Below are 112526 nucleotides of genomic sequence, written 5' to 3' on the forward strand. Positions count from 1 at the left end.
CTGGAAGCCCACGGCCTGATCGAATCACAGCTCACACGCCGCCTGCGCGACGCGCTGCACCGCGTGCTCGCCCAGCTGCAGTTCGGCCAGGTGCTGCTCGCCTCCATCGGCAGCACGGCACCGTTCATCGGCCTCTTCGGCACGGTGTGGGGCATCTACCATGCGCTGGTGAGCATCTCCGCCTCGGGCGCCATCACCATCGACAAGGTGTCAGGCCCGGTGGGCGAGGCCCTCGTGATGACCGCCGCCGGCCTGGCCGTGGCCATTCCAGCAGTGCTGGCCTACAACGTGTTCGGCAAGCAGGTGTCCAGCTGCGAGGCCGACCTGGAAGGGTTCGCGCACGACCTGCGCGAGATGGTGTCCGACACCGCCGTGTCGGCCTGACCGCCCCCACCCGCTCGACCCTCCCACGAGCCCGCCATGGCCTTCGGACGCCTCGAACGCACCGCGAAGCCCACGCCCATGAGCGACATCAACATGACGCCGCTCATCGACGTCATGCTCGTGCTGCTGGTGATCTTCATGATCACCGCTCCGCTGATGACGGCCAGCCTCAAGCTCGACCTGCCGAAAACCGAGGGCACGTCGGCGTCCGACGTCCCTGACTTCATCGCCGTGTCCATCGACGCCCGCGGCCAGCTGTACGTGGCCGACAAGCCGGTGACGGCCGCCGCGTTCAAGGACCAGGTCCAGGCCGCCGCCCGCAAGAGCCCCACCACCGAGGTGCAGCTGCGCGCCGACAAGGCCGTGCCCTACGGCACCGTGGCCGAGCTCATCGGCACGGTGCAGGCGGCGGGGCTGAACCGCATCGGGTTCGTGGCCGAGCCGGCGCCATCGACTTCGGCGGGTACCGCCACGCCGGCCACCCCTGCGGCATCGCGGTAGCTCCACCCTCGTTGGTTGCACGACCCAGGCTGAACGCCTCCGTGCCCGCGGCGCCGGAACTGGCTGCTCCGAAACAGATCCCCTCGAAAACGAAAGGCAGCTTGGCAGCGGTTGCAGCCATTCGGCAAAACGCGACTGGCTGGCCGCTCCCGGCCAGGAGCGGACGGACACAGATGGCTGCTTCCCCTCCACTCGGTCAAGGCTTTGGACGACTACAGACATTTGTCAGGCCACAGTGAGCGTCGACTTCGAACGCACGCGGCCCGCGTGGGCGCCGTAGCCGTTGTTGTCGGCGCTGGTGACTAGCGGTCGTCAGCGCACTCTCGATACGCCGCACGGGCGTGCAGGCGGGAGCTAATCCGCAGCACCCGCCCTCTTCGAGCGGCTTCCGTTCACCGATTAGCCGGTGGTCGGCTGCGAGCTCGGGGTAGCCGAGTCGAGAGCACGCCGTTCATCACACAACTGGTTTCGGATTCGTTTGAAGTCGAATTGCCCCTGGAGCGCCTTGTCCATCCCATCCAGCATGACTGGGGCCTTGATGGTCGCTTCCCTGGGCGCCATACCTCGCTCGATCAATTGCTCCCGGAGCTTGTCGCTGACATCCGCAAACTCGTTCTCCTCAAGGACCTTTGTCAGGTGCCAGTCGAGACTCATTGCATACATGGGGCGGAATTTCCTCATCTCAGTTCCTTTCATTTGGGTGGGCACCGACTGTTTGCGTCGGCAATGTGATATTCACTGCTGACGCCAACCTCTTCCACCGGAAATCACGGGAACCGATGCCCACCGCTACCCCACCCGCCTACGCGCGCTTGCCCACCTTTTCTGCCGCCGTAGACGGTCTTGCTTCGGGCCTAGGGGTTGCCAGGAACAAGGAGGATGCAATTGGCGGCCTTTGTTCGTATGGCGGCCGCATCGACGCCTACAGCGGCACTCCCCACCGCGCTAGTCTGGAAGATCGAATCCTGGAGCTTCTCGCGGGTTCGAACGACGCGCTCCGACGCCTGGTCCGGAGCCGACTCCTTGAGGCCGAAGCCTCTCTGGCCGATGCACGGGCTATCCCCCTGGTCACTCAAGCATCGGAGGCCGAAGGGGGGCGGCTCTTCATCGAGATTTGGGCCGCGCCATGGATTGCTCACATGCTTGACGACGCCCGCCAACATCCCGAATCGGTACTGGACAGCGCTCGGCAACTCCTTGAGGCGCATGCCTCAGCGAACACTGGTGACACCACAACCTACCTGGCTACCTGGAAGCGTGTGCTTAAGGAGGCTATTCCTAAGCACGTCCACGCCCGCGAGTTCGGTTTGAAACTCGCAAGGCTGGATATGCGCTCTCAGCGCAAGAACGAATCCATCAGGCAGGACATCGACAACCTACGCGATGAAATGCGAGGAGGATTCTCGACGGCTCAGGAGCTTGACGCCGCGGTCGACGCGGTTCGGCGGCTGTACGTCGCCGGCATGGCAACGATGCGCCTGTGCGCTATGGCTTCTCATCTCATCCCAGAGGATGAACTTCTCGCAATGGTTGCCGAGGACCTGAATGCAGACAGGGGCTTGACGGACGAGCCTCCGGACGAAAAGCAGCACAGCCGAATGTTTCCGTACTGGATTCGCCTCGACCATCACCTTGTTTCAGTTGAGTGCGACCAATTTCGGGCTCAGATTGCCCCCATTACCGCGAGAGCCATCGACGCGTTGAAGGCACAAGCCCGCGCATGCAATCCGACCGTACTGTTGGCCCCCTTCATCGAGTACAGACAGGGGTGCTGGCATCTCTACCACGCTCAAAACGATCTGGCCGAGCAGTGCTTCACGAGGGTCGTTGCGGCCGCCGGTAGCCGACAACTCGGCGAATGCGCTGCGAATGCGGCCAGCATCCTGATGGCGCTTCGACTTTCAGTGCCAAGCCCACTCAGGTTCGAGGAACTCAATCCATTGATTCGCGTGCGGATTGAGAACATGCGCCAGTCGGACGATCTGCGAGTCCTATACATACCAACACCATTTTCGAATTATTCCGCTCGCCCCAACCCAAGCCTTTATGACTCGCACCTGATGCAGTGCGTGACATTCTTCAATAAGTTTCCTCGCGTGCCGGGTATATCCGCGGTCTGCAATCCTCTGCACCGCTTTGATGCGGCCCTGGAGGGTGTGATCACCAAGTCGCGTGAGGCGGGTGCCAGGCTGACGGAAGTAGAGCGGACGCGGTCAGCAATTGCCGGCACCTCTGTCAAACCGTACCAGTTGCTGCTGAATCATCTCTACTACCGAGATGAACTTTCCTTGCTTGTGCCGGGACTACTGCCGAGCTTTGATGCCTTCGCAAGGCTGCCGCAGGTCGATCAGCTTCGTGCCCTGCGCTTCGTGGACCCTGACGAGTTTGAACGTGACCTGAAGGCGCATGGCTTGGGTTCATGGCGGCATCCTGATGAGCCGTGACTATTGAATGGATCAATAGTGACAACCTGCGAAGATGTGGGGGCCCAGAAACAAGAGCCTGGTGGTCAGCTGCGAGTTGACGCCTGTCGAATGAGCGAATCGCGAGTGCGCTGCCTGGCGCCGTTCAGCCTCAGGAGGCTGCGGCCAAGGGCTTTCGCGGGCCCGGCGAACGCCGCACGACATCCAACAGACTCTTGAAGTGCTCGTTCGCATCCGTGCTCTTCCAACTGTTAATAAAGCGACAAACCAACTGCAGGTTTGATTGCTCGTAACCGAGGTCCGAGGAAATCCGGTCCAGCGAGACTTCGCAGTCCCGGTCGACTGCAGTTCTCCCCGCGTCAAGTTCCAACATGGTCAGACCCGACAACGCGCACTTGCCTTGTTGATCGGCATGCAACCGCATGATGAAGTCTGCAAGTTCCTCCCTCGAAGCGAATCCAAACAGCTTGTCCTTGTAGACCCCGAGCTTAGACCGCCCCGATTGTTGATGCGCGCTATAGGCGCGCTTGGCCAGCTCCAGAGCACTGCCGTATGAAACTACTAAGGGGAGTAAGGAATGCTCACGGACCACCTTGTGGAAAGCATCAATGGGATTGCGCGTCTTGCGGGCGTTGGTAGCCTTGGTTCGGGCTGTCAGCCAGCTATCAAGGATTCCCAGCTGCTCTTTCGTCGCTTTTATGTGGTGCCACCCGCTCCGCGTGGAACGGTACTTGTAGTCGCCGCCGTCGCGCACGGCTTCGTCGGCGAACGTAGACCACCAAAGCTCGTTGCCGTTGCGCCGGGTGACGACTGCGCTACCCTCCGGCGCATTGATGAAGGCAATCGCCCAATTGATGTCAGCAGTCGGCCTGCCGTCACGTCCGTGACCTTCCTGCTTCGAACTGAGCGCAGCTTTACCGTGGAACCGCTCGACCTCCAGTCTCAGACGTTGCTGATTGCCGCGTTGAAACACGCTGAGCGGAAGATAGTCGAACGTCAACCCTACTTGGCCCAGTTCGAATACGCGGCTCGAAATCTTGGGGTCAGTGAACGAGAAGAAGACCTCGCGTGCCGCTAGGGCTTCTTGAAGCACAGATATTTGCATCAGCAGATTTTGCCGCCTTGTTCATCGTCGATCCGAGATTGCTGCTTGTTATGGCGTTGAACACATGCGCTTGAGCGCTTTCGACGACTAAGTCTGCTTCTCCGGCAGGTGCTCGACGTAAGACGCCAGACCCTGCCCAGACGTTGAGCGACTGGATCAAGTCAGCAGGTCGGGTCAGTTGGAGGTCAGCTCCGGGTCGGCAGCGGCCGGTCGCCCAACGATCTACGAACGGCAGCAACCAGCCTAAAGCGGGTCCGACGGCCGGCTCTAGCGGAGTCGAGCGCGCTACCGGTAATCTTCTTCACGCTGGTGACGCACGCCCAGGACAAGGACCGTCTCGGGCAGGATTTCGTAGCGCGCGACGTAGCCGGTAGCGCCATGCGGGATGATCAGCTCTCGGGTCGTGAACGAAGCGCCGACGCGGCGGAAGATGAACGGAGTGCGCGCGAGCTGGTGATCGACCGCGTGCTCGATGGCCGCAATCGCCAAGTCTGCCGCGGACAGGTCGTCGACGGTGAGGGCGCGATCGAGCAGAAAGCCGAGCAAGCGAAGCAAGTCGGCGCGGCCCTCCGCGCTCCAGCGAACGTCAAAGCTCACGCAGTGCCGGCTTGCAGCTGCGCGCGGCGCGCCGCGGTGCGCTTGCGCAGTTCCTCCAGCACTTCTTCGCTGCTGTGGCTCTCGCCGGTGGCCAGGAAGTGCTTGAGCGAAGCGCTGCAGCGCTCATCGAAGTCGCGAAGGGCCTGTCGGTGTTGGACGGCTTGGCGCACGGACGATTCGACGAAGGCAGAAAGGCTCTCACCCTCGCCCAAAACGGCTTCGACGTCTGCGCGCAGCGCGGGCTCGATGCGGACTTGGGGCAGAACGGCAGACTTCATGCTCGAATTGTAGTGCTTTTGCGTTGCGCAGGCGGCTTTTGATTGCGCTGTCGACCGACAGCCCATCAGATTCGACAGAGCCGAGCCGCGCATCAGGAACGCGGCGGAGAATTTCTCGATGAAGCGGCCCTGCGAGCACACAGCTACCACGTGTCATCGTTCGACGTGCTCGTTTGTCCCTGGATGCTTCTGCTCGTTGGATGGAACCCTTCTCGCGGGAAAGATCGGTAACCGCTTCCAGCCTGCGGCAGCCACGCCCAGGCCCGTCAAAGCACCTTCACCACCACCAACTTGAACATCAGCACCGGATACACCACCGGCCAGAACAGCAGCGCCGAGAGCTTGCCGGACGACACGTTCTGCACGGTGTCGAGTTGCGGGTGCCACACGATGAGCCGGCGCAGCACGCGGCGGTTGAGGTAGACCCCAGTCAGCAGGTAACCGGCGACCGACAGGTCCACGGCGTGCCATTGGCCGCGCACCGCGACCAGCACCAGCAGCCCCCAGGCCAGCGCACATGCAGCCCAGTGGACGAAAGCCTCGCGCACCCGGAGGGCCGGGGTGGGCGCGCCAGCCTCGTGCGGGACGGCAGGTTCCTGGGCACCTTCACCGGGCAGTTGTTCCATGGCAAGTCGCGGTCGTTGAGGGACCCCACAGGCTAGCCCCGCCGGGTCACCCACGGCCTTCGGGAACCCCTTGCAAAAAGGCCGTCGTCGCGGCCAGTGGATCGGCCGCCTGTGTCACCCCGCTCACCACCGCGACCGAATCGACCCCACACGCACAGACCCGGGAGCCCGTTCGAGCGAGATGCGCCCGATCGCCACGACCGGGCGCTGCGTCGTCGCGGTGAACTTTGCGGATTCCCGCACACGTTCTCGAATCGGGAGCCAACGGCCGGGAACGCGGCGGCCGGCGTGTGTATTCTGCGACGCAACTTCGACATCGCGAACGCACCCGCCTCGGCCACCTCATGACCACGAACATCACCACCCTGCTGTGGACTCTGCTGTCCGTTGTGATCCTGACCGGCTGCGCAGCGCCCACGCCTCCGGGTGCCGCATTCGCCCGTGCGAAGCACCAGGAAGTCTTCTCCCGGCATGTGCCGGACACGGCAGTCCATCACATCGATCCCGGCCACCCTCCCGCCCTTCACCCGGCCAGTGCGGACCCCATGGATCCCGCGGTCCTGCGGGACCGCTGGGGATTCCTCTCGACCCTGGCGGGAAAGACCTACGTCAACCAGCGTGACGGACGGACCACCATCGCCCAGTGGCGCTGGGAAGTTCCCGGCCTGGTGCTGAACGAGCGGCGCTACTACCCGTTGCCCGAGAAGAGCTACGGAATCCCGATTCCGCAGGTCTTCAGGTACGACGTCGCGAGCCAGCAGCTGGTGATGCGAGGGATGTTCGGCTACATCCAGTCCGACGGATCGATCGTGGCCGTCACCGATCTGGCCCTGTCTCCTGACGATCACTTCGTTCCCCTGGCCGACGGCTACAGCGTCATCGAGGAAAAGCGCGGGCGAGGGGCGCCGAAGGTTTTTCGGCCGTTCGATCCGTCCAGGCTCGAGGAATACCTCGCATATGACCACGAGGCCCGGCGCATGCGCCAGGCCGAGAGGGAGGCGTTCTGGAACAGCGTGGGACAAGGCCTCGCCGCGGCGAGCCAGGCCTATGCCGACACGAGACCCGGTTCGAAGGCCGGGGCGGCGAATCCGGCCGGGAAGGCGAACGCAGGCCCCGCGGGCACGTCCTCGCTGCCGACACTCACGGCCCAGTTCTCCTACCAGTGCGCCTACGGCTCCCGCATCGACGTCGCCATTCCCTACAAGACGCCGGCGTGCCTGGCCGTCAAGAAGGAGTTCACGAAGACGTTCGCCTGCAACGACGTCGACCGCATGGCCGGTGCCGCCGCGGCATGCCAGCAGGCCTGTGGCAACCGCGCCTGCGACGAACGCTGACGGCGCCGTTCACCCTCGCCCGCCAGGCACGCCCTGGAGGAACGCCTCCGTTGCGGCCCGCGGGTCCGCCGCCTGTGTCACCCCGCTCACCACCGCGACCGAATCGACCCCACACGCCCAGACCCCCGGCGCCCGTTCGAGCGAGATGCCCCCGATCGCCACGACCGGGTAGCGGGGCCGGTAGCGCCGGGTCCATTCGCGGAGCCGTTCGAGGCCCACGGCGTCGTACCGCATCGCCTTCAGCGTGGTGGGATAGACCGGCCCGATCGCCACGTACGACGGCTGCACCGCGTGGGCCCGCGACATCTCCGCCGGGGTGTGCGAGCTGACACCGAGCCGCAGCCCCGCGCGGCGCAGCGCGGCGAGGTCGGCGGTGTCGAGGTCCTCCTGGCCCAGGTGCACGCCGAAGGCGCCCGCGGCGATGGCCAGCTGCCAGTGGTCGTTGATGAAAACCTGCGCGCCCGGCACGGCCCGGCCAGCGGCCACCGCCCGGCCGATCTCGCTGCGCAGCACCCGCTCGTCGAGCGTGCCGGCCTTCACGCGCAGCTGCACGGTGCGCACGCCCCAGGCCAGCAGGCGTTCGACCCACGCCGCGTCGGGCACCACCGGGTAGAACCCCATCGGCGACGGCATGGGCGCGAAGGGCGGAGGAACCTCCCCCGCCACGGTGCCCCACTCGAACGCCGGCAGGTGGCTGCTGTCCGGCCGCGCCGCTGCCTGCGTGTGCGGCCGCCCCGCCCCCTGCCGGCGGGCCTGAGCGATGCCGGCCAGCACCCGCACCTTCGCTTCCGCCGCGGCCTCGAACACGTCCCAGCCGGCCGCGAGCATGCCCGCCAGCACGGCCGAGAACACGCAGCCCGTGCCATGCGACACCTCGGGCAGGCGCGCGGCCGACAGCGTGGCTGAACGTTCGCCGTCGGACACCCGGTCGACGCTGCGGAACGCATCGTCGTCGTGCCCGCCTTTCAGCACCACCGCGCCACCTCCGAAGCGGCGCAGCGCCTCCAGGTCGATCGGCACGCCGACAGGCAACAGCCGCCGCGCCTCGGGCACGTTCGGCGTGAAGACGGTCGCATGGCGCAGCAGGCCGCGCAGCGCGTCGAGGAAGGCCTCGGAGCCGCCCTCGTGCGCCGCGGTCCCGTTCGACCCCGCCATCACGGGGTCCACCACCACCGGACAACGCCGCGCCGCGACGAACGCGGTGACCTCCTGCAGCACGGCGACCGACCCGGTCATGCCCACCTTGATGGCCGCGGGTTCGCCATCGCGCAGCACGGCCTGCAGCGCGTCGCGCACGAGCACGGGCGAGACGGGCTCGATGCGCGCCAGCCCCTCGGAGTTCTGCACGGTCAACGACGTGACCACGCTCGCCCCGTCGAGCCCCATCGCGGCCCACGCCGAGAGGTCGGCCGTGATGCCGGCGCCGTGCACCGGGTCGTGCCCGGCGATCGTGAGCAGGTAGCTCATGACGAATGCCAGAACGGCTGCCCCACCGTGGGCGTGGACGCCTGCGCCGCCTGGCGCTGCGCCATCGGCGTGGCCTCGAACGCGAGGCGGCCCGCACGGGTCGCGTCGCCGAAGGCACGCGCCATGCGCACCGGGTCACCCGCCTCCGCCACCGCGGTGTTGAGCAGCACGGCATCGAAGCCCATCTCCATCACGGTGGCGGCGTGCGACGGCCGGCCGAGGCCCGCATCGACGACCAGCACCGCGTCGGGCAGGCGCGCGCGCAGCGTCTCGAGCGCATGCGGGTTCAGCGGACCGCGGCCGGTGCCGATGGGCGCGGCCCACGGCATGATCGCGGCCACTCCGACGTCACGCAGCCGCTGCGCCACCACGAGGTCGTCGGTGGTGTACGCGAACACCTGGAAGCCGGACTTCACCAGCCGCGTGGCCGCATCGACCGTGCCGAACGGGTCGGGCTGCAGCGTGTAGTCGTCGCCGACGACCTCGAGCTTGATCCAGTCGGTGCCGAAGATCTCGCGCGCCATCTCGGCCAGGGTCACGGCCTCGTCGGCCGAGTGGCATCCCGCGGTGTTCGGCAGCAGCCGGCAGTTCATCGCGCGCACGCGGTCCCAGAACGCGTTGCCACCGCCCTCGGCCGGCTGCAGCCGGCGCAGGCCCACGGTGAGCACCTGCGTGCCACTGGCGGCCACCGCCTGCGACAGCACCTGCGGCGAGGGGTAGCGCGCCGTGCCGAGCAGCAGGCGGCTCTGCAGCACCTGCCCTCCCACGGTCCACGAAGTCGTTTCCATGGTCGTTCAACCTCCGGTGACGGGTGAGATGACGTCGATCTGGTCACCGTCGTCGAGCGGGCGCGAGGCCCATTGCGACCGCGGCACGAAGGCGCGGTTGACCGCGCAGGCGATGGCGCCCGACAGGTCGAAGCCTTCGGTGCGCAGCAGGTCGGCGAGGGAGGCCGCGTCGGTGTCCAGCGCGCGGCCGTTGAGGAACAGGCGGCAGCTCATCGCAGCAGCGCCTGTTCGAGTTCGTCCACCAGCGCGGGGCCGCACAGGTAGCCGTGGCGGTAGAGCCCATTGAGTTCCCACACGCCGGTCTCGCGGCGCAGCGCGGGACGGTGGTCGTCGAACGCGGGCCGCAGGCTCGCGGCCACCTGCACCACCCGCGCCTCGCCGAACGCCGGGTGCAGGCTGTAGAGCGCGCTGCCGAGTTCCAGCACGGACCGCACGGTGGCCGGACCCGTGTCCTCGCTCTCGAGTTCGGTGGCGCCCACCACGAACCGGGCGCCGGGGCGCGGTGCGACGTAGAGCTGGTAGCGCGGATGCATCAGGCGCACCGGCCGCTGCAGCACCACGCCGTCGCACTCGACGGTCAGCACCTCGCCGCGCACGCCGCGCAGGCCGGGCCAGCGGCCGCGGGCGCCAAGGCCGCGCGTGTCGATCACCACGTCGGCGCGGCACGGCCCGTCGGCCGTCTGCAGCACACCCGCGGCGAGCGCCCCCACCTCGCAGCCGTCGAACCACTCGATGCGGAAGCGGTCGAGCGCCACCGTGAGGGCCGCGAGCAGTTCGTCGTTCGCGAGCTGCCCCTCGCCCACCAGGTGCAGGCCGTGGCCGAAGCGCCCCGCGAGCGCCGGTTCGAGCGTGTCCAGCGCCGGACCGTCGAGCGGGCGCACGAGGCCCTGGTGCGTGGGCGGCAGCTTCTGGCGCAGCACCTGCTCGAAGTGGGTCAGGTTCGCGCGGTCGACCGGGTGGGCCACCACCAGCGTGCCTTCGCGGCGGTGGTACACCGCCTGGCCGCTGTCGTGCTGCAGTTCGGCGAGCCACGCGGGCCACAGCACCATCGCCCGCTGGGCGAGGTCGAACACGGCCCCGTCGCAGCCCACACGCTCGGCCAGCGGCGACAACATGGCCGCGGCGACGTGCGAGGCCGCGCGGCGGTCGTCGCGCGCGGCGCGGTCGAACAGGCTCACGCGCCAGCCCGCGCGGGCGAGGCGCCAGGCGACGAGCCGGCCGGCGAGCCCCGCGCCGGCGATGGCGGCGTGGGGCATCAGAGGTAGATCTCGCTGCCGCGTTCGCGGAACTCGACCGCCTTCTCGCCGAGCGCGCGATGCACCTCGACGACCGGCAGCGCGTCCGGCTTCACCGCGGGGTTCAGCCGCGCGAACTCGCGCACCTCCTGCGAGATCTTCATCGAGCAGAACTTCGGCCCGCACATCGAGCAGAAGTGGGCCACCTTCGCGTTTTCCTTCGGCAGCGTCTCGTCGTGGTACGCCATCGCGGTGTCGGGGTCGATCGCGAGGCGGAACTGGTCTTCCCAGCGGAATTCGAAACGGGCCTTCGACACCGCGTTGTCCCACATCTGGGCACCGGCGAAGCCCTTCGCGAGGTCGGCCGCGTGGGCCGCGATCTTGTAAGCGATGAGGCCCTGCTTCACGTCGTCGCGGTTGGGCAGGCCCAGATGTTCCTTCGGCGTGACGTAGCAGAGCATCGCGGTGCCGTACCAGCCGATGTTGGCCGCACCCATGGCCGAGGAGATGTGGTCGTAGCCGGGCGAGATGTCGGTGATCAGCGGGCCCAGCGTGTAGAACGGCGCCTCGAAGCAGGCCTCGAGCTGCTTGTCGACGTTCTCCTTCACGAGCTGCAGCGGCACGTGGCCGGGGCCCTCGATCATCACCTGAACGTCGTGCTTCCAGGCGACCTGCGTGAGCTCGCCCAGCGTGTGCAGCTCGGCGAACTGGGCCTCGTCGTTCGCGTCGGCGATGGAGCCGGGGCGCAGGCCGTCGCCGAGCGAGTAGCAGACGTCGTACGCCTTCATGATCTCGCAGATCTCGTCGAAGTGCTCGTACAGGAAACTCTCGCGGTGGTGCGCGAGGCACCACTTGGCCATGATGGAGCCGCCGCGCGAGACGATGCCCGTGAGCCGGTTCGCCGTGAGCGGCACGTACGCGAGGCGCACGCCCGCATGGATGGTGAAGTAGTCGACGCCCTGCTCGGCCTGCTCGATCAGCGTGTCGCGGAACAGCGGCCAGCTCAATTCCTCGGCCTTGCCGTGCACCTTTTCGAGTGCCTGGTACAGCGGCACGGTGCCGATGGGCACGGGCGAGTTGCGCAGGATCCACTCGCGCGTCTCGTGGATGTTGTCGCCGGTGGAGAGGTCCATCACCGTGTCGGCGCCCCAGCGGATGGCCCACACGAGCTTGTCCACCTCTTCCTCGATGCCCGACGTGACGGCCGAGTTGCCGATGTTCGCGTTGACCTTCACGAGGAAGTTGCGGCCGATCGCCATCGGCTCGCTCTCGGGGTGGTTCACGTTGCACGGGATCACGGCGCGGCCGCGCGCGACCTCGCTGCGCACGAACTCGGGCGTGATGTCCTGCAGCATCGTGGCACCGAAGCCGTGGCCGCGCTTGGGCAGGCGCTCGGTCAGCAGCCGTTCGCGCAGTTGCGCCTTCAGCAGGTTCTCGCGCACGGCCACGAACTCCATCTCGGGCGTGACGATGCCGCGCCGGGCGTAGTGCATCTGCGAGACGTTGGCTCCCGGCTTCGCGCGGCGCAGGACGGGCGAAGCGGCCATCCGCAGCGCCGACAGCGCGGGGTCGTCCAGACGCTCGCGGCCGTAGGCGCTCGTGAGGCCGGGCAGCACCTCGGTGTCGCCGCGTGCGTCGATCCATGCGGTGCGCAAGCCGAGCAGCCCGCGGGTGATGTCGATGCGGGCGTCAGGGTCGGTGTAGGGGCCCGAAGCGTCGTACACCCGCAGCGGCGGGTTCGGTTCGCGGCGGGGCTCGCCCGGACCTTCGTGCACGAGCGTGTCGGTGAGCGCGATCTCGCGGAACGGCACCCGCACGCCGGACTGCGCGCCGTCGATGTAGACCTTGCGCGAGCCGGGGAATGGCGCACGCGTGATGCGGCGGGACAGGTCGTCGGTGTCGACGTGGGTGGGTTGCTTGGCCATCGTGCCTCCAGGTGGTGGGGTGCCTGCCTGGAGACCGGGCGCGAGGGTGCGCCAGGGCCGAGTGCATTGTTTCCTACGCGGGGGTGATCCCGATCAGGTTCAACGGGTTTGGCGTGATGCGCCATCTCAGCCTCGGATCGAATCGACCCTCGGCACCCCGACAAGCAGGCGGATTCTAGTCACGGCGCCCCACCGCGCGCAAGGCCATCGGTTGACAGACCGTGCGGCACACGCATACTTAACCGATCGATTCATTTTCGGAAGGAACCCTCATGGAAGACATCAAGCCCACCGCCGAACACGCCTGGCTCGACCGTTTCGTGGGCGAATGGACCACCGAGGCGCGCATGGGCGACGAGGTCTACAAGGGCACCGAGACCGTGACCCGCTTCGGGCCCTTCTGGGTGCAGTGCGTGGGCACCTGCGGCATGCCGGGCGGCGACACCGGCACCATGGTGCTGACCCTCGGCTACGACGCGGAGGCAAAGAAGTTCACGGGCACCTGGATCGGCTCGATGATGCCCAAGCTGTGGGTCTACGACATCACCCGCGAGGCCGATGGCACCACGCTCACGATGGCGGCCGACGGGCCGGCGATGGACGGCAACGGCACCGCGAAGTACCGCGACGTGATCAAGTGGATCGACAACGACACGCGCGAGTTCTCGGGGTGGACGCAGAAGGCCGACGGGTCGTGGAGCCAGATGATGAGCTCCACGATCCGGCGCAAGAAATGAAGGGAGTCAGTACGTGGGCCAGCCGTCGCTGGTCCACTTGAGGTCGCTGATCAGCAGCTTCGGGTTGCCGTTGTCCGTCGCGTCGTACGCATGCCGCGCGATCACGCCATGCCCCACGTCCTGCCCGCCCGGCCCCTTCCAGCGCGCATTGCCGGCGTCGAACACCGTGCCCCCGCCGCTCAGCAGGCTCTTGCCCGCCTTGTCGAGGTAAGGTCCTGTGATGGAACGCGAGCGGCCGTAGATGATCTTGTACGTGCTGTTCACACCCTGGCAGCACTTGTCGATGGACGCGAACAGGTAGTACCAGCCGTTGTTGTAGGTGATGGCCGGCGCCTCGATGCCCGCGCTGCGCTTCGCGATGGACGTCTGCGAGCCCGTGGGTTTCATCGTCGACGGGTTGAGCCGCACGATCTTCAGCCCGCTCCAGAACGATCCGAACGCGAGCCAGGGGTTGCCGGACGCGTCGATCACCAGGTTCGGGTCAATCGCGTTGTAGTCGTTGGCGCTCGTCGAGCGCAGCACCAGGCCGTTGTCGGTCCAGCGGCCGTCGCTGACCTTGGTCGCCGACACGAGGCCGATGGCCGAGGTGTTGCTGCCAAAGCTCGAGATCGCGTAGTACACCCACACCTTGCCGTTGAACTGGTGGGCGTCGGGTGCCCAGACGTCGTTGGCCTTCTGGTTCGGCACGTAGGTCTTCCACCACGATGGCGGCGACAGGAAGATGCGCGGCGCGCGGGTCCAGTTGCGGCCGGTGCTGTCGCCGGCCAGCACCTGCAGGCCCTCGCCGGTGCTGAACGTGAACCAGCGGTCCCCCTCCCGGAGGATCGAGGGGTCGTGCGCGCCCACGTCGCCCGTGAGGGCCCAGTGGGCAGCGGACGCGGGAAGGATCGCGGACGCCAATGCGGCGGCCGCCAGCGCCTGGCGCCGGAAGCGTTTCGTGAACATGATTTGTCTCCGTTGTGGTTTTCGGCCGACTTCGCGGCCGTCCGGGCGGGTGCCCGGCGCCTTTTTAAGCCCGGACGGGCCGCGCCGCAATGGGGTCGGCCCCCGAAGGGCGCACCGTGCTTTCTATAATCGGGGACACCCTTCGAGCGCCCCTGATTGCGCCCTCCCATGAGCCCCGACTTCAAACCGACCGAGATCGAACGCGCCGCCCAGGCCGCGTGGACCGCCGCCGACGCCTACCGCGTGACCGAGGACGCGAGCCGTTCCAAGTTCTACGCCTGCTCCATGCTGCCCTACCCCAGCGGCAAACTGCACATGGGCCACGTGCGCAACTACACGATCAACGACATGCTCACGCGCCAGCTGCGCATGAAGGGCAAGAACGTGCTGATGCCCATGGGCTGGGACGCCTTCGGCCTGCCCGCCGAAAACGCGGCCATCAAGAACAAGGTGCCGCCGGCGAAGTGGACCTACGACAACATCGCCTACATGAAGAAGCAGATGCAGGCGATGGGGCTGGCCATCGACTGGTCGCGCGAAGTCGCCACCTGCTCGCCCGAGTACTACAAGTGGAACCAGTGGCTGTTCCTGAAGATGCTCGAGGCCGGCATCTGCGAACGCCGCACCCAGATCGTCAACTGGGACCCGGTCGACCAGACCGTGCTCGCGAACGAGCAGGTGATCGACGGCCGCGGCTGGCGCTCGGGCGCCCCCGTGGAGAAGCGCGAGATCCCGGGCTACTACCTGAACATCACGAAATACGCCGGTGAGCTGCTCGACCAGGTGCAGGACGGCCTGCCCGGCTGGCCCGAGCGCGTGAAGCTGATGCAGGAGAACTGGATCGGCCGCAGCGAGGGCGTGCGCTTCGCCTTCCCGCACGAGATCCGCGGCGCCGACGGCGAACTGATCCAGGACGGCCGCCTGTACGTGTTCACCACCCGCGCCGACACGGTGATGGGCGTCACCTTCTGCGCCGTGGCGCCCGAGCACCCGCTCGCCACCCATGCCGCGAAGGCCGACCCGAAGGTGGCCGCGTTCATCGAGGAGTGCAAGGCCGGCGGCACCACCGAGGCCGAACTCGCCACGCAGGAGAAGAAGGGCGTGCCCACGGGCCTCTTCGTCACGCACCCGCTCACGCACGAGCAGGTGCCGGTGTGGGTCGGCAACTACGTGCTGATGAGCTACGGCGACGGCGCCGTGATGGGCGTGCCCGCGCACGACGAACGCGACTTCGCGTTCGCGAAGAAGTACGGCATCGACATCCTGCAGGTCGTCACCATCGACGGCGAACACTTCAGCTACGACCACTGGCAGGAGTGGTACGGCGACAAGCAGCGCGGCGTCACCATCAACTCCGACTACTTCAGCGGCCTGTCCCACGGCGCCGCGGTGGACGCGGTGGCCGCGGCCCTCGCCCAGAAGGGCCTCGGCGAGAAGAAGACCACGTGGCGCCTGCGCGACTGGGGCATCAGCCGCCAGCGCTACTGGGGCACCCCGATCCCCATCATCCACTGCCCGGACCACGGTCCGGTGCCGGTGCCCGAGAAGGACCTCCCGGTGGTGCTGCCGGAAGACGTCGTGCCCGACGGCAGCGGCAACCCGCTGAACAAGCACGCGGCCTTCCTGAACGTGGCCTGCCCCACCTGCGGCAAGCCCTCGCGCCGGGAAACCGACACGATGGACACGTTCGTCGACAGCTCGTGGTACTTCATGCGGTACTGCGACGCCACGAACGACAAGGCCATGGTGGGCGCCGGCACGGAGTACTGGATGCCGATGGACCAGTACATCGGCGGCATCGAACACGCCATCCTGCACCTGCTGTACGCGCGCTTCTGGACCAAGGTGATGCGGGACCTGGGCCTCGTGAAGATCGACGAACCGTTCACGAAGCTGCTGACGCAGGGCATGGTGCTCAACGAGGCGTTCTCGCGCACGCACGACACCGGCGGCAAGGACTACTACTGGGCCCACGACCTCGACATCGTGCGCGACGAACACGCGCACGTGCAGTCGGCCGTCCACAAGGAGGACGGCAAGCCGGTGGTGTACGAAGGCTGGACCACGATGTCCAAGTCGAAGAACAACGGCGTCGACCCGCAGCAGCTGATCGAACGCCAGGGCGCCGACACGGCCCGCCTGTTCGTGATGTTCGCGTCGCCGCCCGAGCAGACGCTCGAGTGGAACGACGCCGGTGTCGAAGGCGCGAACCGCTTCCTGCGCCGCATCTGGAACTTCGGCGTCAAGCACGCCGACGCGGTGCGCGCCTCTGGCGCGGTGGACGCCTCGGCGCTGTCCGACGACGCGAAGACGTTGCGCCGCGAGGTGCACAAGGTGCTCGAGCAGGTCAGCTACGACTACGAGCGCATGCAGTACAACACCGTCGTCTCCGGCGCGATGAAGCTGCTGAACGCACTCGAAGGCTTCAAGGGCGATGCACCCGCGGTGATCCGCGAGGCGTACGGCATCCTGCTGCGCGTGCTGTACCCGGCCTGCCCGCACATCACGTGGCACCTGTGGAACGAGCTGGGCTATGCGGCCGTCGGCGGCGACCTGCTCGACGCGACCTGGCCCGAGGTCGACCCGGCCGCGCTGGTGCAGGACGAGATCGAGCTGATGCTGCAGGTCAACGGCAAGCTGCGCGGCTCCATCCGCGTGGCCGCCGGTGCCGACAAGGCCGCCATCGAGGCGCTTGCACTCGCCAACCCCGAGTTCATCCGCTTCTCCGAAGGCAAACCGCCGAAGAAGATCGTTGTCGTGCCGGGCCGGCTCGTCAACGTGGTGGTCTGATGCCGAAGCGCCCGACGCCCGTGTCCCGGCGGCTGTGCCTGTCCGTGCTGGCCGCCGCGGCCGGCGCGGGCGCGCTCGCCGGATGCGGCTTCCAGCTCCGCCGCCCGCCGGAGCTGCCGTTCCGCACGCTGCACCTCTCGGGCTTCAAGCCCACGTCGTCGATGGGCGTGGCCCTGCGGCGCGCGCTGGCCTCGTCGCCCTCCACCCGCCTCGTCGACGCCCCGCCGGCCGCCGAGGCCATCTTCGAGGTGCTGGTCGACGCCCAGGAGCGCAACGTGGTCGCGTTCACGTCCACCGGCCAGGTGCGTGAACTGCAGCTGCGCGAACGCCTCACGTTCCGCCTGAAGGCGAACAACGGGCGCGAGCTGATCCCCCGCACCGAGATCCTGCAGACGCGCGACATGACCTACAACGAGCGCGATGCCCTCGCCAAGGAGCAGGAGGAGCAGCTGCTGTACCGCGCGATGCAGGACGACATCGCGCTTCAGGTGATGCGCCGCCTCGGCGCGGTCAAACTCTGAGGAGGCCGGAATGCAAGTCCGGGCAGACCAGCTCGCAGGCCACCTGAAGCAGTGCGCCACCAAGGGCCTGCGCCCCATCTACACGCTCTACGGCGACGAGCCGCTGCTCGCCCAGGAAGCGTGCGACGCGGTGCGTGCCGCCGCGCGGGCCGCGGGCCACACCGAACGCCAGGTGCACACGGTGGCTGGCGCCCACTTCGACTGGAGCGGCCTGCTCGGCGCGTCGCAGGCCATGAGCCTGTTCGCCGACCGGCAGATCGTCGAGATCCGCATCCCCTCCGGCAAGCCGGGCAAGGACGGCTCCGAAGCACTGCAGCGCTACTGCGAGACGCTGTCGGAAGACGTCGTCACCATCGTGCAGTTGCCCAAGCTCGACCGCACGCAGCAGAGCAGCGCGTGGTTCCTCGCGCTCGACGGCGCCGGGGTCACGGTGCGCGTCGACGCCATCGACCGCAAGGCCCTGCCCACGTGGATCGCCCAGCGCCTCGCCGCGCAGGGCCAGCGCGTGATGGACGGCGAGGCCGGGCAGCAGACGCTCGCCTTCTTCGCCGACCGCGTCGAGGGCAACCTGATGGCCGCGCACCAGGAGGTGCAGAAGCTCGGCCTGCTGTACCCCGCCGGTGAACTGAGCTTCGAGCAGATCGAAAGCGCCGTGCTCAACGTGGCCCGCTACGACGTCTTCAAGCTCGGCGAGGCGGTGCTGGCCGGCCAGGTGGCCCGCGCGCTGCGCATGCTCGACGGCCTGCAGGCCGAAGGCGAGGCGGCCGTGCTCGTGCACTGGACGCTCGCCAACGACATCCTCGCCCTCAAGCGCGTGCGCGACGCGATGAACGACGGCAAGCCGCTGCCGATGGCCCTGCGCGAGGCGCGGGTCTGGGGTGCGAAGGAACGCCTGTTCGAACGGGCCGCACCGGTGCTCACCGACATCGCCCTCGCCGAACTCGTCGAGGCCGCGCAAGTGTGCGACGGCCTCGCCAAGGGCCTGCGCCACCCCGGCTGGCCCCTCGACGCGTGGGCCGGCCTGCGTCGCCTGTCGCTGATGATCTGCGAGCGGGTCGCGGTGAGCGCCCGCAAGCCGGGCGGCCCGGGCCGCCGGCTCGCCCTGTCGTCCTGAACGCCATCTCCCGAGGAACCGCCATGCGCCCGATCACCGTCGCCCTGCTCTCGTTCGGCCTGGCCGCGCTCACGGCCTGCAGCCGCATCGACCCCATCGGCACCGACCTCGTGGCGCTCAACGCGGCGGGCCAGACCGCCATGGCCCAGGCCGACGTGCAGCAGGCGATGACCAAGGTGCAGGCGGCGGCCACGAACCCGGAGAAGGCCGCGATCATGCGCGAATCGGCCGCCGCGATCGGCCGTGCCCGTGACACGCTCGAGAAGACCGAGATGAAATCGCCGGAGGTGCGCGACATCCAGGCCCGCATGGTCGCCGGCTTCGGCAAGCTCGGCGCCGGCGCGAAAACCGCGGCCGACGCCTTCGATTCGTCCGCCACCGCCGACCTCGACAAGGCCCGCCAGCAGATGCGCGAGGGTCAGGTCGAGTTCATCAACGCCGGCCAGGACATGGTGACGCTGGCCAAGCGCCGCAGCGTGGACCTCAACACCCGCCGGTCATGAACGCGCCGCGCGCCCTGGCCCTGGCGGCGTTCGCCGCGCTGCTGCAGGCCTGCGCCACGTCGGCCCCCGAGGAAACGAGGTACACCGGCGAGATCTTCAGCGGCGGCCGGCGGCTGCCGGTCACCACCGTCTTCTGGGAGGACCGGAACGACCGCACCGTGGGCCGCTACGTGTTCGTCGAACCGGACGGCCGCGAGGTGCCCGGCACGCTCGGCCCCTGCGAGATGCGCAACGAGGTGGTGCTGCGCTGCGAGTGGACCGACACCTACGGCCAGGGCTACTTCTTCGCGCGCTTCTCCGAAGACCGGCAGCGCTTCCGCGGCCGCTGGGGCCGCGGGGACCTGCACCACACACTGTCCATCGAAGGCATCTGGCACGGCCAGCGCTGAGGGACCTCCTCAGAGGGCCTTGAGCCCGGCCTGCAGCGCATGACGCACCGTCTGCAGGCGGATGGATGCCCGGTCGCCAGCGAGCTGCAGCAGCACCGCCTCGGCGGGCTGCCCCGTGACCGCCCAGGCGAGCCACACGGTGCCCACCGGCTTGTCCGGCGACCCGCCGCCCGGCCCCGCGATGCCCGTGACCGCCAGCGCGAGCCCGGCCGGCGCCCGCGCGAGCGCCCCCTGGGCCATCGCGAGGGCCACCGGGCGGCTCACCGCGCCATGGCGGCGCAGCGTGGCGCCCGGCACGCCCAGCAGGTCGGTCTTGGCGTCGTTGCTGTACGTCACCACGCCGCGGTCGAACCAGTCGCTCGACCCGGCGATGGCGGTGCACGCCGCGGCGATCAGCCCGCCCGTGCACGACTCGGCCGTCACCAGGCGCACGCCGCGCGCGAGCAGCGCCGCGGCCAGTGCACGCACGTCGGCCTCCACGGCCTCGATGGGATCCACGCTGCTCACACCACCCACCTCCACAACGCGATGACCAGCAGCACACACAGCGCCGCCACGAAATCGTCGAACAGGATGCCCCAGCCCTGGCGCCAGCCCGGCGGCTCGCCGCGGCGGCCCTTGAAGCGTTCGTCGGCCCAGGCCACCGGGCCCGGCTTCACGGCATCGAAGAAGCGGAACAGCGCGAAGGCGACGGTCTGGCCCAGCAGGCCGGCCGGGGTCACGAGCCACAGCACGAGCCAGAAGGCCAGGATCTCGTCCCACACGATCGCGCCGGGATCGGCGACGGCCATGTGCCGCGCGGTGACGGTGCACGCCCACCAGCCGACGAGCGTGCCGAGGCCGAGCAGCAGCGCCCAGTGCACGTCGGTCAGCACCGGCCGCATCACGATGAACGCGAGCCACGCCCACAGCGTGCCCACCGTGCCGGGCGCGAAGGGCGACAGGCCGCTGCCGAAGCCGAGCGCGATCACGTGCGCCGGGTGGCTGAACATGAAGCGCAGCGTGGGGCGGCGGATGGGGGCGGGCTGCAGCGGGGGCTGGGGCGCCGGGGTGTCGGTCATGACTTGAAGTGGTCGAAGGCGCCGAAGGTCATCGGGACCTCGGCGCCCGTGTGGTCGACGACGCGCACGCCCGCGCCCTGCTCGATGCGGCCGATGCGGGTGACCGGCACGCCGGTCTCGCGCGAGGCCTGGGCCACGCGGGCCGCGTGGGACGCCGGGGCGGTGAACAGCAGCTCGTAATCGTCGCCGCCCGCGAGGCCGCATTCGTACCGCAATGCAACCGGCTGCGCGGACAGGTCGGCGCTGCGCGGCAGCGCGTCGGCGTCGATGACGGCCGCCACGCCTGAGCGGCGCAGCACGTGGCGCAGGTCGCCCAGCAGGCCGTCGGAGATGTCGATGGCGCTGGACGCCACGCCGCGCAGCGCGAGGCCCAGCGTCACGCGCGGCTGGGGCTGCTCCATCGCGAGGCGCACGCGCTCGAAGGTGTCGCCCGACAGCGCCGCGGTGCCGCGGAAGGCCTCGAGCGCGAGGCGGGCGTCACCCACGGTGCCGCTCACGTAGAGGTGGTCGCCGGCGCGCGCGCCCGAACGCAGCAGGGCCTGGCCCGCGGGCACTTCGCCGAAGACCGTGATGCAGATGTTGAGCGGGCCCTGCGTGGTGTCTCCGCCCACCAGCTCGCAGCCGTGGGCGTCGGCCAGCGCCAGCAGGCCGCGGGAGAAGCCGGCGAGGAAGGCCTCGTCGACCCGCGGCATCGACAGCGCGAGGGTGAACGCGACGGGCCGGGCCCCGCAGGCGGCCAGGTCGCTGAGGTTGACCGCGAGGGCCTTGTGGCCGAGGCGGTCGGGGGCGACCGTCGAGAGGAAGTGGCGGCCCTCCACCAGCATGTCGCTGGAGATGGCCATCTGCATGCCGTGGCCCGGCGCGAGCAGTGCGCAGTCGTCACCGACCCCGAGCACGGCGCGCTGCACCGGGCGGGTGAAGTAGGCGGCGATCAGGTCGAACTCGCCGAGGGCGCTCACGTGGCCCCACCTCCGTGGTCGCGCAGCACGTTGGCGAGCTCCACGGCCGACTTCACGTCCATCTTCTCGAACACCCGGGCGCGATGGACCTCGACCGTGCGCACGCTGATGTTCAGCGCATCGGCGATCAGCTTGTTGGGGCGCCCGTCGATCACGCAGTGCATCACCTCGCGCTCACGTTCGGTGAGTTCGGCCAGGCGCCGCTGCACGGCCTGTTTCGCCCGCTGCCGGCCGATGGCGTCGGCACTGGCCTCCAGCGCCCGCTCGACCCGGTCGACCAGGGCGTTGTCGGAGAACGGTTTCTCGACGAAGTCGAACGCGCCGCGCTTGACCGCCGCGACCGCGGTGGGCACGTCGCCGTGGCCCGTCAGGAAGATCACCGGCATCAGCGGCAGCAGGCCACGCTCGACGAGGCGGTCGAACAGCACCAGCCCACTGGTGCCGGGCATGCGCACGTCGAGCAGCAGGCAGCTGGGCGCGGCGGGCCAGGCGGCCTTGGCGGGGTCGACCTTGCCGGGCAGCGGGTGGGTGTCGAGCATGGCCTCGAACGCCTCGGCGCTGGCGAAGCCTTCGGACAGCAGCCGGCGGGACCGCAGCAGCCAGGCGAGCGCGTCGCGCACCACGTCCTCGTCGTCGACGAGGTACACCATCGGCAGTCCGAGCGGGGGTGACGGGGGGTAGGTCATGCGCCTGATTATCGGTTCGACCGATCCGCCGCGGGATCGGTGTGTCGCGCCCGGGCGGGATGCGCCGGGCCGTGCGGCGCTTCCGCCGCCAGCGTGAACCTGAATTCTGCTCCCGTCACCCGGCCGTGGCCATCCTGGACGTTCTGGAAGTCCAGCACCCCGCCGTGCTGCTCGATCACCGTGCGGCACAGGCTCAGGCCGAGGCCCATGCCCTCGGTGCGGGTGGTGAAGAACGGGGTGAACAGGCGGCTGGCCACCTCCGGGTCGACGCCCGGGCCGTGGTCGATGATGCTGAACGCGACCCAGCGCGGGTGGCTCTGGCGCACGCGGATGATCAGCTCCCGGCGGGCGAGCGGGATGTCACCCTCCATCGCCTGGATGCCGTTGCGGGTGAGGTTGAGCATCACCTGCTCGAGCATCGTGCGGTCGCAGATCACCCGCGGCACCGGCGTCGGCAGATCGATCTCGATGCGCGCGCCGCTCTTGCGCGCCTGCAGCCGCACGAGCGGGAGCACCGAGTCGATCAGGTGGTCCGCACGCACCGGCTCGTGGGCCTGCTCGCGGCGGCGCACGAAGTCGTGCACGCTCTTGATCACGCGGCCCGCACGTTCGGCCTGCTCGGCGATGCGCTGCGCGGCCTGGCGCAGCAGGCCCTGGGTCTCGGCGCCGGCCGGGTTCATGTCGGGGTCCGACATCAGGTTGAGCGAGCCCGCCGCATAGCTCGCGATGGCCGCGAGCGGCTGGTTCAGCTCGTGGCTCAGCAGCGAAGCCATCTCGCCCACCGTGGCGAGGCGCGCGGTGGCCTGCAGGCGTTCCTGCTGCTGGCGCGACATCTCCTCCACCTTGCGCTGCGCGCTCAGGTCGAGCGTCGCGCTCATCCAGCCGGTCTGGTGGCCCGCCCCGTCGACGAGCGGCGCCTCGTAGATCATCACCGGGAAGCGCGTGCCGTCGCGGTTCATGAAGACCGTCTCGAAGCCCTCGCGCGGGGGCGTCGTGCCGGCGAACCGCGCGGCCTGGCGCTCGAGGTACTCGGGCACCTTCTCGGGCGGCCAGTACGACGGGATGTTCTGGCCGATGAGCTCTACCGCCGGGAAACCCACCATGTCGCAGAAGGCCGGGTTCACGTACGTGATGGTGCCGGTCATGTCCCGGGCGCGCAGGCCGGTGACGAGCGAGTCCTCCATCGCCTTGCGGAACGCGAGCGACTCGGCCAGCGCCGACTCGGCCTTCGCCCGCTTGCGCACGTCGCGCGCCAGCAGCGCCACGACCACGCCCAGCGCGAGCGACAGGCCCAGCACCAGCGCGGTGGTGAGGTTCGGGATCAGCTGCGGGCGCTGGCTGCTGCTGTCGACGCGCAACTGCAGCGTGATGCCCGGCAGGTCCACCAGCCGTTCGGACTTGAACACCCCGGCGCCGCGCGGCACCCCCGCCCGCGCCAGCCGCGTGCCGTCGCCCTCGACGAACGACAGCTCGTGCAGGCGCATCACGTCGCCCGGCACGACCTCGTCGAGCAGGCGCGGCAGCGAGATGGTGCTGACCATGAACCCGTCGGCGCGGCCCTCGTTGACCACGGGCATGCACAGGTCCACCACCTCCTGCCCCATCGCACCGGACATGGGCACGAAGTAGGTGCGCGAGTAGGCGGGACCGGCCTGGCGCTTCGCGGCGGCGCAGGCGAGGTCGGCCTCGAGGTCGAGGTCGTCGCGGACGATCTGGCTGAAGATGGGCTGCTGGAACGGCGAGTCGACCGCTCCGGTGAGCCGCATGTCCTCGTCCCGGCGCTCGACCCGAAGCAGCTCGCGCCGCGCGCGCAGCAGCGTCGCGCTCTCCTGGCGCCACGATTCGGGCGATGGGTCGTTCCAGAGCAGGGCCTGCAGGTTCTGCTGGTCGCGGCGCAGCGCCTGCTTCAGGTCGACGACCACGGCAGCGGCCACCCCTTCCACGTCCTCCTGCGCCCGGTTGCTCTCGAAGTTCAGCGTGAGCCAGACCAGCAGCGACTGCGCGACGAGCAGCAGCGTGACGAGCACGGCCCACAGCAGCGCCCGGCGGTAGCGGCGGGGCGGCCGCGCCAGTTCGGTGGGGTTCGGCATCGGCGGCGGGGGATTCATCGGATGAGTATTGCCGACCCGGCCGGGCCGGCTCTACGCAGTTTCGCGCATGTGCCGGCGGCCGCGCAGGAGTCGAATGCCGAACCCGGCACGGGTGTGCAGGAGCACACTCCTACAATCCCGACCCACGCTCCGTCGATCAGGACATTCGCGAGAACCACCGTCATGGCCAATGCTGAAGAAAAACGCGCCGAACTGCGGCGTGCCGCCCTCGAGTACCACGAGTTCCCCACGCCCGGCAAAGTGGCCATTGCCGCGACCAAGCAACTGGTCAACCAGCGCGACCTCGCGCTCGCGTATTCGCCCGGCGTCGCCGCGGCGTGCGAAGAGATCGTGGCCGATCCGGCGAACGCCTTCCGCTACACCTCCCGCGGCAACCTGGTCGCCGTCATCACGAACGGCACCGCGGTGCTCGGCCTCGGCGACATCGGCCCGCTGGCCGCGAAGCCGGTGATGGAGGGCAAGGGCGTCCTGTTCAAGAAGTTCGCCGGCATCGACGTCTTCGACATCGAGATCAACGAGAAGAAGGACCTCGACAAGCTGGTCGACGTCATCGCCGCGCTCGAACCCACGTTCGGCGGCATCAACCTCGAGGACATCAAGGCCCCCGACTGCTTCTATGTCGAGCGCAAGCTGCGCGAGCGCATGAAGATCCCCGTCTTCCACGACGACCAGCACGGCACGGCCATCGTGGTCGGCGCCGCGGTGCTGAACGCGCTGAAGGTCACGGGCAAGTCCATCACCGAAGTGAAGCTCGTCGCCTCGGGCGCCGGCGCCGCCGCGCTCGCCTGCCTGGGCCTGCTGGTCAAGCTCGGCGTGCCACGCAGCAACATCTGGGTCACCGACCTCGCCGGCGTCGTCTACGAAGGCCGCACCGAGCTGATGGACGAGGACAAGATCACCTTCGCGCAGAAGACCGACCAGCGCACGCTGGGCCAGGTCATCGAGGGCGCCGACATCTTCCTCGGCCTGAGCGCCGGCGGCGTGCTGAAGAAGGAGATGGTCGCGAAGATGGCGAAGCAGCCCATCATCCTCGCGCTCGCGAACCCGACGCCGGAGATCCTGCCGGAGGAAGTCAAGGAAGTGCGTTCGGACGCGATCATCGCGACGGGCCGCACGGACTACCCGAACCAGGTCAACAACGTCCTGTGCTTCCCGTACATCTTCCGCGGCGCGCTCGACTCGGGCGCCACCACGATCACGATCGAGATGGAGATCGCCGCCGTCCACGCCATCGCCGACCTGGCCCAGGCCGAGCAGAGCGAGGTGGTGGCCGCGGCCTATGCGGGCGTGAACCTGAGCTTCGGCCCCGAGTACCTGATCCCGAAGCCGTTCGACCCGCGCCTCATGATGAAGATCGCGCCGGCGGTGGCCCAGGCGGCGGCCGACTCCGGCGTGGCCACGCGGCCCGTCGCCGACATGGACGCATACCGCGAGAAGCTCAACACCTTCGTGTACGCCTCCGGCACCACGATGAAGCCCATCTTCTCGCTCGCCAAGGGCGCGAAGAACCGCCGCGTCGCCTACTCGGAAGGTGAAGAGGAACGTGTGCTGCGCGCCGTGCAGATCGCCGTGGACGAAGGCCTCGCCCGCCCCACGCTGATCGGCCGCCCGGCGATCATCGAGCAGCGCTGCGAGAAGTTCGGCCTGCGCCTGCAGGCCGGCCGCGACTACGACGTCGTCAACGTCGAGCAGGACGACCGGTACCGCGACTACTGGCAGACCTACCACCGCATGACCGCCCGCAAGGGGGTCACGCAGCAGCTCGCCAAGATCGAGATGCGCCGCCGCCTGACGCTGATCGGCGCCATGCTGCTGCACAAGGGCGAGGTGGACGGCCTGCTGTGCGGCACGTGGGGCACCACCACGATGCACCTGAACTACATCGACCAGGTGATCGGCAAGCGCAAGGGCGCCAACACCTACGCGGCGATGAACGGGCTGATCCTGCCCGGCCGCATGGTGATGCTGGTGGACACCCACGTGAACTACGACCCCACCGCCGAGCAGCTGGCCGAGATCACCGTGATGGCGGCCGAGGAGATGAAGCGCTTCGGCCTGATGCCTCGCGCCGCGCTGCTGTCGCACAGCAACTTCGGCTCGAGCGCCCAGCCGTCGGCCGTGAAGATGCGCGACACGCTCAAGATCCTCCAGGACATCGCGCCCTGGCTGGAGGTGGACGGCGAGATGCACGGCGACGTGGCCCTCGACGAAAAGGCCCGCGGCCAGATCATGCCGTTCAGCTCGCTGACCGGCGAGGCCAACCTGCTCGTGATGCCCAACATCGACGCCGCGAACATCAGCTACAACCTGCTGAAGACCGCCGCGGGCGGCGGCATCGCCATCGGCCCGGTGCTGCTCGGCGCGGCCAAGCCGGTGCACGTGCTGACGCCGTCGGCCACGGTGCGCCGCATCGTCAACATGACCGCACTGACCGTCGCGGACGCCAACGCCCTCCGCTGACCGGACCTGCCTGGCGGAACGGGGCTTCTCCCCGCCGCCAGGTGTCACACCTCTTTTCACGGCCCCGTAGAACTCCCTAGCCACACCACGAACCCCCAAGTCTCGTCGCGAATCAGCTTTGTGAGCACTTGCTCCCTCACACTGGCCGCTGCTCCATTTTGAGGCAGCGGCTTGAGCTTTTTCGCCCGATTCGGTAACATGACGGTTTGTCGTTCTAGGGATTACCCGTGTTCTTCACCGCTGGGTCGGCCATTCGGCAAGCCTCTAGCAAGTCAGGGCTCACCATCCTCTTGGCAGCTGCAGCGCTGCTTGGCACCGCGGTTTCCCCCGCTTCCGCCAAGGGTCCTGCGACCGAGAGCCGGCTCCCAGTGGTCAAGGTCGACGATCTCCCCATGCAGGCGGTGGACACCCTCCTGCTGATCCGCGAGGGGGGGCCTTTTCCCTATTCGAAAGATGGAGTGGTGTTCGGCAACCGCGAACGGTTGCTGCCCGCCGCGCCGCGCAGCTACTACCGCGAGTACACCGTGAAGACGGTGGGCGCGCGCGACCGGGGGGCCCGGCGCATCGTGTGCGGGGGCACCGAAGTGAAACTCCCCGACGCCTGTTTTTATACCGATGACCACTACGCGAGCTTTCGCCGCATCGTGAAGTGATCACCGGTAGAGCGAAGTTCAATTTCTAGACCTAAGGAGGAACGCGACCATGCTGTTGCAGACAGTCCGTCCAAACATTGTTCAGTCGATACGCGCCTACCGCGTGGAAGACCTGCAGGAAGCCGCGCAGGCGGCCGGCCAGCATTTCCTCTACGCCAACCTGACTGCTGCGCAGAGCAAGCAGGACGTGATGGAGGCCATCGCCGAGTCCTTCCTGTTCCCGGCCCACTTCGGCAAGAACCTGGACGCGTTGTACGACTGCATGACGGACCTGGTCCACAAGTCGGGCAGCCAGCCCGGTTTCGTGGTCGTGCTGGAGCAGCTGCCCGACAACCCGCGTTTCGACCGTGAAGCCCGCGAGCAGCTGCTCGACGTGTTCCGCGACACGGCCGACTTCTGGGCCGAGCGCAAGGTCCAGTTCCGGTGTTTCTATTCTTTTCAGTAGCCCGCTCCCAAGAACAAGGGTCATGGGAGCGGGCTGCGGAAACGGCCCAGATCACGACGGACAAGCCGGCCAAGCCGGCTTCGAAGAACGCCGCCAACGCGAACTTCGGCATGAACATGCCGATGATGAGCAGCGCGTTCGACACCTCCATGTGGCTCAGCGCCGCCTGACGAGGCGTCCCGCCACGATCGAATCAAAGCCCGCGTCCCGCGGGCTTTTTTTCGTCCCGCCGTGGCCTCAGCCCTTGGCCGCCACCGCGGCGGCGAGCGCCAGGTACTCGGCCACCGGCACCTCCTCGGCGCGCCGGGTGAGGTCCACCTCGCCGCTGAACCCCCGCGCGTCGAGCCACTTGCCCAGCGTGTTGCGCAGCACCTTGCGCCGCTGCGAGAAGGCCGTGGTCACGAGTTCCCCCAGCAGCGCGGCGTCCACCCCCGGCGGCGGCGGCAGCGGGATCATGCGCACGATGGCGGAATCGACGCGCGGCGGCGGGTCGAAACACTCCGGCGGCACGTCGAGCACCGACTCGATCTCGTAGCGCCACTGCAGCATCACGCTCAGCCGGCCGTAGTCCTTGCTGCCCGGTGCGGCGGCCATTCGGTCCACCACCTCCTTCTGCAGCATGAAGTGCTGGTCGACCACGTGGTCCACCACCTCGAGCAGGTGGAACAGGATGGGCGTGGAGATGTTGTACGGCAGGTTGCCCACCACGCGCAGCTTCTGGCCGAAGGTGGCCGCCAGCCCGTGGAAGTCGACCTTCAGCACGTCGGACTCGACGACCTCGAGCTCGGGGCGCTTGCGCAGCCGGGCCGCGAGGTCGCGGTCGAGCTCGATCACCGTGAGCTTGCCGGAGCGGGCCACCAGCGGGTCGGTCATGGCGCCGAGGCCGGGGCCGATCTCCACCAGCGCCTGGCCGGGCCGCGGGTCGATGGTGTCGACGATGGCCTCGACCATCGCCCGGTCGGACAGGAAGTGCTGGCCGAAGCGCTTGCGCGGGATGTGGTTCACCACGGACGCACCCTCGTCGTCGTCACTGCGGCGGCTCGCGCATCTCGATGTAGGCGCGGGCGCGGATCTCGCGCAGCCACTCGCTGTGCGCGTCCTCGTACTTGCGCTCGCGCAGCACGGACCGGGCCTGCTCGCGCAGCTGCTTCGGGTCGACCTGCGTGTCGCGGCGCTCCATCACCTGGATCAGGTGCATGCCGAAGCGCGAGGTGACGGGGTCGGAGATGCCGTTGATGGGCAGCGAGTTCATGACCTCCTCGAACTCGGGCACGAAGGCGCCCGGCGACACCCAGCCCAGGTCGCCGCCCTGCGGGCCGCTGCCGTCCTCGGAATGCTCGCGGGCCAGTGCATCGAACGTCTTCGCGCCGCTCTCGATCTGGCGCTTGAACTCGAGCAGGCGGCGCGACGCGGCCTGCGCGGACATCTGCTGCGACGGGCGCAACAGGATGTGCCGGGCGCGCGTCTGCGTCACGACGAGGCCGCCGGTGTCGCGCCGCTCGATCACCTTGAGGATGTGGAAGCCCGCGCCGGTGCGCAGCAGCGTGGGCGAGACCTGCCCGGTCTTGAGGTCGCGCACGACGTTCAGGAACACCTCGGGCAGGCGCGATCCGGGGCGCATGCCGATCTCGCCGCCCTTCTCCTTGTTCGCGTCTTCCGACAGCTGGCGCGCGACGGCGGCGAAGTCTTCGCCGCCCTGGATGCGGGTGAGCGCGGCCTGCGCCACGGCCTGGCGTTCAGCCACGACGGCGTCGGTGGCCCCTTCGGGCACGGTCACCAGCACCTGCGCGATGTTGAACTGGGTGGTGGCACCGCTCGACCGCTGCTTCGCCAGGTAGTCGTCGATGTCGGCGTCGGTGATCTTGATGCGGGCCTGGACTTCGCGTTCGCGGTTCCGCTCGATCATGATCTGGTCGCGGATGTTGTTGCGGAAGCGCACGTAGTCGATGCCCTCGGCCCGCAGCCGGTCGCGCAGCTGCGTGGTGGTGAGCTGGTTCTGCGCGGCGATGTTGGCCACGGCGCGTTCGAGTTCGGTGTCCTCCACGCGCATGCCGGAGTCACGGGCGTAGGTGATCTGCACGCGCTCGTCGATGAGGGCGTCGAGCAGCTGGCGGCGCAGCTCGTCGTCGGGTGGCAGGCGGCCGCCGCTGCGGCGGGCCTCGTCGCGCACCTGCGCCACGCGCAGCTCCAGCTCGTTGGCGGTGACCAGTTCGGAGTTCACGACCGCCAGGATGTAGTCGGCCGTGCGCGGCACCTGGCGCCTCGCCTGGGCGAATGCGGCCGGGGATACGGCCGAGAGCAGCAGGGACAGCAGGAGCGGCGACAGCAGCGCGCGAGTGAAACGGGGCAATGACATCATGGGTGTTTCAGGGGGCAGCGGGCGCGTCGGGATCGTCGCGCAGCGGGCGGTAGCCCGGGATATTGTCCTTCAAGACCTTCGTCGGGTTGTTCGTGCCCAGCCGGGACAGGCCCACGAACTCCACCTCGAGGCCCACCTGCGTGGTGGCTTCGCGCGTGCTGGTGGACTGCCGGCGCGCGAGGACGCGGCCGACCCAGCATCCCGAGTCGTACTCGACGGCGGCCACGGCCTCCGTCACCCGGCTCTCGAGCATGCTGTAGTTGACGCGGCCCGCCGTGTACCAGCCTCCGCCGCAGGACGTGCCCGTCCCGCTGAGGCGCTCGCGCCGGGCCGGACCGTACAGCGGCCACTGCCAGGAGAAGTCGACCTGTTCGGTCTCGCCCGCCTTGTAGCGGTAGGCGAGGCCCACCGTGCGGTAGTCGGGCGCGGTGTAGCGGGCGCCGACCACCGAGCGCACCATGCGGCGCAGGTCGTGGCTGTACTGCAGGGCGGCGTCGAGGTACCAGCGCTTCGAGAGGTTGGACGAGCCGAACAGCAGCACGTCCGACACGCTCTGGGTGATGGTGTCGCCGTCGTCCGGCGCCACACGCTGGTCGGAGAACAGCACGCGCTGGGCAATGCCCAGGCGCACGTTCTCCGCGCCGGTCTGCGCGTCGAGCACCCGGGTGGTGACCCCGGCGGTGACCTGGTTGGCATCCGACACCCGGTCGACGCCCGAGAACGCGTTCTCGGTGTAGATGGAGTCGACGTTGAAGTCGCGCACCGCCGAATCGAAGTTGGGCAGGCCGGCCTGCTGCCGGTACGCCGTCCTCACGTACAGCACGCGCGGCTCGAGGGTCTGGCGCACGTCGCGGCCGAACCAGTCGGCGTCGCGCTCGAAGGTCCAGGCGCTGTCGAGGCTGAACGACGGGATCGCGCGGCTGACCTTCGTCTGCCCCTGGTACGGGCCGTTGGCGATGGGCTGGTCGAGCTGGTACGACGCGGCGTTCACACCGAACTTGGGCACGAAGGACCACCCGGGCGTGAGGTAGGGCCAGCTGACCGAGCCGAGCGCGTGGACCCGCTCGCCGGTGGCACGCGGCGCCACCCCCGCGGCGATGAGTTCCTGGACCCGCGGGTCGCCCATGTACCCGTGCGGGTTGGCGAAGCGGTTGTACTCGGTCTCGAACCCGAACTGCAGGCCACCCGGGATGGGCTGGACCGTGCGCACGCCCACCTGGGGCAGACGGTCGTACGGGGCCACCAGCAGCGGCTCGGAGAGGTCGGAGTCCTGCAGCACCTGCCAGGTCTTGATGCGGGCGTACGGCGTCCAGCGCTCGAAGTGGCGCGAGATGGTGAGGTCGGTGCCCAGCAGGCGCGGCGTGAGGCTCGCGACGTTGCGGGGGAAGTCCTTCCAGTAGTCGTTGTCGGAGACGCGCAGGCCATCGAGCTTGTAGAGCGTGTCGCCCGGCAGCGCGCCTTCGAGCAGCAGCCGAAGCGCGCCGCGGGAGTCCCCCGTCAGCGCGTCGTTCGGCAGCGAGTGCAGCCGCACGATGCCCTCGTGGGCCGGCTGCAGGTAGCGGAACTCCGACTCCAGGCCCACGCCGCGCTTGGCGCTGATCACCGGCACCAGCGTCATGTCGCGGTTCGGGGCGATGTTCCAGTAGTACGGCATCGCGAACTGGAAGCCGCCCTTGCTGTCGAGCGTGGGGGACGGCGGCAGCCAGCCCGACTTGCGGTCGTCGGACAGCGGGAACGTGAAGGTGGGCGCCGCGAGGATGGGCACGTCGTAGAACCGCAGCACCGCGCCGCGGGCCCGGCCCTCGTTCTTCTCGAAGTCGAGCTCGACGTGATCGGCCGTCAGCAGCCATTCCGGGTCGTCGCGGTTGCAGCTGGTGTACGTGAGGTCGCGCGCCTCGGCGTGGTCTCGGCCGTGGAAGTCCCAGCGCGAGGCCCGGCCGCCCGCCCGGGTGGGGGCGATGAAGTACTCGGGCGACGAGAAGAAGCCCTCGAACTGGTGCACCGCGATCTGCACCTCGGGGCCGCTCAGCCAGTTGCCATCGTCGGTGGCCAGCCGCACGTTGCCCGATCCGCGGGCGGTGTCCGTGGGCTGGTCGTAGCTCACGCGGTCGGCCGTGAGGGTCATCGGCCCCTGGCGCAGCTTGACATCGCCGGTGGCCGTCACGCCCTGGTCGGGCCGGCCCTCGATGGCGTCGGCCTCCACATGGACCGGCTGGTCCTTGAGCGAGCCGCTGCTCCCGGCGGCGGGCGCCGAGGCCGCACCCGCCGGACGCACCTGGGCCCACGCGGCGGGCGCCCAGGCCACGGCCACGAGCAGCGCGCCGGCGCACAGGCGCCGCACGCCGGACACGGGAGGAGCCACCGGCAGGGAGATCGAGGGCGGACGCAGCAAAAGATCGGGAATGGTGACGAGCGGGGGGTGACCCGGGATCTGCCGCGGCCTGGCGGAGGGCCGAGGCGGGAAGCAGGCGGTTTGTAGAATCCGGGGATTATCCACGAGGGTCCGGTCCCGCGAGCCCCCGTGACCACCCCACCCCTCCGCCATGCCGTCTTCCCCGCACTCCTCCGCGCAGCCCCTTCCGCCCATCGCCTGGGCCGACCCGCAACGCGAGGCCGCGTTCACCCAGTGGCTGGGCGAACTCGCCCCGGCGCACGGGATCGACACGGCCAGCGTGCGCAGCGCGAGCGCCGACGCCAGCTTCCGCCGCTACTTCCGTGTGGACACGGCGAACGGCCCCCGCATCGTGATGGACGCGCCCCCGGCCCAGGAAGACTGCCGCCCGTTCGTGCACGTCGCCGGGCTGCTGCGCAGCGCCGGCCTCAACGCGCCCGAGGTGATCGCCTGGGACGAGGCCCGCGGCTTCATGCTGCTGTCGGACCTCGGCGACCGCACCTACCTGTCGGTGCTGGACGACTCGAATGCGAAAGCGCTGTACGGCGACGCGATCGGCGCGCTCGTGCGCCTGCAGGGCATCGCGGCACAGGGCCAGGTGCCGGCGTACGACCGGCCGCTGCTCACCCGCGAGGTGCAGCTCTTCCCGGACTGGTACATCGCCCGGCACATCAACACCCAGCTGTCCACCGACGAGGAGACCCGCCTCGCCCAGTGCGTGGAGCTGATCCTCCAGAACAACCTCGCCCAGCCCGCCGTGCTGGTGCACCGCGATTTCCATTCGCGCAACCTGATGGTGAGCGGCGAGCCCGGCACCGCGGCCAACCCGGGCGTGCTCGATTTCCAGGACGCCGTCTGGGGCCCCATCACGTACGACCTCGCCAGCCTGCTGCGCGATGCCTACGTCGAACTGGAGGAGGAGGTCCAGATCGACTTCGCCGTGCGGTACTGGGAGCGCGCGCGCAAGGCCGGCCTGCCGGTCCCCGAAGACTTCGGGCACTTCTGGCGCGATTTCGAATGGATGGGCCTGCAGCGCCACCTGAAGGTGCTGGGCATCTTCGCCCGCCTGTCCCACCGCGACGGCAAGGACGCCTACCTGAAGGACCTGCCGCTCGTGTGGAAGTACGCCCACCACGTCGCCACCCGCTACAACGGCCTCGGGCCGCTCGCCCACCTGCTCGAACGGCTGGCGGGCACGGCGCGGGTCGAAGGCTTCTACTGAACTGACTCGCCGGGCATCGCGCACCCCGCGGCGGCCAGCCACGGGTCGCGGTCCTCCCCGCCGAAGGTGGCCACGAGGAAGTCGATGAAGGCGCGGGTGCGCGCCGGCACGTACTTGCGCGTGGGCATCGCCGCGTAGATCGAGCTCGTCAGCAGGTACCACTCGGGCAGCACCCGCTCCAGCGCGTTCTCGAGCAGCGCGTCTTCGATGACGTACGACGGCAGCGGCGCGATGCCCAGCCCCGCCAGCGCACCGGCGTACATCGTGTCGATGTGGATGGTGCTCAGCGCGGGGCGGTGCGGCACGATGCGCACCTCGTTCTCCTCGTCCTTGCCGGCCAGCGCCTGGTAGCGCTTGAAGACGGCCTCCCGCGTGTACGTCGGGATCATGGCCTCGTGCTCCTGCAGGTCACGGGGATGCTGCGGGCGGCCCCGCTGATCGAGGTAGGACGGCGCGGCGCACATCACCACCTCCGAGCCGGCCAGGCGGCGCGCGATGAAGTCGCCGTCGAGCACCTGGCGGGTGGACGTGATGATCGTGACGTCGTGGTTCTCGTCCACCGTTTCCACCACCCCCGGCACCGACAGCTCCAGCGTGACCAGCGGGTACTGCTGCCGGAAGCGCGGCAGGTGTTTCGCGAGCTGGTGCACGGCAAACGCCGGCGGCACCAGCACGCGCAGGTGGCCGCGCGGCTCCGAGGTGGCCGCGTTCGCCTGGGCCTCGGCCTCCTCCACCTCGGTGAGGATCTGTCGCACGCGCTCGAGGTACAGCTCGCCCGTGTCGGTGAGCGCGAGGCGCCGCGTGGTGCGGTTGATGAGCCGCGCGCCGAGGTGTTCCTCGAGGTCCGCCACGAGCCGCGTCACGACGGCGGCGGAGAGGTTCATCTGCCGGGCCGCCCCGGCGAAGCTGCCCTCGTCGATGACCCGCGCGAACACCCGCATCGAATGAAGTCTGTCCATGGCCCGGCCTCAATCATTCCAATTTCAGCAATACGGAGTTGAATGATAGGTGGTTTATTGATGCCCTCGCAATGCCTACAGTTCATCCCATCGATGAGCCACACACAAGGCGACTCACCGAGGCAAGGACAGGACGGTATTCCACCGCCATGCCCGACCAGTCCAACCTTCAGATCCAAAGGAATTCATCATGAACCGCAAGCAACTCCTCGCCGCCGCCGCCCTCGCCGTCTTCGGTGCCTCCGCCTTCGCCGGCGGCGAATTCGACCCGATGACCGGCTTCGGCCCCGTCGGCCAGTCGACGCTGACCCGCGAACAGGTCAAGGCCGAGTTCGCCCGCGCCAGCAAGAACGACGAGATCGTGCGCTTCGACACCGGCATCGCCTACGTCCAGGCCCCGAAGGTCCAGTCGACGCTGACCCGCGAGCAGGTGAAGGCCGAGTTCGCCCGGGCCCGCGACAACGGCGAGCTGGTGAGCTTCGACACCGGCATCGAGTACGCCCAGGCCCCCAAGGCCACGTCGACGCTGACCCGTGAGCAGGTCCGCGAGGAAACGCGTCTCGCGCTGAAGAACGCCCGCGTTGCCGCCGGCTCCTGATTTTTCGACCGTCTCCATGAAGCCCCCCTCCCGGGTGGCTTTTTCGGCCGCCCTTCGAGGCGGCTTTTTTGCCGCCCCTCAGGGCGGCTTTTTTCATTGCGCGTGCGAAAAGGGGCCGAAGTGGCCACATTGTTTCGGTTTCCGCAACACGGAATTGAAGGAACGCCGCTTTTTCTCCTTCAGGGTAATCCCTAAAGTTCATCCCATCGATGAGCCACATCCCAGCGACTCACCGAGGCAGGACAGGACGGCGTTGGCCGCCGGCCCTGTACGAATCAACCTCAGAACGCAGGAACATCATCATGAACAGCCGCCAGATCGTCGCCGCCGCCGCCCTCGCCCTCCTCGGTTCCTCCGCCTTCGCCGGCGGTGAGTTCGACCCGATGACCGGCTTCGGCGTGGTGTCCACCGCCACCCCGCGCGCCGCCGTCAAGGCCACGGCCGCTGCCCCGGTCGAGCGCTTCGACGCCGGCACCGCGTACCTCCAGGCCCCGAAGGCCGCCTCGACCCTGACCCGCGCCGACGTCCGCGCCGAATACCTCCGCGCCCGCGCCGACGGCGAGCTGGTCAGCTTCGACACCGGCACCGAATACGCCCAGGCTCCCGACAGCGCCTCGACGCTGACCCGCGCCCAGGTCCGCGCCGAAACCGAAACCGCACTGCGCGGCGGCAAGGCCTCCGTCGCCGGTGGCTCCTGAGCCCCGGCCCCACCGAATCCGAACACTCTGACAGGAACACCATCATGAACGCACGCACCCTCGTCGCCGCCGCCGCCCTCGCCTTCGCTGGCACCTCCGCCTTCGCCGGCGGCGAGTTCGACCCGATGACCGGCTTCAACCTGAACCCGCAGCCCGCCGCGGTCAAGGTCGCCGCCAAGCCCGCCGCCGCCCCGGCGTCGACCGCCCAGGCCGGCCTGACCCGCGAACAGGTCAAGGCCGAGTTCCTGAAGTCGCGCAACCAGGACTCCGTCGCCGACGACTTCGAGCGTGGCAACGACTACGCCCGCGCTCCGGCCGGCGTCGGCCGTGACCGCGAAGCAGTGCGTGCCGAGGCCCGCGCTTCGGTCCGCGGCGGCAAGTCCGGCTCCTGAGTCGACTCCCGCTCCTTCAAGAAGCCGCCTCCGGGCGGCTTTTTGCTGCCTGATCAACGGACACGGTGCGCAGGCCCGACAATGGCGGGCTGCAACCGACGGCCCCATGTTCAGCTTCTTCGAAACCCGCATCCAGCCCACGGCCCTCCCGCCGGGCCCGCCGCCTTCGGGGCTGGTCGCGTTCTACTGGCACTTCATCCGCCAGACGCGCAGCCTCTACGCGGCCATGTTCGTCACCGGCCTCGCGGTCGCGCTGATCGACATGCTGATCCCGATCTTCATCGGGCGCCTGGTCACGCTGATGGAGGCCACCGACCGCGCCGCGGCGTTCAGCGCCGCCGTGCCGTCGCTGCTCGCGATGGCCGCACTGGTGGTCATCGGCCGGCCGGTCACGCTCATCGCCGACAGCCTCGTGCGCAACAACGCCGTGGTGCCGGGGGTCACGAGCCTCGTGCGCTGGCAGAGCCACTGGCACGTGGTGCGCCAGAGCTGGCCGTTCTTCCAGAACGACTTCGCCGGGCGCATCGCCAACCGCGTGATGCAGACCAGCAACGCGCTGCGCGAATGTGTCGTCGCGAGCATCCGCGCCATCTGGTACATCGCGGTCTACGGCGTCAGCTCGCTCGTGCTGATGGCCCTGGCCGACTGGCGGCTCGCGATTCCGACGGTGCTGTGGTTCATCGGCTACGTGATCTTCCTGCGCTACTTCGTGCCCCGCATGCGCGACCTCGCGAAGATCAGCTCCGAAGCGCGGTCGTCGGTGATGGGCCGTGTGGTCGACAGCTACACGAACATCCTGACGGTGAAACTCTTCGCCCGCGTGCGCGACGAGGATGCCTACGTGCGGGACATGATCGACGAGCACACCGTCGCCATCGCCGCGCACATGCGCCTGATCACCCGCTTCATGGCCACGCTCGCGGCCATGAACGCGCTGCTGCTCGTGTCCACCGCCGCCATCGGCATCACGCTGTGGGGCCGGGGCGACGTGTCGGCCGGCATCGTCGCCACCGCACTGCCGCTCGCCTGGCAGATCGCCAACGTGGCCGGATGGGTGAGCTGGGAAGTGACCGGCATCTTCGAGAACATCGGCGTCGTGCAGGAGGGCATGGAGACCATCGCCGTGCCGCACACGCTGACCGACGCACCGGGCGCCCCGGAGCTCGAGGTGCCCCGCGGCGAGATCCGCTTCGAACATCTCACCTTCACGTACGGCCGCTCGGACGGCCGCAAGGTGCTCGACGACTTCGACCTCACCGTGCGCCCCGGCGAACGCGTGGGCTTCGTCGGCCGGTCCGGCGCGGGCAAGTCCACGCTCGTGAACCTGCTGCTGCGCTTCCACGAACTGGAGCAGGGTTCGATCCGCATCGACGGCCAGAACATCGCGAACGTCACTCAGGAAAGCCTGCGCGGCGCCATCGGCCTCGTGACGCAGGACACCTCGCTGCTGCACCGCTCCATCGCCGCCAACATCGGCTACGGCCGTCCCGGCGCCACGCACGACGAGATCGTCGCCGCCGCGAAGAAGGCCCAGGCGCACGACTTCATCGTCGACCTGCAGGACTGGAAGGACCGCACCGGCTACGAGGCCCAGGTGGGCGAACGCGGCGTGAAGCTGAGCGGTGGCCAGCGCCAGCGCGTCGCCATCGCCCGCGTGGTGCTGAAGGACGCGCCCATCCTCGTGCTCGACGAAGCCACCTCGGCACTGGACAGCGAAGTGGAGCTCGCGATCCAGGAGCAGTTGCTCGACCTGATGGAGGGCAAGACCGTGATCGCCATCGCGCACCGGCTGTCCACCATCGCCCGCATGGACCGCCTCGTGGTGCTCGACCGGGGCCGCATCGTCGAGCAGGGCTCGCACGACGAACTGCTCGCGCTCGGCGGACACTACGCCCTGCTGTGGAAACACCAGTCGGGCGGTTTCCTGCCGGAGGAACTCCTCGTCGACGAGCCGCCCGCGCTCGAGGAAGATTCCGCGTTCGACGAGATGCGTGCCGAAGAGCAGCCCGAACCGAGCACCAACGACGAATCCCCGCGGCCCAAGGCCTGAACCCATGTTGAGAATCACCGAACTCCGCCTGCCGCTCGACCACGCCGAGGATGCGCTGCGTCCGGCCATCGTCGAACGCCTGGGCATCGCCGACACCGACCTGAAGGGGTTCACCGTCTTCCGCCGCGCGTACGACGCGCGCAAGAAGAGCGCGATCGTCCTCATCTACACCATCGACTGCGACCTCGCCGACGAGGCGTCGGTGATGCTGCAGCACGAGGGCGACCCGCAGGTGCGCGCCACGCCCGACACCGCGTACAAGTTCGTCGGCCATGCCCCCGAGGGCTTCTTCGCGGGCGGCCAGCCCCGCCCGGTGGTGGTGGGCTTCGGCCCCTGCGGCATCTTCGCGGCGCTCATCCTCGCGCAGATGGGCCTGCGCCCCATCGTGCTCGAACGCGGCAAGGAAGTGCGCCAGCGCACGAAGGACACCTGGGGCCTGTGGCGCCAGGGCGTGCTGAACCCGGAATCGAACGTGCAGTTCGGCGAGGGCGGCGCGGGCACGTTCTCCGACGGCAAGCTGTGGAGCCAGATCAGCGACCCGCGCCACCTCACGCGCAAGGTGCTGACCGAGTTCGTGAAGGCCGGCGCGCCGGAGGAGATCCTCTTCGTCAGCAAGCCGCACATCGGCACGTTCCGCCTCGTCAGCATGGTCGAGAAGATGCGCGCGGACATCGAGGCGCTCGGCGGCGAGATCCGCTTCGAGCAGCGCGTGACCGACCTGCACGTCGAGGACGGCCAGGTGCGCGGCCTCACGCTCGCCTCGGGCGAACAGCTGCGCACCGACCACGTCGTGCTGGCCCTCGGCCACAGCGCGCGCGACACGTTCGCGATGCTGCACGAGCGGGGCGTCTACATGGAGGCCAAGCCGTTCTCGGTGGGCTTCCGCATCGAACACCCGCAGGGCGTGATCGACCGCGCCCGCTTCGGTCCCAACGCCGGCAACGAGATCCTCGGCGCCGCCGACTACAAGCTCGTGCACCACGCGAAGAACGGCCGTTCGGTCTACAGCTTCTGCATGTGCCCCGGCGGCACGGTGGTGGCGGCCACGTCCGAGGAAGGCCGCGTCGTCACCAACGGCATGAGCCAGTACTCCCGCAACGAACGCAATGCGAACGCCGGCATCGTCGTGGGCATCAACCCGCAGGACTACCGGCAGGACGGCCGCGCCGACGGCCCCGTGAACCCGCTCGACGGCATGGCGTTCCAGCGCCAGCTGGAAACGCGTGCGTTCGAGCTGGGCGGCGGCGGCTACCAGGCGCCGGGCCAGCTGGTGGGCGACTTCATCAAGGGCCGCCCGTCGAAGTCCTTCGGCAACGTGCAGCCGTCGTACAAGCCGGGCGTGTTCCTCACCGACCTCGGCGCGAAGGGCCGCAGCAGCCTGCCCGACTACGCCATCCTCGCGATCCGCGAGGCGCTTCCGGCCTTCGAGCGGCAGATCAAGGGCTTCGCGATGGCCGACGCCGTGCTGACCGGCGTCGAGACCCGCACGTCGTCCCCGCTGCGCATCACGCGTGGCAAGGACCGCCAGAGCCTCAACGTGCGCGGCCTGTATCCCGCCGGTGAAGGGGCCGGCTACGCGGGCGGCATCATGTCCGCCGGTGTCGACGGCATCGAGGTGGCCGAGGCGCTGGGCGCCGCGATGCTGGGGGTTTCCGCCCCGGCCTGACCTCCGATCGGACTAGGACGTCGAGCCACTCGACGTCATTCCCGGGACACCGCGTTCCGGGAAGCTTCGCCTCCGGAGACGGGCGAGGCGGACCCTGCGTGTGACCTCGTCCCGATGCCGCATCCCCGACATCGACGACGAGAGGACACACCCCATGATCAAGCAACTGCTGGCCCTCGGCTTGGCCACGCTCGCCGCCGGCGCCCACGCGCAGGCTTCGCTCGACCTCGGCAACTACCGCCTGACCACCGAACTGGCCCTGCCGTTCGCCGCGGCCTCGGAAGCCTCGGCCATCACCTACAACTGGGACACCGGCACGCTGTTCGTCGTGGGGGACGAGGGCCGCGCCATCGTCGAGGTGTCGCGCACCACCGGCCTGCAGATCAGCACGATGTCGCTCACCGGGTTCGAGGACACCGAAGGCCTCACGTACGTCGGCAACGGCCGCTTCGTGATCGCCGACGAACGCGAGCAGGACCTCTTCCAGCTGACCTACACCGCCGGTGGCACGGCGAACCGCAACAACCTGCCCGGGTTCTCGCTCGGCGCCAACGTCGGCAACCAGGGCATCGAAGGCGTGTCGTACGACCCGCTCACCGGCGGTTTCCTCGCCGTGAAGGAGAAGGGTCCGCAGGCCGTCTGGCAGGCCTCGATCGACTTCACCACCGGCACCGGTTCGTACAGCGCCCTCTTCACGCCGAACCTCGGCGTCACCGACCTGTCCGACATCCAGGCACTGTCGACCGTGTTCGCGAACCAGCCCTTCGGCAGCAACCTGCTGATCTTCAGCCAGGAGTCGCGCGCGCTGCTCGAGGTGACCCGCAGCGGCCAGGTGCTGAGCCGCTTCGACTTCTCGAACCTCTCCGGAAGCGCCGAAGGCGTGACGATCGATTCGAACGGCGTGATCTACGTCGCCGACGAATCGCCGTCCGTGTTCGTGCTGACCCCGATCGCCGCCGTGCCCGAGCCCGGCGCCCTCGCGATGCTGCTCGCCGGTGCCGGCGTCTGCGGCGCCATCGCGCGCCGCCGCCGCACCGCCTGAGCCCCTCCCGTCACGCCCACCAGGACCCCACCATGAAACGCCTCCTGCTCTCGCTCGCCGCCGCCGCCTTCATCACCCCGGCCGCCCACGCCGCCAACGACCACGACGTCTACATCACCGAGTGGATGTACAAAGGCGTCGGCCCGAACGACGGCCTCGGCGAGTTCATCGAGTTCACGAACTTCGGCACCGCGGCCGTCGACTTCACCGGCTGGAGCTTCGACGACGACTCGCGCCTGTCGCTCGTCACGCGCCTCTCCGCGTTCGGCCTCGTGGCCGCGGGCGAGTCGGTGATCCTCACCGAGATCGACGCGAACGAGTTCCGCACCCGCTGGGGCCTCGACGCCAGCGTCAAGGTGATCGGCGGCTACTCGAACAACCTCGGCAACGGCGACGAGATCAACCTCTTCGACGCGAACCAGCAGCTCGTCGACCGCCTGACCTACGGCACGTCGCCGCGCACGCTGGGCCGCACCGGCCACGCCGTGTCGTCCGACGTGTTCGGCACGAACCAGGCGTCGAAGTGGGTGCTGTCGACCGTGGGCGACCTCGAGGGCTCTTGGGCCGCCACCACCGGCGACATCGGCAGCCCGGGCTTCACGTCGTTCGCGAGCCCGGTGCCGGAACCGGCGGCGCTCGCGATGCTGTTCGCGGGCCTGGGCGTGGCGGCCGTCGCGCGTCGCGGCAAGCGCACGGCCGGATGACGGGCTTCAGCGCAGTCTGAAAGCGAGCCCCACCACCGCCGCAGCCACCAGCGCCAGCGCACCGGCCAGCCCCATCGCCGACGGGATGCCCAGGTGGTCCACCACCACGCCGCCGAGGAAGGCACCCGAGGCGATGGCCACCTGGAAGCCCGTGACGAGCACGGCCTGGCCCGCATCGGCATCGCGCGGCAGCGAGGTCTGCATCCACGTCGTCATCGCGACGGGGATCAGGCCGAACGCGGAACCCCACACCAGCGCGACCAGCGCACCGGCGACCACGCCGCCACCGACGGTGGCCGCGAACAGCAGCACCCCGGCCACGAGCAGCGCGGCCAGCAGTGCCACCGCCAGCACGTTGCGCGATGCCAGCCGTCCGCCCACGAACGTGCCGAGGAACCCGGCCGCACCGTAGACCAGCAGCAGCGTCGTCACGACGACGGGCGACAGGCCGTAGCGCTGCTGCAGCAGCGGCGTGAGGTAGGTGTACGCGGCGAAGTGTCCCGCGATCAGGAACAGCGTGGTCAGCAGCGCCGCGCGGGCGCGCGGCGTGGTCAACGGCTTGAGCAGGTCGCGCGCGCGGGTGGCGTGGGCCGGCGGCATCGGCGGCAGCAGGCGCATCTGCGCGATGAACATCAGCGCCGACAGGCCGGCGGCCACGCCGAACGACGCACGCCAGCCGACGAGGTTCGCCAGCAGCGCCCCCGCGGGCACGCCCGCCACCGTCGCGACCGACACCCCGGCCAGCACGTACGACATCGCCCGCGGCTGCGCGTCGGCCGGCACGAGGTGCGCGGTGGCGCCCGGTGCGAACGTCCAGAAGCCCCCGACACAGAGGCCCAGCATCAGGCGTGCGACGAGCATCGTCATGAGGTCGGGCGCGATCGCGGCGAGCAGGTTCGACGCGACGAGCAGGGCCGACAGCACCAGCAGCACCGCGCGACGGTCGAGTCGCCCCGACGCGACGATCAGGGCCGGGCCCGCGATGGCGGCCACGATGCCGGGCATCGTGACCATCAGGCCGGCGGTGCCCTCGGTCACGCCGAGCGACGCGGCCACCAGCGGCAGCACGCCGATGGGCAGGAACTCGGTGGTCACGGTGGCGAACGCGCCCACCGCGAGCGACAGCACGGCGATCCAGCCGGAAACGCGCGCAGGCGAGGCGGCCGCGGCGCCGAGGCGGGCGGCATCCGCCGGAGAGGCGGTGGTGTCGGCGCTCAGCATGAAGTGCCCTTCGGGGCGGCGGTTGAAAGTGTCATGAGGTGCTCCACGTCGATGAATGAATTGTGACTATCGAAAGAACAATAAAGCGCAAAAAAAGGGGGCGGCTGACTCACCGGCCCCGGTTCACGGTGTCGACCACGTCCGCGAGCGTCTGCCGGGCCAGGCCCTGCTCGAAGCCCTGCTGGGCCTCGCGCAGGACGTCGTCCATGCAGCGCTTGATGTTGCGGCTCACCCGGCATTCCTCGGACACCGGGTACGCGTGCATCGCGCACGGCGCCGGCGGTTCGATGGCCTTGTAGACGTCGAGCAGGGAGATGCGGGAGGGGGCGCGCGCCAGCGAACAGGCGCCGTGCTGCCCGCGCGTGGTGGTGACGAGGCCCGCCTTCGCGAGCTTCGACAGCACGCGGCGCACGAAGCTCGGGTCCGCGTTGACACTGGCGGCGAGTTCGGCGGAACGCACCCCTTCGCCATCGCGCGCGCCCAGCGCAGCCATCAGGTGCGCGGCGACGGAGAACTGGGTGTTGGCGGACGACATTGTGTGACTATAAGAGTCACATTAAATCCCTGCGGGGTGGAGGGACGGGCAAACAAGGCCGAAAGAAAGAAATGTCATCCCGGCGAATGCCGGGACCCTGGGCGGATGCCGAAGGTCCCGGCCTGCGCCGGGATGACAGCTGTCCTGCGTGGGTTCAGACGTGGATCTCGCCCACCGCCTCCGGCAGCACCGGCCGCGCATGCAGGTAGTGCGTGCCGCGGCGCTTCGCCTCGATGTCGGCGTAGATGTGCGCCGCCTCTTCCACCGTCAGCCCCAGGGCCGGCGCGAGATCGGCCGGGGTCACCTGGTGGTTGTGCGCCCACAGGGCCACGTCCATCTGCTGGTACGGCAGCGCGAAGTAGAACTCGTCCTGGCCCTGGCTCAGGCTGTACGTGTCGGTGGTGGGCGTGGAGTTGCACACCGACTCGGGCAGGCCCAGGTGGCGGGCGAGCGCGTACACCTGCGTCTTGTAGAGGTGGGCGATGGGCTTGATGTCGGCCGAGCCGTCACCGTGTTTCACGAAGAAGCCCTGGTCGTACTCCAGGCGGTTCGGCGTGCCGATCACCGCGTAGTTGAGGCGGTCGGCGTGGAAATACTCGGAGGTCTTGCGGATGCGCTGCTTGAAGTTCGTGGCGGCCACGATCTGCAGGTACTCGCGGATGGGCAGGCGCTTCTCGAAGCGCTCGCCGGCCGGGTTCTCCACCACCAGCTTGAAGAAGTTGACGCCGCCGCGCGCGCCGCCCGCGATGATGATCTTGTTCTTCCAGCCCGCGCCGTAGCCGGGGAAGACGTTGCGGATCGCCTCGTCGCGCCAGCGGTAGCAGCCAATGGCCTCGAGCGTGGGGCCGATGTGCTCCAGGCGGTACTCGATGCCCAGCTGCTCGGCCACCTCGGTGCCGCGTTCGGCGCTGGTGCTCGACGAATCGTGTTCGGGCAGCAGCAGGCCGAACACCTTCTTCGGGCCCAGGGCCTTCACCGCGAGGGCGCCGCACACCGAGCTGTCGACGCCGCCGGACAGCGCGATGATCACGCCACGCCGGTTGAGCTTCGAGACGGCGTCCACCATCCACTCGGAGATGCGCGCCACCTCGGCCGCGCAATCGATGTCGAGGACCTTCGGCCCGATCGAGTTCATGGTCATGGGCGCCTCACGCTGCGAGCTTGCGACGCACGTAGGCGTCGACGTTGTTCAGGCTGTCGAGGTTCTCCGGCAGCATCTCCTCGTCGTCGACGGCGATGCCGTACGTCTCTTCGAGGAAGGTCACGAGTTCGAGGAAGCCGGTGGAGTCGAGGTGCTTCTCCATGAAGGAGTCGGTCTCCGCGATCTCGCTGCCGTCGCCGCGCATGATGAAGTTCTCCGCGATGTACGCGCGAACGGTGGCCTTGATGTTGTCAGTCATTCCCCTGTTTCCTTTTCGTTGAACTCGATGAAACGGTCCGTCCTCACACGAGGCCGGCCTTCCTGATCTTTCCGGAGTCGGTCTTCGGCAACTCGTCGACGAAGACCACGTGCCTCGGCACCATGACGGTTTCGAGGCGGCTGGCGCAGTGCTGGATCACCTGGCGTTCGGTGAGCACATGGCCCGGCTGCAGCGCGACGAAGACCTTCACGGCCTCGCCCACCACCGCGTCGATGCAGCCGATGGCGGCGGCCTCGAGCACCCCGGGCATCGCGCAGAGCACGTTCTCGATGTCGCGCGGGCTGACCTTTTCGCCGCGGACCTTGATCAGCTCGTCCTTGCGCGAGACGAACCAGAAATATCCGTCGGAATCGGTGCGGAAGATATCCCCGGAATGCAGGACCATCTCACCGGGGTACGGGCCCGGGCGCAGCGCGCGCGCCGTGGCCTCCGGCTTCTCCCAGTAGCCGCGCATCACGTGGCTGCCGCGCACCACCAGTTCGCCGGTGCTGCCGAACGGCAGGCGCTGTCCGGCCTCGTCCTCGAGCCACATCTCCTGGTTCGGCATCCCGCGGCCCACGCTGCCGGGGCGCTCGTCGAGCAGCTCGGGCGGCAGGTAGGTCACGCGCTTGCATTCGGTCTGGCCGTACATCGCGTACAGCCTCGCGTGCGGGAACGCCTCGCGCAGGCCGTGGATGTGCGCGTCGGGCAAGGCCGCGGCCGCGCTGGTGATGATGCGCAGCGTGGGCACCGGGTGGTCGGCGAGGGTCTTCAGCGCCAGCAGGCGAGCGAACACCGTGGGCACGCCGGGGAACACCGTGACCCCTTCCCGCGCCATCTGCTGCAGCACCTTGACCGGGAACGAGAAGGAGCGTTCGAGGACCAGCGTGCCGCCCACCATGAACGTGGAGAGCACCTGGTACAGCCCGTAGCTGTAGGCGTGCGGCAGCGCGCTGAACACCACGTCGTCGGCCGTGAGCTGCAGGTAGGCGTTCACCGATCGCGCGGCCGAGACCATGTTCAGGTGGCTCAGCATCACGCCCTTGGGCTCGCCGGTGGACCCCGACGTGTAGATGAGTGCCGCGAGGTCCTGGTCGGTGGTGGGCACGGGCGCGGGCGACCCGCCCGGTTCGGTGGACGGCATGGGACGGCAGCGCGTGTCGGCGCCTGCGGGCGGTGCGTCACCGGCCACCCAGCACGTGTGGATGCTGCGGTTCGTGGCGAGCGCCGCACCCACCTCGTCGATCAGGCCCGCGTGCGTGACGAGCACGCTCGCGCGGGCGTCGTTCAGCACGGCGGCGAGCCGCTGGCGCTTCGTCAGCGGGTTGATCGCCATCAGCACCGCGCCGCACTTCATCGCCGCGTAGAGGGCCACCACCGCGTCGAGGCCGTTGTCGAGGCATGTCGCGACGCGGTCACCCGGTTCGACCCCGGCGTCCTGCAGGGCCGTGGCGAGCGTGTCGGCCCGGGCATCGACCTCGGCGTAGGTGAGGCGCAGCCCGTCGGTGACGAGTGCGATGCGGTCCGGCATCGTCCGGGCCGTGAGTTCGAGGAGCTGGTGCATCAGCATGGCGGAGGTCCTCAGGGCCGTGCGGCGACGGCGTCGCCGCGCACGAACATCGCGTCGATCCACATCGTCGACAGGATGCCGACGAAGGCCATGTTGTCGCCGAAGCCGATGGCCCGGCCCGCGCGGCACTTCTCGACGAGGCGGCGCACCGGTTCCGGATCGAAGTAGCCGGCCTGCCGGATGCGTTCCTCGTTGAGCAGGTCGGAGACATAGGCCACCGGCTTGCCGTCGTGGAAGAAGCTCGCGCTGTCGGGCGCGCGGTACGGCTGCTTGCTGCGCGTGCGCACCGACTCGGGCAGCAGGCCCTTCATCGAGCGCTTGAGCAGGTACTTCTCGGTCAGGCCCATCAGCTTGTAGCGCGGGGGCAGGCGGTTGGCGAACTCGATCACGCGGTGGTCGAGGAACGGGAAGCGCCCCTCGATCGAATGGCCCATCGCCATGCGGTCGCCCTGCGAACTCAGCAGGTAGCCCGACATCAGGGTGTGCGCCTCGACGTACTGGTCGCGTGCCATGGGCGACCAGCGGCCGATGGCCTCGGGCAGCGTGGCGCCGATGGCCGCGAACGGCGACCAGCCGGCCACCGCGTCGGCCTGCGCCTTCGAGAAGTACTGGGCGATGCGGCCCGTGGTGTTCCAGCGCGGCACGTGGGCGAACCACGGCTGGCCGAGGTGCTCGAGGCCCTCGCTGAAGAACTGCTTCGCGAAGAGCCCGCCGCTGGCCGGCGAGTGCTTCAGGTACGGGTACAGGCGCTTGAGCAGCTGTGCGCGGCCGGCGGACTGCGGCTGGCGCGCCATGAAGCGGCGCACGCGCGCTTCCTTGAAGATGTCGTAGCCGCCGAACACCTCGTCGGCGCCCTCCCCCGTCAACACCACCTTGTAGCCCTGCTCGCGCGCGAGGCCGGCCAGCATCATCAGCGGTGTGGGCGCGGTGCGCAGCACGGGCGACTCGGTGTGCCACAGCGTGCGGGGGAAGTTCGCGGCGATGTCGGCGCGCGTGCAGCGCACCTGCGAGTGTTTCGTGCCGAGGTGGTCGACGAGCTCGCGCTGGTAGGCGCTTTCGTCGAACTCGCCGTCGTCGAACGTGACCGAGAACGTGCGCAGCGGCACGTCGGTGTGGTGGTGGATCAGCGACGTGATGATGGACGAGTCGAGCCCGCCGCTCAGGTACGCGCCCACGGGCACGTCGGAGCGCAGCTGCAGGCGCACCGCGTCGATCATCAGCGCGCGCAGTTCATCGGCCAGGTCCTCCGCGGGCCGGTCGTCGGCGATGGGGCCCTCGGGGAAGGTCCAGTCCCAGTAGCACGACATCTCGGCGCGGCCGTTTTCGATCACCATGCGGTGCCCCGGCGGCAACGACTGCACGCCGTCGAACACCGAACGGTCACCGATGGGGGACCAGAACGTGAAGATCTCTGCCAGCGCGTGCGGGTCGAGGCGGCGCGGCACGCCGGGCACCGCGAACAGCGACTTCACCTCGGAGGCGAACAGCAGCCGGCCCGCGTGCACCATGTGGAAGAGCGGCCGGATGCCGGTGCGGTCGCGTGCCAGCACGAGGCGCTGGCGGCGGCGGTCCCACAGCGCGATGGCGAACTGGCCGTTGAGGTGCTGGACGAAGTCGTCGCCGTGTTCCTCGTAGAGGTGCACGATGACCTCGGTGTCCGAGTGCGTCGCGAAGCGGTGGCCGGCGCGCTCCAGGTCGGCGCGCAGCTCGATGTAGTTGAAGATCTCGCCGTTGAAGACGGTCCAGACCGTGTCGTCCTCGTTCGCGAGCGGCTGGTGGCCGCCGGCGAGGTCGATGATGCTGAGGCGCGCGTGGGCCAGGCCCACCGGCCCGTCGAGGTGGAAGCCGGTGCCGTCGGGGCCGCGGTGGTGGAGCGCGCCGATCATCGCGCCGAGTTCGGCGCGGGTGGGCGCGGGCGCGCGTCCCAGGTCGAGGATGCCGGCGATGCCACACATCAGCGTGCCGCTCCGGGTGTCCCGCAGTGATGAAGAAGGCCTCCGCAAGCGGCGGCCGGACGATGTGGATGATTCCGTGTCATGGCGCAGTGCCTTCCGTTCCCTCCCCCTTCCCTCGCACGCGCGCTGGGCACTGTGGCCCACGGTGACGGCACGAAGGCGCCGGCCCGGTTCAGGTGTCTGTGAAGGAATGTTAAGTGAACTGCGTCACGGAACGGCCCCCGTGAATACGGGAGCCGGGCACCCCCTGATGGGTGGGTCAGTTCGCGGCGGCCATCACTTGCGCCACGGCGGCAGTCAAGCGTTTGCCGTACGGCACGTGCAGGAATTCGTTCGGACCATGGGCGTTGCTCTTGGGGCCCAGCACCCCGCACACCATCATCTGGGCCTTCGGGAAACACTGCTGCAGCAGGCTCATCAGCGGGATGGTGCCACCCTGGCCGATGTAGCCACAGGGGGCACCGAACTGGTCCATCGACGCCTGGTTCAGCGCGGTCTCGAGCCAGGGCGACAGGCTCGGCGCGTTCCAGCCGGTGGCGCCCACCGCGCCCACGCGGCCGTCCGCGGCGAACGTGACCTTGGCGTTGTACGGCGCGTTGTCCTCCAGCAGCGTCTTGAGCCGGGCCGCGGCCTCGTTGCCGTCGATCAGCGGGGGCAGGCGCAGGCTCAGCTTGAACGCGGTGTACGGGCGCAGCACGTTGCCGGCGTCCTTCATCGCGGGGAAACCGTCGACGCCGGTCACGCTCAGCGTGGGCCGCCACGTGCGGTTGAGCAGGCCCTCGAGCGGGTCGGTGGTGGTGGGCAGCGTGGGGCCGCCGTCGGCGCCGCAGGCCCACGGGTAGCGCTTCCACACCTCGTCGCCGAGGATCTTCGCGGTGGCCTGGGCCTGCTCGATGCGGTCGGCGGGGATGGCACAGTGGAAGCTCTCGGGCAGCAGCTGCCCCGTCTTCGAGTCCTCCAGGCGGTCCAGCACCTGGCGCAGGATGCGGAAGCTCGACGGCACGAGGCCGCTCGAATCGCCCGAGTGCACGCCCTCGCTCAGGATCTCCACCTTCAGCGTGCCGCTGACCATGCCGCGCAGGCTGGTCGTGAGCCACAGCTGGTCGTAGTTGCCGGCGCCGCTGTCGAGGCACACCACGAGGCTCACCTCGCCCAGGCGGTCCTTCAGCGCGTCCACGTACACGGGCAGGTCGAACGATCCGCTTTCCTCGCAGGCCTCGATCAGGCCCACGCAGCGCGGGCGCGGCACGCCCTGCGCGTCGAGCGCGAGGATGGCGGCGATGGCGGCGTAGACCGCGTAGCCGTCGTCCGCGCCGCCTCGGCCGTACAGCAGGCCGTCCTCGTACTTGGGCGTCCACGGCCCGAGGTCGTTGCGCCAGCCGTTGAACTCGGGCTGCTTGTCGAGGTGGCCGTACAGCAGCACGGTGCCGGTGCTCTCCGGCTTCGTGGACGGCACCTCGAAGAAGATCACCGGCGTGCGGCCCTCGATGCGCACCACCTCCAGCTTCAGGCCCGCCACCTTCTTGCTTTCGACCCAGGCGGCGGCGTCGCGCACCACCTTGTCGATGAAGCCGTTCTTCTGCCACTCGGCATCGAACATCGGGCTCTTCGCGGGGATGGCGATGTAGTCGGTCAGCGCGGGGACGATCTCCTCGTCCCACATCTTGTCGGTGAAGGCGGCGATGGCGCCGGGCAGGTCGGGGCTGCGCGGGGCGAGCGGGTCACGTGCGTTCATGAGAGGGGCTCCTTGTCACCTTGGTGAAGTGTAAAACCGGGCCTCGTCCGTATCCTCCGGCGTGGACTTTGGAGACAACCATGCCCATCACTTCCCCCTTCCACGCCCGCAGCACCGCACTCGACGTCGTGTCCGGGTTCAACCTCGGCGGCCGCTCGGCCATCGTCACCGGCGGTGGCGCCGGCATCGGCCTCGAGACGGCGCGTGCCCTCGCGTCGGCCGGCGCGCGCGTGACCCTCGCGGTGCGCAACGCCGAACAGGGCCGGGCGTCGGCCGAACAGCTGCGGGCCGAGACCGGCAACCCGGCCATCGACGTCGGCACGCTCGACCTGGCCGACCTCCCCGGCGTGCGCCGCTTCGCCGCGTCATGGGGCGACCGCCCGCTGCACCTGCTGATCAACAACGCCGGCGTGATGGCCTGTCCGCTCGCGCGCACGCCGCAGGGCTGGGAATCGCAGTTCGCCACGAACCACCTGGGCCACTTCGCCCTGACCACCGCGCTGCTGCCCGCGCTGAAGGCCGCCGGCAACGCCCGCGTGGTCACGTTGAGTTCGATGGGCCACAAGCTCGCCGGCGTCGACTTCGACGACCTCCACTTCGAACGCCGCGAGTACAACAAGTGGAAGGCCTACGGCCAGGCGAAGTCGGCCAACGCGCTGATGTCGCTGGGCCTGCACGCGCGCCACGCCGCCGACGGCATCACCTCGCTGGCCGTGCACCCGGGCGGTGTGGACACCGACCTGCACCGCCACGTGCCCGACGACGAGAAGCGCGCGATGGGCTGGGTGGGCGAGGACGGCCGCATCTCCAGCCGCTTCAAGACCCCGGCGCAGGGCGCCGCCACGAGCGTGTGGGCCGCCACGGCCCCGGCGCTCGAAGGCCAGGGCGGGCTCTACCTGGAGGACTGCCAGCAGGGGCTGCCGGCCGAGCCCGGCAACCGCACGTCGGGCCATGCACCGCACATCATGGACACGGCCGTGGCCGACCGGCTGTGGCGGGTGTCCGAGGAGCTGCTGGCCTCGGCCTGACCGCTCACATCATCGCGAGCAGGTCCGCCACGTTGACCGTGGCGCGCAGGTCGGTGGGCTTGACCGTGCCGGTGATGCGGTGGGCGGCCTCTGCCGTGTCGCGCAGCTGCGGCACCTTCAGTTCGGCGCCCCCGGGGCCCGCGAGGCTCACGGCCAGAGGCTGGCTCGCGTGCGCGCCCCGGCGCAGCACCATCGCCACCTCGCCGTTCGCCAGGCTCACGCAGGTGCCCGGCGGGTAGATGCCCAGCACCTTGATGATGGCCGCCCCCACTTCGTCCACCTCGCCGTTGGCGCCCAGGCAGGCCGCGCGCGCCGCGAGGGTGGCGGGCATGCCGGGCCGGCTGAGGCGGGGGCTGATCTTCGCGAAGAACACGTCGAGGCGGCGCAGCACCCGCGCCAGCCGGTCGGCCGCGGACAAGGCCCCGAGCGGCAGGTCGGCCGGGCCGTCCTGGTGGTGGCGGGCCACCACGTCGAGGCACAGCGTGTCGGTGATCCCCGCCTCCTTCAGCTGGGTGGCGCTCATCTCGGGATGGCGGTCGATGCGGATGCGCTGGTCGAGCGACGGCGTGCGCTCGCGCAGCGTCAGCTCGTCCTGCATGGCGGTCATGCTCCAGTTCATCGTCAGCGCGGCGATCGCGAGCGAGCGCAGTTCGGCGGCCTCGAACCCGAGCTGCTGCGCGCACAGGGACGACGTCATCGCGCACAGCAGCGCGTGCCGGCTGCTGTAGTGCTCGTAGCGCCGCACCGCGCGCTGCAGCACGAGGAACAGCAGCGCGTCGGCGTGTTCGTCCATCAGGTCGCGCATGCGACCGGCCACGGCCAGCAGCCGCGGCACCCACTTGTCGTCGGGCGACACCTCGAGCAGCAGCACGTTCAGCTGCTGCTGCACCAGGCCCAGTTCGGAGATGAGTTCGAGGCGCGGCGGCGCGGCTTCCGCGGCCTCGGCCTTCGGGCTGAAGGCGTCGTCGAAGGCGTCGGCGAGTTCCCGTTCGCGCTGGCGGGCGAGACGCCACTCGGCGCTCTGGTCTTCGTCAACCATCAGGTCGTGTGCGGTCAGGCGGCCCAGCTGGGTCACGTCCTGGATCACCGCGTCGCGCGGCATGATCAGGCGACCGGCGGCATCGAACAGGTCGAAGGGCAGGGACGCTCCCACCTCCAAATGTTCGGCCGCGAAGGGAATGAGTTTCATGGATGGCGCTTGGGGCGTCGGGGCAACAAAAAAGGGCTTGCCGGCGTGGCAAGCCCTCTCAGGTTAAACGCTCCGCGTCACGAACGCTTGAATTGGAACGATTTGATCTCCAGAAAATCTTCCAGCCCGTACTTGCCGAACTCGCGGCCGTTGCCGGACTGCTTGTAGCCGCCGAACGGCGCGAGCATGTTGAACGTGCCGCCGTTGATGTCGACCTGGCCGGTGCGCATCCTGCGCGCCACCTGCTGCGCCCGCTCGTCGGACGCCGACCACACGCCGCCCGACAGGCCGTACGGCGTGCCGTTGGCGATGCGGATGGCGTCGTCCTCGTCCTTGTACGTGATGATGGCCAGCACCGGGCCGAACACCTCTTCCTGGGCCAGGCGCGACTCGGGCTTCACGCGGCCGAACACCGTCGGGCGCACGTAGTAGCCCTTGCCGTCCAGGCCCTCGGGCGCACCGGTGCCGCCGGTCAGCAGTTCGGCGCCTTCGGCCAGGCCGATCTCGATGTACTCGTTGACGGTGTTGCGCTGGGCCTTGGAGGCCACCGGCCCCATCGTGGACGTCTCGTCGAACGGATCACCCACCTTGTAGGCCTGGGTGACGGCCACGGCCAGCTTCGCGGCTTCCTCGTAGCGGCTCTCGGGCACCAGCATCCGGGTGTGGGCCGTGCAGGTCTGGCCGGCGTTCAGGAAGCAGGCGCCCACCGAACCCTTCACCGCCGTCGGGAAGTCGGCGTCGTCGAGGATGATCGAGGCCGACTTGCCGCCGAGCTCCAGCGCCACGCGCTTGATGGTGGCCGACCCCAGTTCGGAGATGCGGCGGCCGGCGCGGGTGGACCCGGTGAACGACACCATGTCGACGTCCGGGTGCGAGCACATGGCCTCGCCCACCACGGTGCCGCGGCCGGTCACGAGGTTGAACACGCCCGCGGGCAGGCCCGCGGCGTGCACCACCTCGGCCAGGATGAAGGCGTCGAGCGGGGCCACTTCCGACGGTTTGAGCACGACCGTGCAGCCGGCGGCCAGCGCGGCGGCCACCTTGGCGGCGATCTGGTGCAGCGGGTAGTTCCACGGCGTGATGGCGGCGACCACCCCGATGGCCTCGCGCACGACCAGCGAGTTGCCCACTTCCTCCTCGAAGTGGAAGCTCTGCACCAGGCTCGCGTACAGCTTGAACGCGGCGATGGGCGAGCCGGCCTGGATGCGCACCGACTGCTTCAGCGGCATGCCCATCTCGGACGTGACGGCCTGGGCGATGTCGTTCGCGCGGGCCTTCAGGCCCTCGTGGATCTTCATCAGGAACCCGGCGCGCTCGGCCACCGGGCGGCTCGACCAGGCGTCGAACGCGCCGCGGGCGGCCTTCACCGCGAGGTTCACGTCGTCGGCCGTTCCGCGCACGACGGTGGCGATGGCCTCCTCGGTGGCGGGCGACGTGACGGTGCTCGGGCTTTCGCTGCCGACGCTGGGGACCCATTGCCCCCCGATGTACAGCTTGTCGTGTTGGATCATGGCGGTCGTCTCGCGTTGTAGTGGGTGATGGGCGAAATTCTAGACGGGCGTGCAGCGAACGAGGTGTCACCTGGATGGCACCCCGTTCGCGGGCCTTCCGGTCGGGCGCCGCGGCGTGGAAGAATGCCGACATGACGACTGACCTGCTGCGCCGTCTCCAAGCCTGGACCGAGGGTGCGCTCTCGAGTGCCGGCACGCAGGTGACGGTGATGGAGTTCGTCAACACGCCCGTCTGGTTTCCCGGGGCGCGTCAGCCCGCGGCGAACGGCGTCGGCCACGGCTCCCAGCGGCTGCACCTGTTCCCCGGCGACCCGGGCGAATTGCCCACGCTGGGCGTCTGGCTGCACGACCCGGCCACGCTGCATCCGCCCGTCACCACGCCCACGCTGCACCAGACCGGCGGCGCGCTGCTGTCCTTCGTGATGAACCAGCGCTTCAACGTGGTGCTGGACGACCACGGCGAACGCTGCCTGCTGACCTACGACGACCTGCTGAGCCTGCGCACGCTGATGCTGCTGCGCCGGGTGGCCGACGGTTTCGTGGTGGAGGCGATGCCCCCACCCGACGTGTCGAAGCTGGCGGCCCCGCTGCTGGCCCACTGCGCCAGCGAACCGTCGGTGCGCCGGGCCTGGCTCGCGGTGATCCACTCGGCCGCGAGCACGCAGGCGGCCGTGCTGCTGGAGGCCACGCAGGCCGACCGCCACCGCGACACCCTGACCCGCCTGCTGGACCCGCTGCTGCCGCCGGGCGTGTCGATGACCGTCATCGAGTCGAAGGACACCTTCTCGGCCGACCTGCGCGAGGCCATCGCCCGGCACGACCCGCTGCACGACGCCACGGCCAAGCCGGGCTGGATGGACCGGGTGAAACACCGCTTCGCGGCCCCGGTCGTGCCGGTGATCCGGCTGGACCTGCGGCGCTGACCGCCCTCCGCCCTTCGGGCTCCTAGCACAAGCGCGAATGTCCCGTGGCCTGCGCGTCCGGCCCGGCGCACCTACATTCGCACGCTCGTCCGAAATGACTCACCGAACCGACACCATGGAACTGCTCGACAAGCTGAACTGGCGCTACGCCACCAAGAAGATGGACCCGGCCCAGGCCGTGCCGCAGGACAAGGTCGACCGCATCGTCGAGGCCGCGCGCCTCGCGCCCACCTCCAGCGGCCTGCAGCCGTTCGAGGTGATCGTCGTCACCAACGCCGAGTTGCGCGCCAAGGTGCGCGCCGTGGCGTGGAACCAGGCCCAGATCACCGACGGCTCGCACCTGCTGGTGTTCGCCGCCTGGGACAACTACACCCCCGAGCGCATCAACCAGATGTTCGACTACACGAACCAGGTGCGCGGCGGCACCAACGACGGCTGGGAGGCGTACCGCCAGAAGCTGCTCGCGTCGTACCCGGGCCGCGATGCCCAGGTCAACTTCGAGCATGCCGCGCGCCAGGCCTACATCGGCTTCGGGGCCTCGGTGATCGCCGCGTCGTTCGAGGGTGTGGACAGCACCCCGATGGAGGGCTTCGACCCGGCCGCCGTGGACGACCTGCTGGGCCTGAAGGCCCGCGGCCTGCGCAGCGTCACGCTGCTGCCGCTCGGCTACCGCCAGGCCGAGGGCGACTGGCTCGTGAAGCTCGAGAAGGTGCGCCGCCCGCGCGACCAGTTCGTCACGGAACTGAACTGACGTCGGCGACCCGCGCGGAGCGGGTCGCCAGCCAGGCTTCGAGCGCGGCCAGCACCTCCTGCTGCTCGGGCTCGTTGAAGATCTCGTGGTACAGCGCGGGAAACTCCCGCGTCTCGACGAGGTGCGCCGGCGCCGCCGACGCGAAGGCCCTGCTGCCCCGCGGCGCGACGCAGCGGTCCTTGCCGGCATAGACGAGCAGCGTGGGCACGTTCCAGGCCGAGGCCTGGCGGCGGGCGAATTCGCCGCCGTCGACGATGAACGACACGAGCTTCGGCGTGATGCGGTCGTGCACCAGCGGGTCGGCCACGTAGGCCTTCACCACCTCGGGGTCACGCGACACCCACTCGGGCTTGAGGCCGTTGCCCACGGCCAGGTTCGGCGCCAGCCACCGCATCATGCGGAGCTGGAAGCGCTGCCCGCCCGACAAGCCGGCATCGAGGGCCGGCGACGACATCACGATGGCGTCGACCGGGTGGAACCAGCGTTCGGGATCGTGCAGCGTGCCCTCCGCGCCGTAACGCGCCACCACCAGCCCGCCCATGCTGTGGCCCAGCAGCACGAGCGGCCCCACGTGTTCGGCCCGCGCCGCGGCCACCACGAGGGACAGGTCGGCCAGCATCGCGTCGGGATCGTTCAACGCGCCGCGGGCGCCCTCGCTGCGGCCGTGGCCCCGGTGGTCGTAGGCCACCGTGTGCCAGCCCCAGCCGTTCAGCGCCTTCACGACGTGCGCGTAGCGCCCGCTGTGTTCGCCGAGGCCGTGCACCAGCACGACGGTGCCCCGCCCGCGGTCGCCCGCCGGGCTGTGCTTGACGTGGAGCTTCAGGCCGTCGGCCGTCGAGAGGGTGCTCAGCATGATGAAGCAAGTGTAGACAGTGAATTTGTCCCGTGTGACAGGGCTTTTCCGCTTGCCATTGGCACAAACCCTCGCCGACACTGCAGGCACATTCGAAAAAACGCCCTGGAGAGGCCCATGCTGCCGAACACCCCCGCCCGCCGCCCGTCGTTCACCCGTCACGCCGCGCTGGCGATGACCATGGCGGCCGCGCTCTGGGTCACTGCGGCCCAGGCCGCTCCCACCGTCTCGAAGTTCGAACCCACGGCCGAGGTGCTGGGCACCAAGCTCCAGATCAACGGCCAGGGCACGCGCCGCCGCGGCATCTTCAACGGCTACGACATGGCGCTCTACACCACGCGCAAGGTCGCCACCGTGGACGACCTGCTGGCCCTGCCCGGCCCGAAGAAGCTGCAGTTCGTGGCCCTGCGCGACCTGCCCGGCACCGAACTCGGCCGCCTGTTCATCAAGGGCATGGGCGAGAACTCGCCGAAGGAACTCACGCAGAAGCACAGCCTCTCGAGCCTGCGCCTGATCGAGATCTTCTCGGGCCGCCCGAAGGTCGCCCCCGGCGAGACCTTCGCGATGGAATTCATCCCCGGCAAGGGCACGCTGTTCTACATCCTCGGCAAGCCGCAGGGCGAACCCGTCGGCGACGCCGAGTTCTTCACGATGGTGCTGAAGATCTGGGTGGGGCCTCAGCCGGCGGACACGCTGCTCAAGGAAGCGCTGCTGGGCAAGGAATAAACCACCAGCGCACAAGAAAACACCTGTCATCCCGGCGGAGGCCGGGACCTTCGGCATGTGCCCAGGGTCCCGGCCTTCGCCGGGATGACGTGCTTGTTTGAGGCCCGTTTCAACCGCGGTCGAACTTGAACACGGCAACGCTTGCCCGCAGGTTCGGCAACGTCCGCACCGCCCGCCCGTCCTGGATCCCGAACGACTCCTGCACCCGCAGCCCGTTCTTGCCCGCCAGCACCTCGAAGTCCTTGAACGTGCCCACGCGGATGTTGGGCGTGTCGTACCACTGGTACGGCAACACGCGCGTGACCGGCATGCGGCCCGCGGCGATCTGCACGCGGTTGGGCCAGTGGGCGAAGTTCGGGAAGCTCACGATGCCCACGCGGCCCACGCGTGCCGTCTCCTTCAGCATGCGCTCGGTGTTGCGCAGGTGCTGGAGCGTGTCGAGCTGCAGCACCACGTCGAAGCTCTGGTCCTCGAAGATGGCCAGGCCGTCCTCCAGGTTCAGCTGGATCACGTCGACGCCCTTCTGTGTGCAGGCCAGCACGTTCGCATCGTCGATCTCGATGCCGTAGCCGGTGCACTGGCGCCTGTCGCGCAGGTGGGCGAGCAGCTCGCCGGTGCCACAGCCGAGGTCGAGCACGCGAGAGCCCACCGGCACCAGGTCCGCGATCAGTTCGATGTCTTTCCGTTCGCTCATCACTTCACCTCCGCCGCGATGTTGGCGAACCGCTGCCGCAGCAGCGCGTGGTAGCGGCTGTCGTCGAGCAGGAACGCGTCGTGGCCGTGGGGGGCGTCGATCTCGGCGTAGCTCACCGACAGGCGGTTGTCGAGCAGGGCCTTGACGATCTCGCGCGAGCGGGCCGGCGAGAAGCGCCAGTCGGTGGTGAAGCTCACGAGCTGGAACTTGCATCGGGCCTGGGCGAACGCCGCGGTGAGGTCGCCACCGTGTTCGCGGGCCGGGTCGAAGTAGTCGAGCGCGCGCGTGATCAGCAGGTACGTGTTCGCGTCGAAGTAGTCGCTGAACTTGTCGCCCTGGTAGCGCAGGTAGCTCTCGATCTCGAACTCGATGTCCTGGGTGCTGTAGCCGAACGCCTCGCCCTTCAGGCTGCGGCCGAACTTGGCCTCCATCGAGTCGTCGCTCAGGTACGTGATGTGGCCGATCATGCGCGCCACGCGCAGGCCGCGCTTGGGCACGGTGCCGTAGGCGTAGAAGTGGCCACCGTGGAAGTCGGGGTCGGTGACGATGGCGCGCCGCGCCACCTCGTTGAACGCGATGTTCTGCGCCGACAGGTTGGGCGCCGTGGCCACCGCGATGCAGTGGCGCAGGCGGTCGGGGTGGCGCAACGACCAGCTGAGCGCCTGCATGCCGCCGAGGCTGCCGCCCAGCACGGCAGCGAGCTGCGTGATGCCCAGGCGGTCGAGCAGGCGGGCCTGCGCGTCGACCCAGTCCTCCACCGTGACGACGGGGAAGTGCGCGCCGTACGGCTGGTCGGTGGCCGGGTCCACCTGCATCGGGCCCGTGGAGCCGAAGCAGGAACCGGGGTTGTTGATGCCGATCACGAAGAACTTCGTCGTGTCGAGCGGCTTGCCCGGGCCCACGAGGTTGTCCCACCAGCCCTCGCTCTTCGGCTGGCCGTCGTACGTGCCGGCGACGTGGTGCGAAGCGTTGAGGGCATGGCACACCAGCACGGCGTTGTCGCGCGCGGCGTTCAGCGTGCCGTAGGTCTCGTAGACGAGGGTGTAGTCGCGCAACGCGGCGCCGCTCTTGAGCGGCAGCGGTTCGGCGAAGTGCATCGATTGCGGTTGGACGTGGCCGACAGATCCCATGGATCACCCAGATGAAACAACCCGGCGCCGCCAAAAGCGGGACCGGGTCGGGGCCACGTCTTTAGCGGAATTTATTAAGCGCCCGCAAGCCGGAACAAATCAGCGCTGGCCGCCAGTATAGCCACGCACGCCTCTACCGCGCTTCGACGGGCCCATTGCCGAGCGCCTTGTTCAGTCCGACGTACTGGAGGCCGAGCCGCCCTTCGCTGGCCGCGAGGTCGCGCCGGGCCTGCAGGTAGACGCGGCGGGTGTCGAGCACGGCGACGAAATCGGTGGCGCCGCCGTCGTACCGCGCCTGCGCGAGCCGGAAGGCCTCGCCGGCGCTCTCCACGCGCCGGGTCTGCTCCTGCCGGTGCTGGCGGGCCGCGGCATAGCCGCTGAGCGCGTCGTCGACCTCCTGCCACGCCCGCAGCACGGTGCGCTGGTAGTTCACGGCGGCCTCCTGCTGGTCCAGCTCGCGCAGTTGCACGACACTCTTGCGCCGGCCGCGATCGAAGAGCGGCAGGTCCAGGCTCGGGCCGATCATCCAGGTGCGGCTGCCCCAGTCGGCGAATTCGCTGCTGACGTAGGACTCCAGGCCCGCCTTCGCGCCGATGCGGATGCTGGGGTACAGGTCGGCCTGCGCGACACCGATGCTGGCCGTGGCGCGATGCAACTGCGCCTCGGCCCCGCGGATGTCGGGGCGGCGCAGGGCGACTTCAGAGGGCAGGCCCATCGCGTAGTCGGGCCAGGTGGGCGCGGGCGGCTCCGCGCGCGGGGCCAGCAGTTCCCGCAACGCGCCAGGGTTCGTGCCCAGCAGCAGGGCGATCTGGTTGGCGCTGGCCCCCTCCTGGGCCAGCAGGCCGGGCAGCTGCGCCTTCAGTGCAGCGACGTCGGTGCGCTGCCGCTCCAGGTCGAGGTGGTCGAGCACCCCGCCGCGCACCTTCGCTTCCAGGAGCTCCAGTCGCTCCTGCAGGGCGGCGAGGTCCTCGCGCGCCAGCCGGATCTGCTGCTGCGTGGTGCGCAGGTCGATGTAGTGGCGGGCGACATCGCTCGCCAGGCTGGCGCGCGCCAGGTCGAGCAGGGCCGCCTGACGCCCGAGGTCGGCATCGGCCGACTCGAGGGACCGGCGAACGCGCCCCCACAGGTCGAGCTCCCACGACAAGTCGAACCCGGCTTGGTACAGGTTATAGGGACCGACGAGCAACGGCACGATCTGCTCGCGCGGCAGGCCCAGGATGTCGATGAGGCGCGTGCTGCCGCCGAAGTCGCTCTGCCGCTGGCGGTTGACGCTGGCGTACGCCCCGACCTCGGGCCAGGCCCGGGCGTCGGCCGCCCCCCGCTGCACGCGCGCCTGCACGAAGTGCAGGGCCGCGGTGCGCAGGTCCGGGCTGCCCATCACGGCCTGCTCCTGCAGCTGGTTCAGCACGGGATCGCCGAACGCTTCCCACCAGCGCTCGGGAAGCTCCTCGCGGCCCGGCGGCAGGCGCAGCGATTCGTCCGCGCTGCGCCAGCGGGTCCAGTCGTCGGGGGCGGGTGAGGCCGGCTTCGTGAAGTCCGGGCCCGTGGTGCAGGCCGCCATCGCCAAGAGCAGGGCGAGCGCGGCGGCGATTCGATGCGTGGACATGGCAGGACCTCTCGTCAGGTCAGGCGGTGGCGGAACAGCCATGCGGCCAGCGGGAGCGTGACCGCCGCGACCGCGAGCATGGGAATGAAATCGGCCCCGACCTCGTGCAGCCCGGCACCTTCGAGGTACACCCGGCGGACCAGGTCGATGCCGAAGCGCAAGGGGTTCGCGTACGTGGCGATCTGCAGCACGCGGGGCATGTTGCCGGCCGGCGTGAGCAGGCCCGAGAGCAGCATGAGCGGCATGATCAGCAGGAACGTGGACAGCATCGCCTGCTGCATGCTCACCGAGAGCGCGGAGATCGACAGGCCGATGCCCACCGCGGCAATGGTGAAACACACGAGGCCCAGGTACATCACCCACGGCGATCCGCTCATCGGGATCTGGAACCAGAAGCGGACGACGAGCAGGATGATGGTGGACTGCACCAGCCCGACGAACATCGCCGGCAGGGCCTTGCCGACGAGGATCTGCATGGGCGTGAGCGGCGTGACCAGCAGTTGGTCGAACGTGCCCTGCTCGCGTTCGCGCGCCACCGACAGCGCGGCGATCAGCAGCGTCTGCAGCATGCTCAGCGCCGCGATCAGCGCGGGCAGGATGTTCCAGCGCGATTCGAGGTTGGGGTTGTACCAGGCCCGCCGCTCGATGCGCACCGGCGGAGCCAGGCCCCGCGCCTGGTTCAGGTCGGCCACGATCGCCCCCACGTAGGCTGCGGCCAGCCCCGCGGTGGAGGAGTTGCGTCCGTCGAGGATCACCTGCAGCGGCGCGGCGTCACCCGCCGCCAGCCGCGACTCGAAGTCGGCCGGGAAGCCGATCACCATCAGCGCGTCGTCGCGCTCGATCGCCTGCGCGACCTGGCGTGGACTGTCGAGCCAACCCACCCGCTGGAACACGCCGGTGCCATCGAGCCGGCTGACGAGGGCCGTCGAGGTCGCGCCACGGCTCTGGTCCAGCACGGCATAGCGCGCGTGGGTCAGGTCGAACGTGGCGGCGTAGCCGAACAGCAGCGACTGCATCAGCGCGGGGGCGAACAGGATGACCCGGCTGGCGGGATCCTTCAGCAGCGCCAGCAGCTCCTTGCGGCACAGGAACAGGACGCGCGAGACGGAAGCGAGGAAGCCGGTCATGGGCGTCAATCCAGGGTCTTGCGCATCTTGCGGGTCGTGGCGGCGAACAGCACGACGGCATAGAGCGTCAGGATCGTGCAGTCGCGCAACAGCATGCGGGTGCTGTCGCCGGCGAGGAACAGGGTCTTGATCAGGCCCATGTAGTGCGTGGCCGGCAGCACCTGGCTGATGCCCTGCACCACCGCCGGCATGTTGCGCAGGTCGAACACGAAGCCCGACAGCATCATGGCCGGCAGGAAGCTCGTGAGCAGGGCCACCTGGCTCGCCTTGAACTGGCTGCGGGTCACGGCCGAAATGAACAGCCCCAGCAGCAGCGATACCACGAGGTACAGCAGCGACGACACGACGATGGCCGCCAGCGATCCGCGCATCGGCACCTCGAACAGGAGCCGCGCGGCCAGCAGGCACATCACGAGGTCGATCGCGCCCACCACCAGGTAGGGCACGAGCTTGGCCAGCACGATCTCGGCGGGCCGCACCGGGGTCACGAACAGCGACTCGAGCGTGCCGCGCTCCCATTCGCGGGCGATCAGCAGCGAGGTCAGGAAGGCCCCGATGAGCGTCATCACGAGGGCCAGCAGTCCGGGCACGAGAAACCACGTGCTGGTGTTGGCCTCGTTGAACCACATGCGCTGCTCGATGCGGACCCCGGTGCCGCGCGGGCCGCCGGCACGGTCCGCCTGGTGCTGCGCGGCGGCGCCGATGGCGCCGGCCACGTAGCCCTCCACGGCGCTCGCGGTGCTCGAGTCGACGCCGTTGAGCAGGAGCTGGATGCGAGCCTGGCCCAGCGCCAGCTGCCGGGAGAAGTCCGACGGCACGCGCACGATGGCGCCGACGCGGCCGTTCCGCATCAGGGTCACCGCCTCGGCCATGTCCGGCGTGAAGACCGGGCTCAGGTAGGGCGAGCCCCGCAACCCGGCCACCACGTCGCGGGCGGCGGGCGAGCCGTCCTCCAGCACGACCGCCACCGGCGCGTCCTTCACGTCGAAGGACAGGCCGTAGCCGAACAGCAGGATCAGCATCACCGGCAGCAGCAGGCCCACCGCGAGGTTGGCGCGGTCGCGCAGCATCTGCCGCATCTCCTTGCGCATCAGGGCGACGAGTCGGCGGCCGACGCCCGTGCCGCTCACGGCGTCACCCCTCGCGCCGCCTGCCGCTCGCGGCGGCCTTGCTCGACGATGGCGATGAAGGCGCTGTCCATGTCGCGTGCCGCCTCACCGCCCTGGCGGCGCACCTCCTGCGGCGTTCCGAGCGCCAGCATCCGCCCGGCGTCCTGGATCGCGATGCGGTCGCAGTACTCGGCTTCCTCCATGAAGTGGGTGGTGACGACGACCGTGACCCCGCGCCGCGCCAGCGCCGTGATGGTGCGCCAGAACTCGCGCCGCGCGAGCGGGTCGATGCCGCTGGTGGGCTCGTCGAGGAAGAGGATCTCGGGCTCGTGCAGCAGGCCCGCCGCCATCGCGAGCCGCTGCTTGTAGCCCCCAGGCAGCTCGCCGCTGCTGGCCGCGGGGTCGAGGTGGAACTGGGCCAGCACGGCCTCCACGCGCGTGCGCAGCGCGTGGCCGCGGAGCCCGTAGGCGCCGCCGAAGAACTCGAGGTTCTCCCGCACGCTCAGGTTGCCGTAGAGCGAGAACTTCTGCGCCACGTAGCCGATGCGGGCGCGGGCCTGGGCACGCGCGTGCCGCAGGTTGAGTCCCGCCACCTCCAGGTGGCCGCCGCTGGCCGGCAGCAGGCCGCACAGCATGCGGAAGGTGGTGGTCTTGCCCGCGCCGTTCGGCCCCAGCAGCCCGAAGATCTCGCCGCGCCGCACGTCGAACGAGGTGCTCGCCACGGCGGTGAAGTCGCCGAACCGGCGCACGAGGTCGCGCACCACGATGACGGGCGCGTCCTCCACCGGCCGTGCGTCGCCGGCACCGGCCTCGGCGCGGGTGCCGGGCGGCGCGGCCTCGTGCTGCCGCAGCAGCATCATGAAGGCGTCTTCCAGTTCCTCCGGGCGCGCCTCGGCGACCGCACCGTCCAGCAGCGCCGCCAGCTGGTCGGCGGGCGCGTCGGGCTGGCGGATGAACCGAACGGCGCCGCCCTTCGGCACGGCGTCGACGATCAGGCCCTGTGCGTCGATCAGGCGTGCCTGCAGTTCGCGCGCCACCACGCCGGCCGGCGGCGCCACGTCGAAGGTCAACCCGCGCGCGCGCTCGCGCAACGCCGCCGGCGTGCCTTCGGCCAGCAGGCGGCCCCCGCTCATCACGAGGACGTTCGCGCAGCGTTGCGCCTCGTCCATGTACGCGGTGCTGACGATCACGCTCAGCTGCTCGTCATCCACCAGCTGCTGGACGATGGACCACAGGTCGCGGCGTGACAGCGGGTCGACGCCGACGCTCGGCTCGTCCAGCAGCAGCAGGTCGGGGGAGCGCACCAGCGTGCAGGCCAGCCCCAGCTTCTGCTTCATGCCGCCCGAGAGCTTGCCGGCCGGCCGCGCAGCGAAGGAGGCCAGGTCCGTCATGGCCAACAGGCGCGCGAAGCGCTCGTTCCGCAGCCGCGCGGGCACGCCGTGCAGGTCGGCATACAGGTCGAGGTTCTCCTGCACGCTCAGGTCCTCGTACAGGCCGAAGCGCTGCGGCATGTAGCTGATGCGGTCCTGCACGGCCTGCGGATCGGCCACCACGTCGACGCCCAGCACGTGCAGGCGCCCGGCGTCGGGCCTGAGCAACCCGGCCATCATTCGCATCAACGTCGACTTGCCCGCACCGTCCGGCCCCACCAGGGCGGTCAGGGCACCCGCCTGCACCGTGAACGAGAGGCCGTCGACCGCACGCAGCACACTGCCACCGGGCGCCGCGAAGGTCCGGCCCAGGCCCTCGGCCACGACGGTGGCGGCAGCACTCATCGCGGCGCGCCGGTGTCCAGCCGAACGCTCGCCGGCTGGCCCAGCCGCAGCACGTCGCCCGGGTCGTCGACCCGCACGCGCACCTCGTAGACCAGGCTGGTCCGCAGCTCCTCGGTCTGCACCGACTTCGGCGTGAACTCCGCCGAGGACGAGATGGCGCCCACCAGGCCGGACAGCGGCCGGTCCGGGGCGCTGTCGGTCCACACACGGGCCGGCATGCCGGGGCGGACCCGGCCGAGGTCGGGTTCGCCCACGTACACACGCACCCATTTCGGCTGCATCAGCGCCAACGCGTACACCGGCCGCTGCGGCGTGGCCATGTCGCCGGGCTCGAGCAGGCGCGAGCGGACGACCCCGTCGGCCGGCGCCTTGAGTTCGCCCAGCTCGATCTGGTGGGCGAGGAGGTTCAACTGGGCGATCGACGCGCCGAGCTGCGCGCGGGCCGCGGCGACGTCTTCCTTGCGGGCGCCACGTTCCACGAGGCGCAGCGCGTCCTCCTGTTCCGCGACCTTCGCGCGGGCCACCTGCGTGGACGACCGGGTTCGGTCGAGGTCCATCGCACTGACCCCGCGCCCGCCGGTCTCCGAGGCGATCTGTTCGAGCCGGGCCAGGTCCTGCCCGGCCCGCGCGGCGTCGCTGCGTGCGGCCTGCAGGCGGCTGCGCGCCTGCGCCACCTCTTCCGGACGGGATCCGTTTTCCAGCCGCAGCAGGCTCTGCTTCTGCACTTCGCTCTGCGCGCGGGCCTGCTCCGCCTGGAGCCGGAGGGTCTTCACGTCGAGGCGCGCCAGCACCGCGCCTGCCCGCACTCGGTTGCCCTCCTCCACGAGCATCTCGGCGACCCGGCCGCTGCCGTCGAAGGCCAGGGACACCTGGCGGAGGTCCACGTTGCCATGGAGCACCAGCGCGTCGGCGGGAGGGCGCTCCCGCCGTTGCCACCAGGCCGCGGCCGCGATCGACACCGCGATGGCAAGAACCAAGGCAACGATCAGCAGCTTCTTCATGGCATCCCCATCCCTGCATGCGATGCCGGCGACTTTAAATCTAATTTAAACTTCAAGGCAAGCACTGGCTCGGACCGGAGTCCGACACGATGACCAAGCCCCCTCCAAGACGCGCCTTGCGCACCGATGGCGACCTGACCAATGCCCGCATCCTCGAGGCGGCCGGCCCGCTGTTCGCCGCGAGCGGCTTCGCCGAGACGACCAGCAAGTCCGTCGCCCAGGCCGCCGGGGTCGATCTCGCATCGATCAACTACCACTTCGGCAGCCGCAACGGGCTCTACCAGGCCGTGCTCGCCGAGGCGCATCGCCGGCTGATCCGGCTCGAGACGCTGCGGCACATTGCGGCGGATGCGGGGTCGTCGGCGGACAAGCTCGCGCAGCTGCTCGAGATGCTCGCCGGTGTCGCTCTCGGCGAGCAGGGCTGGCCCGCGCAGGTGCTCGCACGCGAGATCCTGTCGCCCACGTCCAACGCCCTGGTGCTGCTCGACGCCGAGATCGCGCCGAAGGTCGCGCTCGTCCAGCAACTGCTCGGCGACATCAGCGGCATCCCACCGGGCGAGCCCGCGCTGCTCCGCTGCATGGTGAGTGTGGCGGCGCCGTGCCTGATGCTGCTGGTCGCCGGACGGACGCTTCCGGGCCCGCTCAAGCACCTCGCCGCGACCACGCCCGCCGAGCTTGCCCGCCACCTGCACACCTTCGCGCTGGCGGGGCTGCGCGCGGCGGGCGAGCAGTACCGGAGCACCGTCCCGGCGCCGCGACGCTGAAGCCTTCGCCGAAGGGCCCCGCCGTCCGGGCGGGGCCCGTCCCGCGTCACGGGGTTGCCAGCGTCACGTTGCTCACCTCGAACCGCACCCCCTGCTGGTCATCCCACACCGGGAAGATGCCGAACGGCACCGTCACGTTCTCGAGCGTGAAGCACGGCGCGTTCTCGTTGGCCACCACGTCGGCCACGTTCAGCGTGATGCGGTGCACCTGGCCGTCGGCCGGGGGCTTGATGGCGTCGGGCAGGATGTAGTCGACGTTGCGGCAGCCGTCGCCCGGGCTTTCCATCTTGATGGCCAGGCCCTTCGTGTTCGCGCCGTAGCTGTGGACCTTCACGTCGAACGACAGCGTGCCCGCCGCGTAGTTCGCGAGGTTGAGCCCCGCGCCCTTGAAGGTGAACGTGCCGTTGCCGCCGTCGGCGAGGAAGTTCACGTCGAAGCCGCCGGCGATGGGCGTGGCCACCACGTGCGTGCCGTTCGAGATGTACATGTCGGCCTTCAGGTCGCCGTGCGGACCGGCCGCCCCCCACAGCGTCACCGACGGGCCGGGCAGCGGCTCGATGGTGGGCGGCGGCGGCGGCTTCAGGTCCGCGCACGCGAGCGTGTCGGCGTCGGCCGCCGCCCCCACCACCCAGCGCACGCGCGCCACGGTGGCCTGGAACGCACCCGCGGTCTTCAGCAGGAACGGCGTGTCGACCGCGGCGAAGTCGGCCCCGGCCTCCGCGAAACACTGCAGCGGGATCTTGACGGTCTTTTTCGTGTCGAGCGGCAGGCCCTTGAGCAGCGCGGTCACGTCGGCCTCGCCGCGGCACGGGTACACGCAGTCGACACGCACGACCACGTTGCTGGCCGGCGCCTGGTGCACGGCGATGTCGAACGCCAGCACGGCCTTCGCGTCGGGATGCACGTAGCTGTTGAGGTCGGCGGCGCCCGGCGGGTTGCTGGTCGGGCCCACCATCGCCTTGAACTCGGCGTCGCCACCGGTCCACACGAGCTTCTTCGCGTCCTGCTGCACGTTGAGCTGCGACGTGGTGGCGGTGAGCACGCCGTTGGTGGTGGTCACCGTGGCGTTGAGGTCGTCGCCGAGCGGCACGTGCCAGTTGGGGTCGGAGCCGATCTCGAGCTTGAACTGCGGGTGTTGCGCGGGGTTGTAGACCTCGAGCGGTTCGGTCGCGGCCGGCCCGTTGTTCGCGGTCTGGCCGCAACCGAGCGCGGGCGACGTCTCGTCGAGGGCGTTGCCCACGGCGGTGCCGGGTTCGGCGTAACGCTTGCCGCTGCCGAACGCGAACAACGGATCGTAGTTCGTGTCGCCGCGGTTCACCGTGGTCTGGCAACCGGTCTTCGGCCACGAGAACGACAGCTTGCCCTGGAAGTCGAAGTTCACCGATCCGTCGGCCTTGCGGAACAGCACGTCGGCCACGCCCTTGCCTTCGGTGCCGGGCAGGAAGGCAGCGACGAACGCATTGCTGCGGTTCAGCTCCTTGTTGACCCACAGCGGGCGGCCGGACACGAGCACGGTCACCACCGGGACACCCTTGCCCTTCACGAGGTCGAGCACGGCGAGGTCGGCCGGCGTGCGCTTCGCGTGTTCGAGCGTGCCGGCGCGGCCGATGTCACCCGCGCCTTCGGCGTACGGCGTCTCGCCGATCACCGCGATCACGGCCTGGAACGTCGACACGTCGATGCCCGCACCGTCGGCCGAGTAAGTGACGTTTTCCGCGCCCGCGGCCTCCTGGATGCCGGAGAGGATCGTGTCGGCGTTCGGGAAGTCGGCGTTGACGTTGGTCGTGCCCTGCCACGTCAGCGACCAGCCGCCGTTCTGGTTGCCGAGGTCGTTGGCGTTGCGGCCCACCACCAGCACCTTCTGGCCGCGCGCGAGCGGCAGCACGTTGCCGTCGTTCTTCAGCAGCACGAGCGACTTGCGCACGGCTTCGCGCGCGAGGTCGCGGTGCACGAGGCCGGCGGGGTCGCCCGCGCCCGGACGGGCCGACGGCTTCGTCGACACCGTCTGCCCGTTCTGCACCTTCATCAGGCCGGAACGCATCTTCACGCGCAGGATGCGGGTCACGGCGTCGTCGATGCGAGCCACCGGGATCTCGCCCGCCTCCACCGACGCGATGGTGTCGGCGATGAACTGCTTCCAGTCGTTCGGCACCATCACGAGGTCGATGCCGGCGTTGATGGCCGGCGGGCACGAGGTCTTCGAGCACGTGCGGGAGACGCCGCCCGCGTCCTTGTACTGCACCTGCGCGATGCCGTCCCAGTCGGACACGATCAGGCCATCGAAGCCCATCTTGCCCTTGAGCACGTCGGTCATCAGGTACTTGTTGCCGTGCATCTTGACGTTGTCGAAGTCGAGCGCGGTGCCGTCCGGCGCCGTGCCCTTGAACGTCCAGCTGTTGAACGACGCCATCACGGTCTGCGCGCCCGCGGCGAGGGCCGGGTAGTAGCCCGCGCCATGGATCGCGATCAGGTCGTCGATGCTCGCCTTCGTCTCGCCCTGGTCCTTGCCCTGGTCGGTGCCGCCGTCGCCCATGAAGTGCTTGGCGGTGGCGACCACGGTGGGTCGGCCCGACGTGGCGAACGTGCCCTGCAGGCCCGTCGTGTAGCGCCCGCCGTAGGCGGCGACAATCGACGGCTCCTCCGAGAAGCCCTCGTACGTGCGGCCCCAGCGGTCGTCGCGCACGACGGCCAGCGTGGGCGCGAAGGTCCAGTCGATGCCGGTGGCCACCACCTGCGCGGCCACGGCCGCGCCGATGCGCTGGATCAGCTCGGGGTCGTTCGCGGCGCCGAGGCCGATGTTGTGCGGGAAGAGCGTGGCGCCGAACACGTTGCCGTGGCCGTGCACCGCGTCGGTCCCCCAGATCACCGGGATCTTCACCGGCAGGTCGGTGTCCATCGAGGCCTGCCAGTAGGCATCGGCGAGGGCCAGCCAGTCGGCCACCGCCGCCCGCTTGTTGTTGCCGGGCCAGGCGCCGCCGCCGTTGAGCACCGAGCCGATGTAGTACTGCGTCACCTCGGCGGGCGTGATGCTGCGGATGTCGGGCTGGGTCATCTGCCCGACCTTCTGCGCGAGCGTCATGCCCGCGACGATCGCCTTGATCTGCGCCTCCTGCGCGGTGTCCTTCGGGATGGCGCTGGTGACGGCGGGCCAGTCGGCCCGCGGGGTCGTGGGGGTCATGTCGTCGTCGCTCCCGCAGGCTGTCAATCCGACGCCCAGCGCGAACAGGCCCGCGCCGAGGCGCCAGGCTCCAGGTTTCATTTTCACGGTCAACTCCTCAGTCGAGTGATGGCCGGCCGCGGGCCATCCGTGCCCGCAGCCGCACCGTTGAACTGCTACTTCTGTCACACTGGAACCGGTTTCAGTGAGGCGCGACTGTACGCCCGGGCCGAATTTCTTAACCCCGGATTAATACCGATGAACGCGGGATTACAGGACCGGTAGGGAGGTTCCTACGGCACCGGCCGCCCTGCGCCGATGGCCGCGAATCGGCGCAACGCCGATAACTGGGACATCCCCCGCCGGCATGTCGCCGCGGGCGGCCACATGAAGGAGACCTCCATGAGCGGACATCCCTGCATTTCCTCGAACAAGGTCGAGGGCACCCCGGTCTACAACCCCAACGGCGACAAGCTCGGCTCGATCGACGACCTCGTGATCGACAAGCGCTCGGGCCACGTGCGTTACGCCGCGCTCGAGTTCGGCGGCTTCCTCGGCATGGGCACCGACCGCTACCCGCTGCCGTGGGACATGCTGACGTACGACACGGGCCTCGACGGTTACGTCGTGCCGCTGCAGAAGGAGCAACTCGACAAGGCGCCGCACTACGGGCGCGACACGACGCCCGAGTGGACCGACGCGTACGGCCGCAAGGTCTACGACTACTACGGCGTGGCCTGGCAATGAGACCGCGGCGCGGGCGTGCTCATCGCGAGCCCGCCGGCGCCTCGCTGCCAAGCCCCTCCCGGGACGCCAGCGCGGCCGCGGCCGCGCGGGTTTCCACCCCGAGCTTCTCGAACACGTGTTCGAGGTGCTTGTTGACCGTGCGCGGGCTCATCCCGAGGATCTCGCCCACGTCGCGGTTGGTCTTGCCCTTCGCGACCCACGAGAGCACCTCGGTCTCGCGCGGCGTCAGCGATGCGGTGCCGAGGCGGCTGGGTGCCGCGACGCCCGCCGCACGCATCGACACCAGCCACATCACCTCGCCGAGTCCGACCGGCCCCAGGCGACGCGCGACCAGCACACGGCCGTCGTTCGCCGGGCTCGCTCGCTCCAGCGTTTCGCTGCCCGACTCCAGCCAGGCACTGGGCAGTCCGTCGCCCTCGGTGAAGAACTCCGCGAGCCAGCGCTGCGCCTGCGGTGAACGCCACGCGACCCGCTGCCGGGCGTCGACGACGAGCACGCCGTGCCCGCCCACGTCCACCGCCTCGCGCGCGAGCCGCACGGCCCGCGCATTGCGCACGTGGGTCGCGAGCCGCGCCAGCACCTCCTGCGCGCGCACGGGCTTGACGACGTAGTCGACACCCCCGGCGTCGAAACCCTCGACCACGTGCTGCGTGTCCGAGAGCCCCGTCATGAAGATGACCGGGATGTGCTGCAGCGCCGCGTCCTGCTTGATGCGGCGGCACGTCTCGAAGCCGGAGAGGCCCGGCATCATCGCGTCGAGCAGCACCACGTCCGGGGTGGCGAGGTCGAGCCGGTCGAGCGCCGACTGGCCGTCGCGTGCGACGAGCACCGTGTAGCCGTGCTCCTGCAGCGTGTGGCACAGCAGCCCGAGCGACTGCGGCGCGTCGTCCACCACCAGCACCACGGTCTCGCTCACCATGCCTCCGCCTGCGTGGCCCCGAGGCCCCGTGCGATCTCGTTCATGAATTCGTCCAGTTCGAAACGTTCGAGCAGCGCGCGCAGGCGCACGCAGTCGTCGTGGGCCGCCGGGTACTCGGCGACGAGGTCGTCGAGCACGCGGTGCAGGCCCTGCATGTGGCCCAGCCGCGCGAGGCGCATCAGCTCGGACGCGGGTTCGGCCGGCAGCTGCACGGGCCGGGCCACGGGCGCGGGCGTCCACGCCGGCACGGCGAGTTCCGCCTCCCATTCGAGCCGCAGGTGCCGTTGCAGCATCTCGAGCAGTTCGCTCTCGATCACGGGCTTGTCGACGAAGCCCTGGCAGCCCGCCTCGGCGAGGATGTCGGGGCGGTTCTCGAAGGCGTTGGCCGAGACCATGATGATCGGCACCGCCGTCTGGCCGGCCGCACGGATGCGCCGGGCCGTCTCCCACCCGTCCATGTCGTCCATCGACACGTCGAGCAGCACGGCGTCGGGGCACTGCTCCAGCACGCTCTCCAGGCACTCGCTGCCGCTCGCCGCCTCGCGCAGCCGGAAGCCGAGCGGCAGCAGCATGCCGGCGAGCATCTGCCGCTGGATCGGCTGGTCGTCCACGATCAGCAGCGTGCGGCGGCGGCCCTCGTAGCCGGTGACGGGGCGGTGCGAACCGCCCTGGCGATCGAGCGGCGCGGCGGGTGCGGCGATCTCGCGCAGGTAGAGCCGCAGCCCGAACGTGCTGCCCTGGCCGGCCACGCTCTGCACCGTCAGCTCGCCGCCCATCAACTGCGCGAGCAGGTGCGTGATCGTGAGGCCGAGGCCGGTGCCGGGTTCGCCGCTGCGCCGGCCCGCGCTGCCGCGTTCGAACGGCAGGAAGATGCGCTCCTGGTCTTGCTCGGCGATGCCGATGCCGGTGTCCACCACCTCGATGCGCACGACCTCGCGCCGCCAGTCGATGCGCAGCACCACGCTGCCACGTTCGGTGAACCGCACCGCGTTGCCCAGCAGGTTGATGAGGATCTGGCGCAGGCGCTTCACGTCGGCGTGCACCCAGTCGGGCACGCGGCCGCGGGTCTCCAGGCGGAAGTCGAGCCCCTTGGCCTCGGCCTGCGGGCCCACCATGCGCACGAGGTCGTCGAGGAACTCGTGCACCGGCAGCGGCGACGGGTCGAGCCGCAGCCGGCCGGCCTCGATGCGCGCGAGGTCCAGCAGGCCGTCGATGAGGCCGTGCAGGTGTTCGCCGCTGCGGTGGATGGTGGCCACCGACGTGCGCCGCGTGCCGGTCACCTGCTCGTCCTTCAGCAGGATCTGCGCGTACCCGAGGATGCTGTTCAGCGGCGTGCGCAGCTCGTGCGTGATGCCGGCCACGTAGCGTGTCTTCGCCTGGTTCGCCGCCTCGGCCACGTCCTTCGCGGCCTGCAGCGCGGTGTCGGTGCGCTGGTGGGCCTCGATCTCCCGTGCGAGCAGCTCGTTGTGCCGGTTCGACTCGGCCTGGGCCATGTGCCGGCTCTCGCTGCCCAGCACGATCCACCACGCGCCCACCGCGGCCGCGAGCGACAGCAGCGCGAACACCTTCAGGAACGGCGCCTGCAGCGCGGCGCGGTCCAGGCCGTGCAGCACGCCCTCCTGGTCGTAGACGACGCCGAAGCTGAGCGCGAGCAGGCCGATCAGCGAGACGGCCACCACGAGGTAATGCGCCACGCGGAAGTTCAGCGTGGACGCGAGCCGCGGCGGCAGCACCGCGGTGAGCCACGAGCTCACCTGCTCGCCCGCGCGCGACTGCGTCTTGCAGCGGTCGTGGCAGCGCGACTCGAGCGTGCAGCACAACGAGCAGATGGGCGCGCCGTAGGCCGGGCAGTGGGCCATGTCCTCCGATTCGAAGGGGTTGTCGCACACCGAGCACTTCAGGATCTGGCCGGGCCGCCACCTGGCGACGTCGTGCCGCGCGAGGTAGAAGCGCCCGCGGGTCCAGCGCGCGAGCAGCGGCGACACCACGAGGGCCGTGGCCAGCGCGATGAACGGCGAGAAGGCCTCGGCCTCCGGCCCGAACAGGCCCACGTGCGCCAGCACGCCCAGCAGCGCCGCCGTCAGCATCGCCCCCAGCCCCACCGGGTTCAGGTCGTACAGGTGCGCGCGCTTGAACTCGATGTGTTTCGGGCTCCAGCCGAGCGGCTTGTTGATGACGAGGTCGGCGACGAGCGCGCCGACCCACGCGATGGCGATGGTGCTGTAGAGCCCCAGCACGCGCTGCAGCACCTCGAACACGCCGAGCGTCATCAGCAGCACCGCGATCAGCACGTTGAACACGAGCCACACGACCCGCCCCGGGTGGCTGTGGGTCAGCCGCGCGAAGAAGTTCGACCACGCGAGCGAACCGGCGTACGCGTTGGTCAGGTTGATCTTCACCTGCGACACCACGACGAACAGCGTGGTGACCGCGAGCACCCAGGCCGGGTTGTCGAACACGTACGAGAAGCCCGCGAGGTACATCTGCGTGGGCTCGATCGCCTTGTCCGACGGGATCTGGTGCTGCAACGCGAGGAACGCGAGGAAGGCGCCACCCAGCATCTTGATCATCCCCGGCACGATCCAGCCCGGCCCGGCCACCAGCACCGCGCCCCACCACTTCGCGCGGTTCGCCTTCGTCTTCTCGGGCAGGAAGCGCAGGTAGTCGACCTGCTCGCCGATCTGGACCACGAGCGAGAAGGCCACCGTGGCGGCCGCCGCGAACATCACGACGTCGAAGCCGCTGCTGCTCGACGTGCGGCCCACGAGGCTCGTGAAATCGGAGAAAGCGGCCGGGTTCTTCGCGAGCACGAACACGTAGGGGCACACGAACAGCACGATCCAGATCGGCTGCGTCCACAGCTGCAGCCGCGAGATCACCGTGATGCCGTACATCACGAGCGGCACGATGCCGAGCGACGACACGAGGTAGCACACGGGCAGCGGCCAGCCGAAGTACATCTGCAGCGCGGCGGCGAGGATGGCCGCCTCCAGCGCGAAGAAGATGAACGTGAAGCTCGCGTAGATCAGCGACGTGAGCGTGGAGCCGAGGTAGCCGAAGCCCGCGCCGCGGGTCAGCAGGTCCATGTCGACGCCGTACTTGGCGGCGTAGTAGCTGATGGGCAGGCCGGTGAGGAACGTGATCAGGCCGACCACCAGGATGGCCCACACCGCGTTCGAGAAGCCGTAGCTGAGCGCGATGGCACCGCCGATGGCCTCGAGCGCAAGGAAGGACGTGGCGCCGAACGCCGTGTTCGCCACGCGGAACTCCGACCACTTGCGGAAGCTGCGCGGCGTGTAGCGCAGCGCGTAGTCCTCCAGCGTTTCGTCGGCCACCCAGCTGTTGTAGTCACGCCGGATGCGGAAGATCTTCTGTGTGGCCACGGGCCACTCCTGTGGGGTTTGTCTCGGGCGGGGCTTGAGCAAGAACCGAACCCACCACGGCGGTCACCCCGGCGAACGCCGGGGCCCACCGGTCCCGTGGCGCGCCTGCAAGCCGTGGATCCCGGCGTGCGCCGGGATGACAGGCCGAGAGTGTGTCGCGCCGCGCCGGCCCGCGCGCTACGTTGATTGACGTATGGGCCGCATGCGTCATCGCTCCCACCATCCGGGTCATGGGTTCGTTCCGAAGCACCGGCCTGGTGCGCGAACCCGAGGTTTCGCCCACAACCCGTTTGGAGAAGCACGATGTCCCGCGATCACGTTCCGAGCCCGAAATCCCAACAGCGCCGCCGCCTCCTGCAGGGCGCGGCCGCCCTGTCCATGAGCGGTGTCGCCGGCCTGGCCCTGGCCCAGCAGTTCCCGACCGCCAAGGTCAACACCACCAAGCTCGCCGTCACCGACACCGAGGTGGTGGTGGGCCAGCTGCACTCGGCCACCGGCACGATGGCGATCTCGGAAACGGGCTCGATCCAGGCCGAACAGCTCGCGATCGACCAGATCAACGCGATGGGCGGCGTGCTCGGCCGCAAGATCCGCGTGATCAAGGAAGACGGCGCGTCCGACTGGCCCACGTTCGCCGAGAAATCGAAGAAGCTGCTGGTCAACGACCGCGTCGCCGCGGTGTTCGGCTGCTGGACCTCGGCCTCGCGCAAGGCCGTGCTGCCCATCTTCGAGAAGGAGAACGGGATGCTGTACTACCCGACCTTCTACGAAGGCCTGGAGCAGAGCAAGAACGTGATCTACACCGGCCAGGAAGCCACGCAGCAGATCCTGTGGGGCCTCGACTGGGCCTCGAAGGAGAAGAAGGCGAAGACGTACTTCCTCGTGGGCTCCGACTACATCTGGCCGCGCACGTCGATGAAGATCGGCCGCAAGCACATCGAGAACGTGCTGAAGACCAAGGTGGTGGGCGAGGAGTACTACCCGCTCGGCCACACGAACTTCAACTCGCTGATCAACAAGATCAAGGTCGCCAAGCCCGACGTCATCTTCGCCGCGGTGGTGGGCGGCTCGAACGTCGCGTTCTACAAGCAGCTGAAGGCCGCCGGCGTCACCGCCGACAAGCAGTTCCTGCTGACGATCTCGGTGACGGAAGACGAGGTGCTGGGCATCGGCGGAGAGAACATGGCCGGCTTCTACTCGTCGATGAAGTACTTCCAGTCGCTGGACAACGCGAACAACAAGAAGTTCGTCGAAGCGTTCAAGGCCAAGTACGGCAAGGACGCCGTGATCGGCGACGTGACCCAGGCGGGTTACCTCGGCCCGTGGCTGTGGAAGGCCGCGGTGGAGAAGGCCGGCAGCTTCGACGTGGACAAGATCGCCGCCGCCTCGGCCGGCATCGAGCTCAAGACCGCGCCGGAGGGTTACGTGAAGGTGCACGAGAACCACCACCTGTGGAGCAAGACCCGCATCGGCCAGGCGCAGAAGGACGGCCAGTTCAAGGTCGTCGCCGAGTCGCCCGAGCTGATCCAGCCGGATCCGTTCCCGAAGGGCTACCAGTAATCAGCCGCTGGCAGGACGGGCCCCGGCCCGTCCTTCTCCACCTTCCAAAGTCGTACCACCGGGAGTCGCGATGACCTTCTCCGACATGATGAACATCGGGCTGATGCAAGGCTTTGCCGGGCTCAGCCTCTTTTCCGTGCTGCTGCTGATGGGGCTCGGCCTCGCCATCATCTTCGGGCAGATGGGCGTGATCAACATGGCGCATGGCGAGTTCATGACCATCGGCGCCTACACGATCTTCGCGATCTCCCACCTCACCGAATCCTTCGCGCCCAACCTGATGGGCGCGTACTTCCCGTTCGCCATCGCCGTCGCCTTCGTCGTCGCGTTCGTCGTGGGCTGGGGCGTCGAGTGGGCGTTCATCCGCCACCTCTACAAGCGCCCGCTCGACACGCTGCTCGCCACCTGGGGCCTGTCGCTCGGCATGCAGCAGATCTTCCGCTCCACCTTCGGTCCGAAGGAGGTGAGCCCGACGCTGCCGGACTGGCTGATGGGCTCGTGGGCCCCGGCCGAAGGCCTCGACATCCCGTTGAACGGGCTCTTCGTGATGGCGCTCTCGGTGTTCGTCACCTGCGGTGTGCTGATCGCGCTCTACAAGTCGCGCTGGGGCCTGCGCGTGCGCGCCACGGTGGCCAACCGCACGATGGCCAACGCGACCGGCATCAACACCAAACGCACCGACCGCCTCACGTTCGCGATCGGCTGCGGCATCGCCGGCGTGGCCGGCGCCGCGTTCACCACCATCGGCTCGACCGGCCCGACGAGCGGCAGCCTCTACATCGTCGACGCCTTCCTCGTCGTGACCTTCGGCGGCGCCGCGAGCCTGCTCGGCACGGTGGTCTCGGCCTTCGGCATCGCGCAGACGCAGTCGGTCACCGAGTTCTTCATGTCGGGTTCGAACGCCAAGGTGCTGACGCTGTCGGCCATCGTCGTGATCCTGATGCTGCGGCCGCAGGGGCTCTTCGCCTCCAAGGTGCGCCGCTGACCCACTCTTCCACGGAACCCGCGTCATGACCGCATTCAAACACTGGCTGGACCGCACCGGCATGGGCAGCGTGCTGCTGCTCGCGCTGCTGCTGATCGTCGTCTTCCCGCTGTGCCTCGACCTGTTCCGCCTGAACCTGGTCGGCAAGTACCTCTGCTACGCGTTCGTCGCGCTGGGCCTCGTGATGCTGTGGGGCTACGGCGGCGTGCTGAGCCTCGGGCAGGGCGTGTTCTTCGGGCTCGGCGGCTACGGCATGGCGATGTTCCTGAAGCTGGAGGCCTCGGACCCCGTCACCACGAAGATCCAGTCGACCCCCGGCATCCCCGACTTCATGGACTGGAACCAGCTGACGGCGCTGCCCATCTGGTGGGAGCCCTTCCGCAGCTTCCCGCTCACGCTGCTGCTCGTGCTCACCGTGCCCACGCTGATCGCCTTCATCATCGGCTACGCGATGTTCAAGCGACGTGTCGGGGGGGTGTACTTCGCCATCATCACGCAGGCCATCGCGCTGATCCTCACCGTGCTGATCATCGGCCAGCAGGGCTACACGGGCGGCGTCAACGGCATGACCGACCTGAAGACCCTGCTCGGCTGGGACACCCGCACCAACAGCGCGAAGTACATCCTGTACTTCGTGAGCGTCGGCCTGCTGCTCGGCTCGATCGTGCTGTGCACCTGGATCCAGAAGAGCAAGCTCGGCACGCTGCTGCTGGCGATGCGCGACAAGGAAGACCGCGTGCGCTTCTCCGGCTACGACGTGTCGATGTTCCGCGTGTTCGCCTTCTGCCTCGCCGCGCTGCTGTCCGCCGTGGGTGGTGCGATGTTCACGCTGCAGGTGGGCTTCATGTCGCCGTCGCTCGTGGGCATCGTGCCCAGCATCGAGATGGTGATCTTCGCGGCGGTGGGCGGGCGCATGTCGCTCGTGGGCGCGGTGTACGGCGCGCTGCTCGTGAACTTCGGCAAGACCTACTTCTCGGAGAGTTTCCCCGACCTGTGGCTGTTCCTGATGGCCGCGATGTTCATCGGCGTGGTGCTCGGTTTCCCCGAGGGCCTGGCCGGCCTCTACACGAACAAGGTCAAGCCGTGGTGGCAGGCACGGATGGCCGCCCGGCGCGCCGCGCCCGCCACGCCCCCGATCACCCCGGCGGCGAAGCGGACCGAGGCCCCCGACACCGAACCCGGCGCCCTGCCGCCCGGCATCAGCAGCCAGCAGACCTGAGGACACCGCACCATGAGCAACACCGACTTCGTGCTGGCGGTCGAGGACCTGACCGTCTCGTTCGATGGCTTCAAGGCGATCGACGCGCTGAACCTCTACGTCGACAAGAACGAGCTGCGGGTGATCATCGGCCCGAACGGCGCCGGCAAGACCACGCTGCTCGACCTGATCTGCGGCAAGACGCGCGCGAGCGCGGGCAGCATCAAGTTCAAGAACGGCGAGATGACCAAACTGCCCGAGTACGAGATCGTGCGCAAGGGCATCGGCCGCAAGTTCCAGACGCCGTCGATCTACGAGAACCTGAGCGTGTTCCAGAACCTCGAAGTGTCGTTCCCGCGGGGCCGCGGCGTGTTCGGTGCGCTCGCGTTCAAGCGCGACGACGAGGTGAAGAACCGCGTGCAGGCCGTCGCCGAGGAGATCGGCCTGGCCGACACGCTCGAGACCGAGGCCGGCCTGCTGTCGCACGGCCAGAAGCAGTGGCTGGAGATCGGGATGCTGCTGATGCAGGACCCCGAGCTGCTGATGCTCGACGAACCCATCGCCGGCATGAGCGTGCGCGAGCGCGAGCTCACCGCCGATCTGCTGCAGCGCATCTGCAAGGGCCGCTCCGTGATCGTGATCGAACACGACATGGACTTCGTCAAGCGCATCGCCCACAAGGTCACCGTCATGCACCAGGGAAAGATTCTCGCCGAAGGGTCCATGGAGCAGGTGCAGAACGACCCGAAGGTCGTCGACGTGTACCTCGGCCACTGAATCAACGGAGGAAAACCACATGCTCCACGTCACCGACCTGCACGTCAGCTACGGACAGAGCGAGGCGCTGCACGGCATCGACCTGCACGCGAAGAAGAACGAGACCGTCGCCATCATGGGCCGCAACGGCATGGGCAAGACCACGCTGTTCAAGTCGCTGATGGGCGTGCTGCCCGCGAAGAGCGGCACCATCCAGGTGGACGGCCAGGACGTCACGAAGGACGAAAGCTACCTGCGCGTGAAGAAGGGCCTCGCCTACGTGCCGCAGGGCCGCATGATCTTCCCGACCCTCACGGTGCTCGAGAACATCCAGACCGGCCTCGAGAACGCGCGCGACAAGAAGGTGCCCGACGAGATCTACGCGCTGTTCCCGGTGCTCTTCGACATGCGCAACCGCAAGGGCGGCAACCTCTCCGGCGGCCAGCAGCAGCAGCTCGCGATCGCCCGCGCGCTCGTCACGAACCCGAAGGTGCTGCTGCTCGACGAACCCACCGAGGGCATCCAGCCGTCGATCATCAAGGACATCGCCCGCGCGCTGAACGAGATCCGCAAGATGCGCGAGATCACGATCATCGTCTCCGAGCAGGTCCTGAGCTTCGCGATGGACGTGGCCGACCGGCTGTTCGTCATCGAGGGCGGCCGCCTCGTGCACGAGAGCTCGCGCGCCGGCACCGACGTCGCCCGCATCCGCCAGTTCCTTTCCGTTTGATCCCCTCACCCCTGGAGTCCGTCATGACCGACACCCTGATCAAGGTCGACCTCACGAAGTCGCCCACCGAAAACGAGAAGATCCACAACCGCTGGCACCCCGACATCCCGATGGCGTGCTGGGTCAACCCGGGCGACGACTTCATCCTCGAGACCTTCGACTGGACCGGCGGTTTCATCAAGAACAACGACAGCGCCGACGACGTGCGCGACATCGACCTGACCACGGTGCACTACCTGTCGGGGCCGGTGGGCGTGAAGGGCGCCGAGCCGGGCGACCTGCTGGTGGTGGACCTGCTCGACATCGGCGCGAAGCAGGACAGCCTGTGGGGCTTCAACGGCTTCTTCTCGAAGAAGAACGGCGGCGGTTTCCTGACCGACCACTTCCCCGAGGCGCAGAAGTCGATCTGGGACTTCAAGGGCATGTTCACGAGCTCGCGCCATGTGCCGGGCGTGAACTTCGCGGGCCTGATCCACCCGGGCCTGATCGGCTGCCTGCCCGACAAGAAGATGCTCGACATGTGGAACGAGCGCGAGGCCGCGCTGCTGGCCACCGACCCCGACCGCGTACCGGGCCTCGTGAACCCGCCGTCGGCCGGCACCGCCCACATGGGCGCGATGACCGGTGACGCGCGCGCGAAGGCCGCCGCCGAGGGCGCCCGCACCGTGCCGCCGCGCGAACACGGCGGCAACTGCGACATCAAGGACCTCTCGCGCGGGTCGAAGGTGTTCTTCCCCGTGTACGTCGACGGCGCCGGCCTGAGCGTGGGCGACCTGCACTTCAGCCAGGGCGACGGCGAGATCACGTTCTGCGGCGCCATCGAGATGGCCGGCTGGGTGCACATGAAGGTGCAGCTGATCAAGGGCGGCATGGCCAAGTACGGCATCAAGAACCCGATCTTCAAGCCGAGCCCGATCACCCCGCGCTACGACGACTACCTGATCTTCGAGGGCATCTCGGTCGACGAGTCCGGCAAGCAGCACTACCTCGACGTCAACGTCGCGTACCGCCAGGCCTGCCTGAACGCCATCGAGTACCTGAAGAAGTTCGGCTACTCGGGCGCGCAGGCGTACTCGATCCTCGGGACCGCGCCGGTGCAGGGCCACATCAGCGGCGTGGTCGACGTGCCGAACTCGTGCGCCACGCTGTGGCTGCCCACCGGCATCTTCGACTTCGACATCAACCCGACCGCCGCGGGCCCGATCAAGCACCTCGACGGCTCGATCGCGATGCCGCTGTCGCCCGACCTGAAGTAAGCCCCGGAGACGCCCCCGCCATGCCCACCTACGACTACGAATGCCGGGACTGCGGGGGCTTCGACGCCTTCCGGTCCCTGAGCCAGCGCAACGAACCGGCGGCGTGCCCCGACTGCCAGTCGCCGTCGCCGCGGGTCTTCGCAAGCGCTCCGCGCCTCGCCCTGCTCGACGGCGGCACGCGTTCGGCGATGGACATCAACGAACGCGCGCGCCACGAGCCGAAACGCTCGGGCGACTACGCGCGGCTGAAGCACCCGTCGGGGTGCGGCTGCTGCAGCACCGGCAGCAAGCGGTCGGCCACGGTCCGCGCGCCGAACGGGAACAAGGCGTTCCCGAGCAAGCGGCCGTGGATGATCAGCCATTGACCGATCAATACATCTTGTAGGGCAGGAACTTGCCCGACATCAGGATGCGCACCCGGTCCCCGTTGGGATCGGCTTCGCGCTTCAAGTCCATCTTGAAGTCGATGGCGCTCATGATGCCGTCGCCGAACTCCTCGTGGATCAGTTCCTTGAACGTGGTGCCGTACACGCTCACCAGTTCGTAGAAGCGGTAGATCAGCGGGTCGGTGGGCACGGTCGTGGGCAGCGAGCCCTTGTACGGCACGACCTGCAGCCACTTCTGCTCGGTGGCGTCGAGGCCGAAGATCTCGCCCACCACGGCGGCCTGCTCGGCCGTCATCGTCATCTGGCCCAGGCACGCGGCCGTGACCCACTCCTTGCTCTTGCCGACCTTCTCGGCCACGTCGGACCACTTGAGGCCCTTCGTCACCTTCGCGGTCACGATCTTTTCGGTCACGTCGAGACGGCTCATCGTCTTCTCCTTCAGTCGTTGGTGGAAAAATCAGGGGGACACTTCGACCGGCTGCGCGGGCGCGCGCCCGTGCGACAGGTCCTTCGACCGCGACACCAGGAAATCGACCAGGTGGTTGCGGATGCGGTAGTACGCGGGGTCGTGGTGCAGCGTGGCGCGCTGCCGGTCGCGCGGCATCGTGTTGACGACGATCTCGGCCACGCGGGCGCGCGGCCCGTTGCTCATCAAGAGGATGCGGTCGGCGAGCAGGATGGCCTCGTCGACGTCGTGCGTGATCATGAACACCGTCTGGTGCGTCTGCGCGCAGATGCGCAACAGCTCGTCCTGGATGGTGCCGCGCGTGAGCGCGTCGAGCGCGCCGAACGGCTCGTCGAGCAGCAGCATCTTCGGCTGGATCGCGAACGCGCGCGCGATGCCCACGCGCTGCTTCATCCCGCCGGACAGCGCCTGCGGTTTCTTGTCGATGGCGTGGTCGAGGCCCACGAGGCGCACGAATTCCTCGACGTGGGCGTCGACCTGCTTCGCGTTCCATTCGGGCCAGCGGCTGCGCACCGCGAACGCCACGTTGCGCCGCACGGTGAGCCACGGCATCAGCGCGTGGCCCTGGAACACCACGCCGCGGTCGAGGCTCGGGCCGGCCACCTCGCGGCCATCCATGAACACATGGCCCGCACTCGCCTGCTCGAGGCCCGCCAGCACGTTGAGGATCGTCGTCTTGCCACAGCCCGAGTGGCCGACGATGCAGACGAACTCGCCGCGGCGGATGTCGAAGTCGACGCCGTCGAACACGGCCTCGCCCGCGCCGGGGTAGGTCTTCGCGAGCGCCTCGATGCGCAGGAACTCATTCGGCATACGTCACCGCCTTCTGCGCGCGGGCGAAGAGCTGGTCGAGCCCCATGCCCACGAGGCCGATCACCGCGATGGCGAACATCACGTTCGTGAGCGACAGGTTGTTCCACTCGTTCCAGACGAAGTAGCCGATGCCGGTGCCACCCACCAGCATCTCGGCCGCCACGATCACGAGCCAGGCGATGCCCATGCTGATGCGCATGCCGGTGAGGATGGTGGGCGCCGCGGCCGGCAGGATCACCTCGAAGGCCAGGCGCTGCGGCTTCACCTCCAGCGTGCGCGCGACGTTGAGCCACTCGCGCCGCACGCCCGAGACACCGAATGCGGTGTTGATCAGCATCGGCCACACCGAGCAGATGAAGATCACGAAGATGCCCGAGACGGAGGAGTCCTTGATCGTGTAGAGCGCGAGCGGCATCCACGCGAGCGGCGAGATGGGCTTGAGCACCTGGATGAACGGGTCGAGCGCGCGGTGCACCAGCGGGCTCATGCCGATCAGGAAACCGAGCGGCACCGCCACCAGCACGGCCAGGCCGAAGCCGAGGCCCACGCGGCCGAGCGAGTACGCGAGCTGCAGGCCGATGCCCTTGTCGTTCGGGCCGTTGTCGTAGAACGGGCGCGCGAGGTGGCCGGCGGCCGTCGCGGCGAACTGCGCCGGGGTCGGGAATCCCGACGACGTCGAGCCGCTGGAGGCCGTCGGATCCTTGCCCAGCATCTTCTGGTACTCGATCTGCTCGGGCGTCAGCGCCGGGCCGGCCGCGGCGGACACCGGCCGCGTGGCGAGCTGCCACACCCCGACGAACACGGCCAGCAGCAGCACCGACAGCAGCGCGGCGCGCAGCTTCAGCGAGACGCCGGTCATGTGCGCTTGATCGCGAAGCCCGACAGGTACGGCTCCGGCTTCTCGGGGTCGAACACCTTGCCCATCACGGTGAACTTCGGGTACGCCCCCTCCGGTACCGGCTGGCCGAGCTGCTTCATCGTGCGCTTGGCATCGGTCAGCAGGAACACCTTCTCGGCGATCTGCTTGTAGTTCACGTCACCCTTGACGTAGCCCCAGCGCTTCATCTGCGTGAGCATCCACACGGCCATCGACTGCCAAGGGATCGGGTCGAAGTCGGCACGGTCGGGCACGGTGCGGATGTTGCCGAGGCCGTCGGCGAACTTGCCGGTGAGCACCTGCGCCACCACCGTCTCCGGCTGGTTCAGGTAGGCCTGCGGCGAGATCACCTTCGCGATCAACTCGCGGTTCTCGGGCTTGCGCGCCATCGCCGACGAGGTCAGCACCGCGCGGTACAGCGCCGCGAAGGTGTTGGGGTTCTGCTGGATGAACTCGGTGGACGTGCCGAAGGCGCAGCACGGGTGGCCGTTCCACAGGTCCTTCGTGAGCAGGTGCAGGAATCCGATCTCCTCGAACACCGCACGCTGGTTGAAGGGGTCGGGGCCCAGGTAGCCGTCGATGTTGCCGGCGCGCAGGTTGGCCACCATCTCGGGCGGCGGCACCACGCGGATCTGGATGTCGCGGTCAGGGTCGAGCCCGGCTTCGGCCACGTAGTAGCGCAGCAGGAAGTTGTGCATCGAGAACTCGAACGGCACCGCGAACTTGAAGCCTTTCCATTGCTTCGGGTCGCGCTTGTCCTTGTGCTTGACGTGCAGCGTGATCGCCTGGCCGTTGGTGTTCTGGATCGACGCGACGTTCATCGGCACGGCGTTCGAGCCCACGCCCATCGAGATGGCCACGGGCATCGGCGACAGAAAGTGCGTCGCGTCGTACTCGCGGTTCATCATCTTGTCGCGGATCAGCGCCCAGCCGGCCGTCTTGACCACCTGCACGTCCAGGCCCTGCTTGCTGTAGAAGCCGAGCGGGTGGGCCATGATCAGCGGCGTGGCGCAGGTGATCGGGATGAAACCGATCTTCAGGTCCTTCTTCTCGAGCGCGCCCTTCTCCTGGGCCATGGCCTGCAGGCTCGCGACCGGCAGCACGCTGCCGATGGCGGCCATCGCCGAACCCTTGCCCACGGCGCGCAGGAAACGGCGGCGCACGGCGTCCTGCGGGAACAGGGCCTTCACGAGCGTGGCCTCGATGAAGGCGTTGGACTCGGCCTCGAAGGCACTCGTCTCGCAACGCGCCCTCAGCTCGGCGGTGGCGTGTTCGGCGTCGCTCGCGTGCTGGCCGCAACGGCAGCCCATCGTCAGCGGGCGGTCGGCATCGTACGGGTCGTATCGGTCGGTCATGGCGGGGTCCTGGGTGGCGTCAGGCCACTGTAGGGACGCCCCGCCGCGCCGCCCATCGCGGGCGCCGCGATTCGCGTGTAGTGCCAGCCCTACACGCCGTGCATCACCGGGGAGATGTCCTGGCGCACCGCGTAGAGCGCGAGTTCGACGTCGTTGCGGGTGCCGGTCTTCTCGAGGATGCGGGCGCGGTAGGTGCTCACCGTGTTGCTGGACAGGATCAGCTGGTCGGCGATCTCGCCCACGCTGCGGCCGCCGGCCAGCAGCCGGAACACCTGGTACTCGCGGTGCGAGAGCCGGTCGTGCAGCGGCTGCTCCTCGGCCTTGTCGCGGCCCGCGCCGATGGCGCCGGCGAGGTGTTCGGCCACGGTGGGCGTGATGAAGAGCCCGCCGGCGGCCACCTTGCGGATGGCCCCGATCATCTGCTCGGAGTCGGCGCTCTTGTTCAGGTAGCCCACCGCACCGAGCTTGAGGCTGCGCACCGCGTACTGCTTGTCGGGGTAGGTGGACAGCATCAGCACCGGCAGGCGCGGGAACTCGCTCTTCAACTGGCGCAGCACGTCGAGGCCGTCGCGCTGGGGCATCGCGATGTCCATCAGCACCACGTCGATGCCCCCCTCGCGCACGCGGGCGAGCGCCTCGGGGCCGTTGGCGGCCTCGCCGGCCAGTTGCACGTCGCCCGCGTCGGCGAGCATCTGCTGGATGCCCTGGCGGACGATCTGGTGGTCGTCGCAGATCAGCACGCGGATCACGGGGTCACCTCCTGGGAGCGTTCGGTGGGGAAGGGCATGGTCAGGCGCACACGGGTGCCGAGGCCGGGATGGCTGTCGATGGCGATGCGGCCGCCGAAGTGGCCGGCCCGCTCGCGCATGCCCATCACGCCGTAGCTGTGCGGGTGGTCGAGGGCTTCGCGCGCAGCGCCCACGCCGTCGTCGCGCACCTCCAGGTGCAGCACGGGCGCGGGGGGCGACTCGACCTCGATGCGGATGGTGACCGAACGGGCGCGCGCATGGCGGGCCACGTTGCTGAGCATCTCCTGGAAGATGCGGAAGACCGCCATCGCCCAGCGCTGGCCGGCCTCGCCCGCGGGTTCGACCGTGCCGGCGGCCACGTGGAAGCGCAGGTCGGGCGGCATCTCGGTCGTGTCGAAGAACTCCTGCGCCTGCCACTCCAGCGCGGCCCACAGGCCCTGGTGGTCGAGGATGCTCGGGCGCAGGTCGGTGATGATGCGGCCCACGTTGTCGACGGCGGTGTCGATCATCCGCCCCATGTCGTGGCACTTGCACTGCAGCTCGTGGCGGTCGCCGATGCGCTTGCCGAGCCAGTTCACATCGAGCTTCAGGGCCACCAGCAGCGAGCCCAGCTCGTCGTGGATCTCGCGGGCGATGCGGGTGCGTTCGTCTTCCCGCACGCGTTCGAGGTAGGCCGACAGCTCGCGCAGCTGGCCCAGCGCCCGGGTCAGTTCCACCGTGCGTTCGTCGACGCGGCGTTCGAGCTGGTCGCGCGCCTGGTGCAGCTGCGCCTCGGCGCGCTTGCGTTCGGTGATGTCGACCAGCGTGACGACGGCGCCCTGCACCACGTCGCCGTCGAGGATGGGGTACGACGAATACTCGGCCGAGAACGACGAGCCGTCGGCCCGCCACAGCACCTCGCTGTCGATGCGGCACGGCAGGCCGCGGCGGAAGGCGTTGAAGATGGGGCAGTCGGCCTCGGGGTAGTGCCTGCCGTCCGCATGGGTGTGGTGGATCAGCTCGTGCATGTTGCGGCCCAGCACCGCTTCGGTGCGATGGCCCAGCATTTCCGCGGCGGCGCGGTTCACGAAGGTGCAGCGGCCGGCGAGGTCGATGCCGAAGATGCCGTCACCGGTGGACTCCAGCAGCAGTTGCAGGCGCTCCGTCCACGCCGGCCCGGCGGGAACGGGGGGAGACAACACCGGGGGATCACACAGGACGAACGACACGCAACACGCTCCGCGAGCAACAGGCTCGCGTCAGCATTGCAATGCCTATGCCACCAGCGTGCCAGCCACCACCGTGCAGTTGCGGCCCTTCACCTTCGCGCGGTACATCGCCTGGTCGGCGTGTTCGATGGCCGTCTCGAGTTCGTCGAGCCCGCCCACCTCGGCCACGCCCGCGGAGAACGTCACGCGCAGCCCCGGGGCGATCGCGTCGGCCGACAGGCGCGCGAGCTGCGAGCGCATGCGCTCCACGCACTGGGCGGCGTCGGCCGCCGACGTGTCGGGCAGCATCAGCAGGAACTCCTCGCCGCCCCAGCGGCCCATCACGTCGGTGGAGCGCAGGCCGTCCCGGGTGAGCTGGGCGAAGGTCTTGAGCACCAGGTCGCCGCCGCCGTGGCCGTAGGTGTCGTTGATGCGCTTGAAGAAGTCGATGTCCAGCAGGGCCACCGACATGGGCTGGCCGGTGCGGCGCTGGCGGGCCTTCTCGATGGCCATCAGCTCGTTCATGTGGCGGCGGTTCGACAGGCCGGTGAGTTCGTCCCGCGTGGCCAGCAACCGGATCTGCTCGAGCGCATGTTCGAGGTCGGCCTTCTGGCCGCGCATGCGGGCGCGGATGGCGGCCATGCGCGCGGTGAGCGTGCCCACCGCGGCGACGATGATGATGGCGAACAGCAGGTGCACGGCCTCCACGGCCGGCGGGTACTGCAGCGGGTCGGTCGCCCCCTTCCAGACCATCGCCAGCGCCAGCAGGGCGCAGGCGAACACCGAGAGCCAGCGCGCCTGGCGGGGACGCAGCGCGAACATGCCGAACACGAGGATCAGCACCATCAGCGACATCACCGCGCCGCGGGCCGGTCCGGTGATCAGGTACGAGCCCACGGTCGACAGCACGCCCAGCACCATCTGCGGCAGCGTGAGCGACGGGTCGCTGCCCAGGCGTTCGTTGAGTCCGGAGCGGATCACCGCGTAGAACCCGAGCGCGCCGGTCATGAAAAAGCCGGTGAGCCACAGCGAAGCCTGGAAATCGACCAGCCCGGCCACCACCTCGGCGTGCTGCACCACCGCGAACAGGGCGTAGACCAGCACGGCCAGCAGCGATTGCGACGCCCGCAGCTGCTGGGCCCCGGTCGAAGGACCGAGACAGACCGAGCGGAAGCGGGGGGCGCAGAGGGATGCCATAGGCCCGTCTTATCGTCGGACAGGGAATCGACTTGAGTGGCCACGGCCCCCCGGAATCGGGGTCCGCGTGCGCTTTCCACGAACCTCAGGTCAGCACGACCCGGTTCGACCCGGCGGACTGTGCGTTCTGCAACGCCAGCTCGGCACGCTCGATGGTCTGGGCGACGGTTTCCCCCGCCCGGTGTTCCGTCACGCCGACCGAGAACCCCGTGTGGGACAGCGGCGCGGCGGAATCGGCGGCCACCTGGCGCACCCGCTCGCGCAGCCGCTCCAGGCTCAGGCGGGCGAGCGACGACCGGGTGTTCGACAGCATCAGCAGGAACTCCGCCCCGTTCCAGCGCGACAGCAGGTCGGAGATGCGGATCACCGCGAGCGACTCGCGGGCGAAGCTCTTGAGCATCTCGTCGCCGAAGGCCTCGCCCCGGGCAGACCGCAGCACGGCGTGTTCGTCGAGGCTCAGCAGCGCGATGCAGAAGGTCTGGCCCGAGCGCACGCCGCGTTGGCGCTCCTGCTCCATCAGCTCGACCATGTGGCGGCGGTTGATCAGGCCCGTGAGTTCGTCTCGGGTGGCGAGGTCCTGGATGCGGGCGAGCGCGGCGGAGATGTCCTTCTTCTGGCGGCGCAGCCGCTCGCGCATGCGGCTCAGCTGGCTGGTCATCATGGCCACCGCGGGCACCATCACGGCGATCATGATGAAGTGGCTGGACTCGACGGACGGCAGGAAGACGTCCGGCTCGAGGTGGCTCATCAACGCCATCGTGGCGCCGAACACCGCGACCGCGAACACGCCCACGCGCCAGATCTGCCGCGCGGTGAGCGCATACATGCCGAACATGAAGATGACCATCAGGATGGGGAACGCCCCACCGCGGCCATGCCCGGCCAGCGCGTAGCCGGCAGCGCCGCACAGGGTCGCGAACACCATCTGCGGCACGGTCAGCGACGGCTCGTCGTACGCGAGGTTGCGGCCGCTGCGGATCACCGCGAAGAACACCAGGAAGCCGCCGATCAGCACCAGCGCCCACACGGTCACCGGCCGCAGCGGGGCGAGCCCGAGCCACACCAGCCAGAACATGTTGATGACGCTGCAGGTCACGAGCAGCAGCGCGAGGGCGCACTGGCGCAGGCGGATGCGCTGCTTGGACTCGACGCCCATCAGCCAGCGCCCCCAGCGGCACCGCGTGGCGCGCGGGCTCAGGTCCGCCACTGGTGCACCGCAGCAAAAAAGGTCCGGTGTGCGGGCACAGGCAGGGGCGGTGGACACATGGGCATCGGGCCTTCCGGGGGGAGCGGGGCTGCGGATCAGCGGATTATTGCCGCTCGGACCCTCGCTGCGCAAAAGCGTGTTGTCGCACCGGCCATCGGAAATCGATACAGTGGGCTCACGGCAATGGGGGTCACGAGCCCCTTTCAGGAGTCTGCAGATGAATGCACCACTTCCCGATGCCGTCCGACGCGCGCTGGAACAGGTCACGCTGGACGACAAGTACCGCCTCGCCGAGGGGCGTGCCTTCATGAGCGGCGTGCAGGCGCTCGTGCGGCTGCCGATGCTGCAGCGCACACGCGACGCGATGCAGGGCCTGAACACCGCGGGCTTCATCAGCGGCTACCGCGGCTCGCCCCTCGGCACGTACGACCAGGCGCTGTGGCAGGCCCGCGAGCACCTGAACGCGCACCAGGTGGTCTTCCAGCCCGGCGTCAACGAGGAGCTGGGCGCCACCGCGGTGTGGGGCACGCAGCAACTCGACCTGTACCCGGCCTCGCGCCGCTTCGACGGGGTCTTCGGCCTCTGGTACGGCAAGGGCCCGGGGGTCGACCGCTGCTCCGATGTCTTCAAGCACGCCAACATGGCGGGCACCGCGAAACACGGCGGCGTGGTGGCCGTGGCCGGCGACGACCACATCGCCAAGAGCAGCACCGCGGCCCACCAGAGCGACCACATCTTCAAGGCCTGCGGCCTGCCCGTGTTCTTCCCGAGCAGCGTGCAGGAGATCCTCGACCTCGGGCTGCACGCGTTCGCGCTGAGCCGCTTCTCCGGCGTGTGGGCCGGGATGAAGACGATCCAGGAGATCGTCGAGTCGTCGACCACGGTGGACGTGACACCCGACCGCGTGCGCATCGTGCTGCCCGAGGACTTCGAGATGCCGCCCGGCGGCCTGCACATCCGCTGGCCCGACCCGCCGTTGGAGCAGGAAGCGCGGCTGATGAACCACAAGTGGTACGCCGCGCTGGCGTACATCCGGGCCAACCGTCTGAACCACAGCACGGTGTCGACCGCGAACGACCGCCTGGGCCTGATCGCGAGCGGCAAGGCCTGGAACGACACGCGCCAGGCGCTGCACGACCTGGGTCTCTCCGACGACGACTGCCGCCGGCTCGGCATCCGGCTGCACAAGGTGGGCGTGGTGTGGCCGCTGGAAGCCACGATCACGCGCGACTTCGCCACCGGCCTGCAGGAGATCCTCGTCGTCGAGGAGAAGCGCCAGGTCATCGAGTACCAGGTGAAGGAAGAGCTCTACAACTGGCGACCGGACGTGCGGCCCAACGTGCTCGGCAAGTTCGACGAAAGCGACGGCGACCGCACCGGCGGTGAATGGTCGCAGCCGAACCCGAGTGGCAACTGGCTGTTGCGGGCGCAGGCCGACCTGACCCCGGCGCTGATCGCGCGCGCCATCGCAAAACGCGTGCGCAAGCTGGGCGCCGACAGCGACACGCTCGCGCGCATCGACGCACGCGTGGCCCTGATCGACGCGAAGGAGCGCAGCCTGCAGGCGCTGAACCTCGGCACGGGGTCCGAACGCACGCCGTTCTACTGCAGCGGCTGCCCGCACAACACCAGCACCGTGGTGCCCGAGGGCTCCCGCGCACTGGCCGGCATCGGCTGCCACTACATGGTGCTGTGGATGGACCGGCAGACCACCACGTTCACGCAGATGGGCGGCGAGGGCGTCACGTGGGTGGGCCAGGCGCCGTTCACCACCGACCGCCACGTGTTCGCGAACCTCGGCGACGGCACGTACTTCCACTCGGGGCTGCTCGCCATCCGCCAGAGCATCGCGGCCAAGGTCAACATCACCTACAAGATCCTGTTCAACGACGCGGTGGCGATGACGGGCGGCCAGCCCGTCGACGGCACGCTGCGCGTGCCCGAGATGACCCGGGAGCTGGACGCCGAGGGCGCCCGGCGCATCGTGGTCGTCACCGACGACCCGGCGAAGTACGAGGCGGTGCGCAACCGCCTCGCCCCCGGTGTCACCGTGTACCCGCGCGAGGAGCTGGATGCCGTGCAGGTGCAGCTGCGCGAGGTCGAGGGCTGCACGGTGCTGATCTACGACCAGACCTGCGCCACCGAGAAGCGGCGCCGCCGCAAGCGCGGGTCGATGCCGGAGCCCGAGCGGCACGTGGTCATCAACGAACTGGTCTGCGAAGGCTGCGGCGACTGTTCGGAGAAGAGCCACTGCCTGAGCGTGGAGCCGGTCGAGACCGAGTTCGGCCGCAAGCGCCGCATCAACCAGAACACCTGCAACAAGGACTACCGCTGCCTCGACGGCTTCTGCCCGAGTTTCGTGACGGTGGAGGGCGGCCGGCCGAAGGGCGTGAAGGCGGTGACACGCCCCGATCCGTTCGCGCTGCCACCAGTGCCCGATCCCGAGGTGCCTTCGGCGCCCACGGCCTGGGGCATCGTCGTCGCCGGCATCGGCGGCACCGGGGTCATCACCATCGGCCAGCTGCTGGGCATGGCGGCGCACCTGGAAGGCAAGGGCGTCGTGACGCAGGACGCCGCGGGGCTCGCGCAGAAGGGCGGCAGCACCTGGAGCCACATCCAGATCGCCGACGCACCCGAGGCCATCCACACCACCAAGGTGGGCACGGCCGAGGCCGACCTCGTGATCGCGTGCGACCCCATCGTGGCGGCCGATCGCCAGACGCTTGCGACGATGCGCCAGGGGCGCACGCGCGTGGCGCTCAACACACACGGCACGCCCACGGCCGCGTTCGTGCACAACCCCGACTGGCAGTTCCCGTCGGCCCGCTGCGAGGCGGCCATCGGCGACGCCGTGGGCGCGGACCACGTGGGCGCCTTCGACGCCGAACGCGCGGCGGTGCAACTGCTGGGTGACTCGATCTACACGAACCCGCTGATGCTCGGCTTCGCGTGGCAGCGAGGCTGGGTGCCGCTGTCGCTCGAATCGCTGATGCGCGCCTTCGAGCTCAACGGCGTGAAGCCGGCGCAGAACCAGGCCGCGTTCGCGTGGGGCCGCCGGCTGGCGCACGAACCCGCGGCAGTCGCCGCGCTGATGGCACCGGCCACGCAGCCGATCCACGTGATCCGCCGCACCGGGCTCGACGACATGGTCGCTCAGCGCGAGGCCTTCCTGACCGCGTACCAGGACACCGCCTGGGCCGCGCGCTACACCGCGCTCGTGGCGCGGGTGCGCGCCGCCGAGTCGGCCGTGGGTGGCACGATGCTCACCGAAGCCGTCGCGCGCTACTTCTTCAAGCTGATGGCGTACAAGGACGAGTACGAGGTGGCCCGGCTGCACACGGACCCGGCCTTCGTGGCCTCGATCCGCGACCGCTTCGAGGGCGACTACACGCTGAAGCACCACCTCGCGCCGCCGCTCGGCTCACGCCGCAACGCACGCGGCGAAGGGGTCAAGCGCGCGTTCGGGCCGTGGGTGCGGGGTGCGTTCCACGTGCTCGCGCGGCTGAAGGGCCTGCGCGGCACGCCGTTCGACGTGTTCGGCTACACCGCCGAACGCCGCGAGGAGCGGTGGCTGATCGACGACTACGAGGCCCGCATCGACGCGCTGCTGCCGAAGCTGCGGGGCGACAACGTGGCCCTCGCCGCCCGCATCGCCCGCGTGCCCGAGGAGATCCGCGGGTACGGCCACGTGAAGGCCCGGCACCTCGAAACGGCCCGCGCACACGAGGCAGCGCTGGTCGCCGAGTGGGAGGCGGCCGTCAGAACTGCAGGAAGCTGACGCCGGCGCCGAAGCTCGTCTGCCGGAAGTTGTAGTCGGTGAGCGTTTCGCCGTAGCCGGTGAAGCCCTGGACGAACCAGCGCAGGCCGTTGGGCTGGTCGCGGAAGACCGGGTACGTCCAATCGAACTGCAGCGACCCGCGGTGCGTCGTGTTGAACGACGAACGCCACAGCAGCGACGTGGTGTGTGCGCCTCCGCTCCACAACAGGTTCACCTCGCCCCGGCCGCGGTAGTGCAGCAGGTCGGGGTTGTTGTCGGAGGTCTCGTCCTCCTCGAGCCGGTGGTTGTACTTGAGCGTGAGACCCCAGTTGCCGCGTTCGAGCCCGGTGCCCACGTAGACGCGGTTCCAGCTGCGCGACAGCGGGTCGGACTGGCCGTTGGACTGGTGCGCGAGCCCGAACTGCAGGTAGCGCCACTGCACGTCGCCCGGCAGGGGACGCAGCTGCTTCGGCACCGGCACGATGTAGATGGCCTCGGGCTCGTAGTCGGTGTTGCGGAAGGGCTTGGAGTCGACGCCGTTCCAGATCTGCCACATGGCCTGCTGCGTGAACGCGAGCCACAGGTCGGCGTCGTCGATCAGCAGGTCCTGGGCGACCTTCGTGCGCAGCGAGAGCTGGAACTTCGCCTCGATGCGGCGGTAGTCGGGCAGGGACACGACGGCCTGCGTGGGCGAGTTCGGGCCGCGGTTGATGCTGCTCGTGTAGTGCACGGGCAGCACGTAGTTCGCGCGGTAGCCGGTGAAGTTGAAGGTGCCCCGCTTGTCCTCCGGGTCGAGCTCCCAGTACTTCGACAGGAAACTCGCCGACCCGGACGACGGCTGGACCGCGGCGGTGGCCGGCGCGGCGGGCTCGTCCTTCGGCGCCAGCAACGAGGTGGACGGCTTAGGCTCGCCGGCCGGGGCCAGCGGCACCGGCGCCGATGGCGCACGGCCGGCGAGCTTGTCGTAGCAGGCCAGCCGGTCGGCCGCGGGACCGATGGCGGCGCAGGATTCGAGGGTGGGCTCCTGGGCCCATGCGGCGCTGCTCAGCGCGGCCAGGGCGAGGAGTGGGGTCAGGCGGTGGGCTGCGGCAACGGGCATGGGCGCGGGTCGGGTGGCGGTGTCGCGATGGTAGGACGTCTCGCGACACCCGCCTCCCGGCGGGGCTCAGGCCGACGTGCGCGATTTGCGGCGGGCGGCGACGCCCACCCCGACCAGGCCGATGGCCATCAGCGCCAGCGCCGCCGGTTCGGGCACCGGGGCGGCGATGTTGCCGAAGCTGATCTGGCCGGAGTAGCTGGCCGGCACGGCCCCGCCGAAACCGCTGGTGCCGATCAGGCCGGTCACGTACAGGCCGTACTCGCCGGCGCCGAGCACCGTGGGCGCATAGGTGGCGGTGCGCTCGAACGTGAAGTTGCTGTTGTCCGTGGGCACGGTAGAACCAACCGCAACTTGTACAAACGACGGGTCGCTCGAGTACAGCGTGGACCCGAGGTTGGCCGAGCCGGTGAGGTTGCGGCCGAAGATGTTGCTGACGAAACCGGAGAAGTCGAACGATGCGCCTTCGGCCACCGTGAAGGTGTAGATGTCGTTGATCCAGCCCTCGGCCAGGCCGTTGTTTCCCAGGGTGAAGGTCTGTGCGGCGGACACCAGGCCGAGGTTGAACGTTTCGGCCCGGGCGGGGGCGGCGGCGGCCAGTGCGATGGCCGTGGCGGCGGCGAGACGGGTCGGCGTGAACTTCATGGGGACTGCTCCTGGAACGGTGATGGCCCGCGACAACGCAAGTCGCGGACCACCCCGCCGCCGCCAGGGTCACCCCCTCGCGGCGGTCACTTCCAGAGCGGGCACTTGGACTCGGCCTTCGTGGTGTACGCGTCGTCGCCCTTGATCGTCTCGACGATGCGGTAGTAGTCCCACGGCGCCTTCGATTCCTCGGGCTTCTTCACCTGCATCAGGAACATGTCGTGGACCATGCGCCCGTCGGCCCGCACGTACCCGTTCTTCGCGAACATGTCGTTGATCTTCGTGCTCTTGAAGTGGGCCATGATGCGGTCGCCATCGTCGGTGCCCGTCGCCTTGACCGCGTTGAGATACTGCGCCGTGGCCGAGTAGTCGCCGGCCTGGACCATCGAGGGCATCTTCTTCATGACCCCGAAGTAGCGGCGCGCCCACGTGCGGGCCTCCGGGCTCTGGTCCCAGTACCAGCCGTCGGTGAGGTACAGGCCCTGGGTGGCCTTGAGGCCCAGCGCGTGCACGTCGGTGATGAACAGCAGCAGCCCGGCGAGCTTCATCGACTTCGTGATGCCGAACTCGTTCGCCGCCTTGATGGCGTTGACGGTGTCGCCGCCCGCGTTCGCGAGGCCGAGGATCTGCGCCTTGGAACCCTGCGCCTGCAGCAGGAACGACGAGAAGTCGCTGGCCGACAGCGGATGGCGCACGGCGCCCAGCACCTTGCCGCCGGCGGCCGTGACGACCGCCGTGGTGTCGTTCTGCAGCGAGGTGCCGAAGGCGTAGTCCGCCGTCAGGAAGTACCAGGTCTTGCCACCCGACTTCACCACCGCGTTGCCGGTGCCCTTGGCGAGCGCGACCGTGTCGTAGGCGTAGTGGATGATGTACGGCGAACACTGCTCGTTCGTGAGCGCGGCCGAGGCAGCACCCAGCGAGATGAACGGCTTCTTCTTCTCGGTGGCCACCTTGGCCATCGCGAGGTTGGTGCCGGAGTTGGCGCCGCCCAGCAGCATGTCCAGCCCCTGGGTGTCGAACCACTCGCGCGCCTTGGCGGCGGCGATGTCGGGCTTGTTCTGGTGGTCGGCCACGACGAACTCGACCGTCTTGCCGTTGACCTTGCCCCCGGCGTCCGCGATGGCCATCTTGACCGCCTCGACCCCGCCCGCGCCGTCGAGGTCGGCATACAGGCCCGACATGTCGGTGATCAGGCCGATGCGGATCACGTCGCCGGAAATCTGGGCCCGGGCTGTTCCGGCAGACAGAAACAGGGCGGATGCGGCGACGAGGGTGGTGGCGGTCAGCTTGGGGTTCATGGAATCGCTCCGTGAAAGTCGACAGTCGGAGCAGTGAGCGTACGGGGGCGAAAACGCCACCGGTGTGGCCGTCTCGCCACGAACGGGTATCTCCGGAGAGGGTTTCCACGCGCCTCGGGCGCTGGCACGATGCATTTTTTCTGAACGGTCACAACAAGGCCGGTGAAAGCGGGCGCCGCCGGATCCCTCTACATTCCATTCCTGTGCCTTTTGGCACATCCAGGGCCTGCCTTCCGGCACATCCTTGTGACCCTTTCCTTCCACGAGAACGCTCGCGCATGAAACCCACTGCTGGTCGCTACACCTCGATCGCCATCGCGCTGCACTGGCTGCTGGCGCTCGGCATCCTCACGGCCTTCTGCGTGGGGGTCTACATGAGCGACCTGCCGTTCTCGCCACAGCGCCTGAAGCTCTACAACTGGCACAAGTGGGCCGGCGTGACGATCCTCGCGCTGTCGGCGCTGCGCCTGCTGTGGCGCCTGACGCACCGCCCGCCGGCCGACGTGCCGATGCCGGCGTGGCAGCGCCTCGCGGCGCACGGCACGCACCACCTGCTGTACCTGCTGTTCTTCGCGGTGCCGCTGGTGGGCTGGGCCTACAGCTCGGCGGCCGGCTTCCCCATCGTGCTGTTCGGCGTGCTGCCGCTGCCCGACTTCGTCTCGCCCGACAAGGCGCTGTCCGAGGCCATCAAGCCGTGGCACGGGTACCTGGCCTATGCGATGGCGGTGCTGGTGGTGCTGCACGTGGCCGGCGCGTTGAAACACCACTTCGTCGACCGCGACGGCCTGCTCGCCCGCATGCTGCCGTCGTCGGGCCGCTGAACTTATCCCCGCCTTTCCGCACTGAGGACACCATGACCGTTTCGAAACTCATCGCCGCCGCCGCCCTCGTGGCCGCCATCCTGCCCGCCGCCGCCCAGCAGAAGCTCGTGCCGGCCCAGAGCGAGATCGCCTTCACCAGCAAGCAGATGGGCGTGCCCGTCGATGGCAAGTTCAAGAAGTTCGACGCCCAGGTGGCGTTCGACCCGAAGAAGCCCGAGGCCGCGAAGATCGGCTTCACGATCGACCTGGCCAGCGTGTCGCTCGGCGCCGCCGAGACCGAGGCCGAGGTGGTCAAGCCCGACTGGTTCAACACCAAGGCTTTCCCTCAGGCCACCTTCCAGTCCGGCGCCGTGAAGGGCCTGGGCGGCGGCAAGTTCGAGGTGGCCGGCAAGCTGGCCATCAAGGGCGCCACGAAGGACGTGGTCGTGCCCGTGCAGGTCACGCAGGCCGGCCCGAACACCACGGCCAACGGCTCGTTCACCATCAAGCGCCTCGACTTCCGAATCGGCGACGGCGACTGGAAGGACACCTCGATGGTGGCCAACGACGTCGCCGTGAAGTTCAAGCTCGTGCTCACCGGCGTCGCGCCGCTGTAATCCCACCCCCTCCGTTTTCGCTCGTTCCCTTCCCAACCAAGGACAATCCATGTTCAACAAGACCCTGTTCATCGCCGCCGCCGTTCTGGCCGCCACCGGCGCCGCCCATGCCGAGTCCGCCACGTACTCGATCGACCCGACGCACACCTTCGTGACGTTCGAGGCCCGCCACTTCGGCACCAGCACGAACCGCGGCCGCTTCGACAAGAAGGAAGGCACCGTGACGCTCGACAAGGCCGCCAAGACCGGCAAGGTCGACGTGACGATCGACACGTCGTCGATCAACACCGGTGTGGGCCCGTTCGACGGCCACCTGAAGAGCAAGGACTTCTTCAACGTCGCCGAACACCCGACGGCCAAGTTCACGGGCGACAAGCTCACCTTCGACGGCGACAAGGTCAAGTCCGTCGCCGGCACGCTGACCCTGGCGGGCGTGACCCAGCCGGTCACGCTGACCGCGTCGAACTTCAACTGCTACACGAACCCGATGCTCAAGCGCGAGGTGTGCGGTGGTGACTTCGAGACGACCATCAAGCGCAGCGAGTACGGCGTGAAGTACGGCCTGCCGGGCATTCCCGACGACGTCCGTCTGCTGATCCAGGTGGAAGCCGTGAAGCAGTAAGCTTCAAAACACACCGTCATCCCGGCGCAGGCCGGGACCCCGTGCCTTCGATGGTGCGCCCAGGGTCCCGGCATGCGCCGGGATGACTTGTTTTTGAAGTGCCCTTCAACGCTGGGGCAAGTACCTCGCCAGCACCCCGGCGAGGTCTTCGTCCTTGAAGGGCTTCGCGAGGTGGTCGTCCATGCCGGCGGCCAGGCTGTCGGCGCGGTCGCCCTCGAAGGCATTGGCGGTCAGCGCCACCATCGGCGTGCGCGGCCAGCCCTGGGCCGCTTCCAGCGCGCGGATGCGCCGGGCGGCTTCCAGGCCGTCCATCACCGGCATCTGGCAGTCGAGCAGCACGAGGTCGGGACGGCCGCTGCGGAACGCCTCGACGGCCTGGGCGCCGTCCTCCACCACGGTCACGTCGATCCCGAGCTTCTGCAGCAGCGCCTCGGCCACGAGCGCGTTGACGGGGTTGTCCTCGGCCAGCAGGACGCGGCCGCCCAGGGCCTTGGGCGATGGCTGCGGCGGCGGCGCCGAAGGCGCCTCGCCGAGCGGCACGTCCACCGGCGGGTGCGGCAGGTCGAGCTTCAACGTGAAGACCGAACCCTTGCCCACCTGGCTCGTCACCAGCAGGTCGCCGCCCATCGCCCGGGCGAGTTCGCGGGCGATGGTCAGGCCGAGGCCCGTGCCGGCGAAGCGCCGGGTGAAGGTGCCGTCGGCCTGGTGGAACGCGTCGAAGATCACCGACAGGTGCTCGGGCGCGATGCCCACCCCCGTGTCGTGCACCGCGATGCGCGCCCGGCCCGCCTCGGCGTTGTGCTTGGCCACCACGGTGATGCGGCCCGTCTCGGTGAACTTGACGGCGTTGCCGACCAGGTTGTGCAGGATCTGGCGCAGCCGCGCCGGGTCGCCCACCACGAGGCACGGGCGCGGCAGGTGCAGGCGCGTCTCGAGCAGCAGGCCCGCCTCGCTGGCCGGCAGCATCGAAAGCGATACGACGTCGTCGACCAGTGCGGTGAGGTCGAAGGTCTGCGGTGCGAGCCGCACCTGGCCGGCCTCGAGCTTCGAGAAGTCGAGCGCGTCGTTGATGAGCCGCAGCAGGTGCTCGCCGGCCCGTTCGACGAGCGCGAGCTGCGGCGCGTCGGGCTGCTGCTCGCGCAGTGCGCGCGTGAGGCCGAGGATGCCGTGCAGCGGCGTGCGCATCTCGTGGCTCATGGTGGCGAGGAACTGGTCCTTGACGACCCCCTGGCGCTGCGCCAGCCGCAGGGCCTCGGCCCGCTCCTCGGCGATGCGGTCGGTCACGAAGCGCAGGCGCAGCAGTTCGTGGATGCGGCGCTCCGAGTACCGGGTCTCGATCAGCAGCAACACGATGTAGACGGACAGGCCGGCGCCGACGAAACGGCCCGAGCGGTCGCCCATCCACAGCGCCAGCAGCACGAGCGGCAGCAGCATCGAGACCACGAAGGTGGCCGACGCCCGGAAGCTCGACTGCAGCACGAAGATGCCGATGGACGCGACGCCGACGATGGAGGTCAGCATCAGAACCGAGACCGTGGGCAGGTCGAGCGGGATCACCCAGAGCCCGATGACCGCCCACGCGAAGCCGTCCACGCCCAGGCCCGCCACGAAGGCGTGGTCCCAGAACGGGCGGCCCTGGTCGTCCGAGGCGCGGTACCGCAGGTTGAGCACGAGCCGGACCGCCGACACGAGGAAGCGCAACGCCACCCAGGCCCAGACGCCCGCGGCGGACACGTACGGCAGCAGGCCCATCGCCAGCAGCAGCGCGAACCCCGCGCCCGCCCAGTTCACCATCTGCGAACGGCGGTACAGCAGCTCGGTCTGCGCTTCGCGCACCCGACGATCCAGGTCACCGTCGCGGTCTCCCACCGACACCCCAGGTGACGTAAATTCGGTCATCGATGGCCTTTCGAGCCGCGTCATGTCATTCGTTTCCCATTATCTCGACCACCGCCGACGTGAAAAGGCTTTCTTCGTCGCCCTTTTGGTGGGGTTGGGCCCTGTCTGCGCCGCCCAAGCACAAAGCCTGCCCTGGCAGCTCGATCCGCAGCACACGCAGGTCTGGTGGGAGGTGAAACACTTCGGCACGTCCACCCACCGCGGACGCTTCGACGCCGTCGAGGGGCAACTGCGGTACGACCGGGCGACGGGCGCCGGCGAACTGTCGGTCACGGTGAACACCGCCTCGGTCACGAGCGGGGTGGTGCCGCTCGACGGCATCCTGCGAGGTGAGTACTTCTTCGCGTCGAAGGACTACCCGAAGGCCTACTACGTGTCCCGGAAGTTCCGCACCGAGGGCGGCCGCCTCGTGGCCCTGGACGGCGAGCTGACGCTGCGCGACAAGTCGACGTCCTTCACCCTCCACGCCGTCCGCTTCGGCTGCTACACCCCGCCGGAGTCCACCCGCGAGGTGTGCGGGGGCGACTTCGAGGGGGAACTGCGCCGCAGCGAATTCGGCATGACCTACGGCTGGCCCTTCGTGGAGGACCGGGTGAAGCTCGTCGTCCAAGTCGAGGCCGCAGCCCCCTGATTCCCCGTCGGCCCCTTGTTTTTGGGACAATGCGGGGATGACCTCCACCGATCTCCAGGCCACCATCGCCCACATGGGTGCGGCGGCCCGCGCCGCCGCCACGAAGATGGCCGCCGCCTCCACGGCCTCGAAGAACGAGGCGCTGCGGGCACTCGCCCGCCTGCTGCGCGGCGATTCCGCCCCGCTCGCCGAGGCCAACGCCCGTGACATCGCCGCCGCCGAGGCCGCCGGCCTGGCCGCGCCGCTGGTGGACCGGCTGCGCCTCACGCCGAAGGTGCTGGCCACCGTCGCCGAGGGCTGCGACCAGATCGCCGCCATGCCCGACCCGGTGGGCGAGATCACGAACCTGCGCCGCCGCCCCACGGGCATCAGCGTGGGCCAGATGCGCGTGCCGCTCGGCGTGTTCGGCATGATCTACGAGAGCCGCCCGAACGTCACCATCGAGGCCGCGTCGCTCGCCATCAAGAGCGGCAACGCCTGCATCCTGCGCGGCGGCTCGGAGGCCATCCATTCGAACCTCGCGCTGTGGAAACTCGTGCAGGCCGCGCTCGACGAGGCGGGCCTGCCGCGCGACGGCGTGCAGCTGGTGCAGACCACCGACCGCGCCGCGGTGGGTTTCCTGATCCAGTCGCCCGAGTCGGTCGACGTGATCATCCCGCGCGGCGGCAAGAGCCTGATCGAACGCATCAGCCGCGAGGCCAAGGTGCCGGTCATCAAGCACCTCGACGGCAACTGCCACACCTTCGTCGACGCCACGGCCGACCTCGACCTCGCGGTCAGGGTCACCGACAACGCGAAGACGCAGAAGTACAGCCCCTGCAACGCCACCGAGTCGCTGCTCGTGCACGAGGCCGTCGCGGCCGCGTTCCTGCCGCGCATCGGGGCCGTGTTCGCGGCCAAGGGCGTGGAGATGCGCGGTGACGCCGCGTCCGTCGCGCTGCTGTCGAAGGTGCCGGGCGCGAACGTCGTGGCCGCCACCGAGCAGGACTGGTCCGAGGAGTACCTTGCCGCCATCATCAGCGTGAAGGTGGTGTCGGGCATCGACGAGGCCATCGCCCACGTCAACCGCTACGGCTCGCACCACACCGACGCCATCCTCACCGAACACCACTCGAACGCGATGCGCTTCCTGCGCGAGGTGGACTCGGCGAGCGTGATGGTCAACGCCAGCACCCGGTTCGCCGACGGCTTCGAGTACGGCCTGGGCGCCGAGATCGGCATCAGCACCGACAAGTTCCACGCCCGCGGCCCGGTGGGCCTCGAAGGCCTCACGTCGATGAAGTGGGTGGTGCTGGGCCAGGGCGAAGTGCGGCAATGAAACCCTCGCGCCGGGCGCTCGTGCTCTTCTCGGGCGGACAGGACTCCACGGCCTGCCTCGCGTGGGCGCTCGAACACCACGACCACGTCGAGACCATCGGCTTCGACTACGGCCAGCGGCACTCGGTCGAACTCCAGTGCCGCACCGCGGTGCGCGCGCAGATCGTGGCGAACTTCCCGCGCTGGGCGCCCCGCCTGGGTGACGACCACCTGCTCGACCTGTCCCTGCTGGGCCAGATCTCCGACACCGCGCTCACGTCCGAGCGCGAACTCGAGATGACGAACAGCGGGCTGCCCAACACCTTCGTGCCGGGCCGCAACCTGCTGTTCTTCACGTTCGCAGCCACGGTGGCCTACCGCCGCGGCCTGAACGTGCTCGTGGGCGGCATGTGCGAGACCGACTTCTCCGGCTACCCGGACTGCCGCGACAACACGCTCAAGGCGCTGCAGGTGGCCATCAGCCTCGGCATGGACACGAAGATGACCGTCGAGACGCCGCTGATGTGGCTCGACAAGGCCCAGACCTGGGCCTTCAGCGCCGACCTGGGCGGGGAAGCCCTCAACGACCTGATCGTCGAACACACCCACACCTGCTACCTCGGCGATCGCCAGCAGCGGCACGAATGGGGCTACGGCTGCGGGCAGTGCCCGGCCTGCGCGCTGCGCCGGCGCGGCTACAAGGGCTGGCGCGAGAGCGGCCAGCCCGAGTTCGCCGACACCGACCGCCTGGGCCTGATGCCATGACCTCCTCGGGGATCGCGGCGGCCATCGTCGCGGCGGTGCTGGTGTTCTGGGCGGTCGGGGCCTACAACCGGCTGATGTCGCTGCGCAACGTGATGCGCACGGCCTTCTCGCAGCTGGAAGCCCAGCTGCGCCGCCGCCACGAACTGATTCCCCAGCTGGCCGACGCGGCGCGCGCCGACACGGAGATCGACCCGGACGTGGCCGATGCCGCCGTGGCCGCGCGCCACCAGGCCCATGCGGCACTCGACCTCGCGCGGGCGCACCCCGGCGTGTCCGGCCCGATGGTGAGCCTCGCGATGGCCGAGCAGGTGCTCGAGGACGCGTGCCGCCGCCTCCAGCAGGCCATCGACGGCCGACCCGAACTCAAGCTCGCGCCCGCGATGGCAGCCGCGCGCGACGACCTGCTCGGCGCCGAAGGCCGCCTCGGGTTCGCGCGCCAGATGTTCAACGACGCGGTGGCCGACTACAACGCCGCCGTCCAGCAGTTCCCCACCCGGGTGCTGTCGAGCCTCTTCGGTTTCCGGGACGCCGCCGTGCTGCCTGCGCCGGTGAGCGGCACGCCTCGCACGTCCTGACCGCCCATGGCCGACACGTCCCTCCACCTTCCCCGCGCCGTGATCGGCGACGACGAACGCGAGGCGTTCGCCACGCTGTCGCGCGTGCACGGCCCGGGTGAGCTGCGCGCCACGGTGCTCGCGCTGCTGCTGACCCCCGGCAGCCAGCGGGAACGCCGCGCTTGGCAGGACGAGACCCGCGGCCTCAGCACCGCCAAGGCGCTGCGCGAAACCACGAAACACCTCTCGCGCGCCTCGCGGCTGCCGTGGCTCGAACGCCTGCTGCAGCGTCTGGCCGGCGGCCCGCTGGGCGACCGCCAGTCGCTCGTCGAGGCCGCGCGGCGCGTGATGGCCGCCGACGGCCAGATCCGCCCCATCGACCGGCTGCACTGGCTCGCGCTGCGGCAGGTGCTGGGCGAGGTGATGCCGCGCACCTCGGCGCCGGCCGCGCACAACGACATGGCCGACCTGTCGCTGCACACGTTGCGCGAGGTGGGCCGTGTGACGGCCTTCCTGTCGCGCCTCGTGCCCGCCGGCGACCCGGCCACGGGGCAGGGCTGGTACCTCGCGGTGATGTCGCCGTGGATCTCCGCGCACGAGCTGCCGCCCTGCGTGCCGCCCGACGCCGACGGCTTCGTCAACGCGCTGGCCGAGGTGCAGGCCGTGCCGTGGATGCTGCGCCCGGCCATCGTGCGCGCCTGGATCGACCAGGCCCTGGCACTGAGCCCGTCGCGCCGTCTCGACCCCGACGCCGCGGACGCACTGCGCCTGACCGGCAGCCTGCTCGACTGCCCGATGCCGCCGGAGCTGGCCCGGCACTTCGTGGAGCCGCCGGACGAGCCGATCTAACCCTGGCCCACGATCGAGGCCGTGGCCACCAGCTCGTCGAACAGCGCCATCGAGGCCTTCGCCGACACCGCGTACGGGTCGAGCGTCGCCGTCTCCGAGTACTTCAGCAGCAGCGCCGGGTTCAGGCGCTGCATGTTCACCTGGCCCATCGACCACACCGCGAAGCGGCGTTCGTCGATCTCCTCGTAGCTGAGCAGCACCACGTCGCGGTGCCGCGTGTCGGCGACGATGCGGTTGTAGAGCGTGTTCACCGCCGCGCGCCCGCCCTCCAGCACCTGCAGGAAGACCCCCGACGCCGGGCACAGCATCAGCGCGCCCGTGACGCCCACGGTCGGGTTGTGGGCCTTGGACTTCTTCAGGATCGCGGCGAGCGTGTCCTGGTCGATGGCGCCGCTCGCGCGGCTCGCGTACATCAGACGTACCAGCATGGCGTTCGGTCCTTTCGGTGAAGGGGGCGTCAGTTCCGCTGGCCGATCAGCGAGAGGAACTCGCGGCGCAGGTTCGCGTCCTTCAGGAACGCGCCGCGCATGACGCTGTTGATCATCTTGGAGTCGATGTCCTTGACGCCGCGCCACTGCATGCAGAAGTGATCGGCCTCCATCACGATCGCCAGGCCGTCGGGCTTGACCCGCTCCTGCAGTTCGTTCGCGAGCATCGTCACCGCCTCCTCCTGGATCTGCGGGCGGCTCATGATCCAGTCGCAGATGCGGGCGTACTTCGACAGGCCGATCAGGTTCGAGTGTTCGTTCGGCAGGATGCCGATCCACACCTTGCCCATGATCGGGCACAGGTGGTGCGAGCAGGCGCTGCGCACGGTGACCGGGCCCACGATCATCAGCTCGTTCAGGCGCTCGGCGTTCGGGAACTCGGTGACGAGCGGCATGGGCACGTAGCGGCCGGCGAACACCTCGGTCAGGAACATCTTCGCGACGCGGCGGGCGGTCTCGTTCGTGTTGTGGTCGCTCTCGGTGTCGATCACGAGGGCCTTGAGCACCTCCTGCATCTTCGCCTCGACCTCGGTGCGCAGCTCGTCCATCTCGCCCGGGCGGATGAACGCCGCGATGTTGTCGTTCGCGTGGTAGCGGCAGTCGGCGCCGACCAGGCGGTAGCGGATGCGCTCGGACGCGCTGAGCGACGCCAGCTCGGCCTCGCTGCGGAAGATGGGGGCGGTGGGTTCGCCGGACATGGCTCGTTCCTCGGGCTTCTGAGCCCCGGATTGTGACCGCCCCGCCCACTTCCTGCCCCCGCGGGGTCTCGGGCGGGCCGATAGACTCGGCGGGTGAACACCCCTTCCTTGCCCCTTTCCACCCTGCTCGGGCACACCGCCACCGCGCTGCAGGCGGTGCGCGCCGGCCGTTCGCTGAACGACGTGCTGGACCGCTGCCCCCCTGCGGCCCGCCCGGGCACCCAGGCGCTGACCTTCCAGGTGCTGCGCCGCCTGGGCAGCGCCCAGGCCGCGCGCCGCTTCCTCGCGCCGAAGGCGCCGCCGCCCGCCGTCGACGCGCTGCTGACCACCGCCCTCGCGCTGCTGTGGCCCGGCGACAGCACCGGCGCCCAGTACGCCCCGCACACCCTCGTGAACCAGGCCGTCGAGGCCGCGAAACAGTCCGCCAAAGCCAGCGCGCCGTTCGTCAACGCGGTGCTGCGCCGCTTCCTGCGCGACATGGCGGCCGTGGTCGAGGCCGTCGAGAGGGACCCCGTCGCCGCGCTGAACCACCCGCAGTGGTGGATCGAGCGGCTGCGCGCCGACTGGCCCGCGGCCTGGCGCGACGTGCTGGCCGCCGACAACGATCACCCGCCGATGACCCTGCGGGTGAACGCCCGCCGGTCGACCGCCGCCGCCTACGTCGAGCGGCTGGCCGCGGCCGGTCTCGCGGGCACCGTGGTGGGCCCGCACGCCGTGCGGCTGGCCCGGCCCGCGCCCGTGAACGAGCTGCCGGGATTCACCGACGGCGACGTCTCCGTGCAGGACGCGGCCGCCCAGCTGGCAGCGCCCCTCGTGATCGGCGACGGCCTGCCGCCCGGGGCCCGGGTGCTCGACGCCTGCGCCGCGCCGGGCGGCAAGACGGCCCACCTGCTGGAGCTGGCCGACCTGGACGTGCTGGCCCTCGACAGCGACCCCGAGCGCCTGCGCCGGGTCGACGACACCCTCGGCCGCCTGGGTCTGTCGGCCCGCACGGCGGCCGCCGACGCCCGCACGCCCGACACCTGGTGGGACGGCCGGCCATTCGATGCCATCCTGCTCGACGCCCCGTGCAGCGCCTCGGGCATCGTGCGCCGCCACCCCGACGTGCGCTGGCTGCGCCGCCCGACCGACATCCCGGCGCTGGCCGGGACCCAGGCGGCCATCCTGGACGCCCTGTGGCCGCTGCTCAAGCCGGGGGGCCGGCTCGTCTACTGCACCTGTTCGGTGTTCAAGGCCGAGGGCGAGGCCGGAATCGACGCTTTTTTGCAACGCCAGGGCGGCCTCAGCCTTGTGGGCCGGCCACCTTCTCCCGGCCACCTGCTGCCACGGCCCGACAATCACGGAGACGGTGCGGCGCCCGAATCCGGTGCGTCACCCGACGGCTTCTACTACGCCCTGCTGACCAAACCCTTGCCCTGACCCGCTCGCGTGCACCGGATCCTCTGGCCCTTCCTCTCACGGTGGTTCCGCCACGGCGCCTCGCGCCGGCCGGGCGGCCTGCGCGTTGCCGCAGCGACCGCCCTGTGGGCGCTGGTGCTGCTGGTGGGCGCCGGTGCGGCCCGGGCGGAAGGCGGGGTCAACCTGACCACCTTCGAGCTGGCCCGGAACGACGACGGCCTGCAACTCACGTTCTCGGCCAAGTTCGAGCTGCCCAAGAGCGTGGAGGACGCGCTCCAGAAGGGCGTGCCCCTCGTGTTCGTCGCCGAGGCCAACGTCTTCCGGGACCGCTGGTACTGGCGTGACAAGCGCGTCAACGACGCCACCCGCACCTGGCGGCTGGCCTACCAGCCGCTCACGCGGAAGTACCGGGTCACGTTCGGCGGCCTGAACCAGAACCACGACAACCTGGCCGACGCGCTCGCGTCGCTCAGCAGCTCCGTCAACTGGAAGATCGCCGAGCCGTCCCAGCTCGAGGGCGACGGGTACTACGTCGAGTTCCGCTACGAACTCGACACGAGCCAGATGCCCCGGCCGATGCAGATCGGCATCGGCGGGCAGGCCGACTGGTCCCTGCGTGCCGATCGCATGCGCCGGCTGAATTGACGGCCTCGCCCGAACCCATGAGCAAGGCATCCCGGTGGGCGTGGATCATCTCGCTGGTCGCCGTGATCGGGACCGGCCTCGTGCTGGTGTTCCTGCTGTCGATCGCCACGAACAGCCGCGGCCTCTACGAGCAGCACTACGTCTGGCTGTTCTGGGTGAACGTGGTCGTGGCGGGCCTGCTCACCCTCGTGATCCTGATCGCCGGCGTGCGCCTGCTGCTGCGCGTGCGGCGCGGCAAGTTCGGCAGCCGGCTGCTGATGCGGCTCGCGCTCGTGTTCGCGATGGTGGGTGTGCTGCCGGGGCTGCTGATCTACACGGTGTCGTACCAGTTCGTGGCGCGCAGCATCGAGTCCTGGTTCGACCTGAAGGTGGAAGGTGCGCTCGAGGCCGGCCTGAGCCTCGGCCGCGGCACGCTCGACACGCAGGTCAACGACCTGGCCACCAAGACCCGCCTCGCCGCCGAGCGGCTCACCGACACGTCGCAGACGGTTCAGCCCATCGCGCTGGAGCGGCTGCGCGAGCAGCTGTCGGCGCAGGAGGTGACGCTGCTCGGGTCCAGCGGCCAGGTGCTGGCCACCACGGGCCGCACCGCCCGTTTCGCGCCCGAGCGGCCCACGACCGCGCAGCTGCGCGCGGCCCGCACCTCGCGCGTGGTGGGCCAGCTCGAGGGGCTCGACGAGGACAACCCGTCGACCACGTCGGAGGCCCGCATCCGCGCGCTGGCCTACATGCCCAACAGCAGCTTCTCGCTGAACGCGCAGGACCGCTTCCTGATGGTGACGCAGCTGCTGCCGAGCCAGGTGGTGGCCAACGCGCTGTCGGTGCAGGCCGCGTACCGCGAGTACCAGGCCCGCGCACTCGCGCGCAACGGGCTGCGGCGCATGTACATCGGCACGCTCACGCTCACGCTGATCCTCGCCGTGTTCGGCGCGCTGCTGCTCGCCGTCACGCTCGGCAACCAGCTCGCGCGGCCGCTGCTCGTGCTGGCCGACGGTGTGCGGCAGGTGTCCCGCGGCGACCTGACGCCGAAGCAGGTGCTGGCTGCCAGCGACGAACTGAGCGGCCTCACGCGCTCGTTCGCGGACATGACGGGGCAGTTGTCGGACGCGCGCTCGCTCGTGCAGCGCAGCCTGTCGCAGCTGGAGTCCGCCCGCACGAACCTGCAGACCATCCTGGACAACCTGACCGCCGGCGTGATCGTGTTCGACCGCGAGGGCCGCATCGACACGGTGAACCCCGGCGCCACGCGCATCCTGCGCCTGCCGCTGTCGGCCTACCGCGGTCGGCCGCTGGGCGAGGTGCCAGGCCTCGAGGACTTCGCCGCGGCGGTCCAGCAGCGCTTCGACCTGCACCGCACGAGCCCGGAGGCCGGAGAACGCGACCACTGGCAGGACGCGTTCGACCTGCAGACCCCCACCGTCCACGGCATGGAGCGCGACAAGGTCACGCTGCTCGTGCGCGGCGCGGCCATGCCGCACGCGGGCCGGCTGATGGTGTTCGACGACATCACCGAGGTGGTCTCCGCGCAGCGCGCCGAGGCCTGGAGCGAGGTGGCGCGCCGCCTCGCCCACGAGATCAAGAACCCGCTCACGCCCATCCAGCTGTCGGCCGAGCGCCTGCAGCACAAGCTGGAGTCGAAGCTCGAGGGCACCGACCAGGCGATGCTCGTGCGGTCCGTGGGCACCATCGTCAACCAGGTGCAGGCGATGAAGACGCTGGTCAACGAGTTCCGCGACTACGCGCGGCTGCCGTCGGCCCGGCTGCAGTCGCTCGACCTGAACGCGCTCGCGAGCGAGGTGCTGGGCCTCTACGCCACCGCGCAGGAGTCGGGCCGGCTGAAGGCCGAGCTGATGCCGGGCCTGCCCCTCATCGTGGGCGACACCACGCAGCTGCGGCAGGTGATCCACAACCTCGTGCAGAACGCGCTCGACGCCGTCAACGACCGGGCCGACGGCCATGTGCGCCTCCGCACCGAGGTCGCGCGCAACGAGCAGGGCGAAGTGCGCGCCGTGCGCCTCCAGGTGCTGGACAATGGCGCCGGTTTCCCGGAGAAGGTGCTCAAACGGGCCTTCGAACCGTACGTCACCACGAAGAGCAAGGGCACGGGCCTCGGGCTCGCGGTGGTGAAGAAGATCGTCGACGAACACGGGGCACGGATCCGGCTCGCGAACCTCCCGGGCGAGGCGGAGGCAGGGCAGGGTATTGCCGGTGCCCAAGTTTCGATATCATTTTCAAAATTGGCGCCGGCAGACAGCCCCCCCGCTGTGCTTGCAACCGCTTGACGCCGGGCGCATCGAGGACCCATGGCCACCATTCTTGTTGTTGATGACGAACTGGGCATCCGCGCCCTGCTTTCGGAGATCCTGACCGACGAGGGTCACAGCGTCGAGTTGGCTGAAAACGCAGCGCAGGCCCGGGCCTGCCGCGAGCGCGTTCGCCCCGACCTCGTGCTGCTCGACATCTGGATGCCCGACGTCGACGGCATCACGCTGCTGAAGGAATGGGGCGCCACGTCCCAGCTCACCATGCCCGTCATCATGATGTCGGGCCACGGCACCATCGACACCGCCGTCGAGGCCACGAAGGTGGGCGCCATCGCCTTCCTGGAAAAGCCCATCACGCTGCAGAAACTGCTGCGGGCCGTCGAACAGGCGCTGGCCAAGCCCGCGCCGCGGCCGCAACCGGGCCCCGCGAGCCCGCAGCCCGTGGCCCTGCGCCCGGACGGCCTCATGACCATCGAGACCACGATGATCCCCGCGAACTCGCTGCCGCTCGCCGCGATGCCGCTCGGCCCGCAGAGCGAACAGCTGTTCGAGCTCGACCGCCCGCTGCGCGAGGCCCGCGACGCCTTCGAGAAAAGCTACTTCGAATTCCACCTCTCGAAGGAAAACGGCAGCATGACCCGCGTGGCCGAGAAGACCGGCCTCGAGCGCACCCACCTCTACCGCAAGCTCAAGCAACTGGGGGTCGACCTGACCCGCAACAAGCGAAACGGCACGCTCTGAAACGAGCCTCTTCCGCCACGACCATTTTTCAGGCTATACTCTCAGGCTCGCGGCCAAGTAGCTCAGTTGGTAGAGCAGCGGATTGAAAATCCGCGTGTCGGTGGTTCGATTCCGCCCTTGGCCACCAGGATCGTCATAGGAAGCCCCGTGCACTCACGTGCCCGGGGCTTTTCTACAATCCGCGCCCGATTCCTGCGAATCTGGCGCCCCTGCCAGGGGGAACTCCCTCCCCGCAGAGAACGCCCCCCGGGCGGCCCGGCGCTACAGGTATTCGTCCTTGATCTTGACCGCGTCACTGGCCAGCTTCGTCAGCCTGACCGCCTGGCCAAGCACGAAGTCCCGAAGCTGTTCGGCGAACGCGCGCTCACCGTCGTCCACATAGTCGGGCATCAACGCCTGCGCCGGGGCGTGCGTCGTCGTCAACTTGGCCAGTCGCGAGGCCTCTCGCTGGAGCAGGCGCCTGTCGACGCCGCAGCGCCTGGCGAAGTCGGCCAGCTGAAACGCCGCCACCTCCTCCAGCTTGAACGCGTCGCCCCAGGCCATGGCCAGCTCGTGGTCGATGCCCGGGTACTGCGCCACGCTCACCAGGTCGTACCAAGGTGCGGGTTCCAGCCCTTCGCGGCGCACGAAGAACGAGAAGTTCTTGCCGTGCGCGTCGCAGTTGCCAATCAAGAACTGGAACAGCGCCCACCGGAGCAGGGTCAGGCGCGCGGCGGCCTTGTTGACGGTTTGCCCCACACGGTCGAAGAGCACCTCGAAGCTCACGCCTTCACGGACGTTGCGCACGTGCTCCCCGCTCCCGAGGTTGCGCTCGTACTTGTAGGTGGCGGGCAGGTCCGAGGCCTGGCAGGCGTCGATGATGTGCAGACGCCTGACCTTGACCCCTTGGTCATCTTGCACCACTTCTCGGTCAAAGCGACGGACCACCAGGACCGGCCTGGGCGTTCTGTAGATGGCGACATCGGCCACCGGCAGCTTCATGCGGTGGGCCAAGGACATGCAGAAGTGCTCGTTGACCACCAGATGCGGTGTCACGGGTCGCCCGGGCTCGGGCTCGGGCTCGGGCTTGAGGATGTGTGTCGACGCCAAAGGAGGCTCGACCAGGTACAGGCGGCCGCCGTCGTCCAAGGCACGATCCACATAGACCATCAGCTTGTCCTGGACGCCAGCGATGGACATGCGAACCTTGCCGTCCCAGACCGCCAGCGGAATGTCGTCGCGCTCGTCCAGTCGCTTGTTCAACTCCTCGCGGGTCACCTCTCGCGGCGGCGTGGCGGCGACGGCGGGCTGAACCTCGCCGGGCTGCAGGAAACGGAACGCGCCCGTGGTCTCCGTGCCCAGCGCACTGATAAGCGCATAGATGTTCGATTTGGAGACCTTGTAGGTCGTCGCCGTGATGTCGAGCGCGCGTCCTTCGGGCAGCAGGTTCTCAACGAAACGCTTGACGGCGCCGGCGGCGTAGCCGTCGGCCGGTGGCTCGATCGGCAGCGCGGGCGACAGCGGGAACGAAGCCGGCACCTTGACCCAGTCGGGGGCGTAGTCGAGCGACCAACGGTCGTCCAACGGGGCGTAGCCCAGCGTCGCGACCTGCCGGCCGTCGGCCCACAGGGTCAGCGCATGCGGCGCGGCGGGGGCCTCGACGTGCGTCATGGCTGCTCAGAAGAGGTGGCCTGCGGACGCGCCACCGCCTGCATCCACGGGTGATCCTTCGGGCCGAGCACGAGTGTCAGCCCCAGTCCGTCGAGGACAGTCAGCAGCTTGTCGAGCCGGACCGAGCCCTTGCCGTTTTCCAAGCGGGACAGCAGGTCGACGG

General features: G+C 69.3%; 103 protein-coding genes, 1 tRNA gene and 2 riboswitches (2 of these 106 running past the window's edge). Of the genes, 48 read left to right on the top strand and 56 right to left on the bottom strand.

Annotated elements, in window-relative coordinates; all coding sequences use genetic code 11:
• Positions 1-384: the 3' portion of a MotA/TolQ/ExbB proton channel family protein gene (locus tag A4W93_RS26745; RefSeq protein ID WP_085753508.1), read on the top strand. It extends 276 nt beyond the left edge of the window; the window shows 384 of its 660 coding nt (coding positions 277-660); its start codon lies off the left edge, out of view; the stop codon is at positions 382-384.
• A gap of 36 nt (positions 385-420) precedes the next feature.
• Positions 421-885: an ExbD/TolR family protein gene (locus tag A4W93_RS26750; RefSeq protein ID WP_085753509.1), complete on the top strand. Its 465-nt coding sequence runs from the start codon at positions 421-423 to the stop codon at positions 883-885.
• 399 nt (positions 886-1284) lie between these two features.
• Here A4W93_RS26750 and A4W93_RS26755 read toward each other — a convergent pair whose 3' ends face one another.
• A complete protein-coding gene (locus tag A4W93_RS26755) occupies positions 1285-1566 on the bottom strand; it encodes a hypothetical protein (protein WP_085753510.1) in 282 nt (93 codons plus the stop codon).
• A 98-nt stretch (positions 1567-1664) separates the two neighbouring features.
• On the opposite strand from A4W93_RS26755, the gene A4W93_RS26760 reads away from it, so the two are divergent.
• Positions 1665-3329: a hypothetical protein gene (locus A4W93_RS26760; RefSeq protein WP_085753511.1), complete on the top strand. Its 1665-nt coding sequence runs from the start codon at positions 1665-1667 to the stop codon at positions 3327-3329.
• A 130-nt stretch (positions 3330-3459) separates the two neighbouring features.
• On the opposite strand, the gene A4W93_RS26765 is transcribed toward A4W93_RS26760, so the two are convergent.
• The 4 genes from A4W93_RS26765 to A4W93_RS26780 form a co-directional block, all read right to left on the bottom strand.
• Positions 3460-4413, bottom strand: a complete 954-nt coding sequence (locus tag A4W93_RS26765; RefSeq protein WP_085753512.1) for a hypothetical protein — start codon at positions 4411-4413, stop codon at positions 3460-3462.
• 285 nt (positions 4414-4698) lie between these two features.
• Positions 4699-5010, bottom strand: coding sequence for a type II toxin-antitoxin system RelE/ParE family toxin (locus A4W93_RS26770; RefSeq protein ID WP_085753513.1), 312 nt, complete (start codon positions 5008-5010; stop codon positions 4699-4701).
• Entirely contained in the window at positions 5007-5438 is a 432-nt protein-coding gene (locus A4W93_RS26775; protein ID WP_237357628.1) for a YlcI/YnfO family protein, read from the bottom strand. Before A4W93_RS26775 ends, A4W93_RS26770 begins: the two co-directional genes overlap by 4 nt.
• Before the next feature lie 116 nt (positions 5439-5554).
• Positions 5555-5914, bottom strand: coding sequence for a hypothetical protein (locus A4W93_RS26780; protein WP_085753515.1), 360 nt, complete (start codon positions 5912-5914; stop codon positions 5555-5557).
• A 344-nt stretch (positions 5915-6258) separates the two neighbouring features.
• On the opposite strand from A4W93_RS26780, the gene A4W93_RS26785 reads away from it, so the two are divergent.
• Positions 6259-7248: a hypothetical protein gene (locus tag A4W93_RS26785; protein ID WP_157131786.1), complete on the top strand. Its 990-nt coding sequence runs from the start codon at positions 6259-6261 to the stop codon at positions 7246-7248.
• A gap of 9 nt (positions 7249-7257) precedes the next feature.
• On the opposite strand, the gene thiE is transcribed toward A4W93_RS26785, so the two are convergent.
• From thiE to thiC, 5 genes are read right to left on the bottom strand one after another with little or no spacing between them, the layout of a single operon-like run.
• Positions 7258-8715 carry a thiamine phosphate synthase gene (gene thiE / locus A4W93_RS26790; protein WP_085753517.1) on the bottom strand — a complete coding sequence of 486 codons (1458 nt, stop codon included), beginning with the start codon at positions 8713-8715 and terminating at the stop codon, positions 7258-7260.
• Positions 8712-9503 (bottom strand): thiazole synthase, encoded by a 792-nt coding sequence (locus A4W93_RS26795; RefSeq protein ID WP_085753518.1) that lies wholly within the window; start codon positions 9501-9503, stop codon positions 8712-8714. The genes thiE and A4W93_RS26795 overlap by 4 nt, the downstream gene beginning before the upstream one ends.
• Positions 9504-9509: 6 nt before the next feature.
• Positions 9510-9716 carry a sulfur carrier protein ThiS gene (gene thiS, locus A4W93_RS26800; RefSeq protein WP_085753519.1) on the bottom strand — a complete coding sequence of 69 codons (207 nt, stop codon included), beginning with the start codon at positions 9714-9716 and terminating at the stop codon, positions 9510-9512.
• Positions 9713-10759, bottom strand: a complete 1047-nt coding sequence (locus A4W93_RS26805; protein ID WP_085753520.1) for an FAD-dependent oxidoreductase — start codon at positions 10757-10759, stop codon at positions 9713-9715. The genes thiS and A4W93_RS26805 overlap by 4 nt, the downstream gene beginning before the upstream one ends.
• Entirely contained in the window at positions 10759-12663 is a 1905-nt protein-coding gene (thiC, locus tag A4W93_RS26810) for a phosphomethylpyrimidine synthase ThiC (protein ID WP_085753521.1), read from the bottom strand. Before thiC ends, A4W93_RS26805 begins: the two co-directional genes overlap by 1 nt.
• A 53-nt stretch (positions 12664-12716) precedes the next feature.
• A riboswitch (TPP riboswitch) is annotated at positions 12717-12833 on the bottom strand.
• Between the two features lie 102 nt (positions 12834-12935).
• Here thiC and A4W93_RS26815 point away from each other — a divergent pair.
• Complete coding sequence (locus A4W93_RS26815; RefSeq protein WP_085753522.1) at positions 12936-13400, top strand: DUF1579 domain-containing protein; 465 nt, start codon at positions 12936-12938, stop codon at positions 13398-13400.
• A 6-nt stretch (positions 13401-13406) separates the two neighbouring features.
• Here the strand turns inward: A4W93_RS26815 and A4W93_RS26820 are convergent, their stop codons facing one another.
• On the bottom strand, positions 13407-14345 hold the full coding sequence (locus A4W93_RS26820; RefSeq protein WP_085753523.1) for an arabinan endo-1,5-alpha-L-arabinosidase AbnA: 939 nt from the start codon (positions 14343-14345) through the stop codon (positions 13407-13409).
• Positions 14346-14513: 168 nt separating this feature from the next.
• On the opposite strand from A4W93_RS26820, the gene leuS reads away from it, so the two are divergent.
• From leuS to A4W93_RS26845, 5 genes are read left to right on the top strand one after another with little or no spacing between them, the layout of a single operon-like run.
• Complete coding sequence (leuS, locus tag A4W93_RS26825; RefSeq protein WP_085753524.1) at positions 14514-17135, top strand: leucine--tRNA ligase; 2622 nt, start codon at positions 14514-14516, stop codon at positions 17133-17135.
• Positions 17135-17656, top strand: a complete 522-nt coding sequence (locus tag A4W93_RS26830) for an LPS-assembly lipoprotein LptE (RefSeq protein WP_085753525.1) — start codon at positions 17135-17137, stop codon at positions 17654-17656. Before leuS ends, A4W93_RS26830 begins: the two co-directional genes overlap by 1 nt.
• Before the next feature lie 10 nt (positions 17657-17666).
• Complete coding sequence (holA, locus tag A4W93_RS26835) at positions 17667-18770, top strand: DNA polymerase III subunit delta (RefSeq protein ID WP_085753526.1); 1104 nt, start codon at positions 17667-17669, stop codon at positions 18768-18770.
• Between the two features lie 23 nt (positions 18771-18793).
• Positions 18794-19273: a hypothetical protein gene (locus A4W93_RS26840; RefSeq protein ID WP_085753527.1), complete on the top strand. Its 480-nt coding sequence runs from the start codon at positions 18794-18796 to the stop codon at positions 19271-19273.
• The gene (locus A4W93_RS26845) at positions 19270-19662 is read left to right on the top strand and encodes a hypothetical protein (RefSeq protein ID WP_085753528.1); all 393 of its coding nucleotides are present in this window, start codon (positions 19270-19272) and stop codon (positions 19660-19662) included. Before A4W93_RS26840 ends, A4W93_RS26845 begins: the two co-directional genes overlap by 4 nt.
• A 9-nt stretch (positions 19663-19671) precedes the next feature.
• Here A4W93_RS26845 and A4W93_RS26850 read toward each other — a convergent pair whose 3' ends face one another.
• From A4W93_RS26850 to A4W93_RS26870, 5 genes are read right to left on the bottom strand one after another with little or no spacing between them, the layout of a single operon-like run.
• Entirely contained in the window at positions 19672-20169 is a 498-nt protein-coding gene (locus A4W93_RS26850; protein WP_407081726.1) for a CinA family protein, read from the bottom strand.
• Entirely contained in the window at positions 20166-20723 is a 558-nt protein-coding gene (locus tag A4W93_RS26855) for a phosphatidylglycerophosphatase A family protein (protein WP_085753529.1), read from the bottom strand. The genes A4W93_RS26850 and A4W93_RS26855 overlap by 4 nt, the downstream gene beginning before the upstream one ends.
• Positions 20720-21682, bottom strand: a complete 963-nt coding sequence (thiL, locus tag A4W93_RS26860) for a thiamine-phosphate kinase (protein WP_085753530.1) — start codon at positions 21680-21682, stop codon at positions 20720-20722. Before thiL ends, A4W93_RS26855 begins: the two co-directional genes overlap by 4 nt.
• The gene (locus A4W93_RS26865; RefSeq protein WP_237357629.1) at positions 21679-22368 is read right to left on the bottom strand and encodes a response regulator transcription factor; all 690 of its coding nucleotides are present in this window, start codon (positions 22366-22368) and stop codon (positions 21679-21681) included. The genes thiL and A4W93_RS26865 overlap by 4 nt, the downstream gene beginning before the upstream one ends.
• Before the next feature lie 8 nt (positions 22369-22376).
• Complete coding sequence (locus tag A4W93_RS26870) at positions 22377-24458, bottom strand: sensor histidine kinase (RefSeq protein ID WP_085753532.1); 2082 nt, start codon at positions 24456-24458, stop codon at positions 22377-22379.
• A gap of 183 nt (positions 24459-24641) precedes the next feature.
• Here A4W93_RS26870 and A4W93_RS26875 point away from each other — a divergent pair, with 183 nt between their 5' ends.
• From A4W93_RS26875 to A4W93_RS26885, 3 genes are all read left to right on the top strand, one after another.
• The gene (locus tag A4W93_RS26875; protein ID WP_085753533.1) at positions 24642-26939 is read left to right on the top strand and encodes an NADP-dependent malic enzyme; all 2298 of its coding nucleotides are present in this window, start codon (positions 24642-24644) and stop codon (positions 26937-26939) included.
• A gap of 227 nt (positions 26940-27166) precedes the next feature.
• Positions 27167-27592, top strand: a complete 426-nt coding sequence (locus tag A4W93_RS26880) for a guanyl-specific ribonuclease (RefSeq protein ID WP_237357630.1) — start codon at positions 27167-27169, stop codon at positions 27590-27592.
• Between the two features lie 49 nt (positions 27593-27641).
• Entirely contained in the window at positions 27642-28037 is a 396-nt protein-coding gene (locus A4W93_RS26885) for a barstar family protein (RefSeq protein ID WP_085753534.1), read from the top strand.
• Between the two features lie 237 nt (positions 28038-28274).
• Here A4W93_RS26885 and rsmA read toward each other — a convergent pair whose 3' ends face one another.
• Genes rsmA through A4W93_RS26900 form a run of 3 tightly spaced genes read right to left on the bottom strand, consistent with a single transcriptional unit; the run spans position 28275 to position 32758 of the window.
• Positions 28275-29042, bottom strand: a complete 768-nt coding sequence (gene rsmA, locus A4W93_RS26890) for a 16S rRNA (adenine(1518)-N(6)/adenine(1519)-N(6))-dimethyltransferase RsmA (RefSeq protein ID WP_085754340.1) — start codon at positions 29040-29042, stop codon at positions 28275-28277.
• Positions 29043-29064: 22 nt separating this feature from the next.
• Positions 29065-30396, bottom strand: coding sequence for a peptidylprolyl isomerase (locus A4W93_RS26895; RefSeq protein ID WP_085753535.1), 1332 nt, complete (start codon positions 30394-30396; stop codon positions 29065-29067).
• A gap of 7 nt (positions 30397-30403) precedes the next feature.
• Positions 30404-32758 (bottom strand): LPS-assembly protein LptD, encoded by a 2355-nt coding sequence (locus A4W93_RS26900; RefSeq protein ID WP_169726593.1) that lies wholly within the window; start codon positions 32756-32758, stop codon positions 30404-30406.
• A 181-nt stretch (positions 32759-32939) separates the two neighbouring features.
• On the opposite strand from A4W93_RS26900, the gene A4W93_RS26905 reads away from it, so the two are divergent.
• On the top strand, positions 32940-34010 hold the full coding sequence (locus A4W93_RS26905; protein ID WP_085753537.1) for an aminoglycoside phosphotransferase family protein: 1071 nt from the start codon (positions 32940-32942) through the stop codon (positions 34008-34010).
• Here A4W93_RS26905 and A4W93_RS26910 read toward each other — a convergent pair.
• A complete protein-coding gene (locus A4W93_RS26910) occupies positions 34004-34969 on the bottom strand; it encodes a LysR family transcriptional regulator (protein ID WP_085753538.1) in 966 nt (321 codons plus the stop codon). The two genes, A4W93_RS26905 and A4W93_RS26910, sit on opposite strands and share 7 nt — an antisense overlap.
• Positions 34970-35159: 190 nt before the next feature.
• On the opposite strand from A4W93_RS26910, the gene A4W93_RS26915 reads away from it, so the two are divergent.
• From A4W93_RS26915 to A4W93_RS26945, 7 genes are all read left to right on the top strand, one after another.
• Positions 35160-35567 carry a DUF4148 domain-containing protein gene (locus A4W93_RS26915; protein WP_085753539.1) on the top strand — a complete coding sequence of 136 codons (408 nt, stop codon included), beginning with the start codon at positions 35160-35162 and terminating at the stop codon, positions 35565-35567.
• A gap of 302 nt (positions 35568-35869) precedes the next feature.
• Complete coding sequence (locus A4W93_RS26920) at positions 35870-36265, top strand: DUF4148 domain-containing protein (RefSeq protein ID WP_085753540.1); 396 nt, start codon at positions 35870-35872, stop codon at positions 36263-36265.
• A 44-nt stretch (positions 36266-36309) separates the two neighbouring features.
• The gene (locus tag A4W93_RS26925) at positions 36310-36657 is read left to right on the top strand and encodes a hypothetical protein (protein ID WP_085753541.1); all 348 of its coding nucleotides are present in this window, start codon (positions 36310-36312) and stop codon (positions 36655-36657) included.
• A 106-nt stretch (positions 36658-36763) separates the two neighbouring features.
• The gene (locus A4W93_RS26930) at positions 36764-38707 is read left to right on the top strand and encodes an ABC transporter ATP-binding protein (protein WP_085753542.1); all 1944 of its coding nucleotides are present in this window, start codon (positions 36764-36766) and stop codon (positions 38705-38707) included.
• A gap of 4 nt (positions 38708-38711) precedes the next feature.
• Positions 38712-40373 carry an NAD(P)/FAD-dependent oxidoreductase gene (locus tag A4W93_RS26935; RefSeq protein ID WP_085753543.1) on the top strand — a complete coding sequence of 554 codons (1662 nt, stop codon included), beginning with the start codon at positions 38712-38714 and terminating at the stop codon, positions 40371-40373.
• 154 nt (positions 40374-40527) lie between these two features.
• Positions 40528-41415, top strand: a complete 888-nt coding sequence (locus A4W93_RS26940; RefSeq protein ID WP_085753544.1) for an SdiA-regulated domain-containing protein — start codon at positions 40528-40530, stop codon at positions 41413-41415.
• A 32-nt stretch (positions 41416-41447) separates the two neighbouring features.
• Complete coding sequence (locus A4W93_RS26945; RefSeq protein ID WP_085753545.1) at positions 41448-42119, top strand: lamin tail domain-containing protein; 672 nt, start codon at positions 41448-41450, stop codon at positions 42117-42119.
• A 6-nt stretch (positions 42120-42125) separates the two neighbouring features.
• On the opposite strand, the gene A4W93_RS26950 is transcribed toward A4W93_RS26945, so the two are convergent.
• From A4W93_RS26950 to A4W93_RS26980, 7 genes are all read right to left on the bottom strand, one after another.
• Entirely contained in the window at positions 42126-43340 is a 1215-nt protein-coding gene (locus A4W93_RS26950; RefSeq protein ID WP_085753546.1) for an MFS transporter, read from the bottom strand.
• A gap of 109 nt (positions 43341-43449) precedes the next feature.
• Positions 43450-43875, bottom strand: a complete 426-nt coding sequence (locus tag A4W93_RS26955; RefSeq protein ID WP_085753547.1) for an Rrf2 family transcriptional regulator — start codon at positions 43873-43875, stop codon at positions 43450-43452.
• A 154-nt stretch (positions 43876-44029) separates the two neighbouring features.
• Positions 44030-45016 (bottom strand): NAD(+) synthase, encoded by a 987-nt coding sequence (nadE, locus tag A4W93_RS26960; protein WP_085753548.1) that lies wholly within the window; start codon positions 45014-45016, stop codon positions 44030-44032.
• 7 nt (positions 45017-45023) lie between these two features.
• Complete coding sequence (locus A4W93_RS26965; RefSeq protein ID WP_085753549.1) at positions 45024-45275, bottom strand: acyl carrier protein; 252 nt, start codon at positions 45273-45275, stop codon at positions 45024-45026.
• A gap of 43 nt (positions 45276-45318) precedes the next feature.
• Positions 45319-46845, bottom strand: a complete 1527-nt coding sequence (locus tag A4W93_RS26970) for a class I adenylate-forming enzyme family protein (protein WP_085753550.1) — start codon at positions 46843-46845, stop codon at positions 45319-45321.
• An 11-nt stretch (positions 46846-46856) separates the two neighbouring features.
• Complete coding sequence (asnB, locus tag A4W93_RS26975; protein WP_085753551.1) at positions 46857-48800, bottom strand: asparagine synthase (glutamine-hydrolyzing); 1944 nt, start codon at positions 48798-48800, stop codon at positions 46857-46859.
• A gap of 259 nt (positions 48801-49059) precedes the next feature.
• Positions 49060-50535 (bottom strand): M20/M25/M40 family metallo-hydrolase, encoded by a 1476-nt coding sequence (locus A4W93_RS26980; RefSeq protein ID WP_085753552.1) that lies wholly within the window; start codon positions 50533-50535, stop codon positions 49060-49062.
• Positions 50536-50615: 80 nt separating this feature from the next.
• Between A4W93_RS26980 and A4W93_RS26985 the strand changes: the two genes are divergently transcribed.
• Entirely contained in the window at positions 50616-51563 is a 948-nt protein-coding gene (locus tag A4W93_RS26985; protein WP_085753553.1) for an SDR family NAD(P)-dependent oxidoreductase, read from the top strand.
• A 4-nt stretch (positions 51564-51567) separates the two neighbouring features.
• Here A4W93_RS26985 and A4W93_RS26990 read toward each other — a convergent pair whose 3' ends face one another.
• Both A4W93_RS26990 and A4W93_RS26995 read right to left on the bottom strand, forming a co-directional pair.
• Positions 51568-52752: an HD-GYP domain-containing protein gene (locus A4W93_RS26990; protein ID WP_085753554.1), complete on the bottom strand. Its 1185-nt coding sequence runs from the start codon at positions 52750-52752 to the stop codon at positions 51568-51570.
• Positions 52753-52829: 77 nt separating this feature from the next.
• The gene (locus A4W93_RS26995) at positions 52830-54263 is read right to left on the bottom strand and encodes an aldehyde dehydrogenase family protein (protein WP_085753555.1); all 1434 of its coding nucleotides are present in this window, start codon (positions 54261-54263) and stop codon (positions 52830-52832) included.
• Positions 54264-54394: 131 nt separating this feature from the next.
• Here A4W93_RS26995 and A4W93_RS27000 point away from each other — a divergent pair, with 131 nt between their 5' ends.
• Entirely contained in the window at positions 54395-55186 is a 792-nt protein-coding gene (locus A4W93_RS27000) for a hypothetical protein (protein ID WP_157131788.1), read from the top strand.
• Positions 55187-55301: 115 nt separating this feature from the next.
• On the top strand, positions 55302-55937 hold the full coding sequence (locus A4W93_RS27005; RefSeq protein ID WP_085753557.1) for an NAD(P)H-dependent oxidoreductase: 636 nt from the start codon (positions 55302-55304) through the stop codon (positions 55935-55937).
• Here A4W93_RS27005 and A4W93_RS27010 read toward each other — a convergent pair.
• Entirely contained in the window at positions 55921-56790 is an 870-nt protein-coding gene (locus A4W93_RS27010) for an alpha/beta hydrolase (protein ID WP_085753558.1), read from the bottom strand. The two genes, A4W93_RS27005 and A4W93_RS27010, sit on opposite strands and share 17 nt — an antisense overlap.
• A 117-nt stretch (positions 56791-56907) precedes the next feature.
• Here A4W93_RS27010 and A4W93_RS27015 point away from each other — a divergent pair, with 117 nt between their 5' ends.
• Positions 56908-57516: a chalcone isomerase family protein gene (locus A4W93_RS27015; protein WP_085753559.1), complete on the top strand. Its 609-nt coding sequence runs from the start codon at positions 56908-56910 to the stop codon at positions 57514-57516.
• Positions 57517-57625: 109 nt separating this feature from the next.
• Here the strand turns inward: A4W93_RS27015 and metW are convergent, their stop codons facing one another.
• From metW to A4W93_RS27050, 7 genes are all read right to left on the bottom strand, one after another.
• Entirely contained in the window at positions 57626-58210 is a 585-nt protein-coding gene (metW, locus tag A4W93_RS27020) for a methionine biosynthesis protein MetW (protein ID WP_085753560.1), read from the bottom strand.
• On the bottom strand, positions 58210-59340 hold the full coding sequence (gene metX / locus A4W93_RS27025; RefSeq protein ID WP_085753561.1) for a homoserine O-succinyltransferase MetX: 1131 nt from the start codon (positions 59338-59340) through the stop codon (positions 58210-58212). The genes metW and metX overlap by 1 nt, the downstream gene beginning before the upstream one ends.
• 43 nt (positions 59341-59383) lie before the next feature.
• Positions 59384-59456, bottom strand: a riboswitch (SAM riboswitch).
• Between the two features lie 17 nt (positions 59457-59473).
• A complete protein-coding gene (locus A4W93_RS27030; protein ID WP_085753562.1) occupies positions 59474-60946 on the bottom strand; it encodes an efflux transporter outer membrane subunit in 1473 nt (490 codons plus the stop codon).
• Between the two features lie 14 nt (positions 60947-60960).
• Entirely contained in the window at positions 60961-62073 is a 1113-nt protein-coding gene (locus A4W93_RS27035; RefSeq protein ID WP_085753563.1) for an ABC transporter permease, read from the bottom strand.
• 5 nt (positions 62074-62078) lie between these two features.
• On the bottom strand, positions 62079-63203 hold the full coding sequence (locus A4W93_RS27040; protein WP_407081696.1) for an ABC transporter permease: 1125 nt from the start codon (positions 63201-63203) through the stop codon (positions 62079-62081).
• Positions 63200-64957: an ATP-binding cassette domain-containing protein gene (locus tag A4W93_RS27045; protein WP_085753564.1), complete on the bottom strand. Its 1758-nt coding sequence runs from the start codon at positions 64955-64957 to the stop codon at positions 63200-63202. The genes A4W93_RS27040 and A4W93_RS27045 overlap by 4 nt, the downstream gene beginning before the upstream one ends.
• Positions 64954-65958, bottom strand: a complete 1005-nt coding sequence (locus tag A4W93_RS27050) for an HlyD family secretion protein (RefSeq protein ID WP_085753565.1) — start codon at positions 65956-65958, stop codon at positions 64954-64956. Before A4W93_RS27050 ends, A4W93_RS27045 begins: the two co-directional genes overlap by 4 nt.
• Before the next feature lie 89 nt (positions 65959-66047).
• Between A4W93_RS27050 and A4W93_RS27055 the strand changes: the two genes are divergently transcribed.
• The gene (locus A4W93_RS27055; RefSeq protein WP_085753566.1) at positions 66048-66722 is read left to right on the top strand and encodes a TetR/AcrR family transcriptional regulator; all 675 of its coding nucleotides are present in this window, start codon (positions 66048-66050) and stop codon (positions 66720-66722) included.
• Between the two features lie 46 nt (positions 66723-66768).
• Here the strand turns inward: A4W93_RS27055 and A4W93_RS27060 are convergent, their stop codons facing one another.
• Entirely contained in the window at positions 66769-69981 is a 3213-nt protein-coding gene (locus tag A4W93_RS27060; protein ID WP_085753567.1) for a glycoside hydrolase family 3 N-terminal domain-containing protein, read from the bottom strand.
• Between the two features lie 300 nt (positions 69982-70281).
• On the opposite strand from A4W93_RS27060, the gene A4W93_RS27065 reads away from it, so the two are divergent.
• Entirely contained in the window at positions 70282-70626 is a 345-nt protein-coding gene (locus A4W93_RS27065) for a PRC-barrel domain-containing protein (RefSeq protein WP_099959998.1), read from the top strand.
• Between the two features lie 19 nt (positions 70627-70645).
• Here A4W93_RS27065 and A4W93_RS27070 read toward each other — a convergent pair whose 3' ends face one another.
• The gene (locus A4W93_RS27070) at positions 70646-71545 is read right to left on the bottom strand and encodes a response regulator transcription factor (protein ID WP_085753568.1); all 900 of its coding nucleotides are present in this window, start codon (positions 71543-71545) and stop codon (positions 70646-70648) included.
• Positions 71539-74928 carry a hybrid sensor histidine kinase/response regulator gene (locus A4W93_RS27075; protein WP_174694900.1) on the bottom strand — a complete coding sequence of 1130 codons (3390 nt, stop codon included), beginning with the start codon at positions 74926-74928 and terminating at the stop codon, positions 71539-71541. The genes A4W93_RS27070 and A4W93_RS27075 overlap by 7 nt, the downstream gene beginning before the upstream one ends.
• A 303-nt stretch (positions 74929-75231) precedes the next feature.
• Between A4W93_RS27075 and urtA the strand changes: the two genes are divergently transcribed.
• The 7 genes from urtA to A4W93_RS27110 all read left to right on the top strand — a co-directional run bounded on the left by urtA (position 75232) and on the right by A4W93_RS27110 (position 81778).
• A complete protein-coding gene (gene urtA, locus A4W93_RS27080; protein WP_085753570.1) occupies positions 75232-76488 on the top strand; it encodes an urea ABC transporter substrate-binding protein in 1257 nt (418 codons plus the stop codon).
• A gap of 70 nt (positions 76489-76558) precedes the next feature.
• Positions 76559-77473 (top strand): urea ABC transporter permease subunit UrtB, encoded by a 915-nt coding sequence (gene urtB, locus A4W93_RS27085; protein ID WP_085753571.1) that lies wholly within the window; start codon positions 76559-76561, stop codon positions 77471-77473.
• 25 nt (positions 77474-77498) lie between these two features.
• Complete coding sequence (urtC, locus tag A4W93_RS27090) at positions 77499-78692, top strand: urea ABC transporter permease subunit UrtC (protein WP_085753572.1); 1194 nt, start codon at positions 77499-77501, stop codon at positions 78690-78692.
• A gap of 12 nt (positions 78693-78704) precedes the next feature.
• On the top strand, positions 78705-79448 hold the full coding sequence (gene urtD / locus A4W93_RS27095) for an urea ABC transporter ATP-binding protein UrtD (protein ID WP_085753573.1): 744 nt from the start codon (positions 78705-78707) through the stop codon (positions 79446-79448).
• 19 nt (positions 79449-79467) lie between these two features.
• Positions 79468-80157, top strand: a complete 690-nt coding sequence (gene urtE / locus A4W93_RS27100) for an urea ABC transporter ATP-binding subunit UrtE (RefSeq protein WP_085753574.1) — start codon at positions 79468-79470, stop codon at positions 80155-80157.
• A 23-nt stretch (positions 80158-80180) separates the two neighbouring features.
• On the top strand, positions 80181-81413 hold the full coding sequence (fmdA, locus tag A4W93_RS27105; RefSeq protein WP_085753575.1) for a formamidase: 1233 nt from the start codon (positions 80181-80183) through the stop codon (positions 81411-81413).
• Between the two features lie 20 nt (positions 81414-81433).
• Complete coding sequence (locus tag A4W93_RS27110; protein WP_085753576.1) at positions 81434-81778, top strand: FmdB family zinc ribbon protein; 345 nt, start codon at positions 81434-81436, stop codon at positions 81776-81778.
• Positions 81779-81782: 4 nt separating this feature from the next.
• Here A4W93_RS27110 and cynS read toward each other — a convergent pair whose 3' ends face one another.
• The 8 genes from cynS to A4W93_RS27150 form a co-directional block, all read right to left on the bottom strand.
• Positions 81783-82226, bottom strand: coding sequence for a cyanase (gene cynS / locus A4W93_RS27115; RefSeq protein WP_085753577.1), 444 nt, complete (start codon positions 82224-82226; stop codon positions 81783-81785).
• 30 nt (positions 82227-82256) lie between these two features.
• Positions 82257-83078: an ABC transporter ATP-binding protein gene (locus tag A4W93_RS27120; protein WP_085753578.1), complete on the bottom strand. Its 822-nt coding sequence runs from the start codon at positions 83076-83078 to the stop codon at positions 82257-82259.
• Positions 83068-83937: a nitrate ABC transporter permease gene (ntrB, locus tag A4W93_RS27125; RefSeq protein WP_085753579.1), complete on the bottom strand. Its 870-nt coding sequence runs from the start codon at positions 83935-83937 to the stop codon at positions 83068-83070. The genes A4W93_RS27120 and ntrB overlap by 11 nt, the downstream gene beginning before the upstream one ends.
• Complete coding sequence (locus A4W93_RS27130; RefSeq protein ID WP_085753580.1) at positions 83934-85310, bottom strand: CmpA/NrtA family ABC transporter substrate-binding protein; 1377 nt, start codon at positions 85308-85310, stop codon at positions 83934-83936. The genes ntrB and A4W93_RS27130 overlap by 4 nt, the downstream gene beginning before the upstream one ends.
• An 89-nt stretch (positions 85311-85399) precedes the next feature.
• Positions 85400-86059 (bottom strand): response regulator, encoded by a 660-nt coding sequence (locus A4W93_RS27135; protein WP_085753581.1) that lies wholly within the window; start codon positions 86057-86059, stop codon positions 85400-85402.
• The gene (locus tag A4W93_RS27140) at positions 86056-87240 is read right to left on the bottom strand and encodes a PAS domain-containing sensor histidine kinase (protein WP_099960108.1); all 1185 of its coding nucleotides are present in this window, start codon (positions 87238-87240) and stop codon (positions 86056-86058) included. The genes A4W93_RS27135 and A4W93_RS27140 overlap by 4 nt, the downstream gene beginning before the upstream one ends.
• A 72-nt stretch (positions 87241-87312) precedes the next feature.
• On the bottom strand, positions 87313-88443 hold the full coding sequence (locus tag A4W93_RS27145) for a GGDEF domain-containing protein (RefSeq protein WP_085753582.1): 1131 nt from the start codon (positions 88441-88443) through the stop codon (positions 87313-87315).
• A gap of 85 nt (positions 88444-88528) precedes the next feature.
• A complete protein-coding gene (locus A4W93_RS27150; RefSeq protein ID WP_157782234.1) occupies positions 88529-89650 on the bottom strand; it encodes a GGDEF domain-containing protein in 1122 nt (373 codons plus the stop codon).
• Between the two features lie 217 nt (positions 89651-89867).
• Between A4W93_RS27150 and A4W93_RS27155 the strand changes: the two genes are divergently transcribed.
• Positions 89868-93428: an indolepyruvate ferredoxin oxidoreductase family protein gene (locus A4W93_RS27155; RefSeq protein ID WP_085753584.1), complete on the top strand. Its 3561-nt coding sequence runs from the start codon at positions 89868-89870 to the stop codon at positions 93426-93428.
• Here the strand turns inward: A4W93_RS27155 and A4W93_RS27160 are convergent.
• The 3 genes from A4W93_RS27160 to A4W93_RS27170 form a co-directional block, all read right to left on the bottom strand.
• Entirely contained in the window at positions 93409-94506 is a 1098-nt protein-coding gene (locus A4W93_RS27160) for a phospholipase A (protein ID WP_085753585.1), read from the bottom strand. The two genes, A4W93_RS27155 and A4W93_RS27160, sit on opposite strands and share 20 nt — an antisense overlap.
• Positions 94507-94572: 66 nt before the next feature.
• Entirely contained in the window at positions 94573-95148 is a 576-nt protein-coding gene (locus A4W93_RS27165; protein WP_085753586.1) for an FxDxF family PEP-CTERM protein, read from the bottom strand.
• Between the two features lie 86 nt (positions 95149-95234).
• Positions 95235-96446 carry an ABC transporter substrate-binding protein gene (locus A4W93_RS27170; protein ID WP_085753587.1) on the bottom strand — a complete coding sequence of 404 codons (1212 nt, stop codon included), beginning with the start codon at positions 96444-96446 and terminating at the stop codon, positions 95235-95237.
• Between the two features lie 278 nt (positions 96447-96724).
• Here A4W93_RS27170 and A4W93_RS27175 point away from each other — a divergent pair, with 278 nt between their 5' ends.
• The 3 genes from A4W93_RS27175 to A4W93_RS27185 are packed head-to-tail and all read left to right on the top strand — an operon-like array spanning position 96725 to position 98485.
• Positions 96725-97267, top strand: a complete 543-nt coding sequence (locus A4W93_RS27175; RefSeq protein WP_085753588.1) for a cytochrome b — start codon at positions 96725-96727, stop codon at positions 97265-97267.
• 32 nt (positions 97268-97299) lie between these two features.
• Positions 97300-97863 (top strand): YceI family protein, encoded by a 564-nt coding sequence (locus A4W93_RS27180; RefSeq protein ID WP_085753589.1) that lies wholly within the window; start codon positions 97300-97302, stop codon positions 97861-97863.
• Between the two features lie 49 nt (positions 97864-97912).
• A complete protein-coding gene (locus A4W93_RS27185) occupies positions 97913-98485 on the top strand; it encodes a YceI family protein (RefSeq protein ID WP_085753590.1) in 573 nt (190 codons plus the stop codon).
• A gap of 105 nt (positions 98486-98590) precedes the next feature.
• Here the strand turns inward: A4W93_RS27185 and A4W93_RS27190 are convergent, their stop codons facing one another.
• Complete coding sequence (locus tag A4W93_RS27190) at positions 98591-100321, bottom strand: ATP-binding protein (protein ID WP_169726594.1); 1731 nt, start codon at positions 100319-100321, stop codon at positions 98591-98593.
• Between the two features lie 157 nt (positions 100322-100478).
• Between A4W93_RS27190 and A4W93_RS30165 the strand changes: the two genes are divergently transcribed.
• The 5 genes from A4W93_RS30165 to A4W93_RS27215 are packed head-to-tail and all read left to right on the top strand — an operon-like array spanning position 100479 to position 104479.
• The gene (locus tag A4W93_RS30165; protein ID WP_157782235.1) at positions 100479-101015 is read left to right on the top strand and encodes a YceI family protein; all 537 of its coding nucleotides are present in this window, start codon (positions 100479-100481) and stop codon (positions 101013-101015) included.
• Between the two features lie 37 nt (positions 101016-101052).
• Complete coding sequence (locus A4W93_RS27200; protein ID WP_085753592.1) at positions 101053-102333, top strand: glutamate-5-semialdehyde dehydrogenase; 1281 nt, start codon at positions 101053-101055, stop codon at positions 102331-102333.
• Positions 102330-103076: a 7-cyano-7-deazaguanine synthase QueC gene (queC, locus tag A4W93_RS27205; RefSeq protein ID WP_085753593.1), complete on the top strand. Its 747-nt coding sequence runs from the start codon at positions 102330-102332 to the stop codon at positions 103074-103076. Before A4W93_RS27200 ends, queC begins: the two co-directional genes overlap by 4 nt.
• Positions 103073-103651 (top strand): LemA family protein, encoded by a 579-nt coding sequence (locus A4W93_RS27210; RefSeq protein ID WP_157782236.1) that lies wholly within the window; start codon positions 103073-103075, stop codon positions 103649-103651. The genes queC and A4W93_RS27210 overlap by 4 nt, the downstream gene beginning before the upstream one ends.
• A gap of 6 nt (positions 103652-103657) precedes the next feature.
• Positions 103658-104479 carry a hypothetical protein gene (locus A4W93_RS27215; RefSeq protein WP_085753595.1) on the top strand — a complete coding sequence of 274 codons (822 nt, stop codon included), beginning with the start codon at positions 103658-103660 and terminating at the stop codon, positions 104477-104479.
• Here A4W93_RS27215 and A4W93_RS27220 read toward each other — a convergent pair.
• Together A4W93_RS27220 and folE are read right to left on the bottom strand one after the other, a co-directional pair.
• Complete coding sequence (locus A4W93_RS27220; RefSeq protein ID WP_085753596.1) at positions 104476-104907, bottom strand: BLUF domain-containing protein; 432 nt, start codon at positions 104905-104907, stop codon at positions 104476-104478. The genes A4W93_RS27215 and A4W93_RS27220 overlap by 4 nt on opposite strands.
• A gap of 29 nt (positions 104908-104936) precedes the next feature.
• Positions 104937-105665, bottom strand: coding sequence for a GTP cyclohydrolase I (folE, locus tag A4W93_RS27225; RefSeq protein WP_085753597.1), 729 nt, complete (start codon positions 105663-105665; stop codon positions 104937-104939).
• A gap of 108 nt (positions 105666-105773) precedes the next feature.
• Between folE and rsmB the strand changes: the two genes are divergently transcribed.
• The 5 genes from rsmB (at position 105774) to A4W93_RS27250 (ending at position 110840) form a co-directional block, all read left to right on the top strand.
• Positions 105774-107084, top strand: coding sequence for a 16S rRNA (cytosine(967)-C(5))-methyltransferase RsmB (gene rsmB, locus A4W93_RS27230; RefSeq protein ID WP_085753598.1), 1311 nt, complete (start codon positions 105774-105776; stop codon positions 107082-107084).
• Positions 107085-107093: 9 nt separating this feature from the next.
• Positions 107094-107708 (top strand): DUF4390 domain-containing protein, encoded by a 615-nt coding sequence (locus A4W93_RS27235; RefSeq protein ID WP_237357631.1) that lies wholly within the window; start codon positions 107094-107096, stop codon positions 107706-107708.
• Positions 107709-107725: 17 nt separating this feature from the next.
• Entirely contained in the window at positions 107726-109990 is a 2265-nt protein-coding gene (locus tag A4W93_RS27240) for an ATP-binding protein (protein WP_085753599.1), read from the top strand.
• A gap of 21 nt (positions 109991-110011) precedes the next feature.
• Positions 110012-110713 carry a response regulator gene (locus A4W93_RS27245; protein WP_085753600.1) on the top strand — a complete coding sequence of 234 codons (702 nt, stop codon included), beginning with the start codon at positions 110012-110014 and terminating at the stop codon, positions 110711-110713.
• 51 nt (positions 110714-110764) lie between these two features.
• Positions 110765-110840, top strand: a tRNA-Phe gene (locus tag A4W93_RS27250).
• A 134-nt stretch (positions 110841-110974) separates the two neighbouring features.
• On the opposite strand, the gene A4W93_RS27255 is transcribed toward A4W93_RS27250, so the two are convergent.
• Both A4W93_RS27255 and A4W93_RS27260 read right to left on the bottom strand, forming a co-directional pair.
• Positions 110975-112363 (bottom strand): HipA domain-containing protein, encoded by a 1389-nt coding sequence (locus tag A4W93_RS27255; protein ID WP_085753601.1) that lies wholly within the window; start codon positions 112361-112363, stop codon positions 110975-110977.
• A protein-coding gene (locus A4W93_RS27260) for a helix-turn-helix domain-containing protein (protein WP_085753602.1) crosses the window boundary here: on the bottom strand, positions 112360-112526 show its 3' portion. Its footprint extends 127 nt past the window's final position; 167 of the gene's 294 nt are visible here — the last part of the coding sequence; the start codon falls outside the window, past its right edge; the stop codon is at positions 112360-112362. The genes A4W93_RS27255 and A4W93_RS27260 overlap by 4 nt, the downstream gene beginning before the upstream one ends.

This window comes from Piscinibacter gummiphilus (genome assembly GCF_002116905.1).
Classification (GTDB): domain Bacteria; phylum Pseudomonadota; class Gammaproteobacteria; order Burkholderiales; family Burkholderiaceae_C; genus Rhizobacter; species Rhizobacter gummiphilus.

Bases quoted from the DNA above. Each gene is read 5' to 3' on its own strand.
- thiS (WP_085753519.1), bottom strand. From the start codon at position 9,716: ATGAGCTGCCGCCTGTTCCTCAACGGCCGCGCGCTGGACACCGACGCG.
- A4W93_RS27130 (WP_085753580.1), bottom strand. From the start codon at position 85,310: ATGACCGACCGATACGACCCGTACGATGCCGACCGCCCGCTGACGATG.
- A4W93_RS26990 (WP_085753554.1), bottom strand. From the start codon at position 52,752: ATGAAACTCATTCCCTTCGCGGCCGAACATTTGGAGGTGGGAGCGTCC.
- A4W93_RS27065 (WP_099959998.1), top strand. From the start codon at position 70,282: ATGAGCGGACATCCCTGCATTTCCTCGAACAAGGTCGAGGGCACCCCG.
- A4W93_RS26980 (WP_085753552.1), bottom strand. From the start codon at position 50,535: ATGAACGCACGTGACCCGCTCGCCCCGCGCAGCCCCGACCTGCCCGGC.
- A4W93_RS26805 (WP_085753520.1), bottom strand. From the start codon at position 10,759: ATGCCCCACGCCGCCATCGCCGGCGCGGGGCTCGCCGGCCGGCTCGTC.
- A4W93_RS27185 (WP_085753590.1), top strand. From the start codon at position 97,913: ATGTTCAACAAGACCCTGTTCATCGCCGCCGCCGTTCTGGCCGCCACC.
- A4W93_RS26840 (WP_085753527.1), top strand. From the start codon at position 18,794: ATGCGCCCGATCACCGTCGCCCTGCTCTCGTTCGGCCTGGCCGCGCTC.
- A4W93_RS27000 (WP_157131788.1), top strand. From the start codon at position 54,395: ATGACGACTGACCTGCTGCGCCGTCTCCAAGCCTGGACCGAGGGTGCG.
- urtA (WP_085753570.1), top strand. From the start codon at position 75,232: ATGTCCCGCGATCACGTTCCGAGCCCGAAATCCCAACAGCGCCGCCGC.
- A4W93_RS26795 (WP_085753518.1), bottom strand. From the start codon at position 9,503: ATGGAAACGACTTCGTGGACCGTGGGAGGGCAGGTGCTGCAGAGCCGC.
- A4W93_RS26935 (WP_085753543.1), top strand. From the start codon at position 38,712: ATGTTGAGAATCACCGAACTCCGCCTGCCGCTCGACCACGCCGAGGAT.
- A4W93_RS27175 (WP_085753588.1), top strand. From the start codon at position 96,725: ATGAAACCCACTGCTGGTCGCTACACCTCGATCGCCATCGCGCTGCAC.
- A4W93_RS27030 (WP_085753562.1), bottom strand. From the start codon at position 60,946: ATGTCCACGCATCGAATCGCCGCCGCGCTCGCCCTGCTCTTGGCGATG.
- A4W93_RS27170 (WP_085753587.1), bottom strand. From the start codon at position 96,446: ATGAACCCCAAGCTGACCGCCACCACCCTCGTCGCCGCATCCGCCCTG.
- A4W93_RS26930 (WP_085753542.1), top strand. From the start codon at position 36,764: ATGTTCAGCTTCTTCGAAACCCGCATCCAGCCCACGGCCCTCCCGCCG.
- A4W93_RS27070 (WP_085753568.1), bottom strand. From the start codon at position 71,545: ATGGTGAGCGAGACCGTGGTGCTGGTGGTGGACGACGCGCCGCAGTCG.
- metX (WP_085753561.1), bottom strand. From the start codon at position 59,340: ATGGGATCTGTCGGCCACGTCCAACCGCAATCGATGCACTTCGCCGAA.
- A4W93_RS26760 (WP_085753511.1), top strand. From the start codon at position 1,665: ATGCCCACCGCTACCCCACCCGCCTACGCGCGCTTGCCCACCTTTTCT.
- A4W93_RS26995 (WP_085753555.1), bottom strand. From the start codon at position 54,263: ATGATCCAACACGACAAGCTGTACATCGGGGGGCAATGGGTCCCCAGC.
- A4W93_RS26815 (WP_085753522.1), top strand. From the start codon at position 12,936: ATGGAAGACATCAAGCCCACCGCCGAACACGCCTGGCTCGACCGTTTC.
- A4W93_RS27200 (WP_085753592.1), top strand. From the start codon at position 101,053: ATGACCTCCACCGATCTCCAGGCCACCATCGCCCACATGGGTGCGGCG.
- A4W93_RS27120 (WP_085753578.1), bottom strand. From the start codon at position 83,078: ATGCCGAATGAGTTCCTGCGCATCGAGGCGCTCGCGAAGACCTACCCC.
- A4W93_RS27210 (WP_157782236.1), top strand. From the start codon at position 103,073: ATGACCTCCTCGGGGATCGCGGCGGCCATCGTCGCGGCGGTGCTGGTG.
- urtB (WP_085753571.1), top strand. From the start codon at position 76,559: ATGACCTTCTCCGACATGATGAACATCGGGCTGATGCAAGGCTTTGCC.
- urtD (WP_085753573.1), top strand. From the start codon at position 78,705: ATGAGCAACACCGACTTCGTGCTGGCGGTCGAGGACCTGACCGTCTCG.
- A4W93_RS26920 (WP_085753540.1), top strand. From the start codon at position 35,870: ATGAACAGCCGCCAGATCGTCGCCGCCGCCGCCCTCGCCCTCCTCGGT.
- asnB (WP_085753551.1), bottom strand. From the start codon at position 48,800: ATGTGTGGCATCGCCGGCATCCTCGACCTGGGACGCGCGCCCGCGCCC.
- holA (WP_085753526.1), top strand. From the start codon at position 17,667: ATGCAAGTCCGGGCAGACCAGCTCGCAGGCCACCTGAAGCAGTGCGCC.
- leuS (WP_085753524.1), top strand. From the start codon at position 14,514: ATGAGCCCCGACTTCAAACCGACCGAGATCGAACGCGCCGCCCAGGCC.
- A4W93_RS27165 (WP_085753586.1), bottom strand. From the start codon at position 95,148: ATGAAGTTCACGCCGACCCGTCTCGCCGCCGCCACGGCCATCGCACTG.
- A4W93_RS27220 (WP_085753596.1), bottom strand. From the start codon at position 104,907: ATGCTGGTACGTCTGATGTACGCGAGCCGCGCGAGCGGCGCCATCGAC.
- A4W93_RS26750 (WP_085753509.1), top strand. From the start codon at position 421: ATGGCCTTCGGACGCCTCGAACGCACCGCGAAGCCCACGCCCATGAGC.
- A4W93_RS27010 (WP_085753558.1), bottom strand. From the start codon at position 56,790: ATGCTGAGCACCCTCTCGACGGCCGACGGCCTGAAGCTCCACGTCAAG.
- A4W93_RS27110 (WP_085753576.1), top strand. From the start codon at position 81,434: ATGCCCACCTACGACTACGAATGCCGGGACTGCGGGGGCTTCGACGCC.
- A4W93_RS27005 (WP_085753557.1), top strand. From the start codon at position 55,302: ATGGAACTGCTCGACAAGCTGAACTGGCGCTACGCCACCAAGAAGATG.
- A4W93_RS27035 (WP_085753563.1), bottom strand. From the start codon at position 62,073: ATGACCGGCTTCCTCGCTTCCGTCTCGCGCGTCCTGTTCCTGTGCCGC.
- cynS (WP_085753577.1), bottom strand. From the start codon at position 82,226: ATGAGCCGTCTCGACGTGACCGAAAAGATCGTGACCGCGAAGGTGACG.
- A4W93_RS26755 (WP_085753510.1), bottom strand. From the start codon at position 1,566: ATGAGGAAATTCCGCCCCATGTATGCAATGAGTCTCGACTGGCACCTG.
- fmdA (WP_085753575.1), top strand. From the start codon at position 80,181: ATGACCGACACCCTGATCAAGGTCGACCTCACGAAGTCGCCCACCGAA.
- urtC (WP_085753572.1), top strand. From the start codon at position 77,499: ATGACCGCATTCAAACACTGGCTGGACCGCACCGGCATGGGCAGCGTG.
- A4W93_RS26870 (WP_085753532.1), bottom strand. From the start codon at position 24,458: ATGCCGAACCCCACCGAACTGGCGCGGCCGCCCCGCCGCTACCGCCGG.
- A4W93_RS27045 (WP_085753564.1), bottom strand. From the start codon at position 64,957: ATGAGTGCTGCCGCCACCGTCGTGGCCGAGGGCCTGGGCCGGACCTTC.
- A4W93_RS26875 (WP_085753533.1), top strand. From the start codon at position 24,642: ATGGCCAATGCTGAAGAAAAACGCGCCGAACTGCGGCGTGCCGCCCTC.
- A4W93_RS27060 (WP_085753567.1), bottom strand. From the start codon at position 69,981: ATGAAACCTGGAGCCTGGCGCCTCGGCGCGGGCCTGTTCGCGCTGGGC.
- A4W93_RS27255 (WP_085753601.1), bottom strand. From the start codon at position 112,363: ATGACGCACGTCGAGGCCCCCGCCGCGCCGCATGCGCTGACCCTGTGG.
- A4W93_RS26785 (WP_157131786.1), top strand. From the start codon at position 6,259: ATGACCACGAACATCACCACCCTGCTGTGGACTCTGCTGTCCGTTGTG.
- A4W93_RS26985 (WP_085753553.1), top strand. From the start codon at position 50,616: ATGCCCATCACTTCCCCCTTCCACGCCCGCAGCACCGCACTCGACGTC.
- A4W93_RS27015 (WP_085753559.1), top strand. From the start codon at position 56,908: ATGCTGCCGAACACCCCCGCCCGCCGCCCGTCGTTCACCCGTCACGCC.
- A4W93_RS26865 (WP_237357629.1), bottom strand. From the start codon at position 22,368: ATGACCTACCCCCCGTCACCCCCGCTCGGACTGCCGATGGTGTACCTC.
- A4W93_RS26945 (WP_085753545.1), top strand. From the start codon at position 41,448: ATGAAACGCCTCCTGCTCTCGCTCGCCGCCGCCGCCTTCATCACCCCG.
- A4W93_RS26950 (WP_085753546.1), bottom strand. From the start codon at position 43,340: ATGCTGAGCGCCGACACCACCGCCTCTCCGGCGGATGCCGCCCGCCTC.
- folE (WP_085753597.1), bottom strand. From the start codon at position 105,665: ATGTCCGGCGAACCCACCGCCCCCATCTTCCGCAGCGAGGCCGAGCTG.
- A4W93_RS26970 (WP_085753550.1), bottom strand. From the start codon at position 46,845: ATGCTGATGCACCAGCTCCTCGAACTCACGGCCCGGACGATGCCGGAC.
- thiE (WP_085753517.1), bottom strand. From the start codon at position 8,715: ATGAGCTACCTGCTCACGATCGCCGGGCACGACCCGGTGCACGGCGCC.
- A4W93_RS27245 (WP_085753600.1), top strand. From the start codon at position 110,012: ATGGCCACCATTCTTGTTGTTGATGACGAACTGGGCATCCGCGCCCTG.
- metW (WP_085753560.1), bottom strand. From the start codon at position 58,210: ATGAGCGAACGGAAAGACATCGAACTGATCGCGGACCTGGTGCCGGTG.
- A4W93_RS27050 (WP_085753565.1), bottom strand. From the start codon at position 65,958: ATGAAGAAGCTGCTGATCGTTGCCTTGGTTCTTGCCATCGCGGTGTCG.
- A4W93_RS27145 (WP_085753582.1), bottom strand. From the start codon at position 88,443: ATGGCATCCCTCTGCGCCCCCCGCTTCCGCTCGGTCTGTCTCGGTCCT.
- A4W93_RS26965 (WP_085753549.1), bottom strand. From the start codon at position 45,275: ATGACTGACAACATCAAGGCCACCGTTCGCGCGTACATCGCGGAGAAC.
- A4W93_RS27055 (WP_085753566.1), top strand. From the start codon at position 66,048: ATGACCAAGCCCCCTCCAAGACGCGCCTTGCGCACCGATGGCGACCTG.
- A4W93_RS27240 (WP_085753599.1), top strand. From the start codon at position 107,726: ATGAGCAAGGCATCCCGGTGGGCGTGGATCATCTCGCTGGTCGCCGTG.
- urtE (WP_085753574.1), top strand. From the start codon at position 79,468: ATGCTCCACGTCACCGACCTGCACGTCAGCTACGGACAGAGCGAGGCG.
- A4W93_RS26895 (WP_085753535.1), bottom strand. From the start codon at position 30,396: ATGATGTCATTGCCCCGTTTCACTCGCGCGCTGCTGTCGCCGCTCCTG.
- A4W93_RS26765 (WP_085753512.1), bottom strand. From the start codon at position 4,413: ATGCAAATATCTGTGCTTCAAGAAGCCCTAGCGGCACGCGAGGTCTTC.
- A4W93_RS26905 (WP_085753537.1), top strand. From the start codon at position 32,940: ATGCCGTCTTCCCCGCACTCCTCCGCGCAGCCCCTTCCGCCCATCGCC.
- A4W93_RS26830 (WP_085753525.1), top strand. From the start codon at position 17,135: ATGCCGAAGCGCCCGACGCCCGTGTCCCGGCGGCTGTGCCTGTCCGTG.
- A4W93_RS26940 (WP_085753544.1), top strand. From the start codon at position 40,528: ATGATCAAGCAACTGCTGGCCCTCGGCTTGGCCACGCTCGCCGCCGGC.
- A4W93_RS26915 (WP_085753539.1), top strand. From the start codon at position 35,160: ATGAACCGCAAGCAACTCCTCGCCGCCGCCGCCCTCGCCGTCTTCGGT.
- A4W93_RS27160 (WP_085753585.1), bottom strand. From the start codon at position 94,506: ATGCCCGTTGCCGCAGCCCACCGCCTGACCCCACTCCTCGCCCTGGCC.
- A4W93_RS26885 (WP_085753534.1), top strand. From the start codon at position 27,642: ATGCTGTTGCAGACAGTCCGTCCAAACATTGTTCAGTCGATACGCGCC.
- A4W93_RS26780 (WP_085753515.1), bottom strand. From the start codon at position 5,914: ATGGAACAACTGCCCGGTGAAGGTGCCCAGGAACCTGCCGTCCCGCAC.
- A4W93_RS26855 (WP_085753529.1), bottom strand. From the start codon at position 20,723: ATGACCGACACCCCGGCGCCCCAGCCCCCGCTGCAGCCCGCCCCCATC.
- thiC (WP_085753521.1), bottom strand. From the start codon at position 12,663: ATGGCCAAGCAACCCACCCACGTCGACACCGACGACCTGTCCCGCCGC.
- A4W93_RS27180 (WP_085753589.1), top strand. From the start codon at position 97,300: ATGACCGTTTCGAAACTCATCGCCGCCGCCGCCCTCGTGGCCGCCATC.
- A4W93_RS26845 (WP_085753528.1), top strand. From the start codon at position 19,270: ATGAACGCGCCGCGCGCCCTGGCCCTGGCGGCGTTCGCCGCGCTGCTG.
- queC (WP_085753593.1), top strand. From the start codon at position 102,330: ATGAAACCCTCGCGCCGGGCGCTCGTGCTCTTCTCGGGCGGACAGGAC.
- nadE (WP_085753548.1), bottom strand. From the start codon at position 45,016: ATGACCATGAACTCGATCGGGCCGAAGGTCCTCGACATCGATTGCGCG.
- A4W93_RS26910 (WP_085753538.1), bottom strand. From the start codon at position 34,969: ATGGACAGACTTCATTCGATGCGGGTGTTCGCGCGGGTCATCGACGAG.
- A4W93_RS26820 (WP_085753523.1), bottom strand. From the start codon at position 14,345: ATGTTCACGAAACGCTTCCGGCGCCAGGCGCTGGCGGCCGCCGCATTG.
- ntrB (WP_085753579.1), bottom strand. From the start codon at position 83,937: ATGACCGGCGTCTCGCTGAAGCTGCGCGCCGCGCTGCTGTCGGTGCTG.
- A4W93_RS27155 (WP_085753584.1), top strand. From the start codon at position 89,868: ATGAATGCACCACTTCCCGATGCCGTCCGACGCGCGCTGGAACAGGTC.
- A4W93_RS26925 (WP_085753541.1), top strand. From the start codon at position 36,310: ATGAACGCACGCACCCTCGTCGCCGCCGCCGCCCTCGCCTTCGCTGGC.
- A4W93_RS26955 (WP_085753547.1), bottom strand. From the start codon at position 43,875: ATGTCGTCCGCCAACACCCAGTTCTCCGTCGCCGCGCACCTGATGGCT.
- A4W93_RS27215 (WP_085753595.1), top strand. From the start codon at position 103,658: ATGGCCGACACGTCCCTCCACCTTCCCCGCGCCGTGATCGGCGACGAC.